The 115,343-nt window shown below is 71.8% G+C and carries 101 protein-coding genes and 2 tRNA genes (2 of these 103 running past the window's edge); 54 read left to right on the top strand and 49 right to left on the bottom strand.

What is annotated here, in order from left to right; translation table 11 throughout:
* Together HAV40_RS15515 and HAV40_RS15510 are read right to left on the bottom strand one after the other, a co-directional pair.
* On the bottom strand, positions 1-88 hold the beginning of the coding sequence (locus HAV40_RS15515; RefSeq protein WP_166382012.1) for an ATP-binding cassette domain-containing protein. 863 nt of this gene lie to the left of the window's left edge; only the first 88 of its 951 coding nucleotides appear in the window; its start codon is at positions 86-88; its stop codon lies off the left edge, out of view.
* A gap of 68 nt (positions 89-156) precedes the next feature.
* Positions 157-771 (bottom strand): PadR family transcriptional regulator, encoded by a 615-nt coding sequence (locus HAV40_RS15510; protein ID WP_239086543.1) that lies wholly within the window; start codon positions 769-771, stop codon positions 157-159.
* Positions 772-940: 169 nt separating this feature from the next.
* On the opposite strand from HAV40_RS15510, the gene HAV40_RS15505 reads away from it, so the two are divergent.
* Entirely contained in the window at positions 941-2,695 is a 1,755-nt protein-coding gene (locus tag HAV40_RS15505; protein ID WP_166382008.1) for an acetyl/propionyl/methylcrotonyl-CoA carboxylase subunit alpha, read from the top strand.
* Between the two features lie 154 nt (positions 2,696-2,849).
* Here HAV40_RS15505 and HAV40_RS15500 read toward each other — a convergent pair whose 3' ends face one another.
* The 6 genes from HAV40_RS15500 to HAV40_RS15475 all read right to left on the bottom strand — a co-directional run bounded on the left by HAV40_RS15500 (position 2,850) and on the right by HAV40_RS15475 (position 10,865).
* Complete coding sequence (locus HAV40_RS15500; protein WP_166381710.1) at positions 2,850-4,289, bottom strand: GuaB1 family IMP dehydrogenase-related protein; 1,440 nt, start codon at positions 4,287-4,289, stop codon at positions 2,850-2,852.
* A gap of 48 nt (positions 4,290-4,337) precedes the next feature.
* The gene (locus HAV40_RS15495) at positions 4,338-5,186 is read right to left on the bottom strand and encodes a transglutaminase family protein (RefSeq protein ID WP_203671554.1); all 849 of its coding nucleotides are present in this window, start codon (positions 5,184-5,186) and stop codon (positions 4,338-4,340) included.
* Between the two features lie 139 nt (positions 5,187-5,325).
* Complete coding sequence (locus HAV40_RS15490) at positions 5,326-6,282, bottom strand: alpha-E domain-containing protein (protein WP_166381708.1); 957 nt, start codon at positions 6,280-6,282, stop codon at positions 5,326-5,328.
* Positions 6,276-7,865 (bottom strand): circularly permuted type 2 ATP-grasp protein, encoded by a 1,590-nt coding sequence (locus HAV40_RS15485; protein WP_166381706.1) that lies wholly within the window; start codon positions 7,863-7,865, stop codon positions 6,276-6,278. The genes HAV40_RS15490 and HAV40_RS15485 overlap by 7 nt, the downstream gene beginning before the upstream one ends.
* Before the next feature lie 66 nt (positions 7,866-7,931).
* A complete protein-coding gene (locus tag HAV40_RS15480) occupies positions 7,932-9,401 on the bottom strand; it encodes an AAA family ATPase (protein ID WP_166381704.1) in 1,470 nt (489 codons plus the stop codon).
* Between the two features lie 60 nt (positions 9,402-9,461).
* Positions 9,462-10,865, bottom strand: a complete 1,404-nt coding sequence (locus HAV40_RS15475; protein ID WP_166381702.1) for an NAD(P)H-quinone dehydrogenase — start codon at positions 10,863-10,865, stop codon at positions 9,462-9,464.
* 146 nt (positions 10,866-11,011) lie between these two features.
* Here HAV40_RS15475 and HAV40_RS15470 point away from each other — a divergent pair, with 146 nt between their 5' ends.
* A complete protein-coding gene (locus HAV40_RS15470; RefSeq protein ID WP_120318058.1) occupies positions 11,012-11,467 on the top strand; it encodes a gamma-glutamylcyclotransferase family protein in 456 nt (151 codons plus the stop codon).
* On the opposite strand, the gene HAV40_RS15465 is transcribed toward HAV40_RS15470, so the two are convergent.
* Both HAV40_RS15465 and HAV40_RS15460 read right to left on the bottom strand, forming a co-directional pair.
* Positions 11,464-12,393: a GNAT family N-acetyltransferase gene (locus tag HAV40_RS15465; RefSeq protein WP_166381699.1), complete on the bottom strand. Its 930-nt coding sequence runs from the start codon at positions 12,391-12,393 to the stop codon at positions 11,464-11,466. The two genes, HAV40_RS15470 and HAV40_RS15465, sit on opposite strands and share 4 nt — an antisense overlap.
* Positions 12,394-12,483: 90 nt before the next feature.
* Positions 12,484-13,221, bottom strand: coding sequence for an SCO6745 family protein (locus HAV40_RS15460; protein WP_166382004.1), 738 nt, complete (start codon positions 13,219-13,221; stop codon positions 12,484-12,486).
* A 147-nt stretch (positions 13,222-13,368) separates the two neighbouring features.
* Between HAV40_RS15460 and HAV40_RS15455 the strand changes: the two genes are divergently transcribed.
* Positions 13,369-13,938 (top strand): 3'-5' exonuclease family protein, encoded by a 570-nt coding sequence (locus HAV40_RS15455; protein ID WP_203671556.1) that lies wholly within the window; start codon positions 13,369-13,371, stop codon positions 13,936-13,938.
* On the opposite strand, the gene HAV40_RS15450 is transcribed toward HAV40_RS15455, so the two are convergent.
* The gene (locus HAV40_RS15450; RefSeq protein WP_166381697.1) at positions 13,935-14,573 is read right to left on the bottom strand and encodes an MBL fold metallo-hydrolase; all 639 of its coding nucleotides are present in this window, start codon (positions 14,571-14,573) and stop codon (positions 13,935-13,937) included. The genes HAV40_RS15455 and HAV40_RS15450 overlap by 4 nt on opposite strands.
* An 82-nt stretch (positions 14,574-14,655) precedes the next feature.
* On the opposite strand from HAV40_RS15450, the gene HAV40_RS15445 reads away from it, so the two are divergent.
* Positions 14,656-15,627 (top strand): DUF4349 domain-containing protein, encoded by a 972-nt coding sequence (locus HAV40_RS15445; protein ID WP_166381695.1) that lies wholly within the window; start codon positions 14,656-14,658, stop codon positions 15,625-15,627.
* 132 nt (positions 15,628-15,759) lie between these two features.
* On the opposite strand, the gene HAV40_RS15440 is transcribed toward HAV40_RS15445, so the two are convergent.
* On the bottom strand, positions 15,760-17,022 hold the full coding sequence (locus HAV40_RS15440; protein ID WP_203671558.1) for an amidohydrolase: 1,263 nt from the start codon (positions 17,020-17,022) through the stop codon (positions 15,760-15,762).
* Between the two features lie 365 nt (positions 17,023-17,387).
* Entirely contained in the window at positions 17,388-18,953 is a 1,566-nt protein-coding gene (locus tag HAV40_RS15435) for an acyl-CoA mutase large subunit family protein (RefSeq protein ID WP_166381693.1), read from the bottom strand.
* A 267-nt stretch (positions 18,954-19,220) separates the two neighbouring features.
* Between HAV40_RS15435 and HAV40_RS15430 the strand changes: the two genes are divergently transcribed.
* Positions 19,221-21,023, top strand: a complete 1,803-nt coding sequence (locus HAV40_RS15430) for a serine/threonine-protein kinase (protein WP_275413491.1) — start codon at positions 19,221-19,223, stop codon at positions 21,021-21,023.
* 45 nt (positions 21,024-21,068) lie between these two features.
* Complete coding sequence (locus tag HAV40_RS15425) at positions 21,069-22,739, top strand: phospho-sugar mutase (protein WP_166381691.1); 1,671 nt, start codon at positions 21,069-21,071, stop codon at positions 22,737-22,739.
* A 93-nt stretch (positions 22,740-22,832) separates the two neighbouring features.
* Here HAV40_RS15425 and HAV40_RS15420 read toward each other — a convergent pair whose 3' ends face one another.
* The gene (locus HAV40_RS15420; protein WP_166381689.1) at positions 22,833-24,662 is read right to left on the bottom strand and encodes a hypothetical protein; all 1,830 of its coding nucleotides are present in this window, start codon (positions 24,660-24,662) and stop codon (positions 22,833-22,835) included.
* Between the two features lie 105 nt (positions 24,663-24,767).
* Here HAV40_RS15420 and HAV40_RS15415 point away from each other — a divergent pair, with 105 nt between their 5' ends.
* Positions 24,768-25,499, top strand: a complete 732-nt coding sequence (locus HAV40_RS15415; RefSeq protein WP_166381687.1) for a class I SAM-dependent methyltransferase — start codon at positions 24,768-24,770, stop codon at positions 25,497-25,499.
* 72 nt (positions 25,500-25,571) lie between these two features.
* Here the strand turns inward: HAV40_RS15415 and upp are convergent, their stop codons facing one another.
* Positions 25,572-26,204, bottom strand: coding sequence for a uracil phosphoribosyltransferase (gene upp / locus HAV40_RS15410; protein ID WP_166381685.1), 633 nt, complete (start codon positions 26,202-26,204; stop codon positions 25,572-25,574).
* A gap of 9 nt (positions 26,205-26,213) precedes the next feature.
* Positions 26,214-27,587: a glycosyltransferase gene (locus tag HAV40_RS15405; protein WP_166381683.1), complete on the bottom strand. Its 1,374-nt coding sequence runs from the start codon at positions 27,585-27,587 to the stop codon at positions 26,214-26,216.
* A 146-nt stretch (positions 27,588-27,733) separates the two neighbouring features.
* On the opposite strand from HAV40_RS15405, the gene deoC reads away from it, so the two are divergent.
* From deoC to HAV40_RS15345, 12 genes are all read left to right on the top strand, one after another.
* The gene (gene deoC, locus HAV40_RS15400) at positions 27,734-28,681 is read left to right on the top strand and encodes a deoxyribose-phosphate aldolase (RefSeq protein WP_166381681.1); all 948 of its coding nucleotides are present in this window, start codon (positions 27,734-27,736) and stop codon (positions 28,679-28,681) included.
* Between the two features lie 3 nt (positions 28,682-28,684).
* Positions 28,685-30,115 carry an aldehyde dehydrogenase family protein gene (locus HAV40_RS15395; RefSeq protein ID WP_166381679.1) on the top strand — a complete coding sequence of 477 codons (1,431 nt, stop codon included), beginning with the start codon at positions 28,685-28,687 and terminating at the stop codon, positions 30,113-30,115.
* Positions 30,105-30,980: an aldehyde dehydrogenase family protein gene (locus HAV40_RS15390; RefSeq protein ID WP_166381677.1), complete on the top strand. Its 876-nt coding sequence runs from the start codon at positions 30,105-30,107 to the stop codon at positions 30,978-30,980. The genes HAV40_RS15395 and HAV40_RS15390 overlap by 11 nt, the downstream gene beginning before the upstream one ends.
* A gap of 97 nt (positions 30,981-31,077) precedes the next feature.
* On the top strand, positions 31,078-32,193 hold the full coding sequence (locus HAV40_RS15385) for a hypothetical protein (RefSeq protein ID WP_166381675.1): 1,116 nt from the start codon (positions 31,078-31,080) through the stop codon (positions 32,191-32,193).
* Between the two features lie 106 nt (positions 32,194-32,299).
* A complete protein-coding gene (locus tag HAV40_RS15380) occupies positions 32,300-33,340 on the top strand; it encodes an acyl-CoA dehydrogenase family protein (RefSeq protein WP_166381997.1) in 1,041 nt (346 codons plus the stop codon).
* Positions 33,341-33,405: 65 nt separating this feature from the next.
* The gene (locus HAV40_RS39100) at positions 33,406-34,878 is read left to right on the top strand and encodes a SigE family RNA polymerase sigma factor (RefSeq protein ID WP_203671560.1); all 1,473 of its coding nucleotides are present in this window, start codon (positions 33,406-33,408) and stop codon (positions 34,876-34,878) included.
* 27 nt (positions 34,879-34,905) lie between these two features.
* Positions 34,906-36,558 (top strand): thiol reductant ABC exporter subunit CydD, encoded by a 1,653-nt coding sequence (cydD, locus tag HAV40_RS15370; RefSeq protein WP_409364985.1) that lies wholly within the window; start codon positions 34,906-34,908, stop codon positions 36,556-36,558.
* A gap of 41 nt (positions 36,559-36,599) precedes the next feature.
* Entirely contained in the window at positions 36,600-38,318 is a 1,719-nt protein-coding gene (cydC, locus tag HAV40_RS15365) for a thiol reductant ABC exporter subunit CydC (RefSeq protein ID WP_239086562.1), read from the top strand.
* 71 nt (positions 38,319-38,389) lie between these two features.
* Positions 38,390-39,214: a DNA primase gene (locus tag HAV40_RS15360; protein WP_166381669.1), complete on the top strand. Its 825-nt coding sequence runs from the start codon at positions 38,390-38,392 to the stop codon at positions 39,212-39,214.
* Between the two features lie 59 nt (positions 39,215-39,273).
* Positions 39,274-42,090: a hypothetical protein gene (locus tag HAV40_RS15355; RefSeq protein ID WP_166381667.1), complete on the top strand. Its 2,817-nt coding sequence runs from the start codon at positions 39,274-39,276 to the stop codon at positions 42,088-42,090.
* A 258-nt stretch (positions 42,091-42,348) separates the two neighbouring features.
* Positions 42,349-43,551, top strand: a complete 1,203-nt coding sequence (locus HAV40_RS15350; RefSeq protein ID WP_166381665.1) for an ABC transporter substrate-binding protein — start codon at positions 42,349-42,351, stop codon at positions 43,549-43,551.
* 387 nt (positions 43,552-43,938) lie between these two features.
* Positions 43,939-46,392 (top strand): ATP-binding protein, encoded by a 2,454-nt coding sequence (locus tag HAV40_RS15345; RefSeq protein ID WP_166381663.1) that lies wholly within the window; start codon positions 43,939-43,941, stop codon positions 46,390-46,392.
* Positions 46,393-46,673: 281 nt separating this feature from the next.
* Here HAV40_RS15345 and HAV40_RS15340 read toward each other — a convergent pair whose 3' ends face one another.
* On the bottom strand, positions 46,674-47,144 hold the full coding sequence (locus HAV40_RS15340; protein ID WP_166381661.1) for a MarR family winged helix-turn-helix transcriptional regulator: 471 nt from the start codon (positions 47,142-47,144) through the stop codon (positions 46,674-46,676).
* 157 nt (positions 47,145-47,301) lie between these two features.
* Between HAV40_RS15340 and HAV40_RS15335 the strand changes: the two genes are divergently transcribed.
* Entirely contained in the window at positions 47,302-48,777 is a 1,476-nt protein-coding gene (locus HAV40_RS15335; protein ID WP_166381659.1) for a glutamate-cysteine ligase family protein, read from the top strand.
* Positions 48,778-48,829: 52 nt separating this feature from the next.
* Positions 48,830-50,059: a CapA family protein gene (locus HAV40_RS15330; RefSeq protein ID WP_239086108.1), complete on the top strand. Its 1,230-nt coding sequence runs from the start codon at positions 48,830-48,832 to the stop codon at positions 50,057-50,059.
* An 82-nt stretch (positions 50,060-50,141) separates the two neighbouring features.
* On the opposite strand, the gene HAV40_RS15325 is transcribed toward HAV40_RS15330, so the two are convergent.
* Entirely contained in the window at positions 50,142-51,437 is a 1,296-nt protein-coding gene (locus tag HAV40_RS15325; RefSeq protein ID WP_166381657.1) for a hypothetical protein, read from the bottom strand.
* A gap of 98 nt (positions 51,438-51,535) precedes the next feature.
* Between HAV40_RS15325 and HAV40_RS15320 the strand changes: the two genes are divergently transcribed.
* A complete protein-coding gene (locus tag HAV40_RS15320; RefSeq protein WP_166381655.1) occupies positions 51,536-52,219 on the top strand; it encodes a PASTA domain-containing protein in 684 nt (227 codons plus the stop codon).
* A gap of 78 nt (positions 52,220-52,297) precedes the next feature.
* Positions 52,298-53,293, top strand: a complete 996-nt coding sequence (locus tag HAV40_RS15315) for a PASTA domain-containing protein (protein ID WP_166381653.1) — start codon at positions 52,298-52,300, stop codon at positions 53,291-53,293.
* A gap of 67 nt (positions 53,294-53,360) precedes the next feature.
* Here the strand turns inward: HAV40_RS15315 and HAV40_RS15310 are convergent, their stop codons facing one another.
* Both HAV40_RS15310 and HAV40_RS15305 read right to left on the bottom strand, forming a co-directional pair.
* Entirely contained in the window at positions 53,361-53,684 is a 324-nt protein-coding gene (locus tag HAV40_RS15310) for a hypothetical protein (RefSeq protein ID WP_166381652.1), read from the bottom strand.
* Between the two features lie 237 nt (positions 53,685-53,921).
* Positions 53,922-54,236, bottom strand: coding sequence for a hypothetical protein (locus tag HAV40_RS15305; protein WP_166381651.1), 315 nt, complete (start codon positions 54,234-54,236; stop codon positions 53,922-53,924).
* 384 nt (positions 54,237-54,620) lie between these two features.
* Here HAV40_RS15305 and HAV40_RS15300 point away from each other — a divergent pair, with 384 nt between their 5' ends.
* Positions 54,621-55,508, top strand: a complete 888-nt coding sequence (locus HAV40_RS15300; RefSeq protein WP_239086110.1) for a helix-turn-helix domain-containing protein — start codon at positions 54,621-54,623, stop codon at positions 55,506-55,508.
* Positions 55,478-55,696: a DUF397 domain-containing protein gene (locus HAV40_RS15295; RefSeq protein WP_120321590.1), complete on the top strand. Its 219-nt coding sequence runs from the start codon at positions 55,478-55,480 to the stop codon at positions 55,694-55,696. Before HAV40_RS15300 ends, HAV40_RS15295 begins: the two co-directional genes overlap by 31 nt.
* Positions 55,697-55,785: 89 nt before the next feature.
* On the opposite strand, the gene HAV40_RS15290 is transcribed toward HAV40_RS15295, so the two are convergent.
* Entirely contained in the window at positions 55,786-56,559 is a 774-nt protein-coding gene (locus HAV40_RS15290; protein WP_166381650.1) for a hypothetical protein, read from the bottom strand.
* A gap of 166 nt (positions 56,560-56,725) precedes the next feature.
* Between HAV40_RS15290 and HAV40_RS15285 the strand changes: the two genes are divergently transcribed.
* Positions 56,726-57,064, top strand: a complete 339-nt coding sequence (locus HAV40_RS15285; RefSeq protein WP_166381648.1) for a hypothetical protein — start codon at positions 56,726-56,728, stop codon at positions 57,062-57,064.
* A 187-nt stretch (positions 57,065-57,251) separates the two neighbouring features.
* On the opposite strand, the gene HAV40_RS15280 is transcribed toward HAV40_RS15285, so the two are convergent.
* From HAV40_RS15280 to HAV40_RS15260, 5 genes are all read right to left on the bottom strand, one after another.
* The gene (locus HAV40_RS15280; protein ID WP_166381646.1) at positions 57,252-58,070 is read right to left on the bottom strand and encodes a WecB/TagA/CpsF family glycosyltransferase; all 819 of its coding nucleotides are present in this window, start codon (positions 58,068-58,070) and stop codon (positions 57,252-57,254) included.
* A gap of 32 nt (positions 58,071-58,102) precedes the next feature.
* Complete coding sequence (locus tag HAV40_RS15275) at positions 58,103-59,167, bottom strand: NAD-dependent epimerase/dehydratase family protein (protein WP_166381644.1); 1,065 nt, start codon at positions 59,165-59,167, stop codon at positions 58,103-58,105.
* Between the two features lie 96 nt (positions 59,168-59,263).
* Positions 59,264-60,574 carry a beta propeller repeat protein gene (locus tag HAV40_RS15270; RefSeq protein WP_166381642.1) on the bottom strand — a complete coding sequence of 437 codons (1,311 nt, stop codon included), beginning with the start codon at positions 60,572-60,574 and terminating at the stop codon, positions 59,264-59,266.
* A complete protein-coding gene (locus tag HAV40_RS15265) occupies positions 60,567-61,061 on the bottom strand; it encodes a SigE family RNA polymerase sigma factor (protein WP_166381640.1) in 495 nt (164 codons plus the stop codon). The genes HAV40_RS15270 and HAV40_RS15265 overlap by 8 nt, the downstream gene beginning before the upstream one ends.
* Positions 61,062-61,383: 322 nt before the next feature.
* Positions 61,384-61,469, bottom strand: a tRNA-Leu gene (locus HAV40_RS15260).
* A gap of 301 nt (positions 61,470-61,770) precedes the next feature.
* Here HAV40_RS15260 and HAV40_RS15255 point away from each other — a divergent pair.
* The 7 genes from HAV40_RS15255 to pknB all read left to right on the top strand — a co-directional run bounded on the left by HAV40_RS15255 (position 61,771) and on the right by pknB (position 70,335).
* The gene (locus HAV40_RS15255; RefSeq protein WP_166381638.1) at positions 61,771-62,520 is read left to right on the top strand and encodes an FhaA domain-containing protein; all 750 of its coding nucleotides are present in this window, start codon (positions 61,771-61,773) and stop codon (positions 62,518-62,520) included.
* Between the two features lie 6 nt (positions 62,521-62,526).
* A complete protein-coding gene (locus HAV40_RS15250; RefSeq protein WP_166381636.1) occupies positions 62,527-63,018 on the top strand; it encodes an FHA domain-containing protein FhaB/FipA in 492 nt (163 codons plus the stop codon).
* Positions 63,015-64,382, top strand: coding sequence for a PP2C family serine/threonine-protein phosphatase (locus HAV40_RS15245; RefSeq protein WP_166381634.1), 1,368 nt, complete (start codon positions 63,015-63,017; stop codon positions 64,380-64,382). Before HAV40_RS15250 ends, HAV40_RS15245 begins: the two co-directional genes overlap by 4 nt.
* A 76-nt stretch (positions 64,383-64,458) precedes the next feature.
* Positions 64,459-65,862 (top strand): FtsW/RodA/SpoVE family cell cycle protein, encoded by a 1,404-nt coding sequence (locus tag HAV40_RS15240; RefSeq protein ID WP_166381991.1) that lies wholly within the window; start codon positions 64,459-64,461, stop codon positions 65,860-65,862.
* Positions 65,859-67,379 (top strand): peptidoglycan D,D-transpeptidase FtsI family protein, encoded by a 1,521-nt coding sequence (locus tag HAV40_RS15235; RefSeq protein ID WP_166381632.1) that lies wholly within the window; start codon positions 65,859-65,861, stop codon positions 67,377-67,379. Before HAV40_RS15240 ends, HAV40_RS15235 begins: the two co-directional genes overlap by 4 nt.
* Positions 67,379-68,632: a serine/threonine-protein kinase gene (locus tag HAV40_RS15230; protein WP_166381630.1), complete on the top strand. Its 1,254-nt coding sequence runs from the start codon at positions 67,379-67,381 to the stop codon at positions 68,630-68,632. Before HAV40_RS15235 ends, HAV40_RS15230 begins: the two co-directional genes overlap by 1 nt.
* Positions 68,629-70,335, top strand: a complete 1,707-nt coding sequence (gene pknB, locus HAV40_RS15225; protein ID WP_166381628.1) for a Stk1 family PASTA domain-containing Ser/Thr kinase — start codon at positions 68,629-68,631, stop codon at positions 70,333-70,335. Before HAV40_RS15230 ends, pknB begins: the two co-directional genes overlap by 4 nt.
* An 84-nt stretch (positions 70,336-70,419) precedes the next feature.
* Here pknB and HAV40_RS15220 read toward each other — a convergent pair whose 3' ends face one another.
* From HAV40_RS15220 to HAV40_RS15205, 4 genes are read right to left on the bottom strand one after another with little or no spacing between them, the layout of a single operon-like run.
* Positions 70,420-71,067, bottom strand: coding sequence for an aminodeoxychorismate/anthranilate synthase component II (locus HAV40_RS15220; protein ID WP_166381626.1), 648 nt, complete (start codon positions 71,065-71,067; stop codon positions 70,420-70,422).
* 5 nt (positions 71,068-71,072) lie between these two features.
* Complete coding sequence (locus HAV40_RS15215) at positions 71,073-71,357, bottom strand: hypothetical protein (protein WP_166381625.1); 285 nt, start codon at positions 71,355-71,357, stop codon at positions 71,073-71,075.
* Positions 71,357-72,469, bottom strand: coding sequence for a class E sortase (locus tag HAV40_RS15210; protein WP_166381624.1), 1,113 nt, complete (start codon positions 72,467-72,469; stop codon positions 71,357-71,359). The genes HAV40_RS15215 and HAV40_RS15210 overlap by 1 nt, the downstream gene beginning before the upstream one ends.
* An 18-nt stretch (positions 72,470-72,487) precedes the next feature.
* A complete protein-coding gene (locus tag HAV40_RS15205) occupies positions 72,488-73,291 on the bottom strand; it encodes a DUF881 domain-containing protein (RefSeq protein ID WP_166381623.1) in 804 nt (267 codons plus the stop codon).
* A gap of 115 nt (positions 73,292-73,406) precedes the next feature.
* Here HAV40_RS15205 and HAV40_RS15200 point away from each other — a divergent pair, with 115 nt between their 5' ends.
* From HAV40_RS15200 to HAV40_RS15180, 5 genes are all read left to right on the top strand, one after another.
* Positions 73,407-73,670: a cell division protein CrgA gene (locus HAV40_RS15200; RefSeq protein WP_166381622.1), complete on the top strand. Its 264-nt coding sequence runs from the start codon at positions 73,407-73,409 to the stop codon at positions 73,668-73,670.
* 234 nt (positions 73,671-73,904) lie between these two features.
* Positions 73,905-76,067 carry a (Fe-S)-binding protein gene (locus tag HAV40_RS15195; protein WP_166381621.1) on the top strand — a complete coding sequence of 721 codons (2,163 nt, stop codon included), beginning with the start codon at positions 73,905-73,907 and terminating at the stop codon, positions 76,065-76,067.
* Between the two features lie 270 nt (positions 76,068-76,337).
* Positions 76,338-77,630 carry a hemolysin family protein gene (locus HAV40_RS15190; protein ID WP_166381989.1) on the top strand — a complete coding sequence of 431 codons (1,293 nt, stop codon included), beginning with the start codon at positions 76,338-76,340 and terminating at the stop codon, positions 77,628-77,630.
* Positions 77,623-78,633 carry a hemolysin family protein gene (locus HAV40_RS15185; RefSeq protein WP_166381620.1) on the top strand — a complete coding sequence of 337 codons (1,011 nt, stop codon included), beginning with the start codon at positions 77,623-77,625 and terminating at the stop codon, positions 78,631-78,633. The genes HAV40_RS15190 and HAV40_RS15185 overlap by 8 nt, the downstream gene beginning before the upstream one ends.
* A 278-nt stretch (positions 78,634-78,911) precedes the next feature.
* The gene (locus HAV40_RS15180; RefSeq protein WP_166381619.1) at positions 78,912-79,904 is read left to right on the top strand and encodes a C40 family peptidase; all 993 of its coding nucleotides are present in this window, start codon (positions 78,912-78,914) and stop codon (positions 79,902-79,904) included.
* Positions 79,905-79,960: 56 nt separating this feature from the next.
* Here the strand turns inward: HAV40_RS15180 and HAV40_RS15175 are convergent, their stop codons facing one another.
* Positions 79,961-81,940, bottom strand: a complete 1,980-nt coding sequence (locus HAV40_RS15175) for an N-acetylmuramoyl-L-alanine amidase (protein ID WP_166381618.1) — start codon at positions 81,938-81,940, stop codon at positions 79,961-79,963.
* Between the two features lie 183 nt (positions 81,941-82,123).
* Between HAV40_RS15175 and HAV40_RS15170 the strand changes: the two genes are divergently transcribed.
* Both HAV40_RS15170 and HAV40_RS15165 read left to right on the top strand, forming a co-directional pair.
* Positions 82,124-82,957: a LamG-like jellyroll fold domain-containing protein gene (locus HAV40_RS15170; RefSeq protein ID WP_166381617.1), complete on the top strand. Its 834-nt coding sequence runs from the start codon at positions 82,124-82,126 to the stop codon at positions 82,955-82,957.
* 73 nt (positions 82,958-83,030) lie between these two features.
* Positions 83,031-84,038 carry a C40 family peptidase gene (locus tag HAV40_RS15165; protein WP_239086115.1) on the top strand — a complete coding sequence of 336 codons (1,008 nt, stop codon included), beginning with the start codon at positions 83,031-83,033 and terminating at the stop codon, positions 84,036-84,038.
* 173 nt (positions 84,039-84,211) lie between these two features.
* Here the strand turns inward: HAV40_RS15165 and HAV40_RS15160 are convergent, their stop codons facing one another.
* Positions 84,212-84,880, bottom strand: coding sequence for an NUDIX hydrolase (locus HAV40_RS15160; protein WP_166381616.1), 669 nt, complete (start codon positions 84,878-84,880; stop codon positions 84,212-84,214).
* 117 nt (positions 84,881-84,997) lie between these two features.
* Between HAV40_RS15160 and HAV40_RS15155 the strand changes: the two genes are divergently transcribed.
* From HAV40_RS15155 to HAV40_RS15125, 7 genes are all read left to right on the top strand, one after another.
* Positions 84,998-86,035 carry an SPFH domain-containing protein gene (locus tag HAV40_RS15155; RefSeq protein WP_166381615.1) on the top strand — a complete coding sequence of 346 codons (1,038 nt, stop codon included), beginning with the start codon at positions 84,998-85,000 and terminating at the stop codon, positions 86,033-86,035.
* 121 nt (positions 86,036-86,156) lie between these two features.
* Positions 86,157-87,059 (top strand): diacylglycerol kinase catalytic domain-containing protein, encoded by a 903-nt coding sequence (locus HAV40_RS15150; RefSeq protein ID WP_166381614.1) that lies wholly within the window; start codon positions 86,157-86,159, stop codon positions 87,057-87,059.
* A gap of 117 nt (positions 87,060-87,176) precedes the next feature.
* Positions 87,177-87,806 (top strand): TetR/AcrR family transcriptional regulator, encoded by a 630-nt coding sequence (locus tag HAV40_RS15145; RefSeq protein WP_166381613.1) that lies wholly within the window; start codon positions 87,177-87,179, stop codon positions 87,804-87,806.
* Between the two features lie 10 nt (positions 87,807-87,816).
* The gene (locus HAV40_RS15140; RefSeq protein WP_166381612.1) at positions 87,817-88,254 is read left to right on the top strand and encodes an acyl-CoA thioesterase; all 438 of its coding nucleotides are present in this window, start codon (positions 87,817-87,819) and stop codon (positions 88,252-88,254) included.
* A gap of 53 nt (positions 88,255-88,307) precedes the next feature.
* Positions 88,308-89,174, top strand: coding sequence for a polysaccharide deacetylase family protein (locus HAV40_RS15135; protein ID WP_166381611.1), 867 nt, complete (start codon positions 88,308-88,310; stop codon positions 89,172-89,174).
* Positions 89,175-89,221: 47 nt separating this feature from the next.
* Entirely contained in the window at positions 89,222-89,569 is a 348-nt protein-coding gene (locus HAV40_RS15130) for a hypothetical protein (protein WP_166381610.1), read from the top strand.
* Between the two features lie 3 nt (positions 89,570-89,572).
* Positions 89,573-90,082, top strand: coding sequence for a hypothetical protein (locus tag HAV40_RS15125; RefSeq protein ID WP_166381609.1), 510 nt, complete (start codon positions 89,573-89,575; stop codon positions 90,080-90,082).
* A gap of 72 nt (positions 90,083-90,154) precedes the next feature.
* Here HAV40_RS15125 and HAV40_RS15120 read toward each other — a convergent pair.
* Positions 90,155-90,228, bottom strand: a tRNA-Gly gene (locus tag HAV40_RS15120).
* 74 nt (positions 90,229-90,302) lie between these two features.
* Positions 90,303-90,809 carry a pyridoxamine 5'-phosphate oxidase family protein gene (locus HAV40_RS15115; protein WP_239086116.1) on the bottom strand — a complete coding sequence of 169 codons (507 nt, stop codon included), beginning with the start codon at positions 90,807-90,809 and terminating at the stop codon, positions 90,303-90,305.
* Between the two features lie 183 nt (positions 90,810-90,992).
* On the opposite strand from HAV40_RS15115, the gene dcd reads away from it, so the two are divergent.
* Together dcd and HAV40_RS15105 are read left to right on the top strand one after the other, a co-directional pair.
* The gene (dcd, locus tag HAV40_RS15110; protein WP_166381608.1) at positions 90,993-91,571 is read left to right on the top strand and encodes a dCTP deaminase; all 579 of its coding nucleotides are present in this window, start codon (positions 90,993-90,995) and stop codon (positions 91,569-91,571) included.
* Between the two features lie 154 nt (positions 91,572-91,725).
* Complete coding sequence (locus HAV40_RS15105; protein ID WP_166381607.1) at positions 91,726-92,853, top strand: PP2C family protein-serine/threonine phosphatase; 1,128 nt, start codon at positions 91,726-91,728, stop codon at positions 92,851-92,853.
* On the opposite strand, the gene HAV40_RS38885 is transcribed toward HAV40_RS15105, so the two are convergent.
* Positions 92,850-92,984, bottom strand: a complete 135-nt coding sequence (locus tag HAV40_RS38885; protein WP_275413465.1) for a hypothetical protein — start codon at positions 92,982-92,984, stop codon at positions 92,850-92,852. The genes HAV40_RS15105 and HAV40_RS38885 overlap by 4 nt on opposite strands.
* Positions 92,985-93,360: 376 nt before the next feature.
* Here HAV40_RS38885 and HAV40_RS15100 point away from each other — a divergent pair, with 376 nt between their 5' ends.
* Together HAV40_RS15100 and HAV40_RS15095 are read left to right on the top strand one after the other, a co-directional pair.
* Positions 93,361-95,196, top strand: coding sequence for an acyl-CoA dehydrogenase (locus tag HAV40_RS15100; protein WP_166381606.1), 1,836 nt, complete (start codon positions 93,361-93,363; stop codon positions 95,194-95,196).
* 190 nt (positions 95,197-95,386) lie between these two features.
* On the top strand, positions 95,387-95,899 hold the full coding sequence (locus HAV40_RS15095; protein ID WP_166381985.1) for a SixA phosphatase family protein: 513 nt from the start codon (positions 95,387-95,389) through the stop codon (positions 95,897-95,899).
* A 192-nt stretch (positions 95,900-96,091) separates the two neighbouring features.
* Here HAV40_RS15095 and trhA read toward each other — a convergent pair whose 3' ends face one another.
* The gene (trhA, locus tag HAV40_RS15090; RefSeq protein ID WP_166381605.1) at positions 96,092-96,772 is read right to left on the bottom strand and encodes a PAQR family membrane homeostasis protein TrhA; all 681 of its coding nucleotides are present in this window, start codon (positions 96,770-96,772) and stop codon (positions 96,092-96,094) included.
* Between the two features lie 91 nt (positions 96,773-96,863).
* On the opposite strand from trhA, the gene HAV40_RS15085 reads away from it, so the two are divergent.
* Positions 96,864-97,598 carry a LamB/YcsF family protein gene (locus HAV40_RS15085; protein WP_166381604.1) on the top strand — a complete coding sequence of 245 codons (735 nt, stop codon included), beginning with the start codon at positions 96,864-96,866 and terminating at the stop codon, positions 97,596-97,598.
* Positions 97,599-97,604: 6 nt separating this feature from the next.
* Here HAV40_RS15085 and HAV40_RS15080 read toward each other — a convergent pair whose 3' ends face one another.
* From HAV40_RS15080 to HAV40_RS15045, 9 genes are all read right to left on the bottom strand, one after another.
* Positions 97,605-99,410: an NHL domain-containing thioredoxin family protein gene (locus HAV40_RS15080; RefSeq protein ID WP_166381603.1), complete on the bottom strand. Its 1,806-nt coding sequence runs from the start codon at positions 99,408-99,410 to the stop codon at positions 97,605-97,607.
* 63 nt (positions 99,411-99,473) lie between these two features.
* Positions 99,474-100,760, bottom strand: a complete 1,287-nt coding sequence (locus HAV40_RS15075) for an MFS transporter (protein WP_166381602.1) — start codon at positions 100,758-100,760, stop codon at positions 99,474-99,476.
* A 109-nt stretch (positions 100,761-100,869) separates the two neighbouring features.
* On the bottom strand, positions 100,870-103,230 hold the full coding sequence (locus HAV40_RS38880) for a hypothetical protein (protein ID WP_166381601.1): 2,361 nt from the start codon (positions 103,228-103,230) through the stop codon (positions 100,870-100,872).
* Between the two features lie 232 nt (positions 103,231-103,462).
* On the bottom strand, positions 103,463-103,588 hold the full coding sequence (locus HAV40_RS38875) for a hypothetical protein (protein ID WP_275413466.1): 126 nt from the start codon (positions 103,586-103,588) through the stop codon (positions 103,463-103,465).
* Between the two features lie 106 nt (positions 103,589-103,694).
* Positions 103,695-105,302 carry an ABC transporter permease gene (locus HAV40_RS15065; RefSeq protein ID WP_166381600.1) on the bottom strand — a complete coding sequence of 536 codons (1,608 nt, stop codon included), beginning with the start codon at positions 105,300-105,302 and terminating at the stop codon, positions 103,695-103,697.
* On the bottom strand, positions 105,293-106,048 hold the full coding sequence (locus HAV40_RS15060) for an ABC transporter ATP-binding protein (RefSeq protein WP_166381599.1): 756 nt from the start codon (positions 106,046-106,048) through the stop codon (positions 105,293-105,295). Before HAV40_RS15060 ends, HAV40_RS15065 begins: the two co-directional genes overlap by 10 nt.
* Before the next feature lie 68 nt (positions 106,049-106,116).
* Entirely contained in the window at positions 106,117-107,964 is a 1,848-nt protein-coding gene (locus HAV40_RS15055; RefSeq protein ID WP_166381598.1) for a DUF4153 domain-containing protein, read from the bottom strand.
* Positions 107,965-107,983: 19 nt separating this feature from the next.
* Positions 107,984-109,138, bottom strand: coding sequence for a HAMP domain-containing sensor histidine kinase (locus HAV40_RS15050; RefSeq protein ID WP_239086120.1), 1,155 nt, complete (start codon positions 109,136-109,138; stop codon positions 107,984-107,986).
* Positions 109,135-109,812: a response regulator transcription factor gene (locus tag HAV40_RS15045; RefSeq protein ID WP_166381597.1), complete on the bottom strand. Its 678-nt coding sequence runs from the start codon at positions 109,810-109,812 to the stop codon at positions 109,135-109,137. The genes HAV40_RS15050 and HAV40_RS15045 overlap by 4 nt, the downstream gene beginning before the upstream one ends.
* Positions 109,813-110,008: 196 nt before the next feature.
* On the opposite strand from HAV40_RS15045, the gene HAV40_RS15040 reads away from it, so the two are divergent.
* Complete coding sequence (locus HAV40_RS15040; RefSeq protein ID WP_166381596.1) at positions 110,009-110,566, top strand: Uma2 family endonuclease; 558 nt, start codon at positions 110,009-110,011, stop codon at positions 110,564-110,566.
* Between the two features lie 53 nt (positions 110,567-110,619).
* Here HAV40_RS15040 and HAV40_RS15035 read toward each other — a convergent pair whose 3' ends face one another.
* Complete coding sequence (locus tag HAV40_RS15035; RefSeq protein ID WP_166381595.1) at positions 110,620-112,188, bottom strand: sugar transferase; 1,569 nt, start codon at positions 112,186-112,188, stop codon at positions 110,620-110,622.
* A gap of 205 nt (positions 112,189-112,393) precedes the next feature.
* Positions 112,394-113,248: an Fpg/Nei family DNA glycosylase gene (locus HAV40_RS15030; RefSeq protein ID WP_166381594.1), complete on the bottom strand. Its 855-nt coding sequence runs from the start codon at positions 113,246-113,248 to the stop codon at positions 112,394-112,396.
* 50 nt (positions 113,249-113,298) lie between these two features.
* Here HAV40_RS15030 and HAV40_RS15025 point away from each other — a divergent pair, with 50 nt between their 5' ends.
* Positions 113,299-114,459 carry a glycosyltransferase family 4 protein gene (locus HAV40_RS15025; RefSeq protein WP_166381593.1) on the top strand — a complete coding sequence of 387 codons (1,161 nt, stop codon included), beginning with the start codon at positions 113,299-113,301 and terminating at the stop codon, positions 114,457-114,459.
* Between the two features lie 75 nt (positions 114,460-114,534).
* On the opposite strand, the gene HAV40_RS15020 is transcribed toward HAV40_RS15025, so the two are convergent.
* Together HAV40_RS15020 and HAV40_RS15015 are read right to left on the bottom strand one after the other, a co-directional pair.
* Complete coding sequence (locus HAV40_RS15020) at positions 114,535-115,239, bottom strand: CDP-alcohol phosphatidyltransferase family protein (protein WP_166381592.1); 705 nt, start codon at positions 115,237-115,239, stop codon at positions 114,535-114,537.
* On the bottom strand, positions 115,226-115,343 hold the 3' end of the coding sequence (locus HAV40_RS15015; protein WP_166381591.1) for an iron-containing alcohol dehydrogenase family protein. 953 nt of this gene lie beyond the right edge of the window; the window shows 118 of its 1,071 coding nt (coding positions 954-1,071); its start codon lies off the right edge, out of view — the gene reads right to left on this strand; its stop codon occupies positions 115,226-115,228. The genes HAV40_RS15020 and HAV40_RS15015 overlap by 14 nt, the downstream gene beginning before the upstream one ends.

Below are 115,343 nucleotides of genomic sequence, written 5' to 3'. Positions count from 1 at the left end.
GGTCGACACCGCGTACCGCCTCCACGGTCTTGCTCTCGCGACCGGCACGGGAGCGGAAGGACTTCCGCAGCCCGGAGGTCTCGATGATCATTATTAGCTCCAAGGTCGGGGGAGACCTGGAGCGTAGGACCGGGGTCCGACAGTAGTCAAGTTTGATTAATCGCTTGCGTGATCCCGTTCGCCGAGTCCGCGCTTCCAGCGTTCCAACAGCTCGGGCGACAGGTACGGCTCGCCCGCCTCGATCCGCTCGGCGACCCGCTCGCACCAGGCGATCTCGCCCTCGTTGCGGGCGATGCCCAGCTCGATCATCCAGCGCACGTGGGTCGGCTTGTTCTCCGGCACCGCCCAGCCCGAGGCGATCGCGGCCGCCGCGCCCGCGTTCTCGGCCCGCAGCCGCCGCGCCCGGTGCCGCAGCGCCGCGGCGACCTCCTCCCGGGGCAGCTCGGTCATCAGCGAGAACCCCGCCAGGAACGGGTCCTCCACCTCCCGCTGCTCCCACAGCGCGCCGCTGAGCAGGTCACGGAACTGCTCGTCGCCCTTGGCGGTCATCTCGTACCGCGTCCGCGCCGGACGGCCACCGACCTGCTCGCTGGCGACCTCCCGCAGGGCGTCCTCGTCGGCGAGCTTCTTCAGCGCGTGGTAGACCGAACCGGGCTGTACGTTGGCCCACTTGTCGGCATGCCAGCTCAGCAGCTCCCGGCGTACGTCGTAGCCGTGCACCGGCTGCAACATGCGCACCACGCCGAGGATCATCATTCGGGTCGTCGACACGGTGAACAGTGTGCGGCGCAGCGGCCCGACCGGGCCATCCCACCCCCACCAGCAGTGATCTGAACGAGCGTTCATGACACAGGTCACATGCCACCTGAGCGCTCGTTAATGATCAACTCCACCGATAGACTCCGCGAAGGCCCGTACGGGGAGGACGATGATGACGATGCTGTCCAAAGTGTTGATCGCGAACCGAGGCGAGATCGCCGTACGCGTCGCGCGCGCCTGCCGGGACGCGGGCCTGGCCAGCGTCGCCGTGTACGCCGACGGCGACCGCGACGCCCTGCACGTGACCATCGCCGACGAGGCGTACGCGCTCAGCGGCGAGACCAGCGCCGACACGTACCTGCGCATCGACAAGCTGATCGAGGTCGCGAAGCGCTCCGGCGCGGACGCCGTGCACCCCGGCTACGGCTTCCTGTCAGAGAACGCCGCGTTCGCCGAGGCCGTCATCGAGGCCGGGCTGATCTGGATCGGGCCCTCCCCGCAGGCCATCCGCGACCTCGGCGACAAGGTCACCGCCCGGCACATCGCCCAGCGCGCCGGTGCCCCGCTGGTGCCAGGCACCCCCGATCCGGTGAAACACGCCGACGAGATCGTCGCCTTCGCCCGCGAGTACGGCCTGCCCGTCGCCATCAAGGCGGCGTTCGGCGGCGGTGGTCGCGGCCTCAAGGTCGCCCGCACCCTCGACGAGATCCCCGAACTGTTCGACTCGGCCACCCGCGAGGCGGTCGCCGCGTTCGGCCGGGGCGAGTGCTTCGTCGAGCGCTACCTCGACCGGCCCCGCCACGTCGAGGCGCAGGTGCTGGCCGACCAGCACGGCAACGTCATCGTCGTCGGCACCCGCGACTGCTCGCTGCAGCGCCGCCACCAGAAGCTGGTCGAGGAGGCCCCCGCGCCGTTCCTGACCGACAAGCAGCGCGCGGCCATCCACGACTCGGCGAAGGCGATCTGCCGCGAGGCCGGATACCACGGCGCGGGCACGGTCGAATACCTCGTCGGCGTCGACGGCACGATCTCGTTCCTGGAGGTCAACACACGGCTGCAGGTCGAGCACCCGGTCACCGAGGAGACCTCCGGCATCGACCTGGTCCGCGAGCAGTTCCGCATCGCGGCGGGCGAGAAGCTGCGGCTGACCCACGACCCCGCCCCGCGCGGCCACTCGATCGAGTTCCGGATCAACGGCGAGGACCCCGGTCGCGGCTTCCTGCCCGCCCCCGGCCTGATCACCAGGATGCACCTGCCCGGCGGTCCCGGCGTACGCGTCGACACCGGTTTCGAGACCGGCAACGCGATCAGCGGCAACTTCGACTCGCTGCTGGCCAAGGTCATCATCACCGGCGAGAACCGCACCGAGGCCCTGGAGCGCGCCCGCCGCGCCCTGGACGAGATGATCGTCGACGGCATGGCCACCGCCCTGCCGTTCCACCGCGCGATCGTGCGCGACCCCGCGTTCGTCGAGTTCACCGTGCACACCCGGTGGATCGAGACGGAGTGGACCAACACGGTCCCGCCGTTCAGCGCCCCGGCCGAACCCGACGACGAGACCGGCGAGCGGCAGACCGTCGTGGTCGAGGTCGGCGGCAAGCGCCTGGAGGTCTCCCTCCCTGCGTCGTTCGGCGGCTCAGGCTTCGGGGGTACGGCCGCGGCCTCCCCCGGACGTCCCGCCAAGCGGGCCGGTGCCAAGCGCGGCGCGAAGGTCGCCGCCAGCGGAGACGCGCTGGCCGCCCCGATGCAGGGCACCATCGTCAAGCTCGCGGTCGCCGACGGCGACACCGTCGCCGAGGGCGACACCATCGTGGTCCTGGAGGCCATGAAGATGGAGCAGCCCCTCACCGCCCACAAGTCCGGCGTCATCACCGGCCTGTCCGCCACCGTCGGCGAGGTAGTCCAATCCGGCACCACCATCTGCGAAATCAAGTAACCCCCACCCCCACCCCCTCACGCCGCCCCACCCCGCCCCGCCCCGCGCCGCGTCCTCTCGCGCAACTCTTAAAGACTTGCGGCCTCAGGGAACTCCTGAGGCCGCAAGTCTTTAAGAGTTGCGAACCGAGGGGGCGCCAGGAGGTGGGAGGGGGTCACCAGGAGGTGGGGAGGGGCATGCCTTCGGTGTATCCCGCGGTGGACTGGACGCCGATGAGGGCTCGGGCGTGGAATTCGTCGAGGGTTTTGGCGCCGGCGTAGGTGCAGGCGCTGCGGACGCCGGCGACGATCTCGTCGATGACGTCCTCGACGCCGGGGCGGGCCGGGTCCAGGTACATCTTCGCGGTGGAGATGCCCTCCTCGAAGACCGCCTTGCGGGCCCGGTCGAACGCCGAGTCCTCGGCGGTGCGCGCACTGACCGCCCGCGCCGACGCCATGCCGAAGTTCTCCTTGTAGCGCCGCCCGTCCGGGTCGGTGTAGAGATCGCCGGGCGACTCGTAGGTGCCCGCCAGCCACGACCCGATCATCACGTTCGCCGCACCCGCTGCCAGGGCAAGGGCAACATCACGAGGATGGCGTACGCCGCCGTCCGCCCACACGTGCCGCCCCAGCTCACGGGCCGCCGTCGCGCATTCCAGCACCGCCGAGAACTGCGGCCGCCCCACCCCGGTCATCATCCGCGTGGTGCACATCGCGCCCGGCCCGACTCCGACCTTGATGATGTCGGCCCCGGCGGCGACCAGGTCGCGTACCCCCTCGGCGGTCACCACGTTGCCCGCCACGATCGGGACGGCCGGATCGACCGAGCGCACCGCGCGCAGCGCGTTGATCATGCGTTCCTGGTGGCCGTGCGCGGTGTCCACGACCAGCACGTCCACCCCGCCCGCCAGCAGCTCGGCGGCCTTGCCCGCGACGTCGCCGTTGATGCCGATCGCCGCCGCGACCCGCAGCCGCCCCTTCTCGTCCAGCGCCGGGGTGTACAGCGTCGCCCGCAGCGCCCCCTGCCGGGTCGTGATCCCCGCCAGCCGGCCCTCGTGGTCCACGACCGGCGCGACCTTGCGCCGCCCCTGGTTGAGGATGTCGAACGCCGCGCGCGGGGTGGCCGTGGCGGGCACGGTCAGCAGTTCGGTCGACATCACGTCGCGCACCTGCGAGAACCGGTCCACGCCCATGGTGTCGGACTCCACGACCAGACCCACCGGACGGCCCTGCTCGTCGACCACCACCACCGCGCCGTGCGCCCGCTTGGGCAGCAGGTGGATGGCGTCGCCGACGGTGTCGTGCGGCCGCAGCGTGATCGCCGTGTCGTGGACCAGGTGCCGCTGCTTCACCCAGCCGATCACCTCGGTCACCACGGCGCTCGGGATGTCCTGCGGGATCACCGCGAGCCCGCCGCGCCGCGACACCGTCTCGGCCATCCGCCGCCCGGCGATCGCGGTCATGTTCGCCACCACGATCGGGATGGTGCACCCGGTCCCGTCGGCGGTGGACAGGTCCACCTCCATGCGCGAGCCGACCTCGGAACGGCTCGGCGCCATGAAGACGTCGCTGTAGGTCAGATCGTGCGCAGGCTGCGCACCGGACAGGAACCGCATGAGGCCATCTTCACCCATCAACCGGGCACGCCGTGGGCGACCTCCGGATCAGCGGATACGGGTGAGGGTGACCTCGACGGACTGGCCGGTGTTGGAGGGGCCCGCGTAGACGCCCTTGAGCGGGGGGACGTCGCCGTAGTCGCGGCCGCGGCCGACCACCACGTGGCGCTCGCCGATCGGTACGCCGTTCGTCGGGTCGTACGCGTGCCACTCCCCCGTCCACCACTCCACCCACGCGTGGCTCTGCCCGGTCACCGCCTTGCCCAGCGGGGCGTCCGGGGTCGGGTGCAGGTAGCCGGACACGTACCGCGCGGGCAGCCCCATGGACCGCAACAGCGCCACGGACAGGTGCGAGATGTCCTGGCAGACGCCCTGCTTCTGCCGCCACACGTGCACCGCGTCGGTCATCACCCCGGTAGCCCCCGGCGTGTACTCGACCTCCCGCCGGACCAGGTCGAACACGGCCAGCGCCGCCTCGTCCGGCCCGTACGCGGCCCGCAGCTCGACCGCCAGTGCGCCCAGCTCCTCGTCGAGCGCCGTACGCGGCGTCGGCAGCAGCAACTCCTGCCACCGATCGACGTCGTCCGGATCGGCCAGCTCCGCCCACGACGGCCCGCCCGTGGGCAGCGCGGCAGGCCGCGACGTCTCCACCGTCGAGTCCGCGATCACCTCCAGCACCTCATGCGCCACCTGCACATCGAACGACGTCACCGTCGTCCCCCAATAGTCCTGATACCGGTACGTCCGAGCCCCAGGCCACACACTGACCCGGTCGTCTAGCACCGTCTGCCGAGCCTCACTACTCGGCGACATCCGCGCCTCGTTATACGACGAAGCCACCGGCCCCCCGTACCGAAACCCGGTCCGATGCCGAATCTGCAACCGCCACCCCACCATCACCCCACCCCTCTCCACTCGACCCCCCGGCGGCCCACCCACCTGGAGCAACTCTTAAAGACATGCGCCTTCGGCGCGCCCCGCAGGCCGCGACTCTTTAAGAGTTGCGGCAGAAGGGGGGCGGGGGCGGGGGCGGGGGTCATGCGACGGCTCCGGCTTGCCAGTGGACGGCGGCGGTTTGGCGGAAGTAGCGGGCGGAGACGGCGTCGTTGACCTGGGAGCAGGTGCGTTCTAGGCCGGAGAGGACGGGGCCGAGGTCGGCGAGGAGGTCCTCGGGGGGTCGGTAGGCGAGGTCGGTGCGGGCGCGGCCGAGGATGCGCTGGGCGTCGGTGCCCACGCCGACGCGGCCGGTGCGGGTGGTGCCGGCGGTCGGCTCCAGTTCGGCGAGGCAGGATTCGGCGGTGACCAGGGCGGCCAGGATCGAGCGGGGGAACAGTCGGTCCAGCAGCAGGAACTCGGCGGCGTGGCGGTCGCTGAGCGAGCCGCGGTAGGTGCGCAGGTAGGTCTCCCAGGCCCCGCACGAGCGCAGCAGGGTCAGCCAGTTGGGGATGCTGCCGCCCGCGCGGGTGTGCGTGGACAGCAGGCGGGCGGTCATGTCGACGCGTTCGACGCTGCGGCCCAGCACGAGGAACAGCCAGCCTTCGTCGCGGCTCATGGTGGCGTCGGCGAGCCCGGCCAGCACCGAGCAGCGCTCGCGTACCCAGGTGAAGAACTGGTGCACTCCGCCCTCCTCGATGCGGCGGCGCGATCCGGCCAGGCCGAGCCAGGTGGTGTTGAGGCACTCCCACATCTCGGCGCTGACGGTCTCACGCGCCCCGCGGGCGTTCTCGCGGGCGGCGGCCAGCGCGCCGAGCACGGAACTGGTGCTGGTCAGGTCGAGGCCGAGGCGTTCGACGACGCCGGGCAGGCTGGCGGCCTCCTCGGGGCCGAGCGGCAGGCCCATCACCGCGAGCAGGGACCGGCAGGCCTGCTCCTCGTCGGTCCACGGGTCCTGCAGCATGCGGTGCAGGTGTACGTCCAGGATGCGGGCGGTGTCCTCGGCGCGTTCGACGTAGCGCCCGATCCAGTAGAGCGATTCAGCGATGCGGCTCAGCACGGCGGCCTCCCGTCGGTTCGGGTCTGTTGCTGCTGTTGCTGCTGCTGGTTGTTGCCGGACTGGCCCGGCCCGGGGTCGGGGCGGCGCGGCGCGGGGATGACGGCGATCTCGTCGGGGAAGGTGTCCTGCTGCCAGCTCTCCTCCGGGGCGCCCGGCTCGGGCAGCACCCAGGTGTCCTTGGAGCCGCCGCCCTGGCTGGAGTTGACCACCAGCGCGCCTTCGGGCAGCGCGACGCGGGTCAGCCCGCCGGGCAGCACCCGCACCTGGTTGCCGTCGTTGACCGCGAACGGCCGCAGGTCCACGTGCCGGGGCCGGAGCCGGTCCTCGATCAGCGTGGGGACCATGGACAGCTTCACCTCGCGCTGGGCGATCCAGCCGCGCGGATCGATCATGATCGCCTGGCGTACGTGCTCCAGCTGCTCCCCGGTGGCCTGCGAGCCGATGACGATGCCCGCGCCGCCGGACCCGTCGACCGGCTTGAGCACCAGATCGTCGAGCCTGCTCAGCACGTACGTGCGTACGTCCGGATCGTCGAGGCGATAGGTCTCCACGTTGGACAGCAGTGGTTCCTCGCCGAGGTAGTAGCGGATCAGGTCCGGCACGTACGTGTAGAGCAGTTTGTCGTCGGCGACGCCGTTGCCGACCGCGTTGGCGATGGTGACGTTGCCCGCCCGTGCCGCGTTGAGCAGGCCCGCGCAGCCGAGCATCGAGTCGGCGCGGAAGTGCACCGGGTCCAGGAACTCGTCGTCGATGCGCCGGTAGATGACGTCGACCCGCTGCTCACCGGCGGTGGTGCGCATGGCGACCTCGTTGCCCGCGCAGACCAGGTCCCGCCCCTCGACCAGCTCGACGCCCATCTCCCGGGCCAGCAGCGCGTGCTCGAAGTAGGCCGAGTTGTGCACGCCGGGAGTGAGCACCACCACGGTCGGATCGTCCACTCCGGCCGGCGCCCCGGCGCGCAGTGCCTGCAGGAGCATGCCGGGGTACGACTCCACGGGCCGCACCCGCGTCTGCGCGAACACCTCGGGCAGCACGTGCGCCATGGCGCGCCGGTTCTCCATCACGTAGCTGACCCCGGACGGGGTGCGCACGTTGTCCTCCAGCACCCGGAACTCGCCCGCCTCGTCGCGGATCAGGTCCACCCCGGCGACGTGTACGCGCACCCCGTTGGACGGCACGATGCCGGCCGCCTCGCGGTGGTAGTGGGCGCTGGTCACGATGATGCGCCGGGGCACGACGCCGTCCTTGAGGACGTTGCCGTCGCCGTACACGTCGGCCAGGAACGCCTCCAGCGCCCGCACCCGCTGCGCGACCCCCGCCTCGACCTGCCGCCACTGCTCGGCGGCGATGATGCGGGGCACGATGTCCAGCGGGAACGGCCGCTCGACGCCCTTGAGGGCGAACGTGATGCCCTGGTCGAGGAAGGCTCTGGCCAGCACCTCGGCCCGGATTCTCAGCTCGCTTCCGGCCAGCGGGCGCAACGTCGCGTGCAGCGCCTCGTAGGTCGGCCGCGGCTCACCCGGAACGCCGAACATCTCGTCCCAGCCGGGACCGAGCGGGTAGTCCTCGAAAAGGTCCGCCATGGCCCGACGTTACGCGGATCCCGTTGCGATTGCGTAAACGATGTGAGATGTGGGACGGCGAACAGGTCAGCTGCCGCCGTACAACCGTCCGATGTCGATCAGTTCGACGTCGGTGCGGGCGTCGGCCGCTCGGCGGAGCTCCCTGGTGAAGCCGGACCGGCTGAACAGCAGCAGCCGCACCGGCCCGTCGACCTTGGCCGGGGGCAGCAGCTCGCGCAGGTGGGTCAGCCGCTCCAGCTCCGCGGTGCCCACCTGTCTGCCGGTGGCCTTCGCCTCGCCGATGGCCCGCACGACCGTCGGCTCGTACGAGTTCTCGCTGAGCGCGACGACGTCGATCTCGTGCCCCTGCCGGTGTTCCCGGCAGGCGATCGTCGCCGACCTGACCTGGTTGACGAACCCGCCCCGGCTGGCGTCCGCCGCGTAGACGAGCGTCCACTCGCGACAGAGCTGCTCGAAGTGCGGTCCGTAGATCTTCGCGTCGACGGTGTCGCGGACCGTCGGCCAGACCCGGTCACCGCCGAGACCGGCGATCGCCGCCTCCCGTGGCCGGATGACGAGCTGATGGAACCGGATGACCGGCTCCGCGATCCGGTACACGGGGCGCTTGGCGACCAGTGCGTCCTCCACGCGTTCGATCAGCCGCACCTCCTCCAGCACGGCCAGGGCGTGGCTCAGCGAGCCGTCCGGCCGCCCCAGCCTGCCCGCGATCTCACTGCGGCGGCACGCCCCGCCCGCGATCGCGTTCAGCACCGAGAAGTACAGCGTCTCGTCGACGAGCTCGGGCTGCTCGTACAGCAGCACGTTGCCCTCGCGGAACATCGCGGACAGCGGGTTGAGCAGACCGCGCTCGACCCAGCCGTCGACGCCGTCCTCGGCCAGCGGTCCGGCGCTCATCCCCAGGTAGGCAGGAGTGCCGCCGACCAGCGCGTGCACCCGGAAGGCCGCGTCCGGCTCGCCGTCCAGCCCCCAGAGCTGGGACGTGGCGCGGTAGTCGAGGGTGGCGAGGTTCATCTCCAGCACCGCCCGGCCGCGCAGCGGAGCGGTGCCGATCAGCAGCCTGCGCATCGTCGTCATGGCGCTGCCGCACAGGATCAGCCGGGTCCGGCTCTGCCGCATCGCCCGGCTCATCGGGCTCAGCGCGGCCTGGATCAGCGACGGCAGGGCCGGTTCGTCATCGAGCAGGTACGGGAATTCGTCGAGCACGACCAGGGTCGGGCCGTCACCGCGCTCGCCGAGCCGCAGCAGCGCGTCGACCGCCTCGCGCCAGTCGGCGAACCGGACCGGGTCCTCGGTGCCCGTGTAGGCGCGGTAAGCCTCGCTCAGGGCGCGCAGGTTCTCCGGGCCGTAGAGCTGGGAGGCGGTGAACATGAAGCCGTTCGCGGCGAGGCTGAGCAGCTCCAGCATGAAGGTCTTGCCCTGGCGGCGGCGGCCGTAGACGAGCCCCAGCGACGCGCCGAGCGCGGGGTTGTCGGCGAACTGGGCCAGCGCCTGCCACTCACGATCACGTTCGAGCAGCTCGGACGGCTTGTCGAGCATCCTGCCTCACTTCATCGCAACTCCAGTTATGATAACTGGAGTTGCGATGAAGTCCACGGTCTACTCGATGTCGTGCTGCATCAGCTGGCGGGCGGCCTCGGCGAGGCTGCCGGTCAGCGACGGGTAGATGGTGATGGTGTGGGCGAGCTGGTCCACGGTCATGTGGTTCTCGACAGCCATGGTCAGCGGCATGATCAGTTCGCTGGCGCGGGGGGCGACGACGACACCGCCGACCACGATGCCGCTGGCCGGGCGGCAGAACAGCTTGATGAAGCCGTCGTGCAGGCCCGCCATCTTGGCGCGCGCGTTGCCCGCCAGCGGCAGCATGACCTGCCGGGCCGGGACCTTGCCGCTGTCCACGTCGGCCTGCGAGACGCCGACCGTGGCCAGCTCCGGGTCGGTGAACACGTTCGCGGCGACGGTGCGCAGCCGCAGCGGGGCCACCGCCTCGCCGAGCGCGTGCCACATCGCGATCCGGCCCTGCATGGCCGCGACGCTGGCCAGCGGGAGCACACCGGTGCAGTCGCCGGCGGCGTACACCCCGGGCACGTTGGTGCGCGACACCCGGTCGACCGTGACGTAGCCGCCGGGGCCGACGGTGACGCCGTACTCGGGCAGGCCGAGGTCGGCGGTGTTGGGGATGGAGCCGACCGCCATCAACGCGTGCGAGCCGGTGACCACCCGCCCGTCGGACAGGGTCACCTCGACGCCGTCGCCGACCCGCTTGACCGCGTCGGCCCGCGAGTTGTTCAGGATGGTCATGCCACGGGCCCGGAAGACCCGCTCGATCGCCATCGCCGCGTCGGCGTCCTCGTGCGGCATGACCCGGTCGCGCGACGACACCAGGGTCACCGGCACGCCGATGGCCAGGTACGACGAGGCGAACTCGGCGCCGGTGACGCCGGAGCCGATGACGATCAGGTGCTCGGGCAGCGCGGGCAGGTCGTACACCTGCCGCCAGGTCAGGATGCGCTCGCCGTCGGGCACCGCGCTCGGCAGCCGCCGGGGCGTCGCACCGGTCGCGATGAGCACCGTGCCCGCGTCGATGGCGTACTCGGCGTCGCCGTCGGCCGGGCGCACGCGCACCCGGTGGGTGTGCCCGAGGGTGTCCTCGCCCATCCGCGCGGTGCCCTTGACCAGGGTGACCCCGGCCTTGATCAGCTTCGCGTGGATGTCGCCGGACTGCGCCAGGGCGAGCCGCTTCACCCGCCCGTGGACGGCGGCGGCGTCGACGGTGACGGTCCCCGCTCCCTCGTAGTGGACGCCGAACTCCTCGGTGTCGCGATAGCTCGTCACGACCTCCGAGCTGGCGATGAAGGTCTTGGACGGGACGCAGTCGTGCAGCACGCAGGCGCCACCGGCACCGTCGGCTTCCACGACCGTGACGTCCGCGTCGAGCTGCGCGGCGACGAGCGCCGCCTCGTATCCGGCGGGGCCGCCACCGATGATCACAATCCGACTCACGCAGTCATTCTTCCCTACCGGGCAAGTCCGTCAGGCGCGGATGCGACCCGGCTCACGCTCACCCAGCGTGCAGGAAAAGACACCGAGTGGTCCGACACGCACGGGCGTATTCTCAGCGAGCGGTCCGGGCGGCTATCGTCATCGCCGTGCGTCATTACGCAGCGTATGGCTCGAACCTGGACCCTGCCCGCATGCGGGCCTACTGTCCGCACTCGCCCATGGTCGGGACCGGCTGGCTCGAAGACTGGCGGCTGACCTTCGCCGGCGAGGACGAGGTCGGCTGGGAAGGCGCGGTCACCACGATCGTCGAGTCGCCCGGAGACCGGATCTTCGTGGCGCTCTACGACGTGCACCCGTGGGACGAGGCGGCGCTCGACGAGGTCGAGGGTGCCAACGCGGGCACCTACACCAAGCTGCAGTTGCGGGTCGCGACCCTCGACGGCAGCGCGCTGGCCTACGTCTACGTCTTCCACGGCTACGAGGGCGGCCTGCCGACCGCCTGGTACCTGTCGGAGATAGCGAACGCGGCGGAGAAGGCGGGCGCGCCCGACGACTACGTCGCCGCGCTGCGCGCCCGCCCCACCCGCACCGTCCGGCCCTAGTCCAGGGCCGGTCGCTCGTAGATGTTGGCCTGGTAGGCCGCCCGCATGCCGACCCCGGTGTACAGCCGGATGGCCTCGGTCGGGTTCGCCAGGTCGACACCGAGACCCGCCGACACCCGGCCGTTGGCCAGGTAACGCGCGAACGCGGCGGCCAGCAGTGCGCGACCGACGCCGCGCTTGCGGAACTCGGCGCGCACCGCCAGGTGCTTCACCCAACCCTCGCCGCTGTCGGCGTTCTGCTCCGAGGACTGCAGAACGCCCGCCACAGCCCCGTCCGCCTCGGCGACGAACCACTCGTCCAGCCGGACCTGGTGGCCGTCCACGAAGCGCTCCCGCCATCGGTCGTAGCCTGTCGGCTGGTAGTCGGGGGTGTCCCGGAACGCCGCGTCGTACACCGCGAAGAACTCCGGCAGTTCGTCCTCGCGCACCGGGCGCACCGTCACCCCGGGCACGGCGCCGGTCGGCGGTACGGGCAGGTCGATCTGCATACGGGCATGCTGCTTGACGAACGTGAAGCCCGCCGCGGTCAGCGCCTCGATCCAGGGCAGCTCGACCGGTATCGCCCCGGCCTGGACTGTCCCCTCGCCACCCCGCTCACGGGCTCGGCGGGCCGTCTCGGCCAGCATCCGGGCCAGCAGCGGGTGCAGCGCGGGCCGGCCGCCCTCGGGATGCGCGTACACCTCCACGAAATCGTCCGGACCGTTACCGGGGTTGTCCAGGTAGCCCCAGCCCGCGATCGTGCCGTCGGCGGTCACCGCGACCATGCTGCACGGCCCCGCGAGCCCTTCGGCCACCTCCTGCGCGGTGAAGTCGGCGAAACCGGCCGCGGCCAGGACGCTGGCGTTCACGAGCGCCAGCAGTTCGTCGGCGTCCGCGCCTGTCGTCGGCCGGTGAGACCAGCCCTCGGGAAGTTCGTCATCAGTCACCCCGCCATCCTCACCACCCGCCCCACCGTCCACCACCGGATTAACCCCGGCCGCTCGGCGACGTCCGCGAGCCCCGCGATCGAGAGCAGGTCAGCGGCGGCGGGGGAAGACGGTGCGGGTGGTGTCCTTGAGGAGGGTGACGAGTTCGCCGCGTTCGGCGGGGGTGAAGTTCTGGACGGCCTGGCCGCTGATGCGGTCGGCGACCGCGTCCGCCCAGGCGCGGCGGCGCAGCAGCGGAGCCACCGGCGGGTACGGCGGCTGCCAGCCGAACGCGACCGCCGCCGCCTCCCCCTCCGGCCCCGCGATCAGCGCCTCCACCGGGCTCAGGCCACTGGACCGCACCCCGAGCAGCAGCGCGCCGGCCCGATGTTCGCGCAGCAGGTGCAGCGCCACGGCGGCGCGCGCCCCCGGCCCGTCGTCCGGCACCGGCATCGCCCGCCAGGCGGCGAACAGCGGCAGGCCCGCGCCGTCGGCGGCGAGCACCGCCTTCTCGGTCAGCTCGACCAGGCGGTCGACCTTGGGCGCGTCGTCGAGGTGCTCGCTGCCCCAGCGGCAGCATTCGGCCAGCAGGTGCGCGGCGACCTCGCGGGGCGACAGCGCGCGCCGGGCCGCGTCCCAGCCGTCGCGCACCGCCTCGGGCGTGATCAGGCCCAGCGCCGCCGCGACGGTGTCCGGGCGTACGTCGCCCAGCGCACCGCCCCGCCCGGCGACGTAGCAGGCCCAGCCGGTCAGGCCGAGTTCGCGGGCGCGGCGCAGGGTCCGGGGGCATTCCAGGAACGCGCCGCCGAGCCGGTTCACCGCATCGGCCGCCATCGCCGCGGTCTGCATCGGCGTCGCCGTCAAAGGGGGTGTCACATGTGGATTGTGCCGCGCCGGACGCGCCGGGTCAGCCCCCCGGAAAGCGGGTGCGACGTGGACCGGGCCCCCTCTAGGCTGGCCGCGTTGCATTTACCCTCGTCGAAAGCGTGGTGCGCGGTGCGCGCGGACATGTACTTCTCCGTCGACGTCGAAGCCGACGGCCCGATCCCGGGCCCGTACTCGATGCTGAGCTTCGGCGCGGCGGTCGCCGGGACCAGGGGCGAGTCGTTCGCACGGACCGACCCGGCCGCGGCGACGTTCTACCGGGAGCTGCGGCCGATCAGCGACGAGTTCATGCCGGCCGCGTTGGCGGTGTCGGGGCTGGACCGCGAGGCGCTGGCCAGGGAGGGCACCCACCCGGAGGTGGCGATGCGCGAGTTCAGCCGGTGGGTGACCCAGACCGCGGGCGAGCACCGCCCGGTGTTCGTGGCGTACCCGGCGAGCTTCGACTGGATGTTCGTGTACTGGTACCTGATCCGGTTCACGGGGGCGAGCGTGTTCGGGCACTCCGGCTGCCTCGACGTGAAGACGGCGTACGCGATCAAGGCGGGGGTGCCGTTCGGCGGGGCGACCAAGCGGGCGATGCCCCGGCACCTGATGTCCGAGCGGCGGCACACCCACCACGCCCTCGACGACGCGCTCGAGCAGGCCGACCTGTTCGCGAACCTGATGTCCTGGCAGCCCTAGACGTCGACGGCGGCCCCCGGGGCGAGCCGGGCGTACTCGGTGCCGGAGCGGGCCGTCATCAGGGCGTCGGTCAGGCTGAGGCCGTTGTCCGAGAGCAGGCTGTCGTGCAGCGCGTACGCCCGCTGGGGCGCGACCGCCCGGACGAAGTCGATCGCCTCGGAGATCTTCAGCCAGGGCGCGGAGACTGGCACGAACAGCGTCTGCACGCTCGCACCCTCGGGCACGTCGAAGGAGTCCCCCGGGTGGTACAGCGACTCGTTGATCAGGAAGCCCAGGTTCGCCACCCGGGGGATGTCCGGATGGATCACGGCGTGCAGCCCGCCGTACGCGCGTACCAGCAGGTTGGCCGCGGTGAACGCGTGCCCGGCGGTGACCGGGACCGCCGCGCCGCCCCACTGCGCGGAGAACTTGTCCACCACGTCCGGGTGGGCGTAGATCTGGATCGAGGACCGCTTGGCCAGCGCGTCGGCGAGCCGGTCGGCGTCCACGTGGTCGGCGTGCTCGTGGGTGAGCAGCACCGCGTCCGCGCCGTCGAGGGCGCGCTCCGACTCGCTCCACGCCCCGGGGTCGATCACCACGACGGCGTCGTCGTGCTCGATACGCAGGCAGGAGTGCGCGAACTTGGTCACCCGCATCGGTGGTCGCCTTTCCGTCTCTGTCCGGACCGTGTCCCGACTGTCGTCCTTCCGTGACCAGTCTGCCGGAACCTGAGGGGTCATGAGTGACGTCCGGAAAGGCATGAAGAAGACGTTCGTAGTAGCGACACTGAGCGGTCTGCTGTTGCTGGCGGGGTGCGCGACGTCGTCGAACGACAGCAGCTCGCCCGCCAGCGCCCCCAAGCCGGGCATCGGCGACCTGAGCTATCAGGGCGACTCCGGCGCGAACGGGGAGAAGGCAGGCGCTCCGCAGGCGCCCGCCCCCGACGGGGTGACCGCCACGGGCGGGCCGGTCGTCGGCCGGTCCCTGATTTACCGCGGCGAGCTGTCCGTACGCGTCGACGACGTCGTCAAGTCCGCCGACCAGCTGACCGCGCTGGTCACCACCGCCGGCGGGCACATCGGCGCGGAGAAGCGCGTCAACGACAGCTCCGAGTCGCAGGCGTGGATCACCGTACGGGTGCCCGCGAAGCAGTTCCACAGCGTGGTGGAGCAGATCGCGAAGCTGGGCACCGAGCTCAACCGCAGCTCGAACACCGAGGACGTCACCGAGGCCGTCGTCGACCTGGACACCCGGATCGCCGCCCAGCGCGCCAGCGTGGAGTCGGTGCGCCGGATGTTCACGCAGGCCAAGCAGCTCAGCGAGGTGGTGCTGCTGGAGCGTGAGCTGAACCAGCGGCAGGCCGAGCTGGCCTCGCTGGAGCGCAAGAAGGCGGGCCTGGACGACCTGGTCTCGCTGTCCACCATCACGGTGACCCTGGTCGGCCCGAACACGGTGGTGCCCGAGCCGGAGAAGGAGCCCGCACCGGGCTTCCTGGGCGGCCTGGAGGCCGGCTGGGACGCGTTCGTGGCCACGGTGCAGGTCGCCCTGGCCGTGCTCGGCTTCCTGATGCCGTTCCTGATCGCCCTCGCGATCCCGGTCGCCCTGGTGGTCGCCCTGCGCCGCCGACGCCGCCCGGCACCTGCGGCCCCCGTGCCCGCCACGGTCCCCGCGACTCCTGCCACCCCTCCGGCGTCTCCCGACGAGGACTGACCGCCCGACGGCGTATCCGCGCCCTCGCCCTTACATAGACGCTGGCCTATCACGTCGAGTTTTTGTAGATCGAACTCGATATGATAGGCCAGCGCCTATGTAAGACGGGGCGGGCCGCGCGGGGCGGTGGGGTCAGAAGGAGGGAGAGGCGAGGGCGGCCAGGGCCGTGTGGACCATGGTGCGTACGCCGAAGCCGATGGCACGCTCGTCGACGTCGAAGGCGGACTGGTGGATGTCCAGCGGGGCCGCGCCGGGGATGCCGGTGCCGAGGCGGATCATCGCGCCGGGCACGTGCTCCAGGTAGAACGCGAAGTCCTCGCCGCCCATGCTGATCTCGGCCTCGACGACACGTTCCGCGCCCAGCGCCGCACCGGCCGCGCCCGCGATGACCGCCGACGCCATCCGGTCGTTGATCACCGGCGGCACGCCGCGGGTGTAGTTCACGTCGGCCTTCGCACCGGTGCCGGCCACCACGTCCTTGATCAGCTGAGTGACCAGGTCGGGCGCCTCGCGCCAGGCGTCGCGGTTGAGCACCCGGATGGTGCCCCGGGCGCTGCCCTCGTTCGGGATGGCGTTGGACGCCTCCCCGGCGTGGATCGAGCCGAAGACCATGGACAGCCCGGCCCGGGGGTCGACCCGGCGGCCGAGCAGCGCGGGCACCTCGGTCACCACCCGGCCCAGCGCGTACACGAGGTCGGCGGTCAGGTGGGGTCGGGCGGTGTGGCCGCCCTTGCCGCTCAGCTTGACCTCGACCGCGTCGCAGGCGGCGGTGATCGCGCCGGAGCGCACGCCGACGATGCCGACGGGCAGCTGCGGGGCGCAGTGCAGGGCGTAGATCGCCGCGACGTCCTTCAGCGCGCCCGCGGAGATCATCTCAGGCGCGCCCGAGTTGATCGACTCCTCGGCGGGCTGGAAGATCAATCGCACCCGGCCGCCGATGCCGTCCTGCTGCTCCAACTGGGCCAGCGCCTGGCCGACGCCGAGCAGCACCGTGGTGTGCACGTCGTGGCCGCAGGCGTGGGCCGCGTTGGTGACCGTGGAGCGGTAGGTGACGTCCTTGGTGTCGGGCAGCGGCAGCGCGTCGAGGTCGGCCCGCAGCGCGATGACCCGGTCACCGGACCCGATGTCGCACATGACGCCGTTGCCCCGGGGCAGGAACTTCGGCTGCAGGCCGACGGCCGCGAGCTCGCGGGCGACCAGTGCGGCGGTCTCGAACTCCTGATGCGAGAGTTCCGGGTGCGCATGAAGGTGACGCCGTACCGCTACCAGGTTCGCGCCGTGCGCGGTGAGCCAGCGGTCCAGCTGGCCGGGTAGTGGGTCGGTGTCCGACATGATCTCGGACACCATGGACGACGTCAGCAAGCTGCTCTTGGGCAGCGCCAGCGCACTCGTCACGGCAGATTCTCGATCTCGGTCGATGGGATAAACAGCGTCCAGCCTAGCCCTGCACCGGTGACTCTGCGCAACTGCTTCTTTGTAGTAGTTGGGTCGCTCAGAGTCACATCCGAGCAGGTCGGGGCCTTAGCGAGCGTGCAGGACCCTCGATGGCAAGTGTCCTCACCTCCTACAACGGGTGACGACGTGCCGGGTCACGCAACACGCGAGACTGACATCACCGCCTATATTTCCGTCGCACTCGCGGTGCGCGCGATTCCGTTGCCCCGCAAGGAGGACCGCACGGACGAGCCGGTCAGGCACCTGTGGTCAGACAGAACCACCCCGGCGGGGGTCGCCCGCCGGGGTGAGGTGAGGCTTTCGGGTCAGAAGGTCTCGCGGGGGGCGTAGACGCCCCAGACGCCGCGCAGGGCGTGGCAGACCTCGCCGACGGTCGCCCGCAGGCGCAGCGCCTCGCGCATCGGGTAGAGCACGTTCTCGGTGCCCTGTGCGGCGGCGCGCAACTTGTCCAGTGCCGCGCCGACCGCGTCGCTGTCGCGCTCGGCGCGCAGTTTCGCCAGCCGGGCGGCCTGCTCGGCCTCGATGGCCGGATTGACCCGCAGCGGCTCGTAGGGCTCCTCGACGTCGATGGTGAACCTGTTCAGGCCCACCACGACGCGTTCGCCCGAGTCGACCTCCAGCGCGGTGCGGTACGCCGAGGACTCGATCTCGCGCTTCTGGAAGCCCGCCTCGATCGCGCCGACCGCGGAGCCGTGCTCGAAGACGCGCTCGATCAGCGCCACCGCCTCGGCCTCGATCTCGTCGGTCATCGCCTCGACCACGTACGAGCCCGCGAACGGGTCCACCGTGGCGGTCAGGTCGGTCTCGTACGCGAGCACCTGCTGGGTGCGCAGGGCCAGCCGGGCGGCCTTCTCGGTGGGCAGCGCGATGGCCTCGTCGTAGGAGTTGGTGTGCAGCGACTGGGTGCCGCCCAGGATCGCCCCGAGCGCCTGCGCGGCGACCCGGACCAGGTTCACCTCGGGCTGCTGGGCGGTGAGCTGCACGCCCGCCGTCTGGGTGTGGAAGCGCAGCATCCACGACTTCGGGTCCTTGGCCCCGAAGTCCTCGCGCATCACCCGCGCCCAGATGCGGCGGGCCGCGCGGAACTTCGCGACCTCCTCCAGCAGCGTGGTGCGGGCCACGAAGAAGAACGACAGGCGCGGGGCGAACGCGTCCACGTCCAAGCCTGCGGCGACCGCGGCGCGCACGTACTCGATGCCGTCGGCCAGCGTGAACGCGATCTCCTGCACGGGCGTCGCGCCCGCCTCCGCCATGTGGTAGCCGGAGATCGAGATGGTGTTCCACTTGGGAATCTCGGTGCGGCAGTAGGCGAACGTGTCGGCCACCAGGCGCAGCGACGGCTTGGGCGGGAAGATGTACGTCCCGCGCGCGATGTACTCCTTGAGGATGTCGTTCTGGATGGTGCCGTTGAGCTTGTCGCCCGGCACCCCCTGCTCCTCGGCGACGAGCTGGTAGAGCAGCAGCAGCACGCTGCCCGGCGCGTTGATCGTCATCGAGGTGGACACCCGGTCCAGCGGGATGTCCTTGAACAACAGCCGCATGTCCTCGATGGAGTCGATGGCGACACCGACCTTGCCCACCTCGCCGTGCGCGATCGGCTCGTCGGAGTCGTACCCCATCTGGGTGGGCAGGTCGAACGCGACGGACAGGCCCATGGTGCCCGCGTCGAGCAGCTGGTGGTAGCGAGCGTTCGACTCCACGGCCGTGCCGAACCCGGCGTACTGGCGCATGGTCCACGGGCGCGAGGTGTACATGGTCGGGTAGACACCCCGGGTGTAGGGGTAATGACCAGGCTGTTCGCCGTCGGCCGGGCCGTAGACGGGCTCGATCGGGAAGCCGGACTCGCTACGCCGTGTTGAACGCTCGTTCATACCGGGGATGTTAGGCGTCCCGGCCGTGGTCCGGGGTGAGGGATAACGCACATCACGTACACCCAGGGTGATGGCAAGCGGACGGAACAGTGAAATTCGGCCTCAGAACCCGCCCACGGCTTTCCCTGCGGCGGCGCGTCGTACAGGATAGGGGTCGAGTGACCCATTCCCCGCGAACATGGCTCGTCCCGGCGGCCTCCCTGATCCGGCCGCCAGGGGCTCCCCACGTTCGTTGCCATCGTCCCCTCTCCTTTGGCGGCTTAAGCAGTGACCACCCATGCATCCACCTGGAGCGGCAATCCCTCTTCAGGCCGCGCGGCTCCGGGCACCGTCATCGGCGGACGCTATTCACTCCGCACCGCCATCGGCCACGGCGGCATGGGCACGGTCTGGCGCGCCGCCGACACCGTGCTGCGCCGCGAGGTCGCCGTCAAGGAGGTCGTGCTGCCTCCCGGCCTGGCCGCCAGCGACGCCGCCTCGATGTACGAGCGCACGCTGCGCGAGGCCCGCGCCGCCGCCGGCCTGTCGCACCCGAGCGTGGTCCAGGTCTTCGACGTGGTCACCGAGGGCGGCCGGCCCTGGATCGTGATGGAGCTGCTCGACGCCCGCGGCCTGGCCGACATGGTGATCGAGGACGGCCCGCTGGCCCCCCGCGCGGTCGCCAAGATCGGCATCGCGCTGCTGGGCGCGCTGGAGGTGGCGCACGCCGCGGGCGTGCTGCACCGCGACGTGAAACCGGCCAACGTCCTGATCACCAAGGACGGCCGCTGCGTGCTGACCGACTTCGGCGTGGCCAAGCTGCCGACCGACGTGCAGCTGACCACCCCGGGCATGGTGCTGGGCTCACCGCACTTCATCTCCCCCGAGCGCGCCCTCGGCCACCGCTTCGGCCCTCCCAGCGACCTGTTCTCCCTCGGCGTGACCATGTACACCGCCGTGGAGGGGCGGCCGCCGTTCGACAAGGGCGACCCGCTGGCCACCATGCATGCCGTGGTCGAGGAGGAGCCCGTCCCGCCGCAGCGCTGCGGTCCGCTGCGCGAGGTGCTGTACGGCCTCATGGAGAAGGACCCCGACCGCCGCTGGGACGTGCCGACCGCCCGCGCCACGCTGCGTGAGCTGCTGGCCGGGGTGCTGGCGCAGAACGCCGTGCCGCAGCACGTCACCGACCCGTGGGCGGTCGTCGCGCCGCAGCCCGCGACCACCGTGTGGGTCACCCCCGCCGCGCCCCAGCCCGAGCGCCCCGCCAAGGAGATCGGCGGCCGCGCCCTGCTGCACACCGGCGAGATGCCGTCCTCGCGCACGGGCGGCCGGAACCGGCCCAGCGCGCCGGACCCGGTGGACCTGCCGACCGGCGCGTTCCCCGCCCCGACCGGCGCGCTGCAGACGGTCGCCCCGAAGCCCGCCAAGCCCGCCGGGCCGTCCGCGCTGGACGGCGTGGTCGGGCAGGTCAAGGCGCTGCCGAAGAAGATGCGCCTGGCCGTCGGCCTGGGCCTGGTCGGCGTGCTCGTGGTCACCGGTGTGGCCTGGGCCGTCATGGGCGGCGACGACGCGAACAGCCCCGCCGCACAGCCCGGGGCGACGCCGAGCGCCCCCGTCGCCTCGTCCGCCTCCACCCAGGTGCCCGAGGGCATGGAGCAGGTGACCTTCAAGAACGTCACGGTGCTGGTCCCCAAGGGCTGGGTCCCGGCCAAGTCGGGCAGCTACGTCGACTACCGCGACCCGAACGACAAGGAACGCTGGCTGCGCATCAACGTCTACAAGTCCGGCGGCAACCCGACGCGGGAGCTGGAAGGCGCGGAGAAGAACTTCAAGAAGGTCGACCGCTGCCAGAAGGACACCTACCAGCGGATCGACCTCAGCGACCAGAAGCTCGGCACGCTGGAGACCGCGGCGCAGCTGGAGTACCAGTGCACCCCGCCGAACAAGAACGCGCGGCACGCGATCTGGCGCATCGGGGTCGAGGGCGGCACCGCGTTCCACATCTACCTGTCGACCTGGGAGGACTCGTTCGCCCAGGACAAGGGGGTCTTCGACCAGGCGGTCGGGTCGTTCGCCATCAACCCGGCCTGAGGGGTTCGCAGCGCGAAGCGCCGGTTCGCGTGTTATGAAACAGCGATGACCGACAACCTTGCCGATCGCGTACGCCACTGGATCGCCCAGGACCCCGACCCCGACTCGCGCACCGAGCTCCAGCAGCTGCTGGACGCCCTGCCGAGCAGTGCGGCGGAGCTCGCCGACCGGTTCAGCGGACCGCTCACGTTCGGCACCGCCGGCCTGCGCGGGCCGCTGCGGGCCGGCCCCAACGGGATGAACCTGGCCGTGGTGCGCCAGGCCGCCGCGGGCCTGGTCAACTGGCTCACCACGCACGAACCCGGCGGGCTGCTGGTCATCGGCTACGACGCGCGCCGGGGCTCGCACGAGTTCGCGCTGGAGACCGCCCGGGTCGCGACCGGCTCCGGGATGCGCGCCGCGCTGCTGCCGCGACCACTGCCCACGCCGGTGCTGGCGTACGCGGTGCGCGCGATGGACGCCGTCGCGGGGGTGATGGTGACCGCCTCGCACAACCCGCCGCAGGACAACGGCTACAAGGTCTACCTGGGCGAGCACCTCGGCGGCCCGCTCGGCGCGGGCGCGCAGATCGTGCCCCCGGCCGACCAGGAGATCGAGGCGGAGATCCGCGCCGTCAAGCTGCTGTCGGAGGTGCCGCTCGGGCACCCGGGCACCGTGCTCGGCGAGGACATCCTGGACTCGTACCTGACCGCGGCGGCCGCCGTGGTGCAGGACGACCAGCCCAAGGACCTGGCGGTGGCGTACACGCCGCTGCACGGCGTCGGCGGCAAGGTCCTCGGCGACGCGTTCCTGCGCGCCGGGTTCGCGCTGCCCGCGATCGTGCCGCAGCAGGCCGAGCCGGACGGCGCGTTCCCGACGGTCGCCTTCCCCAACCCGGAGGAGCCGGGCGCGATGGACCTGGTCCTCGCGCTGGCCGCCGAGCGCCGCGCCGACATCGTCATCGCCAACGACCCCGACGCCGACCGCTGCGCCGTCGCGGTGCCGGTCGACGGCAACGGCTGGCGCACGCTGCGCGGCGACGAGGTGGGCGTGCTGCTCGCCGACCACCTGATGCGGCTGGGCCGCACCGGCACGTACGCGACCACGATCGTGTCGTCGTCGATGCTGCGCGCGATGGCCGCCAAGCGCGGCGTCGGGTACGCCGAGACGCTCACCGGGTTCAAGTGGCTCGCCCGCGCCGCGCCCGACCTCGCCTACGGCTACGAGGAGGCGCTGGGCATCTGCGTGTCCCCGTGGATGGCCCGCGACAAGGACGGCATCACCGCGGCGCTGCTCGTCGCCGAACTGGCGGCCGGGCTGAAGGCCGAGCTGCGCACGCTGTCGGACCGGCTGGACGAACTGGCCGCCGAGTTCGGCCTTTACGTCACCGACCAGCTCGCGGTGCGCGTCGACGACCTCGACGAGATCGGCCGCATGATGTCCCACCTGCGCGCCAAGCTGCCGACCTCGCTGCTCGACGATCCGGTCACGTCCACCGAGGACCTGCTCGACCGCCCCGCCGACGAGGCCGCCGACGTGATCATCCTGCGCACCGACACCGCCCGCGTGGTGGTCCGGCCGTCGGGGACCGAGCCCAAGCTCAAGGCGTACCTCGAAGTGGTCGAGCCGGTCGCCGAGGGCGACGTCGCCGCCTCGCGCGAGCGTGCCGCCGCCACCATCCGCGCCCTGCGCACGGAGGTCGCCGCCGCTCTCGGCATCTGGTCCGTCAGCCCGTAACACGCCACCGGCAGAAGGAAGGGCACCTTCTTGACGCTTGTTGTCAAGAAGGTGCCCTTCCTAACATCGCACCGCTGCTGAGCAGGGCGGATGTCAGGTAGTCGGTGTCACCAGCGGGGCGGCGTCCCAGACCGTGACCCCGCCGGTACGCACGCCGTCGTCGTCCACCAGGTCGTTCACGAACTTGCGCAGCACGTCGGCACGTGGCTCGCGATCGGACAACACCAGTGCGCCCGCCCGCCAGAACCGCAGGTCGGCGATGAGGCCGTCGCGCATCCGGGCGTTGACCCGCGGCGGCTTCGCGCCCTCGGCGACCGCCGCCAGCAGCAGATCGGTCGGCCGTGGCGGCGGCCCGAACGTCGCGGTCCCCGGCAGACGCCCCGGTCCGATGAAGTAACCGCCCGGGATCGCGAAGTCCGCTCCGGACTGGGCCGACCAGTGCATGCCGTCGCTGTGGCTGCTACTGGTCACCGGCACCGTGACCAGGGTGCTCCCGGCGGGCACGTACGCCCGCCAGGTCCCCTCGGTGATGAAGCGCGGCACCGGCATCCCCCGGTGGGTCAGCAGCGGCAGCGGCACCAGCGGCACCAGAGACAGCCCCACCAGGGCGTACGCCAACCGCCGCACCGGCAGCTCGCCCACCCCCCGGCGCGGCAGCCGCCCCACCGCCTCGATCGCCAGCGCCAGCAGTGCACCGGCGACCGGCAGCAGCACCAGCCCGAACCGGACCGGCACCACCGACTCCAGCAGCGGCAGGTGCCCCAGCGGCCGCCACAGGCCGGGCAGCGCGGTGCGCTCGCCGCCCGCGAACACCTGCTTGCCCGTCGCGAAGCCCGCGAACACCACGCCCGTCACCAGCAGCGCCCGGACCAGCGCCCGCTGCCACAGCCAGCCCGCGACGGCCAGCGCCAGCACGGCCAGCAGCGGCCAGCCGAGGAACGTGTTCTCCTCGGCGGCGTTGGGCGCGAGCAGCCGCACCGCGTCGACGTTGCCGCCCAGCGACAGCCGCGGGAACGCGCCGAAACTGGCCAGGTCCGCCCCGTACGCGGACGCGCCGGGCGGCAGGCCGCGGAAACTCTGCGGGCCGAAGAACTGCGACCACAGCGGGTAGGCCAGCAGCGCTCCCCCGACCAGCCCCGCGACCCCGGCCGTGGCCAGCACGGGGCTGATCGCCGCCCGCTGCGCGGGCCACGTCACCACGGCGTACGCCGCGAGGAAGACCGCGCAGGCCAGCGCCGTGTAGAGCAGCACCTCCTCGTTGACGAACGCCTGCAGGGTCACCAGCAGCCCGAGCAGCACGCCGTTGCGCAGCCACCGGCCGGGCTCGCCCATCTTCAGCGCCCGGTGCACCAGGAACGGCACCAGGAACTGGGCGGTCCAGTTGGGGTGCCCGTTCGCCTGGCTGATCATGCCGGGGCCGAAGCCGCACAGTGCCGCCCCGGCCGCGGCGGCCGCCACCGAGGTGGTGACGTGCCTGCGCAGAAACCAGTACCAGGCGGCGGCGGTGCCGGCCAGGCCCAGCACCAGCAGCACCGCGAGGCTGATCTGCGGGCCCCAGATCGCGGTGATCGGCGCGAGCGGGATGCCCAGGCCGAGGACCACCGTGTTCGCCATCAGGTTGACCCCGTGCGGGGCGTTCATCCGCGTGGTGAACAGCGGCGCGGCGTCGCCGGTCAGCACGTCGAGCGCGTGGCGCAGTACGAACTGGAAGAAGACCTGGTCAGGGATGTTCGCCGAGAGCAGCGCGCGCGACCCGTCCTTCCACAGCCCGGATGTCACGAGCAGCGCCGCGATCACGAACCCGGCGCCCACCGCCACGTGCACGCTGACGCGTCGTTGCTGGTCGACGCGGGTTCTGGACCGGCGGGTCCGATCGGCGGGGGTGGGTCGCGCCCGGTGCCACTCCTGAATTTCGGTCTTCACGAGCGTCGAATGTACGGCATTTAGGTAATCTGTCCGGATTAGCCCTGAACGCTAGGGACAAATAGGAATCCTGTTCACGTTGCAGCTATCGGACGGATGCAGTCGATGACGACGTACGCCACGGAGCCGAGCCTCCTCACCGGGGACCAGAAGATCCAGGCCGCGGTGCTGGAGAGCCTGGCCGAGGCGGTGAACCACCGCACCTGGTTCGCGGGCATGGCGACCCCCTACCTCGGCGCGCACCCGATCGAGATCGGCAGCGGGCTCGGCGACTACCTGCTGGAGTGGCTGCCCTCCGTGGACCGCTTCACGGCCACCGAGGCCGACCCCGAGCGGCTCGTCCTCCTCAAGCAGCGCTTCGCCGACGAACCCAAGGTCGAGGCCCGCGAGATGCTGCTGCCCACGGACTCCAGCGGCGACCACACCGCCCTGGTCAGCTACAACGTCCTGGAACACATCGAGGACGACATCGCGGCGCTGCGCAGCATGGCCCGGCTCATCCAGCCCGGCGCGCCGATGGTCCTGGTCGTGCCCGCGTTCCCGATCGCCATGAGCAAGGTCGACGTCGCCACGGGCCACTGGCGCCGCTACACCCGGCGCACCCTGACCGACGTCGCGCTCGCGGCAGGCCTGACCGTCGAGCGCATGGAGTACGTCAACTCCCTCGGCTTCATCTGCTACTTCATCACCGCGCGCCTGCTGGGCATGTCCCCCAAGGGCGGCGTCATGATGCGCGTCTACGACTCCCTGGTGACCCCCGTCACCCGCCGCCTGGAGTCCCGCCTGCGCCCCCCGTTCGGCCAGTCCGTGCTGGCCGTCCTGCGCCGCCCGGCCTGAGCACCCGCCCGGGTCGATCATGAACTTGAGGACGCTGCCGCAAGGTCATGACCGGCCCGGGTGAGCGAGCGGTCAGAAGCGGGGCATGCCGCCGAACTGGCGGTCGCCGGCGTCGCCGAGGCCGGGGACGATGAACATGCTGTCGTTCAGGTGGTCGTCGATGGCGGCGGTGACGAGGCGGAGGGGCAGGCCGGAGTTGCGGAGGCGGTCGATGCCCGCCGGGGCGGCCAGGACGCAGAGCACCACGATGTCGGTGCAGCCGCGGTCGGCGAGCAGGCGGCAGCAGTGTTCGAGCGATCCGCCGGTGGCCAGCATCGGGTCCAGGACCAGGACCGGCTTGCCGGTGAGGTCGCCGGGCAGCGACTCCATGTAGGCCCGGGGCTCGAAGGTGTGCTCGTCGCGGGCCAGGCCCACGAAGCCCATCGAGGACTCCGGCAGCAGGCTCAGCGCGGCGTCGGCCATGCCGAGCCCGGCGCGCAGCACCGGCACCAGCAGCGGCGGGTTCGCCAGGCGGGTGCCCACGGCGGTCGCGACCGGGGTCTCGACCGGGAACGTGTCGGCTTTGAAGGTGCGGGTGGCCTCGTACGCCAGCATGGTCGTGAGCTCGTGCAGCGCGGCCCGGAAACTGGCCGAGTCGGTGCGGGAGTCGCGCATGGCGGTGAGGCGGGCCTGGGCCAACGGGTGATCAACGACGAGTACGTCCACGACGTGAAACTACCCGCCCGTAGCCGCCCGCGTCGTGCCAACCGGTGTCGAACGCCCCGGGACCGTGGTGTAGACCTCCCGTTCCACCTCGTGCAGCCTGGCTCGGACCAGCTCGTCGACGGCGTGCACGGCCTCGACCAGCGCGTCCGGCACCTCGGCGGGACATTCCGGGGTCGGCGCGGTGTGCGCGGCGGTGTAGATCGCGTGCATGGCCTCGGCGTACCGCTGCGGGGTGTGGGCGGCGGCGCAGGCCCGCGCGGCCGCGCCGAGGCGGCGGGCGGCCCGGCGGTCGGTGAGCAGGTGCAGGATCGCCGCCCCGAAGGCCGCCGGATCGGGCTCGGCCAGCGACGCGTTGCCGTCGAGGATGCCGTAGCGGTGCAGCGACGGGTCGGCCAGCACCGCGGGCAGCCCGGCGAGCGCGGCCTCCTGCAGCACCAGGGCCTGCGTGTCGGTACGCGACGGGAAGGCGAACACGTCCGCCGCCGCGTACGCCGCGGCCACCACGTGCGGGGGCTGCTGCCCCGTCAGCACCACCCGGTCGGCGACACCGGGACCGGCCGCGCGCAGCAGCCGGGCCAGCCAGCGGCGCTCGTAGACCGCCCCGACCAGCACCAGCCGGGCCTTCGGCGACGCTGCCAGCACCCGCGCGAACGCCGGGACCAGCAGGTCGACGCCCTTCTCCCGGTTGACCCGGCCGACGAACAGCACGACCGGGTCCTTCGGCCCGATGCCGTGCCCGGCCCGGAACGCCCCGGCCTCGGCCCGGGACGCCGGGCGCTCGGCGACGCCGGTCGGGACCAGCGCCATCCGCCGCTCGGGCACCGGCAGTGCGACCCGGTCGAGCACCGCGCGGGTCGGCACCACCACCGCGCGGGCCTCGCCGAGCAGCAGCCGATTGCCCTCGCCGAGCACGGCGGCCCGATCACCGCGCAGGGCGGCGGGCACCCCGAGCCGTCCCGCGTACAGGCGCAGCAGCAGCCGCAGCGCCCAGCCGGGCACCCGATACGCCTCGGCATAGGCGTGCAGGTCGGTGTGGTACGTCTGCACCAGCGGCACCCCGAGCCGGGCGGCCAGCAGCACGCCGAGCAGCCCCGCGGGGCCGGGCGTGTGCACGTGGACCACCTCGGGCCGGTACGCGGCGAGGTCGGCGACCAGCTGCTCGCGGGTCCCCCGGGCACAGAGCGCCCAGCGGGCCAGCCGCAGGTCGGCGACGCCGCAGGCCAGCGCGGGCACCCGGAGCAGGCCGGGTTCGTCCTGCTGGTCCCCGTGGGCCGGCACGACGCAGTGCACGTCGTGTCCGGCGGCGGCCTGGGCCGCGCGCAGCGTTCGCAGCGACGTGACGACTCCGTCGCGGCGCGGCAGGTACGTGTCGGTGAAGTGCATGATGCGCACCCCAAGACCGTCGGTGACCAGCATTGATGCGGCGTGAACGCGGCATGTCGGCCGGATGTGGTGACGGCGGCCACCCATCTGCCGATCCCACGACGTGGACAAGATCGATATTCATGAGACCGCGTAGACTTCGCGGCATGACGGCCACCATCTCACCGTTGTCCGAGGTCACGCGCTCTGACGCGGCGCTGCGGACCTTCCTGCACGGCCTGCCCGGCGTCGACCGGGTCGGCGCGGACGCGCGCGCCGCCGGACTGGGCACCCGCTCGATCAAGACGACCGCGAAGGCGTGGGCGATCGACCTCGCCATCCGGATGGTGGACCTGACCACGCTGGAGGGTTCCGACACCCCCGGCAAGGTCCGGGCGCTGTGCGCCAAGGCCCGCCAGCCCGACCCCGGCGACCCTGCCTGCCCGTCGGTGGCCGCGATCTGCGTGTACCCGTCGATGGTGCCGACCGCCGCCGAGGCCCTGCGCGGCTCGGGCATCCACCTGGCCAGCGTCGCGACCGCCTTCCCGTCGGGGCAGGCCCCGCTGAAGGTGAAGCTCGACGACACCCGGGCCGCCGTCGCCGCGGGCGCCGACGAGATCGACATGGTGATCAGCCGGGGCGCGTTCCTGTCCGGCCGCTACCTGGAGGTCTTCGAGGAGATCACGGCGATCAAGGAGGCCTGCGGCAAGGCCCACCTGAAGGTCATCCTGGAGACCGGCGAGCTGGTCACCTACGACAACGTGCGGCGCGCGTCCTGGCTGGCCATGCTGGCGGGCGGCGACTTCATCAAGACCTCCACCGGCAAGGTCGCCCCCGCGGCCACCCTGCCCGTCACGCTGATCATGCTGGAGGCGGTGCGCGACTTCCTCGACACCACCGGCCGCAAGGTCGGCGTGAAGCCCGCGGGCGGCATCCGCACCACCAAGGACGCCATCAAGTACCTGGTCATGGTCAACGAGATCGCCGGCGACGGCTGGCTCGACCCCGACTGGTTCCGGTTCGGCGCGTCCACGCTGCTCAACGACCTGCTGATGCAGCGCACCAAGCTCGCCACCGGCCACTACAGCGGCCCCGACTACTTCACCCTGGACTAAAACATGAGCGCTTTTGAGTATGCGCCAGCGCCGGAGTCGCGCTCGATCGTGAAGCTGCAGCCGTCGTACGGGCTGTTCATCGACGGCGAGTTCACCGACGGCGCGGGCAGCTTCAAGACCATCTCCCCCGCCTCCGAGGAGGTGCTCGCCGAGATCGCCGAGGCCTCCACCGCCGACGTCGACCGGGCCGTCAAGGCAGCGCGTCGCGCCTACACCGACGTCTGGGGCTCGATGCCTGGCCGCGAGCGGGCCAAGTACCTGTTCCGGATCGCGCGGATCATCGCCGAGCGCAGCCGCGAGCTGGCCGTGCTGGAGTCGCTGAACAACGGCAAGCCGATCAAGGAGTCCCGCGACGTGGACGTGCCGCTGGCCGCGGCGCACTTCTTCTACTACGCGGGCTGGGCCGACAAGCTGCCGTACGCGGGGTTCGGCGCGGACCCGCGCCCGCTGGGCGTGGCCGGGCAGGTCATCCCGTGGAACTTCCCGCTGCTGATGCTCGCGTGGAAGATCGCCCCGGCGCTGGCCGCAGGTAACACGGTGGTGCTCAAGCCCGCCGAGACGACCCCGCTGACCGCCCTGCTGTTCGCCGAGATCTGCCAGCAGGCCGACCTGCCGCCGGGCGTGGTCAACATCGTCACCGGCGCGGGCGAGACCGGCGCGGCGCTGGTCAACCACCCCGACGTGGACAAGGTCGCCTTCACCGGCTCGACCGAGGTGGGCCGGATCATCGCGCGCGCGGTGGCGGGCACGAACAAGAAGGTGACCCTGGAGCTGGGCGGCAAGGCGGCGAACATCGTGTTCGACGACGCCGCGATCGACCAGGCCGTCGAGGGCATCGTCAACGGCATCTTCTTCAACCAGGGCCACGTCTGCTGCGCGGGCTCCCGGCTGCTGGTCCAGGAGTCCGTCGCCGACCAGCTCCTGGAGTCGCTCAAGCGGCGCATGGCCACCCTGCGCGTCGGCGACCCGCTGGACAAGAACACCGACGTCGGCGCGATCAACTCCGCCGAGCAGCTGTCCCGGATCAAGGCGCTGGCCGAGATCGGCTCCGCCGAGGGCGCGGAGCGCTGGTCGCCCGCGTGCGAGCTGCCCGAGCGCGGCTTCTGGTTCGCGCCGACCATCTTCACCGGCGTCTCCCAGGCGCACCGCATCGCCCGCGAGGAGATCTTCGGGCCGGTGCTGTCGGTGCTGACCTTCCGCACCCCCGGCGAGGCGATCGAGAAGGCCAACAACACGCCGTACGGGCTGTCGGCCGGGATCTGGAGCGAGAAGGGCTCACGCATCCTCGCCGTCGCCGACCAGCTCCGGGCCGGTGTCGTCTGGGCGAACACGTTCAACAAGTTCGACCCGACCTCGCCGTTCGGCGGTTACAAGGAATCGGGTTACGGCCGCGAGGGCGGCCGCCACGGGCTGGAGGCCTACCTTGCCGGCTAAGAAGAAGGAGTCCGCGGACTCCGCCGTCGCCACCGCGCCGCGGCTGGCCGTACGCAAGACGTACAAGCTCTTCATCGGTGGTGCGTTCCCGCGCAGCGAGTCGGGCCGCACCTACGTCGTCGCCGACAGCAAGGGGCAGTTCGTGGCCAACGCCGCCCAGGCCTCCCGCAAGGACGCCCGCGACGCCGTGCTCGCCGCGCGGGCCGCGTTCGGCAAGTGGTCCGGCGCTACGGCGTACAACAAGGGGCAGGTCATCTACCGGGTCGCCGAGATGCTGGAGGGCCGCCGCGACGAGTTCACCGCGCTGGAGGTGCCCGCGTCCGAGGTGGACGAGGCCATCGACCGGCTCGTCTGGTACGCGGGCTGGACCGACAAGCTCGCGCAGGTCGTCGGCGGGGCCAACCCGGTCGCCGGGCCGTACTTCAACATCTCCTCACCCGAGCCCAGCGGCGTGGTCGCGGTCGTCGCTCCGTCCCAGCCGACCCTGCTCGGCCTGGTCAGCGTCATCGCCCCGGCGATGGCCACCGGCAACACGGTCATCGTGATCACCGACGCCCCGCGCGTCGCGATCACCCTGGCCGAGGTGCTGGCCACCTCCGACGTGCCCGGCGGCGTGGTCAACATCCTCACCGGCTCGGCCGCCGAGGTCGCCCCGTGGCTGGCCTCGCACAGCGACGTCAACGGCCTCGACCTGACCGGCGTGGCCGACACCAAGCTGGCCCTGGAGCTGGAGCAGGCCGCCGCGGAGACCCTCAAGCGGGTCCGCCGCCCGGCCGCCGGTCTGGACTGGACCGCCGACCCCGGCCTCGCCCCGATGACCGCGTACCTCGAAACCAAGACGGTCTGGCACCCCAAGGGCCTGTGATCGAAGGAAGGGCGCCTTCCCATCGCCGTGCGGTGTGGAAGGTGCCCCTCCTTGTCACCGGGTGCGGGCGTGCGCGGCTTCGCTAGGGTGGCCGACCATGAGCAGCTCCACCTCCGGCCCGATCGAGTACGTCGGCAAGGCGGACCGCAAAGCCGGGCGCAACGCCGACCGCAAGGCCGCGAAGAAGACGCCGGGCGGCGGCTCACGCCTCGGGTGCCTGTGGAGTCTGCTGGCCGTCCTCGGCTTCTTCGGCGCGGTCATCGCCTACGTCCGCCTCGGCGGGTACGTCCGCGCCACCCTGCTGGGCCTCGCCTGTGACCTGTCGGCCTGCTCCGTCGCGGGCATGACCGTCGCCGGGTGGCTGATCATCGCCACCCCGGCCGCGATGCTGCTGCTGACGGCCGTGTTGTGGCCACGGCTGGCCAAGCGCGGGCGGGTCGCGCTGGGCATCGCGAGCGCCGTGGTCGTCCTGATCGCCTTCACCTTCCTGCCGGGCCGCGAGCGCGACCTGTCGGACCTGGTCAAGGGGCCGGGCAGCGAGGCGGCGGGCGACGGCATCATGTGGGCGTTCGGCGGGGCCGGCGCGGCGCTACTGTTCCTGCTGGTCCTGGTGTACGTCGGCAAGGCGGTTCCGGCGGTCGACCGCCACTACAACACTGTCGCGACGTTCGGCGCGGTGGCGCTGATGATCGCCGCGCTTCCGGTCGCGATCAGCAAGAGCGACCCCACCTGGGTACGCGCCGCCGACGTCTTCCCCGACGAACTGTCCATGAACGGCGACCGCCTCGTCCGGACAGCCGTCGCCGAACAGCGCGGCTGCGACGGCGTGCTGCCCGACGACAAGCTGCTCAACCTGCGCAACTGCTACCTGACCGTGCGCGCGGTGTACACCACCGACGACAGTGACGCGGTCGCGACCTTCCGCGCCGTGCTGTACGCCGACGACGAGACCGCCGACGAGGTGCGTGACGGCCTGCCCCGCGGGCTGGCCCCGGTCGGCGTCACCGGTGGCGCGATCACCGTGATGTCGACCACGCGGGAGTGGGTGCTGATCGGCACCGCCGGGCACGCCGACGGCCACCCGATCGCCGAGGACGAGCGCCCCTGGGTGCTGTGGCCGCTGCGCCAGGTCAGCTACCACTTCATCGGCGTACAGGGCGGCCTGCTCGCCGAACCCGACCCGGCCGGCGAGATCCACCCCCGCACCCGGTGACGGCGCACGAACGCTTCCGGATTCTGTGCACTCCGGGTCGCTCCGGTAGCACGAAGTCCGCAAGATCTGTTCCCAGCGGCCGGCGCTCTGCGATCCTGGGTCGGTGATGGAGGCGGCAGAGGCGAGCCGGATGCGGGCGCTGGCGCGGCAGATCGCCGACGACGTCCTCTTCCCGGCCGCGCTCGCGGTGGACGCGGCCGACCGGGTGCCGCCGGCCCAGCTCGATCTGCTCGCCGCCGAGGGCTTCTACGGCGTCGCCGCGCCACCGGAGCCCGGCGTCCTCGGCCGCGACCTCCCGCTGCTCGCGGCGCTGCTGGAGAGCCTGGCGAGCGGCTGCCTGAGCACCGCGTTCGTCTGGCTCCAGCACCACGGCCCGGTGCTGGCCGCGGCCGTCAGCGAGCGGCCCGGCATCCGCGAGACCTGGCTGCGACCCCTGACCCTGGGCGTACGCCGGGCCGGGATCGCGCTGGCCGGGCTGCGCAGCCCCACCGCGCCGATGCGGGTGCGCGCCGTCGACGGCGGTTACCTGCTCGACGGGGCCGTGCCGTGGGTCACCGGCTGGAACATGATCGACACGATGTACACCGCCGCCCGTGACGCCCACGACGACGTGCACTTCCTGTTCGTCGACGCCGCCGACGCGCCGACCCTGGTCACCACGCCGCTGGAGCTGGTCGCGGTGCAGGCGAGCCGGACCGTCGACGTACGCTTCGACGGCCATTTCGTGCCCGCGGACCGGCTCGCCGACGTGCGGCCGTACGCGCAATGGTCGTCATCGGACACGAGCGGCTCGGCGCTGAACGGCTTCCTCGCGCTCGGGGTCGTGAACCGGTGCTGCCGCCTGCTCGGGCCGAGCCCGCTCGACGCGGAGCTGGCCGCGACCCGCGCCGCCCTGCTGGCCGCGGACGCAGACGCGCTGCCCGCCGCCCGCGCGGCCGCCACCGACCTGGTGCTGCGGGCCACCGCGCAGCTGACGGTGCAGACCGGCGCGCGGGCGGTGCTGCGGGACAACCACGCCCAGCGCCTGCTCCGCGAGGCGGCGTTCCTGCTGGTGTTCGGCAACCGCCCGGCCATCCGCGACGCCCTGCTGACGCGCCTGCGCACCATGCCCGCACAGGGGCCGCAGGATTTCTCCGCGCGCCGGTAAACAACGCGCCCGTCCGGTGGCGTCTTAGCCGCGAGACCCCCGCTCGCCCGGCTGAGGAGACGCCCGTGCACCCGGAGTTCGACGACTACGTCCGCGCCCGTTCGGGGCCGCTGGTCGGCTTCGCGTACCTGCTCTGCCGCGACCGGCACCTGGCCGAGGACCTGGTGCAGGACGTGCTGGCCAGGGCGTACCGCCGCTGGGACCGCATCGAGGCGGAGAACCCCGACGCGTACCTGCGCAAGGCGCTGGTGTGGGCGCACTCGTCCTGGTGGCGGCGGTTGTCGCACCGGGAGCGCCCGCTGCAGACCACGCCGGACCGCGCCGACGCCGACGACTTCGCCCAGCGGCACGCGGTGCGCGACGAGCTGTGGGCGCTGCTGGGCACGCTGCCCCGCCGCCAGCGCACGGTGCTGGTGCTGCGCTTCTTCGAAGACCTGGACGACGCGCGCGTCGCCGAGCTGATGGACTGCTCGCCCGCCACGGTGCGGGTGCACGCGTCGCGCGGCCTGGCGGCCCTGCGGGACCGGATCGGCTCCGCGACGCCGCTGCCCGCCGACGAGCGGACCTTCGCCGGCGTGCCCGTGGAGGCGGTGCGCCGCCGGGCGGGTGCGGTGCGGCTGCGCCGGAGGGCTGCGGTGGTCGCGACCGCCGCGCTGGTGCTCGTCGCGCTGATCACGCTGGCCCCGTTCGGGCGCGGGCAGCAGCCGCCACCCGTGATCACCCCGACGCCGACGCCGCCCGCGAGCGCGCCCCCGTCGGCGAGCGCCACGCCGTCGGCCGCTGCCGTGCCGTCGGCTGCTTCGGCGCTGGTGCCGCGCCCGGCTGCCGAGGTGCTGCCGGTGTTCCCGTACCAGCTGGGATTCGTCCCTGCGGATGCCGGGCCGCTGCAGGTCGTCGCCGCGCGGGACATGACCGGCGTGGAGAGCCTCGGCGATCCGGGCAGGCTGCTGATCTACGTCGGGCAGACCGCGTACGACTGGGACTGGGAGGCCGCTGAGACGAAGAGCACCCAGGTCGCCGGGGTCACGGCGACGCTGCGTACGGGCACCGACGAGAACGGCGCGGTCCAGGTCGGCCTGACCTGGCGACGTGACGGCCGGTGGGTGACCGTGCAGAGCTTCGGCGGCCTGCTGACCGTGGCGGAGGTCGAACGGGTCGCCCGCGAGCTGAAGGTCGGCCGGATGACGGCCACGCCGCAGATCACGTACGCGCTGATGCCGCGCGGGTACGAGGTCAACAGCCTCGACTCGCGGCACGTCTGCCTGAGTCGCGAGCCCCGGTTGCGGCCCCAGGACCCGGAGGGCGTCTGCGTCCATGTCGGGTCGGACACCAGCCTGGTGCCGCCGACCACCTCGCTGATGGTCGGCGGGCGGTTCGCGCAGCTGACCAGGGGTGGCGGGGGTGCGCCGACCCAGCTGGCGGTCCTGCTCGACGAGCGGCGGGTGCTGCTGATCATGCAGAGCGCGGCGGATCTGGGCGAGGCCGACCTGATCCGGTTCGCCGAGAGCATCACGGTGGCCGGGCCTGCGGGGCGGTGACCCACGTCATCGGGCACGATGGACAGCGTGGCGCGTCCGTTCGATCCCCGTCTGCTCCGGCAGGTCCCGTCCACCCGGCGTGACGTGGTCCTGCTGGGGGTGCTCGGGTCGGCTGTCGCCATCGCCGTCGTCACCGCGGCGTCCGCGCTCGCCCGAGCGCTGGCCGCAGCGGTCGAGCTGCGCCTCGACCCGCCCGCGATCACCGTGTTCCTGCTCGCGCTGACCGCCCGCGCGGCGCTGACCAGCGGGCTGGGCGTGGTCGCGGCGCGGATGGCGGCCACCGTCAAGGCGAGCCTGCGGGCCGATCTGCTCGGCGCGGTCGGCCGCCGGGGGCCGGGCTGGCTGGCCGGGCAGCGGGCCGGGGAGCTGGCCACGCTCACCGGGCGTGGCCTGGACGCGCTGGACGGCTACTTCACCGGATACCTGCCGCAGCTCGTGCTGGGCGTGACGGTGCCCGTCGGAGTGCTGGCGACGCTGATCTTCGCCGACCTGGCCTCGGCGGTGATCGTGCTGGTCACCCTGCCACTCATCCCGATCTTCGGCATTCTGGTCGGCTGGCAGACCCGCGTCGCCACCGAGCGCCAGTGGCGGCGGCTGCGCCTGCTCGGCGGCCACTTCCTCGACATGCTGTCGGGCCTGCCCACGCTGAAGGCGTTCGGCCGGGCCCGCGCGCAGGTCGCCGCCGTCCGCGAGATGGCCGACCGGCACCGCGAGGCGACCATGCGCACGCTGCGCATCGCGTTCCTGTCCGCGCTGGTGCTGGAGCTGGTCGGCACGATCTCGGTCGCGCTGGTGGCGGTGCCGGTGGGCCTGCGGCTGCTGGGCGGCGGGATGACGCTGGCCGCCGCGTTCACGGTGCTGCTGCTGACCCCGGAGGCGTACGCCCCGCTGCGTGCCGCAGGCACGAAGTTCCACGCGAGCATGGAGGGCCTGACCGCGCTGGACCAGGCGTTCACCCTGCTGGCGGCCGCCGACGGCACGATCTCGGGGGGTACGCGCACCGCGCCGCGCGGCGGCGGCGTGATCGAGCTGCGGGGCGTGACCGTGGCGTACGAGCGCACCACCGCGCTGCACGGCGTCGACCTGACCGTCCGGCCCGGCGACCGGATCGCGCTGGTCGGCCCGAGCGGCGGCGGCAAGAGCACCCTGCTCAACCTGCTCCTCGGCTTCACCGCGCCGACCGCCGGCCGGGTCCTGGTGGACGGCGCCGACCTGGCCGAACTCGACCTCGACGACTGGCGGCGGCAGCTCGGCTGGGTGCCGCAGCGGGCCCACCTGTTCGCCGACACCCTCGCCGCCAACATCGCCCTGGGCACCCCCGACGCCTCCCGCGAACGCATCACGCAGGCGGCCCGCGCCGCCGCGCTCGGCCCGGTGGTCGACGCGCTGCCGCAAGGGCTGGACACCGTGCTCGGCGAACGCGGCCACGGCCTGTCCAGCGGCGAGCGCCAGCGCCTCGCCCTGGCCCGCGCCTTCCTGCGCGACGCCCCGCTGCTCCTGCTCGACGAGCCGACCGCCCGCCTCGACGCCGCCAGCGAACAGGCCGTCGTCTCATCGACCCTGTCCCTGGTCGAGGGCCGCACCGCCCTCCTCGTCGCCCACCGCCCCGCCCTGCTCACCGCCGCCACCCGCACCGTCCGCGTCGACCACGGCACCCTCCACGAGCTGGTGACCGCATGACCACCCCACGCCGCCCGGCAGGTCCCGCAGGGGGTGGCCCGGTGAAGGGGTGGCGGGACGGGGTTATGGGGCGGGTGCTGGTGTTCGCGTACCCGTTGCGGTGGCGGTTCGTCGGGGCCGGATTGCTGGCGGCGGGAACGGAGGCGGCCGGGCTGGGGTTGATGGCGGCGGCGACGTGGCTGCTGGCGACGGCGGCCGGGCAGCCGCCGCTGATCGCCCTGTCGGTGGCGATCGTGCTGGTCCGGGCGCTGGCCATCGGTCGCGGCGTGCTGAGGTACGTGGAACGCCTGGCCAGCCACGACGCCGTGCTGCGCATGGTCACCGAGGTACGGGCGCGCATCTTCGCGGCGCTGGTCGACCGGCCGCCGGCCCGCCGTGCGGACGCGCTCAGCCGGATGGTCTCCGACGTCGACGCCGTACAGGACCTGGTGATCCGGGTGCTGCTGCCGATGGCCGCCGCGGGACTGGTCGCCGTCGCCGCGGTCGGCACCGCCCTGTTCGCCGACCCGGCCGTCGCCGGGGTGCTGCTCGCCGGGCTGCTGATCACCGGCGTGGCGCTCCCGCTGCTCGCGGCCCGCCTGGCCCGCCACGGGTCTGCCCGCCTGGCCCCGCTGCGCGCCGCGTACGCCGTCGACACCGTCGACCTGGTGCACGGGGCGGCCGACCTCGCCGCCTTCGGCGCACGTCCCGCCTACGAGGCTCGCGGCAGGGCCCACGCCGACGAGCTGGCGCGGGTGGAGCGCGCGCTGGCCCGGCGCTCGTTCGCGGTGGACGCCGCGGCGACGGCGCTCGGCGGGGTGACGGCGATGGCCGTCCTGGCCACGGCGCTGTCGCGCGGCCTGCCCGGGGTATGGCTCGCGGTGCTCGCGGTGGCCACCATCGCCGCCGGGGAGCTGGCGCTGTCGCTGCTGGCCGCCGCGCGCAAGGGCGCCGAGATCCAGGGCAGCCTGCACCGCGTCGCGGAGCTGCTGGACGTGCCGGAGACGGCCGTGGCCGACGGGCTCCCGGTCCCGGACGGATCCGTGCACCTGCGCCTGCGCGGCGCGGGAGTCCGGTATCGGACCGACGCCGCGCCCGCCCTGCACGACGTCGACCTCGATCTGCCGCCCGGCCGCCGGATCGCGGTCGTCGGCCCGTCGGGCGCGGGCAAGAGCACCCTGCTGGCTCTGCTCACCGGCGCGATCTCGCCGGACTCCGGCAGCGCGACGTCCCTACCTGTCGCCACCGCGCCCAGCCGGGTCGGCGTGACGGCCCCACCGGGCGCGGGCACTCCCATCACCGCGTTCGATCGCGAGCGGTGGCCCGCCGCCGTGACCGGGCTGCTGGCCGACGCGCACCTGTTCCACGCCTCGGTGCGGGACAACCTGCTGCTGGCCCGGCCCGGCGCGACCGATGAGGACCTGCTCGCCGCCTGCCGGACCGCCGGGCTCGGCGACTGGGTCGACGCGCACGGCCTGGACGTACGCGTGGGCGAGGACGGCGCGGAGCTGTCCGGCGGGCAGCGGCAGCGGCTCGCGCTGGCCCGCGCGGTGCTGGCCGACCCGCAGGTGCTGCTGCTCGACGAGCCGACCGAGGGGCTGGACCCCGCCCAGGCCGACGCGGTCCTGGCCGACGTGCTGGCGCACCGGGCCGGCCGCTCGGTGGTGCTGGTGACCCACCGGCTGACCGGTCTCGACGCGTTCGACGAGGTCGTGGTGTTGGACGGCGGCCGGGTGAAGGAGCGCGGAACCCAGGGTTGGGTGCGGGCGCACGGGGGCTGACACGAACCACTAGGGTGTGCGGAGAGTCACCGACCCGGTAGAGGTCGGCAGCTGAACGGCGGAGGTCAGCAGTGGCAAGCACGCTCTGGGACGAGTACCAGGTCTCGCCGGTCGAGGTAGCCCTGCCCGGCGGCAAGGTCGGACTGACGCTGCGGGCTTACCGTCCCGCGAGTGAGCTGACGCCGACCGACATCGCCGACCGCGAGGACGACGACGCGATCTTCGCCGGTCGCACCGGCCGCCCGATGGGCGTCGCCGATGAGGAGGAGCTGCCCGAGTTCCAGTGGACCAAGGAGGCCTTGGACGAGGTCGCCGCCGGTCCCGCCGAGGACGAGGTGGCCGAGCGCGCGGTCGAGGCCGACGAGGACGCCGAGGCGGAGGACGACGAGGACGAAGCCGTCGTCTCCGACGAGGAGGTGCCCATGTTCCTCTCGCACAAGGGCCGCCTGCTGCTGTTCCTGTCGGCCAAGGGCCTGGCGGACTTCGTGCGCTCCGGCGCGCCGCACGACCTCAAGCAGCTCGAAGGCTGGTCGAAGCTGGCGAAGTCGGTCAAGGCCACCGACGTGGTCGCGGGCGAGGACGACGCGTACGAACTGGACCTCGTCGTGGAGAACCTGCGCGGCGGCCCGGACGCCTGGGACGCCGAGCTGGTCCTGCGCGCTGGGGAGTTTGCCAGGGATGTGAGCTACGCTCTGCGGCTTAAGCCCGTCATGGTGGCGCTCTCCCCCGGCTCCCCCCTCGACGACCTCGACGATGCGCTGCGCGCCTCGGAAGAGGGCGGCATGGGTGCTTTCTTCGCTAAGCGAAAGCTGAAGAAAATCGGGGCAGAGCAGGCATCAATCGGCTGGCGTTCGGTTATTGGCAAGATCTCTGGCGCTGTGGACTGGCGCGACTGACCCCTAACCAGGGAGCATCAGTCTTTGGCACACGAGGGGTCCGGGAGGAGGACGAGTCCGTGGCGCTCGTGCGGGTGTACTGCGGTATCGCGTCGACAGCTCCGGAGGTCGACGCGGGGGAACTTGCGGCGGCCGTCAACCGGCTGACCGTCGCCGTTGTCGACGACTCCGGCAGGCTGCTGGAGTTCTGCGTCATCAACGACGATCCCGCCGGCTACGCGCTGGTGACGTCGCTGCTGGCGGAGAGGTTCGGCGGCTCGACGATGGTCACGGTGGCCGCGGACAGTGACGACCAGCAGGTCATCTCGCTGCTCGCCGCCGCGGGACGGGCCATCGCGTACACCGATGACGAGTCCGCCGACGACTTCGCCGACCGGTTCGCCGACGACGAGTCCCTCGATGAGGCCAACGCCTCCCCCGACGAGCGCCGTGCCGTCGGCCTCGCCCGTGCCCTGCAGGCCGGGGCACTGTCCGCCATGGTCGGTCCCGCGCCCCGCGAGTTCGTCGCCTTCAAGCCGGTGCTGGCCGCCCACGCGGCGCTGGCCGTCGGTCGGCACGCCGCCGCCGTGGCCCTGCGCGAGGTGCTGCGCGAGCTGTACCCGGCCGCCCTGCGCGCCTATCCCGACCCTGCCGCGCCCGTCGCCCTGGCCGTGCTCGAAGCCCTGCCCGAGCCCGGCATGCTGGCCGGGCAGTCCGGCGCCCGCAACCGCGACAACGGAGCCACCGCCGAGACCGTCGCCGCGCGCCTGGTCGCCGACGGCGTCTGCGACAGCGGCACCGCCCTGGAGGCGGTCACCGCGCTGCGCGTCGCGATCGCCGAGACGCCCCGCCGCAACGGCGTGGGCAAGCAGCTGACCGCCGCCGTCGCGGAGTCCGTGCGGCACAGCGTCGCCGCCGTGCGCTCCTCCGACGCCGCCAGCGCCGCCCTCATCGACACCCTCGCCGACCGGATGGCCCCGCCGCCGGTCGCGGCCCCTGCCCAGCCCGCGCGGCGAACCGGCGTCCCGGTCACCTCCGCGCCGCCCGCGATGGCCGCCGCCACCGGCGCGCGCCGCCGGGTGCAGCCGACCGCCGTGAACGCCGCACCGACGCAGCCGCGCCCCGTGCAGGCCCCGCCGACCGCGCCCGAGCCGGTGTCGAGCACGCCGCTCGCGCCGCCGCCGGTCGACCGGCCCGCGTGGGCGCCCTCCACGCCGCCCGTGCCGCCCGGTTTCGAGCCGACCCCGATCACGGGCACCCCGATGGTCGCCATGCCCGCAGCAGCGCGCCAGGAGGCGCCCGCCGCGCCCACCCGGCAGATGCCCACCCCGATCCCGCCGCGTCAGGCGCCCATCCCGGCCCAGCGCGCCTCGCGGGCCCCTGCGGACGCGAACAAGCCGTTCGTGCCCACCCTGACCAACGCGGCCATCAGCAGCGAGCGCGCCGCCCGAGGCTTCAACCAGGCCCCGTCGGCGGACCTGCCCGACGAGTCGGCCGAGCAGGGCCAGTTGGGTTACGAGCAGCCCGCCGCCGATCCGGCCGACCGCGCGCCGCAGGGCTACCAGCAGCCCGCCGAACCGGCCGGTGACGCGCCGCGGGGGTACCAGCCCTTCGCCGCCGAACTGCTGAACGGCCGGGACGCCCGCGCCCCGCGCGGCGGCTACCAGCAGCCCGAGCCGCTCGACGACCGCGCCCCGCGCGGCGGTTTCCAGCAGCCCGAGCCGCTCGACGATCGCGCCCCGCGCGGCGGTTTCCAGCAGCCTGAGCAGGTCGACGATCGCGCCCCGCGCGGCGGTTTCCAGCAGCCCGAGCCGCTGGACGACCGCGCTCCCCGTGGTTTCCAGCAGCCCGAGCCGCTCGACGACCGCGCCCCGCGCGGCGGTTTCCAGCAGCCCGAGCCGCTCGACGACCGCGCCCCCCGTGGTGGTTACCAGCAGCCCGGCGCGGATCGCCCTCGTGACCTCGACAACCGCGCGCCGCGTGGCGGCTACCAGCCGTCGGCTGCCGAGCGGCTGGCCAACGAGCTCGCCGAGCGGGCCCGTAGCGGCTTCCAGCACGACAATCTGCGCGACACCGGTGAGCGGCCCCGTTTCAACGCGCCGTCCGCGACTGACGTGCCAACCGACATCACCCGGATGCCGGCCGACCCGCTGGGTCTGCCGCCGCAGCAGCCGACCGCGCCCGCGGGTTCCCGCGCCAACTGGCCGCTGAACCCCGAGCCGGACGAGACCGCCCGCCCCACCGACGGCCGCATCACGCCGCCGTGGCTCGACGACGATCTGGTGCTGCCGGAGTCCCCGTCGCTGCGCCTGGCCGACGAGCCCGCGCGCCGCAACGGCCGCGGTGGCCGCGACGAGCCGCCGCTGCGCCTGGTCGACGACAGCGCGCTGACCGGCGCCCGGCCCAAGCCGCGACGCACCGAGCGGGCCTCCAGCCCGGCCGAGGGCGAGGACGACGACCTGCTGATCTTCGCGTCGGTCTCCTCGGCCTGGTTCAGCGGGCCGGACACCAGCGCCGAGACCACCTGGAACTCGACCATGGACAGCGGCTGGCGCGCCGCCGAGCAGGCGGCCCGTCCGCAGGTCGGCAACGACACCACCGCGGGCCTGCCCCGGCGCGTTCCTGCGGCGAACCTGGTGCCCGGCTCCACGCCGGAGCGCGAGGAGCGCCCGCTGCGCATAGTCCGCGACGCCGCCGGCATCGCCGCGCACACCAGCAACTACTTCCGCGGCTGGCGGCGTGGCAACCAGGAACTCGGCGGCGCGCCCGGCCAGGGCGGCTTCGCCGTCGGCGGACGGCCGGGCCGGGAGTCGGCCAACGGCTGGGACTTCAGCCGCGAGCAGGACGCCCGCGACGACCGGGACGACTACAACTACCGGGCGGCCAACTACCGCTGACCGGCGGTCCCCTCATCGTGACGACGCCGCCGGGGCCACCCCGGCGGCGTCCGTCGACATCGCGGTGCGGCGGCGGCCGATGAAGCCCGGCAACGGCGCACACCGGCCGTGGTCGCGGGGTATACCCGCAGGTAGAGGTGTGTCCCAGGCCATAGTTACCTGGCTTGACCCCCGCGCCGACCGGCCAGCACGATACGTGGGCGGCAGTGGATCACACCGCGGCCCACGCACCCCCTTGCACCACGGAAAGGCACGTTCATGAACAGCGCCACAGGTGGACTGACCCGACGCAGCGCCCTCGCCGGCGGACTCGGACTGGCCGCCACGGCGCTGCTGGCCGCCTGCTCCGAGCCCGACGCGACCGCCGCAGGCGCCACCGGGGAACTCGTGCTCGGCGTCAACCTGGAGCTCACCGGCCCCGGTTCGACCCTCGGCAAGCTGCAGGAGCAGGCGCTGAAGGTCGGCGCTGACGAGATCAACTCGGTCGGCATCCCGTACGGTGAGGGCCGCCTCTACATCCGGCTGGTGTTCAAGGACAACGGCGGCACCGCCGCGACCGCGATGCAGCAGGCCAAAGACCTCATCGAGCAGGACAAGGTCTGCGCGATCATCGGCGGCGTGACCGTCGAGACCGCCCGCGCGATCATCGCGGTGGCCGAGGCCAGCAAGGTCCCGTTCCTCTGCCTCAACAGCGGCGACGACATGACGGTGCCGCTGCCCAACCGCCGGTTCGTCTACCAGCTCGGGGCCAACGCCTCCGACGTGGCCGCCATCATGGGACGCGAGATCCGCAAGCTCAAGCTGGAGAAGGTCGCGGTACTGGCGACGTCCGACGGCCACGGCGACGCCGGGGTCCGCGCGCTGCCCCGGGCCATGCTCGCCAGCGGCCGCGAGATCGTCGACACGGTACGGCTGCCCCGCTCCGGCCGGGCCTACGGCGGCGCGGCCAACCGGGTCGCCGACGCCAAGCCCGACGCGGTCGTCATCTGGGCACAGGCACCGGTGAGTGCCGCAGCGGTCGCCGCGCTGCGCAGCGCCGGCTACAAGGGCAAGGTGTTCCTCGACGCGGGCGCCGGTGCGGACGAGACCCTCAACGGCCCCAACAGCCGCGCGATGGAGGGCGCCTACGTCGTGCACCCCGGCGTGCTCGCCGGGGCCCCCACGGTGGCCACCACGCCCTCCGGACGCGCCCAGCGCAGCTTCATCTACCGCTACATCCAGCAGTACGGCTCGTTCACCGGCTTCGCCCCGTACGGCGCCGACGCGCTGACGCTGCTGGCGACCGCCGCCCGCCGCGCCGTCAGCATGGACCCCCAGCGCCTGCGCGGCCGCCTCGAAGGCGGCCCCATCGAGGGCATCACCGGCGCGTACGCCTTCCAGCCCATCTCCCACGGCGGCCTCGAAGCCGACGCCCTCGCCCCCTTCACCGTCCGCCAAGGCGCCTGGGTCCGCCTCAGCTAACCCACCCACCCGCCCCTTCCCGTGCCGCAACTCTTAAAGACTCGCGCCCTCGGCCACTGGTTGAGGGCGCGACTCTTTAAGAGTTGCGCGGCGGGTGGTGGGTGGCGGGTGGTGGGCGGGTGGGGTGGGTGGGGGTGGCCGGGCCGCCCCGTGACGGTCCGGTATCTGAAGACACTCGATGTGGCGTGGGTGGGTTGCAGTTTGTCGGCAGGTGGACAGCGGGTGCGGGCGCGAGCCGGACCGCCGGGTCGGGCGGGCGGCGGGTGGGAGCAGGCCCGACAGGCCGTCCGGACGGTTGCACTGTGATACCGGTCATGTCCGTTGAGTGCGCCAAAAAGTAGACGCTCGACTCCCACGTTCGGTTTCGGGTGCGTAGTCTTTGCGGCCATGGTCCCAGGTCACCCGGCTTCCGTAGAGGCCGCCGACGCGTCGGCGGCCTCCTTCAGCGCGCTCCTTCGCGCGCACCGGGACACCGCGCGGCTGACCCAGTCGGAGCTCGCCGCGCGCGCCGGGCTCGGCGTGCGCACCGTCCGCGACCTGGAGCACGGACGCGCCGCCCGCCCGCAGCGCAGCACGGTGGAGCTGCTGGTCGGCGCGCTGGCGCTGACCGGTGACGCGGCCGCGGAGTTCCACCTCGCCGCCCGTGGCCAGGTGTCCGCGCCGCCCGCCCGGCCCGCGTTCACCCTGCCCGCGCCGCCAGAGTTGTACGGCCGGGCCGACGAGGCCGCCGCCCTGATCGAGCACCTGACCGGTCAGCCCGGCCTCACCACGCTGGTGGGCCTGGCCGGGGTGGGCAAGAGCGCGCTCGCGATCAACGTGGCGTTCCAGGCGCAGCCGCGGTTCCCGGCGGGAGTGCGCGCGATCAGCGTCGCCGCGGGGGACACCGCCAGCGATGTGCGCGACGTGGTCTGCGCGGTGCTGGAGGTGAGCCGCCCGGCCGACCTGCCCGCCCGGCTGGAGCAGCCGGTGCTGCTCATGTTGGACGCGGTGGACCGCTCGCCGGACGCCTCCCGGACCGTGCTGGCCGAACTGCTCGCGATCGCGCCCGCGTTGCGGGTGCTGGCCTCGGCGCGGGCTCCGCTGGGCCCGGCAGGCGAGCAGGTCTGGCCGCTGGGACCGCTGGCGCTGCCGCCCGCCGGGACGCGGTCGCTGGCAGAGGCCGAGCGGCACCCGGCGAGCGCGCTGTTTCTGGCCCGGTGGCGGCAGGTGCGCCGCTCGCCCGCCGACGTCGAGGTGGACGCGCTGGTCACGCTGGTACGCAGGCTCGGTGGGCTGCCACTGGCCATCGAGCTGGCAGCGGCCCGGGGACGGGTGCTGGACCCGGCCGAGATGCTCGCCCGGTACGGCAACCGGCTGCTGGAGCTGGGCAGCGCCGACGTCGCCGCCTCGCCGCCGGTGGTGACACTGCGGGACGTCGTGACGGCCAGCTATCGCCTGCTGGAGCCCGCGCAGCGGGAGGCGCTGCGGCGGCTGGCCGTGTTCGGCTACCGCTGGTCCGTCGAACTGGCCGAGGATCTGCTCGGCACGCAGGTCGACGTGGTGCCGGTGCTGGAGCGCCTGGTCGAACTGGGACTGGTGCAGGTGCGTGGCTCGGGCGCGTTCCGGTTCGTGCTGCTGGACGTCGTGAAGGAGTACGCCACCGAGCAGGCCGAGGTCGCCGGGGAGCTGGCCGGGGCACGGCGGCAGCACGGTGTGGTCTTCGCCCGGTTCGCGGCCCGCACCGCCCCGACGATGATGGGCTCGACGCTGGCCGCCGCCGTCGCCCGGCTCGACGACGTGGCCAGTGACCTGTGGGCGGCCCTGGCCCACGCCGCCGAGCACGATCCGCACACCGCGCTGTGCCTGGCCTCGAAGTTGCCCCGCTGGTGGCGCTTTCGCGGGCGGGACCAGGAGGGCAGGCAGTGGCTGCTGCGGCTGCTCGACGATCCGCGTACCGCCGACGCGGACCCGGCCCTGCGCGCCTGGGCGAACCTGGGCGTGGTGCAGCTCGCCGCCGAACACGGCGCGGGCCGCGCCGAACTGGCCAGGGGCGAGACCGCACTGGCGGCGTTCCTCCTGGTAGGGGACGTGACCGGGGAGCTGGCGGCCCGTGGCGTGCTGCAGGTCGTGCACCAGAGCGCGGGGGAGTACGACGACGCCCGCCGCCACGGGGAGGCGACCCTGGCGCTGGCCACGCGCACCGGGCGGGTCGACGACATGGCGGTGGCCCAGCACAACCTGATCTGGCACGACCTGCGCGAGGCCGACCTGGCCGCGGCCCAGCGGCGGCTGGCCGCGGTCGACCGGCTGTCGGCGCGGTCCGGGGAACACAAGCTGCGTGCCCTGGCCAGGGCCAATCTGGCCGAGGTGCTGCGCCTGGACGGCCGTTACGACGAGGCGGTGCGGGTCGGGCAGCAGGCCGTGGAGATGCTGGCCGAGGTCGGCAATCCGGGTGAGCGCCGTCGCCTGGTGGGCGTGGTGGGGCTGGCGTACGCGCAGGGCGACCGGCTGGAGGAGGCGGAGAAGACGCTGTCCGACATCCGGGCGATGCTGCTGGAGGGGACCGGTTCCGGAGTGGACGTGTCCGGCGCGGAGGAGCCCGAGGAGGACTGGTACTGCGCGATGATCGAGGCGACGGTGGCCTGGCAGCGGGGACACCGTACGCTCGCGGCCTCGTGGTTCGCGGCGGCGGCGCGGCTGACCAGCGGACTCAGCGACCGGCGGGACACGATGGAGGCGCTCGTCGGGCTGGCCGCGACCAGCGACGAGCCGGCCGCGGTGGTGACCCGGCTCTACGAGCTGCGCGACAGCACAGGCATCTCGCTCACGCCGCGGGCCCTGGAACTGCTCAGCCACCTCTGACCGCGCCGGAGCAGGGTTCGGCGCGGGCGGCCCCCCGACGGATGATGTCCCTCCGCGGCTCGCCGTAGCGAACCGCGCCCCCCGCCGTCTCCGCCCGCGCCGATGCAACCCCCGTGCTGGACCGCCGACAACCTGGTCGGCGTGGCCGTCCACCACAGGGCCATGACGCTAGCAGCCCGGTTCACCCGATTCGGGGCTTTAACCGTCCTTTCTGGCAGGACCTCGGCAGTTCTGCCGCCGGTTCTGCCGCAGCGGCAGCAGCAGGCCGCCGTCCGCGGTCGTCACTGGTCATGCACACCGGCGGTCGCCTCGGGCCGGACCGCGTCGCGCACCACCCGCAGGCCGACGAGCAGGCCCTGCAGTTGGCGCTGGGTCAGTGGTCCGACGAGCCATTCGTCAAGCAGTTCCAAGTGGCCGGGGACGGTCTCCTGCAGGCGGGCCAGGCCTTTGCTGGTGAGTGCGGCATACGAGCTGCGCCGGTCGATGTCGCAGGGCACCCGGCAGACCAGGGCTTCCCGCTCAAGCCTGTCGATCATGCGGGTCACCCCGCTCGTGCTCATCGCCGTCTGTCGGGAGAGGTCGGTCATGCGCAGTCGATGCGCGGGTGAGCGGGCCAGCCGCACCAGCACTTCGAACTCCACAGGTGCCAGGCCGTGCGCGGCGAGCTGCTCCGCGCAGAGGGTGTTGAGGCTGGTGTACGCCTCTGTCAAAAGGCCCATGGCGGTGAGCCTCGAATCCTCGAGTAGCTCCATTTCCGCATCGTATATGGAGAGATGGCACATTTGTTGCCCTTCGTTTCCCGCAGAGTGGGACACCGGGTGTGCCAATCGGGACGACCACCCGATACGACTGTCGCCCAGGAACCGTACTCTGAGGGTTCGTTTGGTCACCGTGCGTCGGGGAGGGCTCATGGGCAAGGACGTTTCGCTGCAGACGTTCACCCGCCAGGAAAGGGAGCACTACCGGCAGAAGGTCAGACGCTGCCTGGACGTGTTCGCGTTGATGCTCAACGATTTCAGCTTCGACCACGACCATCCGACGACCGGGCTGGAGATCGAGCTGAACCTCGTCGACCACGAGCAGCTGCCGACGATGGTGAACGAGGAGGTTCTGCGCGACCTGGCCGATCCGCAGTTCCAGACCGAACTGGGACGGTTCAATCTGGAGCTGAACGTGCCGCCGCGGCTCATCTCCGACGACGGTCTGGTCCTGTACGAGCAGCAGATCATCGAGAGCCTGCGCCGCGCCGACGCGCACGCCCGCAAGCACGACGCGGCCCTGCTGACCATCGGCATCCTGCCCACGCTCACCACCGACCACGCCGTCGCCGAGAACCTGTCGGTGAACGGGCGCTACCGCTCGCTCAACGAGGAGATCCTGGCCGCCCGCGGCGAGCAGATCGGCGTCGACATCAGGGGGGCCGACCGGCTGCGCATCCGCACCGACTCCATCGCGCCCGAGGCCGCCTGCACCAGCCTGCAGTTCCACCTGCAGGTCTCGCCCGCCGAGTTCGCCGCGTACTGGAACGCCTCGCAGGTCATCGCCGGGGTGCAGGTCGCGGTCGGGGCCAACTCGCCCTACCTGTTCGGCCACCAGCTGTGGTCTGAGACCCGGATCGCGCTGTTCGAGCAGGCCACCGACACCCGGCCGGACGAGCTGAAAGCCCAGGGCGTACGCCCCCGGGTCTGGTTCGGGGAACGCTGGGTCACCTCGATCTTCGACCTGTTCGAGGAGAACGTGCGCTACTTCCCGCCCCTGCTGCCGATCGCGGAGGAGGAAGATCCCCTGGCGGTGCTGCACAGCGGCGGGGTTCCTCGGCTAGGGGAACTGCGCCTGCACAACGGCACCATCTACCGCTGGAACCGCCCGGTGTACGACATCATGGGCGGCCGGCCGCACCTGCGGGTGGAGAACCGGGTGCTGCCCGCCGGTCCGACCGTGGTCGACATGCTGGCCAACGGAGCGCTCTACTTCGGACTCGTGCGCGCCCTGGTGGAGGAGGACCGCCCGCTCTGGACGCAGCTGCCGTTCAGCGTCGCGCAGGACAACTTCCACGCCGCGGCCCGCCGGGGCATCGTCGCGCCGGTCTGGTGGCCGCGGCTCGGCGAGATCAGGGTGACCGACCTCGTGCTGGAGGTGCTGCTGCCCAAGGCCGCCGAAGGGCTGGACCGCTTCGGCGTCGACCCGGCCCAGCGCGACCGGCTGCTCGGCATCATCGAGCAGCGCTGCCTCACCGGCCGCAACGGCTCCACCTGGCAGGTCGACACGGTGCGCGCGCTGGAGCGGGCCGGGGCGACCCGTCCCGCTGCGCTGCGGACGATGGTCGGCCGCTATGCCGAGCACCAGCGCAGCAACGAACCGGTGCACACCTGGCCCGTGGGCTGACTCGGCCTGACAGCGGATGGTGTGACCGCCTACCTCGGGGGAGGGTGCAGCCGTGACCGGTGACCGTAGGGACCTTCGGCCCTGGGCGCTGCCCGCGACCCTGGCCGGGCTGCTGGCCGTCGTCGCGGGGGTGGCGCTGCCGCCGTGGCCGCCCGGTGGGGCTCCACCGTCGCCACGGGTGCTGCCCGCCGCGACGGCACCGGTGCCCCGGCCCGCGCCGAGCGGTGCGGCGTCGCCCGGCCCGGCCGCCGCCGCGCCGACGCCCGCGCCGTTCGTGCCGCGTACGTTCACCGTGGCCGCCAGCGGCGATGTGCTCCTGCACAACGGCCTGTGGCGGCAGGCGCAGCGCGACGCCGGTGGCCGCGGCTACGACTTCGCGCCGCTGCTACGGGGTGTGCGCCCCGTGATCGAGGCAGCGGACCTGGCCGTCTGCCACCTGGAGACGCCGCTGGGCGGGCCGCAGGGGCCGTTCACCGGATACCCGATCTTCAAGGTGCCGCCGCAGATCGTGCCCGCGCTGCGGCAGACCGGTTACGACGCCTGCTCGACCGCGTCCAACCACTCGCTCGACGGCGGCGAGTCCGGCGTGCGCCGCACCCTCGGGGCGCTGGACGCGGCCGGGATCGCCCACGCGGGCATGGCCCGCAGCCGCGCCGAGCAGGACACCCCCACCATCGTCACGGTGCGCGGGGTCAAGGTGGCGCTGCTGTCGTACACCTTCTCCTTCAACGGGATCAACCGGCCCAGGGGCAAGGAGTGGCTGGTCAACGCGCTGGATCCGGCACGGGTGCGGCAGGCGGCGGTCCGCGCCCGCGACGCCGGGGCCGAGGTCGTCATCGCGTCGATCCACTGGGGCACCGAGTATCGGCAGCGCCCCAACGAGCAGCAGGTGTCCGTCGCCCGGCAGCTGCTGCGCGACGGCGCGGTGGACCTGATCCTCGGCCACCACGCGCACGTGGTCCAGCCCTTCGAACGGATCGGGGGCCGCTGGGTCGCGTACGGCATGGGCAACCACGTGTCGAACCAGAGCTTCTCCGACGTGACCCGCGACGGGGTCATCAGCCGGTTCACGTTCCTGGAGACCGCGCCGGGCCGGTTCACCGTGTCCGCCGTCGCGGCACTGCCGACGTACATGCAGCTCGACGGCGGGCCGGTCCGGGTGCTGCTGGTGTCGGCGTGCCCGGTGGCCCGCCGCGCGGCCTGCCGGGCCAGCGGCGAACGGACCGCCCGGGTGCTGCGCTCACGCGGGGCGGGCAGCGCGGGCCTGGTGGTGGTGCGCTAAGCCACGACCCGCTCGGCTACACCGGCTCACACACCGACCGGCAGCTGCCGCGGGTCAGTCCTTCAAGTGCGAGTGCCGCAGGTCAGCGTTTTTTGCGCGGCTGACGTGGCCCCGGCGGGTCGGTGGCGGGGGAGACCCCGCTCGTGCCGGTGTTCGAGGCAGTGCCGGACGCGGTCGTCTCGTCCGCCGACGCGGCGGTGCCGACGGCCGGGTTCACCTGCACCGGCTTGGCGGCAGCCGGGCTCACCGGCGTGGGCTTGACGACGGCCGCCCGCCCGGTGGCCGTCCGGCTGGGCGCGCCCTTGTCGGAACCGCCCTTGTCGGAACCGGTCTTGTCGGAACCGGTCTTGTCGGCTGCCAGCTGGTCGGTGGGTTCCTTGCCGGACGCCTCCTTGGCCGGGGTGGCCTGGGCGGGCACGGCCGGAGCCGGAGCGGCGTCGTGGCCGGTGGACTGCGGCGGGACCGGCGCGTCCGGCTCGCTCACCGGGCGCGGGCGGCGCGGGCCGCAGAGCACGAGGGCGAGCACCGAGCCGACCAGGCCGGTGACGACGGCATACGGTGCGACGAGGTGTGCCGAGAGCTGCTCGGGCAGTGCCCCGGTCAGCTTCGGCGCGGCCAGCAGGTAGGCCACCGCGACCAGGGCGGGTCCGGCGGCACCGGACAGGGCCACGCCCGCCTGGCCGTCGCGGCGGCGCGCGGCGGGCAGCGCGGCCAGGAAGCCGATGACGACGGCGGCGACTGCCGCGATGGCCGCGCCGGGTAGGTAGACGCTGCGGAACCAGGGACCGTCCGTGGTGACCGGCCAGGAGCCGAGCTGCGCCACGACCGGGTCGCGCCCGGCCGCGATGCCGTCGGCCGCCGCGGTGACCGCCAGCAGCCACAGCCAGCCGCCGGTCGCCAGCACGTTGGCCGCGATCGAGCGGGCGACCAGGGCGGCCACCGAGATGAACAGGCCCAGCAGCACCCCGGCGATGGCGTATCCGCCGACTATCAGGTGCGGGGCGAACGTGTCGGCGCGCTCGGCGACCCGCGCGGGCACCGCGGTCAGCGCGACGACCACCAGGCCGCCCAGCGCCGCCGCGATCGACAGCGCGGCGCGGCGCAGCACGCGGACCGCTGTCGACGACTGGACAGTCGGTTGACCGACGCGATCGGCCACTACGGCACCGAGCACCACCGACAGGGCGGAAATCCACACCGTCCAGGCCAGACTCGCCAGCCACGCGGCCTCATCGCCGCCGTGCACGGTGGGCACCCAGGAGAAGACGCCCAAGCCGTATCCGACGCCCAACTGTGCTGCTCCCGCTGCCGCGGCGACGCCGGCCGCGACGGCGACCGAGCTCAGTCCCAGCCGCGTACCCGGGCCCTGAAGTGACATGACGCGAGCGTATAGCAATGCGAGGGCGGTTCGTGTGAACGGTTTACTCTCGTTGCGGCGTAGCGTTCGCCGGGCGTACCCCGAAAGAGGAGACCATCATGACCGACCCGTGGGCACAGACGGCGCCGTTGACGCCGCAGCGACCACGCGGGTTCAGCCCCGGCACCGTTGCCATCCTGGCGACGGCCACCGTGCTGCTGGCCGTCGCGGGGCTCGCGATCGGATGGTACGCGGCCGGCGACGGCGAGCCGACCACGCAGCCGAGCAGCAGCCCATCCGCCCTGGTGTCGCCGACGCCCGAGGCCTCCCCGAGCGAGCTGCCGCCGTCGCCGACCCCCGAGCCGAGCCCGGCCTCTCCCGCGCCCGGTGGCCAGTTGATGGTGGACGTGACCACGCGGGACTTCCGGGAGGCACGCGCCCAGCTCATGAAGGATCTGCGGGTCAGTGTGACCGTCTCCTTCGTCGACGAGCCCGGAACGGCGCACACCGTGCTGCGTACGGACCCGGCGGCGGGTGCTCCCGCGCCGCGCGGCACGAACGTGCGCGTCTACGTGGTGGGCCCGGTGTTCGAGTTCGACATGCCGAACGTGGTGGACAAGTCCTGTGACGCGGCGAAGACCGAACTCGTCGCGGCGGGCCTGCGGATCGGCAAGTACGTGAGCGGCAACGAGGGCACCGTGCGGGAGACGTCGATCCTGGCCGGTGCCAAGGTCAAGTGGGATGAGCAGGTCGACCTGACCTGCTCCACGGAGGCTCCGCCGTCACCGCCCGCGGCGGGCTGACGGCGATGCGCCGAGCGCTTCGGCACGCCACGCGCCCGGTAAGGCTTAACCGACTTCTCGACGTGGTAGGACCTCAGCATGTCCGATGAGCAGCGGCACGACGACAGCGATCCGGCGGCGGGCGGGAGCGGCCCCGGGTCGCCCCCACCCGACGAGACCGCCCCGATGCCCGTGCACCGGACGGACTCGCCCGCACCCGGTGACGAGCCGACGACCGTGCTGCCGTCGGGCGGCCGCCGGGACGACGACGCGACGACGGTGCTGCCCTCAGGCGGCGCACCTGGCGACGAGGCGACCACGGTGCTCCCCTCCGGTGGGCGGGACGACGAGGCGACGACAGTGCTCCCGGCCGGTGGCCGCGACGAGGCGGCGTCCACGTTGCCCTGGGGATCCGTGGCCGGCTCACCGGAAGGCCAGCCGGCCTCCGCGCCGCCGTCCGTCGGCGAACGGCCCGAGCCGCCGAACGAGCGCACCAGCGTGATGCCCGCTCAGGACATCTGGACCGGCCGCGCGGGCGTGCCCGAACGGGAGTCCGCACCGATGCGCGACGCCACCCCACCGCCCGGTGTCGAGTATGGCGAGGGCCAGCGCACCTGGCGGGCCCCGCTGATCATCATCGCCATCGCCCTGTTGCTGCTCGCGCTGTTCGGTGTGGGCGCCTGGTTCGCGCTGCGGGGCAGTGGACCGACGCCCGCGCCGAGCGCTTCGCCGACCCCGGCGCTGACCTCGGCCGCGCCCAGCAGCGCCGCGCCCAGCCCGTCGGTGTCGGTGTCAGCGTCGGTGTCCACCGCGACCGTGCCGACGAACCTGGTGGGCATGTCGCAGCAGGAGGCCATCGACGCGCTGAACGCGGTGGGCCTGAACCCGGAGATCAGCCTGCGCCCCACCGATGACGCCGATCCGGGCACCGTGGTCGAGGTGAAGCCGGACGGCGGGTCGGTGGTGAAGATCGGGGAAACGGTGACCATCGTGGTGGCGTCGGCATCGGCGTCGTCGCCGCCGCCGCCGAGCCCGTCCCCGGAGCCCGTCCCCAGCCCGGAGGAGAGCCCCAGCCCCGACGGTGACGACGACTGACCTCACGCATACGAACCGCGCCCATGCCGTCGTACGGCATGGGCGCGTTCTGTGCGGCAGGAGGCCGTCACCACTGGCGGCGCCGGTGGGTGACGATGACGATCCCGCCCAGGGCGAGACCGATGCCGATCATGCCGGTGGAGATGAGCGAAGGTGCCAGCAGCTCCGGTGGCACGGCGTGCGTTTTGACCGCGACAGGCACCGGTGCCTGCCGCGCGCTGGACGCGTCCGCGACCGTCGCGGCGCGCACCTCGTCCGTCCCTGCCGTCGCCGGCACCGGCGTGAACAACGCCGCTGCCAGCGCCGCACCACACAGTGCGGCGAGCCGGTGGGACCGATGTGGAATGGTCGCCCTGGGCTCACGCCCAGAAGCGATCGTTCGAATGTCCATGGCGCCGTCCCCCGGGTGAGCGGGTGCCGTGCCACGCGAGGGCCGGAACGTGGGGAGTCCGTTGGCGCGCCGCGAGAGCGGCGGCGCGCCGGGACGAGCCATGTTCCGCGACGACGGCGACTCGCCGGGGCTGTCTGCGGACCGCAGTCGGCCGCGTGAGTCGCCACCGTCGTTCAAACAGGGTCATTCGAGCGTAGAGCCGGTACGGCCAGGCCGGAGGCCGATCGCGAGAAATCCTCAGCGGGCGCCCGCGGTCGCGGGGCGCAGGTGCGGGCGGCTCAGCGCGGGGCGCTGTCCGGTGCGGCCGGGCGCCGTGCGGGCGCGGGCCGAGGCGCTGTTGTCGGGCACGATGCGCAGGCCGGCGCGCTGTACGAAGATCGAGCGGCGTTCCACCGCGTCACCGGCGGCGTTGAGCTGGTAACCGTCGAGCCAGACCCAGCCCTCGTACGTCGGCCAGTCGTGCACGCGGATCACCCGGAACATCATCGGGCGGAGGAACTGAACGCTGGCTTCGCGAGTGACGTGGAGGATGTCGCCGGCTTGGGGAGTCACCTTTTCTCCTGCTCTCTCGTACCGGTGCGATCTGGACAACACGAAATCGGGAGTCGCTCGTTGAACGCTAGAGGTGAAGCTCCCCCCACCCTGTGTGATCATGAAAACGGAAGATCAGCACAGCGGCGGCCATAACAGACACTGTGCCGCAAGAGTTTGCTGAATGCAAGTTGCAAACTGCGTATGCGCTCTGGTGTCCTTCGTCCGGTATGTGACAAGCTGGTGTCGGTCTGCCCGGCGATGCCGAGTCGCACCCTCTGTGCGTTCGGCCGGTTGAAGATTCGCCGATCGTCGGAGCAGACTCGCAACACGACATATGCAAGTTCCATCGGGCGGGGGCACCGACAAACGTGCCTCCGCCGACGTGCGTCGCGGAGGTGCGCCGTGACAACAACCCGACAGAGCCCGACCGTGCGCCGAAGAAGACTCGGTGCCGAACTGCGCAAGCGGCGCGAACATGCCGGCATCACGCTGGAGTTCGTCGCCGAGAGGATGGAGTGCTCACAGTCCAAGATCTCGCGAATCGAGACCGGGCACAGCTCGGTCACGAGTCGCGACGTCCGTGACATGCTGACCATCTACAACACGCCGACCGACGAGGTCGACGTGCTCGTGGAGATCGCCAAGGAGGCGAGGCAGAAGGGCTGGTGGCATCCGTACAGCAGCGTCCTGGTGGGCGCCTATGTAGGGCTGGAGGCCGCGGCCAGTTCCATCCGCGCGTACGAACAGCAGGTTGTCCCCGGCCTGCTGCAGTCGGCAGAATATGCCGAGGCGATGATTCGCGGCGCCTGGCCGGACTGGGACGAAGAAGCGATCATGAATCGTGTCCGTGTCCGGATAGCCCGCCAATCGTTGCTCACGCGACAAGACGATGCGATCAGCTTTCAGGTGGTGCTCGATGAGTCGGTGGTGAGCCGGCCCGTGGGCGGCGACAGGGTCATGCGAGACCAGCTTCGACTACTGGCCGAAGCAACCTCGTGGCCTAACGTGACCTTGCAGGTGTTGCCGTTCGAGGCAGGTCCACACGCCGGTATGGACGGTACTTTCGCCATCCTGGAGTTTCCCGAAGCGGGAGATTCAGATGTCGTTTACGCGGAGAATGCGACCGGGGGACTATTCCTGGAGAAGAACGACGAGCTGGTGAAGTACACGAAGATCTTCGAGAACATCCGAGGGGCTGCGTTGAGCGCCGAGGAGTCCGCCGAGCTGATCGCACAACTGGCGGAGGAGCCACTATGGAAATCGAGACCAAGGGGTTTCGAGTCGATCTGAGTGAAGCGCGTTGGTACAAGAGCACGCGGAGTGGGCCGAACTGCGACAACTGTGTTGAAGTCGCATTCGTTGGTGGTGCTATCGCGCTGCGCGACTCCAAGAACCCGACCGGGCCGGCACTGATCTTCACGCCGGACGAGTGGGACGCCTTTGTGGAGGGTGCCAAGGACGGGGAGTTCGATCTCTAGGTCGACCCCCGCACCCGACGACGGTACTGGCTCACTCTTACGCGGGGACCCCCTTCCGTGCCACCCGTGGCCTGAAGGGGGTCCTTCGTTCACAGCAGCACCCGGTGCAGGTTCGCCCGCCGCCGCTCGATCATCGTCTCCCGGGCATGCTGCAGCCACTCGCGGCGGGTGCCGGGCTCCGGCGGATAGTCCAGCCCGAACTTGAACCAGGCGGGCGGCTGCGCCATCCGGGCGTACCGGTCGATCAGGTCGTCGAGCACCCTGGTCAGCTCCACCCGCGCGTTGCGCCCGGCCTCCAGCGTGGTCCGATTCGCCTCCAGGTAGTCGGCCCGGCGATGGGCCACGGCACGCAGCCGCCCACGGATCTCCTCGATGCGGCCGCGCTGGATCGCGGTGAGCACCGCGGCGGCCCGGTCTTCGCGCAGGTGCCGGGCGAGCGCTGCCCGGTGCCGGGGCCGCAGCCACGACGACGGCTGGGCGAGCGCGGTGATCGTCGCGTGGATGCGCGTCTGGACCTTCTGCTCGGCCTCGTACGCCTCCTGGCAGCGCTGCTCGGCGAGGGCGACCTGCCGTGGGTCCGGACCGGGCGGCGCGGCCTCGGCGGCGCGCTCGGCCTCCTCGACCAGCCGCCACAGCCAGCGTTCCTCGTCGCCGATCTCGTCCAGCGGGTCGAGCGGCGCGACGTCGTCGTAAGGTTCCCGGGCTGCCGGGACCAGCGCCTGATAGTGGGCGCGCGAGGAGCCGGCGTCGTCCTGACCGCAGTGCGGACAGGGCAGTTGCCGTACGAGCCGGCTGATCTCGCCGATGAGCTGCGCCGGCGTGACCTGAGATGGCAATGGTGTGGACGCTGGTTCAGCGGCCATGGTGGTTCCCCCGCACACGAAGCACAACTAGTTAGCTTGCGCTTAGTCACGCAAGCAACACATGCAGTGACGATCGCGGGTAGACCGTCGCCTGCATTCCGTCGCGGTCGTTGTATCAGACGGCGCCCCACCACACCGCGAAACTCGCCGACCGGGTAGGACGAAGATGACGATGCCTGAACACGTGCCCAGCCAGAACGCCAACCCCGCTCCGCGCGAGCGTGGCCTGCGCGATTCCGAGCGGGCCCACCTGCCGGGTGACACGCTGCTGGAGCCGGGCGGCGGGCCGCTGCAGGCGCTCGGCCTGGACCGGTTCAACGAGCAGTCCTTCACCCCGTCGAGCTGGCTCGACATGCCCGCCGAGTCCAACCTGGTCGACCACCCGCTCCTGCGCGGCCTCCTCCTCGAACTCCCACCCCGCAACAGCCCTCCCACCCCCGAATGGCTCGAGCGCTGGTTCGACGCCACCCGCTCCGTCCTAGACCTCGTCTACCTCCGCCGCTAACCCCCCCAGCCCGCCACGACCACGCCCCACCCCCACCCCCACCCCGCGCAACTCTTAAAGAGTCGCGGCATCGGCCTCCCCCCGAAGCCGCGACTCTTTAAGAGTTGCGGCAGGTGGGGAGGCCCGGCCGCCCGGCCGCCCGGCCGGCTGGGCTGGGCTGGTGGGAGGTTCGGAGGGCGGGTGGGTGTCAGACGGCGAAGGACGACGGGGAGTCGGTGGCCGGGGTCGTCGGGGTGGCGCGCCAGAGGCGGGTCTTCTGGGCGGTGAGGCGGGCCAGGTACTTCGGGTTGAGGATCAGGTAGCGGCGCCACAGGCGCTTGGGCTCCAGGCCCAGCCGCCACAGCCACTCCAGGGCGTGGCGCTGCATCCACGCGGGCGGCTTGCGTAGCCCACCGGCGTGGTAGTCGAACGCCGCCCCGACCGCCAGCAGCGGCATCTCCAGGTACGGCCGCATCGCGTAGGCGAACTTCTCCTGGCGCGGGCAGCCGAGGCCGACCAGCACCAGCCGCGCGCCGGAGTCGGCGATGCGCGCCGCGATCTGCTCGGGCTCGCCGGGCTCGACGCCACGGAACTTCGACGGCTCGCTCCCGGCGATCTTCAGCGCCGGGTACTTCGCGATCAGCGCCGGGATCAGCAGGTCCAGCACGGGCTGGGTGGAGCCGTAGAGGTACACCGGCAGGCCCTGCTCGGCGGCGCGGCCCAGCACCCGCAGGGTGAGCTCCGGGCCGTACACCCGGTCGCGCAGGCCCGCGCCGTGCAGCAGGTTGAGCGCCCAGCGCACCGGCTGACCGTCGGGGGTGATCAGGTCGAAGCTGTTGAGCTGCGCGCCGAGCGTGCCATCGGCGACGCCCTCCATCACGCCGTGCACCGCGAGCGCGGTGACCGCGTACGGCCGCCCGTCGGTCGCCGCGCGGATGATCCGTTCGGTGGCGTCGGCGTAGTCGGTGGCGTCGACGAGGACGCCGAGCACGTTGCGCTTGCTGCCGCTGTTCAGCGTCGTCGTCATGACGTTCCTCGGGGATCGCGCGCCGATGGGGGTCACATCCACTTGTCGGCGTTGGCCTCGTAGATCTCGTTGAGGATAGCGGGCACGTCGTAGGTCATCCGCCAGTCCGGGTAGTGCGCCTGGAACTTGGCCATGTCGCTGACGTACCACTGGTGGTCGCCCATGCGGGCCTGCTCCACGTAGTTGACCTTGGCTTCCTTGCCCGCGATCTTCTCGGCGACGGCGAAGGCCTCCAGGTGGGAGGTGTTCGAGAAGCGGCCGCCGCCGAGGTTGTAGACCTCGCCGGAGCGCGGGTTGCGGTAGAACGCCTCGAACGCGGTGAGCACGTCGTGCGAGTGGATCGCGTCGCGGACCATCTTGCCCTTGTAGCCGAACAGGTTGTAGGTCCGGCCCTCCATCACGCAGCGCATCAGGTACGCCAGGAAGCCGTGCAGTTCGGCGGCGGAGTGGGCGGGGCCGGTCAGGGTGCCGCCGCGGAAGGAGGCGGTCTTCATGCCGAAGTAGCGGCCGTACTCCTGCACCGCCACGTCCGCGGCGACCTTGGAGACGCCGAAGATCGAGTGCATGCTGTTGTCGATCGTCATCTCTTCGGTGATGCCGTCGGCGAACTGGTGGTCCTCGGCGATCTCGTACCGGGTCTCCTGCTCGATCAGCGGCAGTCGGTTCGGGGTGTCGCCGTAGACCTTGTTCGTCGAGCAGAAGATGAAGGCCGCGTCGGGGGAGTGCTGGCGGGTGTACTCCAGCACGTTCAGGGTGCCGACGGCGTTGACGTCGAAGTCGGTGAACGGCTCCTTGGCCGCCCAGTCGTGGCTGGGCTGGGCCGCGGTGTGGATCACGAGCGAGATGTCCCGGCCGTACCGCTCGAAGATCTTCTTGAGCACGTCGCGGTCGCGGATGTCGACGTCGTAGTGCGTGTACGAGTCGCCGAGCTTGCTGGTGAGGTTCACCAGGCTCCAGGCGGTCGAGCCGTCCTCGCCGAAGAAGTACTTGCGCATGTCGTTGTCGAGCCCGACGACGTGCATACCCAGGCCGGCGAAGTGGCGGGCTGCCTCGGAACCGATCAGACCGGCCGAACCGGTCACCAACGCGACACTCACCAGACACTCCCTGTAACCAATCGACGAACGCGACCAGCGGAGAGCTTACCTGGCCCGTTACGCCGCGTGGCTACCCGTCAGCCGGTGCGGCGGTGCCTAGGTGATCACCGCCCAGCGCCGGTTCACCTCCTCGCCGGGGTCCGGGCTCAGCCAGACCGCGTCCGCGCCGTAGCCGAGCAGGGTGCCGTCGGGGAGCAGCCGCAGGCTGTCCATCGGGCTCAGGCCGGGCAGCAGGGTGGTCCTGTCGCCGCGTACCCGCCAGACGCCCCGGGGGTCGGCGGCGATCAGGTCGCCGCCGTCGAGCGCCGCGACCAGGTGCGGGAAGGCCTCGGCGGGCAGGCCGGGCAGCGGGGTCCAGCGGTCGCCCGCCAACCGCCACAGGACCCCGCCGGGCCCGATGATCCCGACCGTCCTGCCGTCGGGCGACAGCAGCAGCCCGTCCAGCACCGCCGAGGGCGGGGTGGGGACCTGCTGCCAGGTGCGGGCGTCGTCGGTGCTGACCTGGATACCGACCCGGTCCCGCTCGAAGTCGAGGGAGGTGAGCAGCCACAGCCGCCCGTCCGCGCCCCGGCGGACCACGGACGGCTGGTCGCTGCCGCCGAGCCCGGGCTGCGGGCGCACCGGGCCCGAACCGATCCTGACGAGCTGTTCCCTGGCGCATGTACGGCCGCTCGCGCCGTCCTCGAACCCGCGTGCTCCCGGACACAGCACCGCGTAGCCGTCCCGGCCCTGCTCGCGGGCGACGGCCAGCAGTGCCTCCGGCGGCGGGGCCGAGAGCGGGTGCGTCGTGAAGGTCGCCCCGCCGTCACGTGTCAGCAGGAACCCCTCGCCCACCAGATGGAGTGCGAGCGTCTGCCCGTCGAGGGCGTACTGGCTGATCACCTTGCCGTCGAGAGCAGGCGTTCCGGGCACCCTGCGCCAGGTGCGACCGGCGTCGTCGGTGCGGGCCAGCACTCCCGCGCACGCGTTGTCGGCGCGGGTGCAGTCCTCCAGTTCGCAGGCGGCGCTGTCGCCGTCGCACCGTTGCAGCAGGGCCCAGCCGTGCGTGGCGTCCGTGAACACCACGCGCGGCGGGTAGCCGGGAGCCACCCCGGGCACCTGCACCTGCCGCCGTTCCAGGGAGGAGCCGGCGGTCAGGGACGGACCGGGTGTGGGCGACGGGTCGGGGCTGAGCACCGCCGGCGTCGACGGGGTGATCACCGGCGGCGGGGCTTCGCCGCGGCCGCCGAGCTGCAGCAGCGTCAGCGGGGTGACGAGCGCGGCCAGGGTCAGCGCGGCGAGCACGCCGCGCCGGGTGCGCCGTCGGCGGCGTACCGCCACGGCCACGGCCTCGACCGGCGCGGGCCGGAACGTGCCCACGGTGTTCGCGGCGAAGGCGGCGAAGGTCTGGTCCATCGGCTCAGGCACGGCTGCTCTCCTCGCTGACGTCGCTGACGTGGGCGGCCAGCGCGATCCGGCCGCGCGACAGCCAGGACCGCACGGTGCCCTCGGCGACCCCCTGCTGCTGCGCGATCTCGGCGGTGGACAGCTGGCCGAGGTGATGCTGCACGACCGCGAGCCGGTGCTTGGCGGGCAGCTTCGCCAGCGCCTCGACCAGGGCGACCCGGTCCGGTTCCGGCCCGGCCACGTGCTCCTCCCGCTGGCGGGACAGGTAGCGCAGGGCGGTGGCGCGCCGCCGCAACCGGCTGGTGGCCAGGTTCCAGGCGACCCGTCGCACCCAGCCGACCGGATCGTCGTACGCGCTGATCCGGTGCCAGCGGTCCAGCGCCCGGCAGAACGCCTCCTGCGTCAGGTCCTGCGCCTCGGCGTGGTCGCCGAGGTAGGCGTAGAGCTGGGTGGCCAGGCGCGGGAAGTGGGCCACGTAGAGCTCGGTGAACCCCGTGGGTGGTGACATGCGACGCTCCCGGGCCGAGGCCGCCCGGAACGGCGGCTTTCCTGTGGCACGCGGTGGCACGCGGGAATGTTGCAGCCGGAATCCGCTATCGGCGCAGCGCGACCGTCACCACGAGCCCGACGCCCTCGCGCGGCCGGGCCGTCCCCGGGCCGGTGGGGATCTCGGGGTCGAGATCAGATTGTGATCTTCTCGGTGGGGTGAGGTGGCGGTGAGGGGGTTCTGACCGGAATCAGCGATCTTGCTGTGTAACGCCCGACAGTCCGGCGACCGATGCAGACCTGAGACAAAAAGAAAAGGTCTCCCGGAGGAGACCTCTTCTTGCTGGTGGGGATGGGGGGAGTTGAACCCCCACGTCCTTTCGGACACACGGACCTGAACCGTGCGCGTCTGCCATTCCGCCACATCCCCGTCGGGACGATGCTGCTGCCCCGTGGCGTGTGCAGGAACTTTGCGAGTCCCTGCGGTTCGCGAGGGAGTCACCTCCCGTTGCGTGCTGGCACAGCTTACGCTATGCCTGCTCCGCCTCGCCAACCGGTTATCCCGGTCGGCGTTGCGGGGAGAACATTAACACGACCACCTGGCCATGGGTGAAATCGGAGGCAAGGATGGTCGGCATGCTGGCGTGGCGTCGGCAACGGCGGACGTATTGGGCGAAGACGCGGGAGTGGAGGGCAGATAACATCATGTCCTCGGAACCCGAGGAGGACCGGTGAGCGTGTTGCAACGCTTCGAGAAACGCCTGGAAGGCCTGGTTGAGGGCGCCTTCGCGAAGGTATTCAAGGGGGTCGTCCACCCTGTGGAGATCCTGAATGCCATGCAGCGTGAGGCAGAAGCTCACAAGGCGATCCTGGTTGGTGGGCGCACGCTGGTGCCGAACCGCTATGTGATCGATCTCTCGCCCTACGACCACAGTCGTCTGGCGCCGTACGCTGCCGCGCTGGCTCAGGAGCTGGCGCAGTCGCAGGCCGAGTTCATCGGTGAGCAGGCCTGGACGGTGTACGGCGACGTGATCGTCGAGATCGAGCGTGGAGACGGGCTGGACACGGGCATGTTCCGGGTCTCGGCCGAGGTCTACACGGCCGACCAGGCGCCGCAGGCGAGCTACGAGGCCCCGCCGCAGCAGTACCCGCCGTACGGCGGCCAGCAGGCGGGTCCACCGCCGGGTGGTGGCGGCGCGCGCAATGTGCGCCTCGTCTCCGGTGACGGGCGGACGTTCCCGCTGGCCATCGGCTCGACCACGATCGGTCGTGGGGACCAGGCCAACCTGCGCCTGCCCGACGTCGGCATCTCGCGGCGGCACGCCCGGCTGGACTTCGACGGCGCACAGGTGGTGCTGACCGATCTCGGGTCGACCAACGGGACGATGGTCAACGGCCAGCGGGTCTCCGCGGTCGCCCTGAATCCGGGCGACATGGTCCAGATCGGCACGACCACCCTGACGTTCCGCGTGGACGGCTGATCGGCCTTGCCCGAAATCGTCCTCACCGCCGCCCGGTTCGGCTTCCTCGTACTGCTGTGGATCTTCGTGTTCACCGTGGTCGGGGTCATCCGACGGGATCTGTTCGCCGGCTCGCGTACGAGCCGGCTGGTCGCCGCACCCCGCGGAGTCGCGGGGACCGCGCAGGCGGCGGGTAGCGCGCGCCCGGCCAAGGTCAAGAAGGGCCGGGCCGCGCACACCTTGGTCGTCACGGCGGGCTCGCTCGCCGGCACCAAGATCACGCTGGGCGAGGCTCAGATCACCATCGGCCGGGCGGAGGACTCCACGCTGGTCATCACCGACGACTACGCCTCCGCCCGCCACGCCCGCCTGGTCCCCCGGGACGGGCAGTGGATGGTGGAGGACCTCGGCTCGACCAATGGCACGTATCTGGACCGCAGCAAGGTGAGCGGACCTACTCCCGTACCCCTCGGCGTGCCGATTCGCATCGGCCGCACGTCCCTCGAATTACGGCCATGACAATCATCCTGCGCTACGCGGCCCGCAGTGACCGCGGCCTCATCCGAGACGGAAACCAGGACTCCGTCTACGCTGGGCCGCGGCTGCTCGCCGTCGCCGACGGCATGGGCGGCATGGCCGCCGGTGACGTCGCCAGCAACATCGTCATCGGCGCCATGGCCCCGCTCGACGAGGACGTCCCCGGTGACGCCATCGTCGACGCCCTCCGGTCGGCCGTCAACCTCGCCAACCAGCAGCTTCGCGACACCGTGGACGCCAACCCCCACCTGGAGGGTATGGGCACCACCCTGACCGCGATGCTCTTCACCGGCTCCAAACTGGGCATGGCCCACATCGGCGACTCGCGGGCGTACATGCTGCGCGACGGCGAGTTCAACCAGATCACCAAGGACGACACGTACGTCCAGATGCTGGTGGACGAGGGCCGGATCAGCGCGGAGGAGGCCAGCAGCCATCCCCAGCGCTCGCTGCTCACCCGCGCCATGGACGGCCGCGACATCGAGCCGGACTACACGGTCCGCCCGGTGCACCCCGGCGACCGCTACCTGATCTGCTCCGACGGCCTGTCGGGCGTGGTCAGCGCCGACACCATCGGCCAGACCATGCGGGAGTACGTCGACCCGACGGCCTGCGTGGAGCGCCTGATCGCGCTCGCCCTGCGCGGCGGCGGGCCGGACAACATCACCGTGATCATCGCGGACGCCACCGACGAGGACATCGTCGAGCAGGCGCCCGTGGTCGGCGGCGCGGCCGCCCGGGACCGCGGCAACACCAGCGAGGCTCAGGTCGAGTCGACCCCGGCGGCCCGCGCCTCGGCGCTGACCGCCACCCCGCGCCCGGCGGCCGCCGAGCCGCCCGCACCGGCCGCGGAGCCCTCCGCGCGGCGCGCCCGGCACCCGGTCCGGGCCGGACTGCTCGTGCTGGGCCTGCTCGTGGTGCTCGGCGCGGGTGTCTGGTTCGCCTGGGACTACTCGCAGTCGCGCTACTACATCGGCGCGACCGAGGCCGGGCAGGTCGCGATATTCCGCGGCGTGCCGGGCCAGATCGCCGGCTTCGACCTGTCCCAGCCCGAGCAGGTCAGCGGGGTCTCCCTGGACGACCTGACCAGCATCGCGCAGGAGCAGGTGCGCAAGGGCATCCAGGCCGACAGCGAGGCCGACGCGGTCTCCCGGCTGGAGAACCTGATCCGCGACGATCCGGCGAACATGAACATCCTGCCCAGCTGCCCGTCCTCGGCGAACCCCTCCCCGTCGGCGACGCCGTCGGCCGGGGCCACGCCGTCGGCCACCCCACTGCCGGCCGACGCGAGCAGCCCGCCCAGCGAGCCGGTGGTGCCGAGTCCGGTGCCCTGCCGGCCGAATTGAGCTTGAGGACGTCGTGACCACCCCCCACACCGCCCCTCCCGCAGCAGCAGCGGCCGCCGCCGTGCCCGATACGCCGATGGCGGCGAAGCCGTCGCTGCTGCGCCTGGACCCGGCGGCCCGCAGGGTGCGCCGCACCGAACTGTGGCTGCTCCTGCTCGCCATGGCCATGGTCGCCGGTTACCTGGCGGCGGTCGAGGCGAACATGCTCGACACGGTCACGATGGACTTCTGGTACCCGGCCGGTGTGCTCACCGCCGTGTTCCTGGCGCTGCACGTGGTCATCCGGCTGCGTGCGCCGTTCGCCGACCCGGTGCTGGTGCCGACCGTGGCACTGCTCAACGGGCTCGGCGTGGCCTTCCTGCGCCGGCTCGACCTGGGCCGGGCGAAGATCGACGAGCGGCCCGAGCTGGCGATCTTCGCTGGCGACGGCGGCAAGCAGCTGCTCTGGACGCTGATCGCGGTGACCGGCGCGATGGTCCTGCTGTGGTTCGTCCGCGACCACCGCGAGGTGTCCAAGTTCGCCTGGACGCTCGGCCTGGCCGGCATCGTCCTGGTGATGCTGCCCGCCGTGCTCCCCGGCAGCGTCTCCGAGGTCAACGGCGCGAAGCTGTGGATCCGGTTCGGCAGCTTCTTCGCCATCCAGCCCGGTGAGTTCGCCAAGCTGATGCTGCTGGCCTTCTTCGCCTACTACCTGGTCCGCAAGCGCGAGGTGCTGGCGCTGGCCAGCCGCCGGTTCCTCGGCATCGACTTCCCGCGCGGGCGCGACCTGGGCCCGGTCATCGTGGTCTGGGCGATGAGCCTGCTGGTCCTCATCTTCGAGAAGGACCTGGGCACCTCGCTGCTGTACTTCGGCATGTTCGTGGTGACGCTGTACGTCGCCACCGAGCGGGTCAGCTGGCTGCTCATCGGCCTGGTGCTGTTCGCCGGCGGCGCGGTGCTGGCGTACGTGCTGGCCGGGGCCGTGGGCGGCCCGTTCACCAACTTCGGGCAGCGCGTCGACATCTGGCTGGACCCGTTCGCCGACCCGTACGTGCGGGGCTGGCAGCTCACCCAGTCACTGATGGGCCTGGGCACCGGCGGCATGTTCGGCACCGGCCCCGGCGCGGGCAACCCGCTGCTGGTGCCCGAGGTGCGCAACGACTTCATCTTCGCCGGCATGGGCGAGGAGGTCGGACTGTTCGGCCTCACCGCGCTGCTGGCGCTGTACCTGCTCGTGGTCTCCCGTGGCCTGCGCGCCGCGCTGGCGGTACGCGACTCGTTCGGCAAACTGCTGGCCGGCGGTCTGGCGTTCACGCTGGCACTGCAGGTGTTCGTGATCATCGGTGGGGTGAGCAAGCTGATCCCGCTGACGGGTCAGACCACGCCGTTCCTGTCCGCGGGCGGCTCGTCGCTGGTGGCCAACTGGCTGCTGGTGGCGTTGCTGCTGCGGATCTCAGACGCGGCGCGCACGCCCGCATCGACGGGAGGTGTACGCCGGTGAACGCCCCTCTGCGACGCGTCGGCGTGGTCGTGATGGTGCTGTTCGGTCTGCTCTTCGCCAACCTGAACTGGGTCCAGGCGTACAAGGGCAACGACTACCGGACCAGTCCGTACAACGGACGGGTGCAGATCGACGAGTACGACCGGCAGCGCGGCTACATCATGGTGAGCAACCCCGGCAGCAAGCCGGTCGCGCTCTCCACGGCCACCAAGGGCAACCTGAAGTACCTGCGCAGCTACCCGGCGGGCGCGGCGTACGCGCACGTGCTCGGCTACAAGCCGGTCAACGGCTCGGCGACCGGCGTGGAGCAGCTGGAGAACGACATTCTGTCCGGCACCTCGGACAAGCTGTTCGCCGACCGGCTGCGCGACATCTTCACCGGCTCGCACACCGCGGGCGGCAACGTGACGCTGACCCTGTCGAAGACCGCCCAGGACACCGCGTACGAGCAGCTGGTCAAGAACAAGCTCGGCGTGAAGTCCGGCGCGGTGGTGGCGATCGACCCGAACACCGGCGGGATCCTGGCGATGGCCTCCTTCCCGAGTTTCGACCCGAACCTGCTGGTCTCCCACGACGGCAAGGCCGACGCGTCCTACAAGAAGCTGGAAGGCCAGGCGGGCAACCCGCTGCTGAACCGGGCGCTGCAGGAGACCTACCCGCCCGCGTCGACGTTCAAGGTGCTGGTCTCGGCCGCGGCGCTGTCGGCGAACAAGAACCCGGACACGCCGCTGCAGGCCGGACCGGGCTACCAGGCTCCGGGCACCTCGCACATCATCCGCAACGCGACGTCGTCGACCTGCCCTGAGGACCAGGTCACGCTGAAGGAGGCGCTGACCGTCTCCTGCAACACGGCGTTCGCCCGCCTCGGCGTGGAGCTCGGCTCCCAGCGGCTCAACGACACCGCGCGGGCCTTCGGCTTCTACGACGACAGCCTGCGGGTCGGCAACCTGTCCGCCACCGACCGGGGCCTGCGGGTCGCCGAGAGCGTGCTCGGCCCGCTGACGACCAGCTCGGGCGGCGACGACAAGCCGAACATCGCGATCTCGTCGATCGGCCTCAACGAGGTCCGGGTGACGCCGCTGCAGAACGCGATGGTCGCGGCGTCGATCGCCAACGACTGCTCGCAGATGCGGCCGTACCTGGTCGAGCGGCTGGTCGGGCCGGATCTCACCACCGGCCTGTACTCGGCGGCCCCCAAGGAGCTGCGGCGCAGTTGCACGCCGAGTGAGGCCGCGCAGCTGCGCGAGATGATGGTCAGTGTCGTGGAGAACGGCACCGGCAAGAGCGCGAAGATCAGCGGCTACGTGGTCGGCGGCAAGACCGGCACCGGCACCGCCGACGAGGAGGCCAACGCCGGTTCCGACGGCTGGTTCATCGGGTTCGCGATGAAGGACGGCCGTGCGGTCGCCGCCGTCGCGGTGATCCTGGACGACGCCGGCAAGGGTGGCAGTGGCGAGGCGGCCCGGATCGCCGGGCTGGTCATGAAAGGCGTGATCGAGGACAAGGGTGGCAAGTGATGGTCTCCCCTGGCACCGTGCTCAACGGCCGCTACCGCATCGATTCGCGGATCGCCTCCGGCGGCATGGGTGACGTCTGGAAGGGCACCGACGACGTGCTCGACCGCACCGTCGCCATCAAGATCATGCTTTCGGCGCTGCTGGAGGAGCCGGGCTTCGTCAAGCGCTTCCACGCCGAGGCCAAGACGATGGCGGGCGTCAACCACCCCGGCGTCGTACGGATCTACGACTTCGGCAACGACCAGCACCTGGCCTACCTGATCATGGAGCTGATCGAGGGCGACCCGCTCTCCCGCACACTCAACAAGGTCGGCCGGCTCACCCCGGCCCGCACCATGATGCTGATCGCGCAGGCCGCGGACGCGCTGCAGGCAGCCCACGACAAGGGCATCGTGCACCGCGACGTGAAGCCGGGCAACCTGCTGGTGCGCCCCAACGGCACGCTGGTGCTGACCGACTTCGGCATCGCCCGGTCGGCGGCGGCCAGCCAGCTCACCGCCACCGGGGCGGTCATGGGCACCGCGTCCTACCTGGCCCCGGAGCAGGCGTCCGGGGTCGGCGCGTCCGCCATCTCCGACGTGTACTCGCTGGGCGTGGTGGCCTACCAGTGCCTCACCGGGCACCGGCCGTACGACGGCGACACCCCACTTGAGATCGCGATGAAGCACGTCACCGGCACCCCGAAGGCGATGCCGAACGACATCCCGCCGGTGGTGCGCCAGATCGTCGAGCGGGCCATGGCCAAGGAACCCGGCAACCGCTGGCCGACGGCGGCGGCGTTCGCCAACGCGGCCCGCCAGGCCGCCGGGGCGCTGTCCCACGGCACCGGCCCGACCCTGCCGGTGCAGCCGGTGTCACCGAGCCCCGTCTCGGCCACCCCGGTCTCGCCGGGACCGTCGCGGCCGTTGAGCCCGGCCCCGGGTCGCCCCAACGGGGGCTACCAGCGAGGATCTGCGCCCGTCCCGGCTGCGCCTGCCTCACTGACCCCGGTCCACGGGGTACCGTACGGGCCGCAGGCTCCCGCGCCGGCCGGTGGCGGCGGCCGGACCGCCCTGACCGTGGTCCTGGTGGTCATCGGGATGCTGGCAGTGCTTGCTTGCGCCGGTTACGCGGGGTACCTGATGCGGGAGCGGGACCGCACCGGGAGCAGCCCGGCACATTCCGAACTCGTCACACTTTCAGCCGCCGGATGGCTGAACGGGACGAACCACGTGAGCATGGACCCAATGACCGAAGGACGACGTACGCGATGAACGCGCAGGCACGCCTGCTGGGTGGCAGGTATCAAGTCGGCGAGTTGCTCGGCTACGGCGGCATGGCCGAGGTGCACCGTGGACGCGACCTGCGCCTCGGGCGCGACGTCGCGATCAAACTGCTGCGTACGGACCTGGCTCGGGACGCGACGTTCCAGATGCGCTTCCGCCGTGAGGCGCAGAACGCGGCGGCCCTGAACCACCCGGCCATCGTCGCGGTCTACGACACCGGCGAGGAGCGCGCCGCCACCGGCGAGGTCCTGCCGTACATCGTCATGGAGTTCGTGGCCGGCCGCACCCTCAAGGAAGTGCTGGCCGCCGAGGGGCGGCTGATGCCGCGCCGCGCCATGGAGATCACCGCCGACATCTGTGCCGCGCTGGAGTTCAGCCACCGGCACGGCATCATCCACCGTGACATCAAGCCCGGCAACGTCATGTTCACGCCGAACTCCCAGGTCAAGGTCATGGACTTCGGTATCGCGCGGGCCCTGGCCTCCGGCGCGACCACCATGACGCAGACCTCGGCCGTCATCGGCACCGCCCAGTACCTGTCCCCGGAGCAGGCGCGCGGCGAGGCGGTCGACGCCCGATCCGACGTGTACGCCGCCGGCTGTGTGCTGTTCGAGCTGCTCTGCGGGCACCCGCCGTTCGTCGGCGACTCCCCGGTCGCGGTCGCCTACCAGCACGTCCGGGAGGAGCCGCCGGCCCCGAGCGAGTCGAACCGGGACGTCACCCCCGACGTCGACGCGGTCGTGCTCAAGGCGCTGTCGAAGAACCCGGCCAACCGCTACCAGTCGGCCGGTGAGATGCGTGCCGACCTGCTGCGTGCCGCCGCGGGCCGCCCGGTCCTGGCGACGCCGGTGCTCCGCGAGGAGCAGACGCTCCCGATGACCGCGCCCGCGCGGACCAGCGCCAACCGCAACACCCCGGCCCGGGTCGGCGACGCCCGCCGCCGCCGCGCCTCCGGCTGGGTGATCGCGACGCTGACCGCGCTCGGCGTGCTGGCCGTGGTGGCGCTGACCGCCGGTCTGATCCTGGCCAACCAGCCCAAGGACGTGTCGGTCCCGGACCTGTTCGGCAAGACCGAGCCGCAGGCCCGGCAGGAGCTGATCTCGGTCGGCCTCGTGCCGACGCTGGGTGAGCCGCTGCTGCTGTCGAACTGCCAGGAGAACACGGTCGCCAAGCAGAACCCGGCCAAGAACAGCGCGGTCCGGGAGAAGACCGTGGTCACCTACCAGATCTGCGGCGGCAAGCCGCAGGTCAAGGTGCCGCCGCTGATCGGTTCGAACCGCGCCAACGCGGAGAACCAGCTCAAGGCGCTCGGGCTGGTGGCCGAGTTCAAGGAGAAGGACAGCGAGAAGCAGGCCGGTGAGGTGCTGGAGACGAGTCCCGCCGAAGGCGAGATGATCTCCGAGGGCGGCACCGTCACCGTGATCGTCTCGAAGGGCCTGGTCAAGGTTCCCTCCCTGGTCGGCAAGTCGCAGTCGGAGGCCATCGCGATCCTGACCGGCCTCGGCCTCAACAACAAGATCGTGCAGGGCGACCCGACCGCCGACGAGAGCAAGGTCGGCACCGTGCAGCGGCAGGACCCGAAGGCGGACACGCTGCGACCGAAGGGCACCACGATCACTCTCGTGGTATTCCAGCTCGAACAGCAGGAGCCCCCGCCGTCGCCGTCCGTGACGGCCTCACCGCCGGCCTGACGGCAGACCTGATCAGCGCCCGTTCCCCGGACAGGGAACGGGCGCTGTCGTCGTTTCACGGACCGGGCCGGGGGGACCGCCGGTTCAGACGGGGAAGGCCGCCAGGCGGCGCTGCTCGACCTCTTCGGCCAGCTCCGGGGCGCGGTCCAGGGCCTGCGGGTGGCCGCACGAGGCGAGCCAGTTAGCCAGCATCAGGTGCCCGCCCTGGGTGAGCACCGACTCCGGGTGGAACTGCACGCCCTCGATGGGCAGCGAGCGGTGCCGCATCGCCATCACCACGCCGGACTCCGTACGCCCGGTGACCTCGATCTCGGCGGGCAGGGTGTCCTCCAGGACGGCCAGCGAGTGGTACCGGGTGGCCGTGAACGGATCCGGCAGCCCCGCCAGCACGCCCGCGCCGGTGTGCGTGACCAGGGACGTCTTGCCGTGCAGCAACTCCGGGGCGCGGGTCACCGTGCCGCCGAAGGCCTGCCCGATGGCCTGGTGCCCCAGGCACACCCCGAACAGCGGGATCTTCCCGGCGTACGCGGCGATCACGTCGAGGCAGATCCCGGCCGACTCGGGCGCACCGGGGCCGGGGGAGAGCAGCACGCCGGCCGCCCCGGCCCGCCCCACGTCGGCGACGCTGATCTCGTCGTTGCGCCGCACCTCGCACTCCACCCCGAGCTGGCCGAGGTACTGCACCAGGTTGTAGACGAACGAGTCGTAGTTGTCGATCACGAGCACGCGCACGGGACTCACCTGTTACTGGGTGACGGCACGGGGGTCTCCCCGGTGTCGTACGGGATGTCGTGGCCGTCGCCGGGCTCGGGCGTGCCCGACGGGTCGGCCGCCGGCTCGTCGAGCTGCGAGTAGCCGCTGTCGGGGTCGCCGACCTGGACGTCGTCGAAGGGCAGCAGTGGTTCGGCCCAAGGGAAGACCACGTACCAGAGCAGCGCGCCGACGACGCCGAGCAGCACCAGTGAGCCGCCCAGCTTGCCGCCGAGGCCGAAGGGCAGCTTGCGCCAGATCCACGCGTACATCAGGCCATCCCCGCCAGCTCGACCGGGCGGCCTTCGGAGCGAGGCTGCTCGTCGACGAGCTTGCCGTGGATGATCAGCCGCTGGTAGTTGTCGAACTTCGGGTTGCAGGTGGTCAGCGTGATCAGCTTGCCCGCCTCCATGGTCGGCGGCACGGCGCGCACCACCTCCACCGCGGTCGGCAGCACGATGCGCTGCTTGACCACCTCGTACACGAAGAAGGCGGTCTTGGTCTCGACGACGATCTTGTCGCCCGACTTGAGCTTGTCCAGGTCCCAGAAGGTGGCCCGGTTGCGGTGCCCGGCGACCGAGAAGTTGCCCTTCTGGCCCGGCATGGCGCTGTTGGGGTAGTGCCCCGGCGCGAACCGGATGTCCTTCTGCGTCACGCCCTGCACCACCACCCAGTGCTTCTTCAGCGTGGGCAGGTAGAGCTTCGCGACCGCGTTGCCGGGCAGCGGCGCCAGCGGGGAGGCCGACACCGACGGGGTCGGGCCCACGGTCGGCTCGTCCCAGTTCAGCTGCTGCTCCAGCTCGCTCTGGTGGGCGTCGACGATGGCCGTCTTGCCCCACACCTCGTACCCGGCGAACAGCAGGATGACGAGGCCGAACGTGATCATCAGCTCGCCGGTGCCGCGCAGCGTGGAGCGCACGACCGTGCCGACGGTGGTCCGGGTGTACTCGGAGTGGATGCTGCGGTAGTTCTTCTCCCCGGCCCGGATCGCCTTGACCGGCGGCGGTGGCGGCTCGCCGCTCCAGCGGGGCCGCGGCGACGGCTTGGCGTCGTCCTCGGGCGACGAGGGCGGCGCGGGCGGGATCGCGCCCAGCAGGCCGGTCTCGTCGGTGGACACGGCCCGTCCGGTGGCCACAGCGGGTCCGGGCCGTACGACCTGCGGCAGCGCGGAGGTCTGGTCCGTGATCCGGGGCAGCTGCGTCGTCTCGTCACTGGCGGCAGGGCCGTAGGCGGTGATCACCGGCAGCACCGTGGTGGCGTCGGCGGGGATGATCGGCAGCACGCTGGTGATCGACCCGGCGTCGGCGTCCGGCGCGGGGTCGGCCACGCGGGGGAACGTGGTGGTCTCGTCGTCCTCGGGTTCTTGCGCCCGATGCCTGCTCATCCGTGTCTCCGGCTCTTACTAACGCGGCACCGAAGCATGGCGCAGCAGCACCGATCCCTGGTACGCGGGAGCAACGATGTTCGTCTCGCGGGTGACGCTATATCCCAGCCCGTACGCGCGTACAGCGTCACGGAAGGCCCGTACGCCCTGGGCGGCGTCGAGCGAGGCCTGCATCCTGGCCGGGTCGCCGATCGCCGAGATCACGAACTCGGGGGAGTAGCGCCGCCCTTCGAGCAGCAGGGTGTTGCCGACGCACTGCACGGCCGTGGTGGTGACGACCCGTACGCCCATGATGGTCATGGCCTCGGCCCCGCCCGCCCACAGCGCGTTCACCACGGCCTGCACGTCCTGCTGGTGCACGACCAGGTCGTCCTGGGTCGCGCCGGTGGACAGGCCGTTGCCGCCGGGCGGCGCGTCGTCCATGCGTACGGTCAGGCCGGGCCCGTGCACCGCGGTGAGCCCGGCGTCGGCCAGGTAGCCCTCGCCGCGGGTGCGCTCGGCCGTGAGCGGGCCGTCGCCGCCGGCCTGCGCACCGGTCAGCGCGTCGATGTCGGCGCGCAGCCGGTTCACGTCGCCGACCGCGTTGCCGACCTCGATTTCCTTCTTGCTCACGACTTGATTCAGCCGAACGCTGTTGTCCTCGCGTAGCGTGGTTCCCTGGGAGGTGGTCGCGCTCACGGTGAACAGCAGACCGGCCGTCGCCGCGATGAGCGGCACGCCGAGGGTCCACCCGCTACGGCGCCGACCGGGTAGGCGGCCGAACGCGCGCCCGGCTCGGAGCACGGCTTTACGCCATGACGAGGTGCCGGATGTGTATTCCACCACTCCCCCTCCGTGCCAAAACGCGACGATCTGACTACGCTATCTGTCGAACATTATTCAGGCCCATGCTCGAGGTCATCGACCGGTGTGGGCAGGGCCCCTCCAGGAGACAACCGTGCCGAAGTCGCAGCTCCGCAAGAAGAAGATCTACACGCCGCCTACCGACGTGCTGCCCTCGGCGACCGCCGCGGACAAGAAGCCGAGCCCGATCTGGCTGCCGGTCACCGCGGTCGCTCTGATCGTCGTGGGCATCGCCTGGCTGGTGGTGTACTACCTGTCCGAGACGGCGTACCCGGTGGCGGGTTGGGGGTATTGGAACCTCGCTGTCGGCTTCGGCGCGATGGTCGGCGCGCTCGGTCTGCTCTCCAAGTGGCGCTGAGCTAACGCAGCGCTCCACGATAGCTCGCGATCCGGGGTCGCGGCCTGTTCGCGCGTACGCGCACGGGCTGTGACCCCCCGATGCTGTCCGGAGCCGTCCGACCCCCGGTGACCTGCCGCTGCCCTAGGGTGATGGACAGCCTGTGCGAACCCTCACATTACTGAACGGTAACTAGGGCGTAGTCTGCCGGTGGGGTTTATACACAGGGCTGTTCCGACGCAGGGAGGCGTGGGTATGGGCGGCGTACAGATCGTCAGCACGGTCATCGCGGTCGCCGTGACGGCAGTCGCGGTATGGCTGGTCGTGCGGGCGGTGCGGCAGATCCTCGCCGTGATCAGGCTGGGCCAGGCCGATCCCACCCGCTCCGGTCAGCGGGCCGCCCGGTGGAAGAACATGCTCACCGAGACCTTCGGCCACACGAGGATGCTCAAGTGGTCCGTCGTCGGCGCGGCGCACTGGCTGGTGATGATCGGCTTCATCGTGCTGTCGACCCTGGTGGCCGGCGCCTACTTCGAGGTCGTCAACCCCGCGTGGGAGCTGCCGATCGTCGGCGGCTGGGACGTGTTCGCGTTCGTGACCGAGTGGATCGGCATCCTCGGCATCCCGGCGATCGTCACGCTGATCGTGATCCGGCTGCGCCAGCTGCCGTCGAGCACCTCGCGCTCGCGCTTCGCCGGGTCGACGATGTGGCAGGCGTTCTTCGTCGAGTACGTCATCCTGGCCGTGCTGGTCCTCGGTTTCCTGATCCGCGGGTTCAAGGTGTCGGCCGGCCTGTTCCACCACCCGGCCTGGGCCACGCCGCTCTCGCACGCCCTCGGCGCGATCCTGCCCGCCTCGCTGACCGCGATCACGATCACCGCCCTGGTGAAGATCGTCGTGTCGATGGGCTGGGCGATCACCATCGGCCTGAACCCCACCATGGGCGTGGCCTGGCACCGCTTCCTGGCCTTCTTCAACATCTACTTCAAGCGCAACGCCGACGGCGCTCCCGCGCTCGGCGCGCTCAAGCCGATGACCTCCAACGGTGCCCCGATCGACCTCGAAGAGGCCGACCCGGAGAAGGACACCTTCGGCGTCTCCCAGGTCGAGCACTTCGGCTGGAAGGGCCTGCTGGACTTTTCCACCTGCACCGAGTGCGGCCGCTGCCAGTCGCAGTGCCCCGCCTGGAACACCGGCAAGCCGCTGTCGCCGAAGCTGATCGTGCTGTCGCTGCGCGACCACGCGTACGCCAAGGCCCCCTACCTGCTGGCCGGTGGCGGCAAGGACCTGTCCGGCGAGGAGAAGGGCACCGCCGAGCAGCTGGCCGGCGTCAACGTGCTCGCCCTGGCCGAAGCCGAGCGCCCGCTCATCGGCGGTGCGTCCGAGCTGGGCATCATCGACCCGGACGCGCTCTGGTCCTGCACCATGTGCGGTGCCTGCGTGGAGCAGTGCCCGGTAGACATCGAGCACGTCGACCACATCGTCGACATGCGCCGCTACCAGGTGATGATCGAGTCGAGCTTCCCGTCGGAGGCCGGCGCGATGCTGCGCAACCTGGAGAACAAGGGCAACCCGTGGGGCGCGCCGCCCAACACCCGCGAGGACTGGACCAAGGGCCTGGACTTCCCGGTGCCGCGGGTCGGCGAGACCGAGAGCTTCGAGTACCTGTTCTGGGTCGGCTGCGCGGGGGCGTTCGAGGACAAGGCGAAGAAGACCACCCGCGCCGTCGCGACGCTGCTCAACGAGGCCGGGGTCGACTTCGCGATCCTCGGCAACAACGAGACCTGCACCGGTGACCCGGCCCGCCGGATCGGCAACGAGTTCGTCTACCAGATGCTCGCCCAGCAGAACGTCGAGACGATCAAGGAGTCCGGCGCGCTGAAGATCGTCGCGACCTGCCCGCACTGCTTCAACACCCTCGGCAACGAGTACAAGGAGCTGGGGCTGGAGGTCGAGGTGGTGCACCACACCGAGCTGCTGGCCCACCTGGTCAAGACCGGCAAGCTCACCCCGGTCGCACCCGTCGACGGCGGCCTGACCTACCACGACCCGTGCTTCCTGGGCCGTCACAACCGCGTGTTCACCCCGCCGCGCGAGGTGCTCGGCGCGGCCATCGGCGCGGGCACCACCACGTCCGCCGGGGGCGGCACCGGCATCCTGGAGATGGGCCGCCGCGAGGAGCGCTCGTTCTGCTGCGGCGCCGGTGGCGCGCGTATGTGGATGGAGGAGCGCATCGGCAAGCGGATCAACGTCGAGCGCACCGAGGAGGCCCTGGCCACCGGCGCGAAGACGATCGCCGTCGGCTGCCCCTTCTGCTCCACGATGATCACCGACGGCGTCCGCTCCAAGGGCGAGGAAGACGTCGAGGTCATCGACGTAGCCACCGTCCTCCTCCGCTCCGTCAAACCCACCCCCTGACCCCCAGACCCCCACCCATCCGCCCACCGCGCGGCCCGCCCGCCGCGCGACGCGCGACGCGCGCCACCCGGGCCGCGACTCTTAAAGACTCGCGCCCTCGGCCACGTGCTGAGGGCGCGACTCTTTAAGAGTTGTGGCGGGGGCTTGGGCCGCGAGGGCGGTTGCGGCAGGTGGGTGGGGGTGGGCGTGCCCGCGAAGGCGGGTGGGGTGACGGGTTCTGGCAGAATCGGGCGCTGAGGTGATCTCGTCATCGACGCGTTGTCGGCAATCCTGCCCATTCTGTTCTTCGTGCTGCTCACGGTCGGCACAGCCTTCTTCGTGGCCGCCGAGTTCGCGCTGGTCACGGTCGACCGGGCGGAGATCGACACCCGGGCCGACCGGGGCGAGCGCCCGGCGCGTACGGTGCGCCGCGCACTGCGGGAGCTGTCGTTCCAGCTCTCCGGAGCGCAGCTCGGCATCACGCTGACCGCGCTGCTCACCGGTTACCTGGCCGAGCCCGCGCTGCGGCCGCTCGTCGAGCCGCTGGGCGTGTCCGCGGGGCTGAGCCACGTGATCTCGCTGGGCATCGCGACCCTGTTCTCGATGCTGTTCGGCGAGCTGGTGCCCAAGAACGCGGCACTGTCCCGGCCGATGCCGGTGGCGCTGCGTACGGCCGGGCCGATGCGGGTCTTCTCCCGCACGTTCAAGCCGATGATCTTCATTCTCAACGGCACCGCCAACTGGCTGGTCCGCCGGATGGGCATCGAGCCCCAGGAGGAGCTGGCCAGCGCCCGCTCTCCCGAGGAGCTGGGCCTGCTGGCCGCGATCTCGGCGCAGGCCGGGGCGCTGCCCACCGACACCGCCCTGCTGCTGCAGCGCACGGTGCGCTTCAGCGACAAGCACGCGGCCGAGGCGATGACCCCGCGCATCGACGTGGTGGGCCTGGCCGGGTCGGCCACCGTCGCGGAGCTGTTCGAGGCCGCGCGGGAGACCGGGCACAGCCGCTTTCCGGTGTACGAGCAGACGCTGGACACCGTCACCGGCGTCGTGTCGGTCACCGACGCGCTCGCCGTGCCGCCCGCTCGCCGCTCGCTGACCACGGTCGCCGCCGTGGCCCGCGAACCGGTGCTGGTGCCGGGCTCGCTCGACCTGGACAAGGTGGTCGCCGCGCTGCGGGCGGGCCGCTCCGACTTCGCCATCGTCGTCGACGAGTACGGCGGCACCGACGGTGTGGTCACCATCGAGGACCTGGTCGAGGAGCTGGTCGGGGAGATCGCCGACGAGCACGACACCGCCGAGGAGGAGGAGTCGGGATCGATCGAGGTGACCGTTCCCGGCGGCGTGCGGACCTGGCTGGTCGACGGCATGCTGCGCGAGGACGAGCTGGACGAGCAGACCGGGTTCCGGCTGCCCGAGGGGCCGTACGAGACGCTGGGCGGATACCTGATGGCGGAGCTGGGCCGGATCCCGGTGGTGGGCGACGCCCTGGTCGCCAACGACTGGGAGTTCACCGTGGTGGAGATGGACCGGCACCGGGTGGAGCAGGTTCGCCTGGTCCGGCTGGCGGGCGACGACGATGAGTGACCTGCTGATCACGGCGGCACTGCTGCTGGGCAACGCGTTCTTCGTCGGCGCGGAGTTCGCGCTGATCGCCTCCCGGCGTACCGTCATCGAACCGAAGGCGCAGACCTCGCGCCCGGCTGCCTGGGCGCTGTCGGCGATGAACCAGATCCCCCTGATGATCGCGGGCGCGCAGCTGGGCATCACGCTGTGCTCGCTGGCGCTGGGCGCGATCGCGGAACCGGCGCTGGCCCACTTCATCGAGCCCGCGTTCCACGCGCTCGGCCTGCCCGAGAACATGCAGCACCCGATCGCCTTCGTGCTGGCGCTGCTCATCGTGGTCTTCCTGCACACCGTGATCGGCGAGATGGTGCCGAAGAACATCACGCTGGCCGGGCCGGAGGCCAGCGTGCTCTGGCTGGGCCCGCCGATGCTGGCGTTCTGCATCGCCACCAAGCCGCTGCTGGTGGCCATGAAGTGGGCCTCACGCAAGGTGCTGCGGCTGTGGCGGGTCGAGGCCGCCGACGCGGTCAAGACGGTCTTCACCGCCGAGGAACTGGCCGGTCTGGTGCAGCAGGCGCACACCGAGGGTCTGCTCGACCCGGAGCAGCACGCGCGGATCGCGGGCGCGCTGGCACTGCACCAGCGCACCGCCGCCGACGCGCTGCGGCCGTGGTCGTCGGTCACCATCGTCACCGACGACACCTCCCCGGCCGCCCTGGAGGTGCTGGCCACCCGCACCGGGCGGTCGCGGTTCCCGGTGGTGGCCCGCGGCACCCGGCGGGTGCTGGGCTTCGTGCACATCAAGGACGTGATCGGGCTGGAGGGCGCGAGCCGCCGGGAGCCGATCCCGGCCGCGCTGGTCCGGCCGCTGGCGATCGTGCCGCCGGACCGGTCGCTGGCCGAGCTGCTGCTGTCGATGCGCCGCGAGCGGCGGCACATCGTGCTGGTGAGCGAGGGCCAGCTGCCGGTCGGCGTGGTCACCCTCGACGATGTGCTCAACGCCATCATGGCGTCCGCGGTATGACGGCAGCCTGACCCTGCGTGACCGTGGCGCTCGCCACGCAGGTCAGCCCTGCCGTCGCGGGTGCCGCAGCCGCCCCGCTCGTGGGGCACGCTGAGTGACATCAGTGCAGCTCAGCGAAGTTGTCCCGCTCTTGGCTTGAAACCAGCTCACCTTCTTTCCTAGGGTTGGTGACCGTCTGGTGCGTACGCCGGGTCGTGACCCCTCGCGACCCCCGCACCGGACACCGCAGCCGGTTCACCCCTGCTTCACCGGCCGCGGTCGGCGGAAAAGGAGCTCCGGTGACCCCCCTCCGTACCGCGACACGCTCGCTCACCCGAGCGCTGGTGCTGGCCGCGGCCATGTTCGTCGGTCTCGTGCCGGCGCTGCCCGCGCACGCCGAGCCGTCGATCACCGAGATCGAGGCCGAGATCGCCAAGACGTGGGAGAAGCTCGAGCCGCTGGTCGAGGACTACAACAAGGTCCACAGCGACCTGGTGAAGCTGCAGAAGAAGTCCGCCACGCTGGAGGCGAAGCTCCAGCCGCTGCGGGTGACCGTCGAGGTGACCCGGACCCGCGTCGGCGTCATCGCCGCCGAGTACTACAAGGGTGGCCGTAGCACCGAGGTCAACGCGCTGCTGAGCAGTGGTTCTCCCCAGCAGTTCGCGGACCAGCTGATGATCCTGCAGCAGATCGCGCACGGCAAGCAGGAGCAGATCTCGGCCACCTCCGAGGCGAAGGCCAAGTACGACGGCGAGAAGGCCACGCTCGACAAGGCCATCGCGGACCAGAAGGCCAAGGACGCCGACCTGGCCGCGAAGAAGAAGGTCATCGAGGGCCAGATGAGCGGCCTGCAGAAGCTGCGCACGCAGGCGTACGGCTCCGGCGGCTCCGGTGGCGCGCTGAAGATCGGCGCGGCCTGCCCGGCGCAGATGGGCTCCGGCAAGGGCCAGACCGCCGCCTCGTGGGCCTGCAAGCAGATCAGCAAGCCGTACGTGTGGGGCGCCGCCGGTCCCAGCACCTTCGACTGCTCCGGCCTGACCCAGTGGGCGTACGGCAAGGCGGGCGTCAGCCTGACCCACTACACGAAGGACCAGTGGGGCGAGACGAAGAAGGTGACCAGCCCGATCGTCGGCGACCTGGTCTTCTTCTACGGCGACCTGCACCACGTGGGCATGTACGTCGGCACGGTCGGCGGCCGGCGGGTGATGGTGCACGCGCCGCACACCGGTGACGTGGTCCGGATGCAGTACATCGACGTGATGCCGGTGGCCGGTTACCGCCGCGCCTACTGACGGACGCATGAAGAAGGGCTCCCCGCGATCGCGGGGAGCCCTTCTGCCTTATCTGCTCAGAACGTGACGGCCGGCTTCAGCACCACGTCCGAGCGCAGCACGTATCCGATGCGCTGGCCGAACTGGATCTGCACGTACTGCTGCGCGCCCCGGATGACCGTCCAGTCGCCGGGACCCGAGCCGTCGAACGTGGCGGCACGGTAGTACTCGCCGTCGAGCACCGGCCCGGCCGCATACCGCTGACCGGCCGTGATCGTGTACTGGGCCAGCGGGCTGACCGCCTGCACCGGCACCCCGGCCGGGTAGGCCGCGGCCTCCGGGAAGGCCCGCCCGAACACCGGGATGCTCGCCAGGCCCGGCTTCGGCTCCACCACGAACCCGACGTTCCACAGCGGACCCGCGTCGGCGTTGCGGAACCAGGCCTTCTGGCCGAGGTACCAGATCGCGGTCCACTCACCGGCCCGCTCGGCGACCGCGTACGTCTGGCCCGCCGAGGCCCGCGCGCAGTGGTCGCTGACCAGCATCGTGCTCGCCTTCGTACCGCACCGGCCCGGGTCGCGCACCAGCGGCGCGGTCAGGTCGGGAGCGGTCCGCAGGATCACCGAGGAGCTGGAGCGCAGCGGGCACGGGTTGCTCGCCGCGCCGGTGCAGCCGGTGAACGCGGGCTTGTTGGTGGCGAAGTCCGGGTTCAGGGTGACCAGCCCGGCGTGGCCCGCCAGCGGCGCCGGCAGCCCCCGGAACGGGGCCTTGAGCAGGTCGAAGTAGTGCGACCAGTCCCAGTACGGGCCCGGGTCCCAGTGCATCCCGGCGACGGTGGAGGTGATGGTGCCGGGAACGTTGTCGTGGCCGATGATGTGCTTGCGGTCCAGCGGGATGCCCAGCCGCAGCGCCAGGTGCCGCACCAGCTTCGCCGAGGTGCGGTAGAGCGCCTCGGTGTACCAGGCTCCGTTCGCCGCGAAGCCCTCGTGCTCCAGGCCGATCGACTTGGCGTTGACGTACCAGTTGCCCGCGTGCCAGCCGACGTCCTTCACCTTGACGTGCTGGGCGATGTGCCCGTCGACCGAGCGCAGCGAGTAGTGCCAGCTCACGTACGTCGGGTCGGCGACCAGTTTCAGGGTGGTGGCCCAGCTCGCCTCGGTGTCGTGGATGACGATGTACTCGATGCGCTGCTGCTGGGGGCGGTTGCCCTTGTCGTGGTTGCCGTAGTCGCCGTCGCCGAACGCCTCGTACGGGGCGGGCAGCGACTCGCACGAGATGTCGATCGGGCACTCGATGCCGTCGGGCCGGGCGAGCTTGCGCAGGCCGAGCCGGATCAGCCAGTCCTTGATCGGGGTCACCGAACGGCCGGGCAGGCTCAGCGCGTGGCCCTCGTCGGTGGTGCGGGCGACGCCGTCGCGCAGGGTGGCGTACACCTCGTCGGCGAACGCCGCCGCGGCCTGCTCGCTGTCCGCGCCCGAGTAGCGGGCGACAGCGCCGTACCAGGCGGCCGGGTCGGTGTCCGCGCCCTTCGGCGCGCCGAGCGCGTCCTGGTACGAGGCCAGCAGCGCCGCTCCGCCCCGGATGTTGGCGACCGGGTCGGTGCGCAGCGTCTCGGCCGACAGGCCGGTCAGCTCCGCCGCGGCGGGCAGGGTGTGCAGCGAGGCCTCGGCCGGGGCCGGGGCGTCGACGGGGTGCCCGGTGGCCTTGGGGCGGCTGTCGTCGCCACGGGCGTCCTCGGCGGGCGCGGGGTCACCCGTGGTCTCCGGCTCGGCGGCCGGGGCCAGGGCGGCCACGTAGGCCGCGTCGGTGAGGTGCATCGGGCCGTAGCCGCCCGAGGTGCTGGGCGCGCCCGCGTTGGCGTCCCAGCGCGACTCCAGATAGGAGACGCCTAGCAACACCTCCGCGGGTACGCCGTACTCCTGGGCGGCCGCCAGGTAGTCGTCCTGCCGGGTGGGTGGTGACTCGGCCTGGGCGGCCACCGGCGTGATGCCGGCGCCGAGCCCCAGACCCACCGCGGTGAGCAGCGCCAGCCGGCGCAGGGGGATTCGGGGTGACACGTACGGCTCCCTTCGACTGTCCGATGCGGTCACCCTGCCCTCGGCCGTACGGTTAGTCAATAGTTGCCGGTGCGCGTCGTATACATGAAAGTATTCTCCACAACCCAGGTGGGCCGTTCCGGCAGGTGCGACGGCTGTTCACCGGGTGTTCGGGGCGGGCGCGGCTCTGGTAAATATGAGCGAATGCGATTCAAGCGGTGGCCCGCGATCATTGCCGGACTGGTGCTGCTGGCCGTGGTCGGCACGGTGCTGGTGGTGTGGCTGGCGAGCGGCGAGCCCGAGACGCCCACCGCGACCCCCTCGCCGTCCGCCCCGGCGGTCCCGAGCCCGAGCGCGGCTGCTCCCAGCCCGTCCGCCCAGGTCACCGGCGACGGCGTGGTCTTCGACTTCACGAACGGCCTGGAGCAGGCCCGCGTCGTCGGCTCGACCATCGGTGCGCTCACCGTGCGCGAGGAGAGCCAGGTGGGCGGCGACATCTCGCTGGTGCCGCGCGACGGCGACTTCGCGGTGCGCTTCCCCGCGCCGTGCCCCGGCAAGGACGACAAGCAGTGCCCTCGCGCGATCCTCGACGCCGGGGCCGACCCGGCGCTCAACCCCGGCCTGCGCGCCTTCCGCTGGGGCGCGGCCGTGCTGATGGCGCCCGAGGAGACGAGCAAGGGCGCCAACGTGCTGCAGAAGGGCTACTCGCAGGTCGGGACGCAGTTCAAGTTGCAGGTCGACGGGGCCAAGGGCATCCCCTCCTGCGTCGTGGCCGGGCCGCAGGGCGGCAAGAACGTCATCCACGTCGCGCAGGCCACCCAGGGTGTCGCGGACGGGCGCTGGCACACCGTCGAGTGCGCCCGTGACGGGGCCGTGCTGCGCATCTCCGTCGACGGCGTGCAGCAGGGCGAGGCCACCCTCCCGGCCGACCTGAGCATCGAGAACGACGCCCCGCTGCGTATCGGCGGCAAGGGTGTCGCCACCAACAACGACCAGTTCCACGGCACGCTCGACGATCTGTTCGTCGCGATCGGATAGAACGTCCCTGATGACACGCGACAGCCTCGGCGGAATTGCGTTCTTGTAACGGTGTTGCCTAACGTGAATCCCCGTGTGTAGCCATAATCGGCCCCACGACGCGGGGCTCCCCAGCGCACCACGCCTACGCCGCGGCGTCCTGACGGTCGCGGTCGTCCTCCTCGCCCTGCTCGCACCGGCGGCGCAGGCCCACGCCGCCCCGACCCCGGCCGAGATCGAGAAGCAGATCGACGAGCAGTGGGTCAAGCTCGAGCCGGTCATCGAAGAGCACAACGCGACCAAGCTCAAGCTGGCCAAGCAGCGCAAGAAGGCCGATGAGCTGACCGCGCAGCTCACGCCGCTGGAGCAGAAGGTGCAGGTCACCAGGGCCCGCATCGGCGTGCTCGCCGACCAGCTCTACCGGGGCGGCACCGTGGCTCAGGTCAACGCGTTCCTGCAGAGCGGCGACGCGGGCGTGATGGCCAAGCGGCTGCTCGTGCTCGACCAGCTCGCGCATGACAAGAAGGAGCGCATCGCCGACACTCTGACCGCGAAGGCGGCGCTGGACGCGGTGAAGCAGCCACTGGACGCGACGATCGCCGAGCTGGCCAAGACCGAGGCTTTGCAGGCGGAGCGGTCCAAGGGCATCCAGGCGGAGATCACGAAGCTGAACAAGCTGCGCCTGCAGGCGTACGCCAGCAACGGCGGCATCGGCGAGCTGCGCCCGGTGCCCTGCCCGACGACGTACCCCGGCGGCGCGGTCGGCAAGGTCATCTCGTTCGCGTGCAGCCAGATCGGCAAGATGTACGGCTGGGGCGACGAGGGCCCGAACACGTTCGACTGCTCCGGCCTGACCAAGGCCGCCTGGCTGAAGGCCGGGATCACGCTGCCCCACAACGCCAGGGCACAGCGCGCCGCCGTCAAGTCCGTCAGCCGCGCCGACCTCCGACCCGGCGACCTCGTCTTCTACTACAGCGACCTGCACCACGTCGGCATGTACGCCGGCAACGGCTGGATCGTCCACGCCTCCCAAACCGGCAAACCCATCACCATGCGCCGCATGGACGCAGCCCCCGTCCACAGCTTCGGCCGCCCCGCCTAACCCACCCCCCGAGGCCCGACCCAGCCCGCCCCGGCCCGCCCCGGCCCTCACCCCTCGCGCAACTCTTAAAAAGTCGCGGCCTCAGACACCCTCTGAGGCCGCGACTTTTTAAGAGTTGCGGCAGAAGACGGCGGCCGGAGGCCGGAGGCCGTGGGGCGGTGGGGCGGGGGTGGTCAGGGGGTGGGGCGGAGCATGGGGGGGTGGAGGAGGTGGGTGGGGCCGCGGCGGAAGAGTTGGGCGGGGCGGCCGCGGTCGGCGGCGACGCTGCGGCCCACGGGCTCGACGAAGCCGGGCGTACTGGTCACCTTGCGGTGGAAGTTGCGCGGGTCGAGCCGGGCGTCCCAGACGGTCTCGTAGACCTCGCGTAGTTCGGTGATGGTGAACTCGGGCGGGCAGAACGCGGTCGCCAGCGGGGAGTACTCCAGCTTGGCGCGGGCCCGCTCGACACCGTCGGCCAGGATGCGCGCGTGGTCGAAGGCCAGTTCCCCGACGGGTAGCGCCACCCAGGCCGCGCCCTCGGCGTCGCTGCCCGCGACCGGGGCGGGCAGGTGCGGCAGCAGTGCCAGGTATGCCACGGTCACCACCCGCCCCCGCGGGTCCCGTCCGGGGGCCCCGTAGCTGGCCAGCTGCTCCAGGTGGCCGACCGGTGCGGTCAGCCCGGTCTCCTCCCGCAGCTCGCGTACGGCGGCCGCGTCGAGGTCCTCGTCGGCCAGCACGAAGCCGCCGGGCAACGCCCACGCGCCCCGATGGGGTTCGATGCCCCGGCGCACCAGCAGGACCCGCAACTCGTTGTCCTGCACCGTCAGCACGACCAGATCGGCTGTGACGGAAGCTGTGCCCATAGGGCTGGGAAAGTCGGCCATCTGATTTATCACCACCTTGACGAGAATGTATCACGGCGCTTATCGTCAGCGTGACGAAAAAGGGACCGGGGAATTCTCCGAAGGAGAGCGATCACGATGGCCGACGTTTCCAGGCGCTTCTTCATGCGCCACCTGCGCAGCACGCCGACGAACTGGGTGCGCCACAGCGTGCGCGGCCGCGCCAAGCGGGAAGGCATCGGCCTGGCCTTCTGGTACCGCCCGCTGACCGCCGTGCTCAGCGAGGTGCCGGTCGACGACCGCGAACTGCCGCTGCTGTTCCATGCCCGCACCAGCGACTTCACCGACGTCACGGTGCAGGCCACGGTGACGTACCGGGTGGCCGACCCGGCCGTGGCGGTCGGCCGTCTCGACTTCTCCATCGATCCGTACACCGGCAAGGCGCGCGCCCGGCCGCTGGACCAGATCGCGACGCTGCTGGCCGAGCTGGCCCAGCAGCCCGCGCTGGACCTGCTGACCCGGCTGCCGCTCGCCGAGGCGTTGACCGAGGTCGCCGGGGTCCGCGAGGCCGTGTCGGCCGCGCTGGGCAACGAGCCGCGACTGTCCGACCTGGGCGTACAGGTGGTCAGCGCCCGCGTCGTCGCGATCCGGCCCGAGCCCGAGCTGGAGCGCGCGCTGCAGACCCCGACCAGGGAAGCGGTGCAGGTCGAGGCCGACCGGGCCACCTTCGCCCGCCGCGCGCAGGCCGTCGAGCAGGAGCGCGGCATCGCCGAGAACGAGCTCCAGAACAAGATCGAGCTGGCCCGGCGCGAGCAGCAGCTCGTCGAGCAGAACGGCGCGAACACCCGGCGCAAGGCCGAACTCGTCGCCGCCGCGCAGCTCGTCGAGGCACAGGGCCGGGCCGAGCGCGAGAAGCTGCTCAACGCCGCCGAGGCGGAGAAGGAGCAGTTGCTGGCCGAGGCCAAGGCCGCCGGCGTACGCGCGCTGGGTGTCGCCGAGGGCGAGGCCGAGGCGGCCAAACTCGCGGCCTACCGGGACCTGCCGCCCGCGGTGCTGCAGGGCCTTGCACTGCGCGAGCTGGCCGGACAGCTGCCGGAGATCGGCCAGCTCACCGTCACGCCCGATGTCGTCACCAACCTGCTCTCGCGCTTCGGTGCGGCCTCGTCGGACCGCTGAACGGGGCAGGAGACACCATGAACGCGCGGAACGGATCCCCCGGCCGTCAGGCGGAGCCAGGGAGCGAGCGCATCCCGTCCACTGGCGCTCAGGCCGGCGGCAGGCGCGGCGAGGAGCAGGCATGAGCGCGACGCTCGCCCCACGGGTCGTCGTGGTGTCCCGGCGCAGCGAGCTCGACGAGCTGCTGGGCCGGCACGGCACCCGTGCCGCCGCGGCGTACTTCCTGAAGGAGCGGGGCAGGGAGATCGCCGAGGTGGAGACGCGGCACGCCGCGCAGGAGGCGGCGCTGGCCACGGTCAGCGCCGCCGTGCCCGCGGACTGGCGGCGCGGGCACGTACACCGTGACGACCTGTCGCGTTTCCTGTTCGCGGCCGAGGACATCGTGGTCACCGTCGGGCAGGACGGCCTGGTGGCGAACGTCGCCAAGTATCTGGCCGGGCAGCCGGTGCTGGGCGTCAACCCCGAGCCCGACCGCAATCCGGGGGTGTTGGCCCGGTTCGCCGCCCGCGAGGTGGGCAAGCTGCTGCCCGCGGTGCTCGCCGGGCGCGCCGCCACCCAGTCGCGCGCCATGGCGGTGGCCACTCTCGACGACGGTCAGCAGCTCGCGGGCCTCAACGAGATCTACGTCGGCCACCAGACCCACCAGTCGTCCCGCTACGTCATCGCCACCGCGCAGGGCGAGCAGGAACGGCACTCCTCGTCGGGTGTGCTGGTAGGCACGGGCACCGGGGCCACCGGCTGGTGCGGTTCGGTCGCGCTGATGCGTGACCTCGCCGCCACGCTGCCGGGCCCTGACGCCTCCGAGCTGTGCTGGTTCGTTCGGGAGGCCTGGCCGTCGCCCGCCACCGGCGCCCGGCTGACGGCAGGCCGTCTCGGGCCCGGCCAGCGCCTCACCCTGACCAGCGAGAGCGAGCGCCTGGTCGCCTTCGCCGACGGTGTCGAAGCCGACCATCTCGTGATGGCCTGGGGCCAGCGCATCACCATCGCCACCGGCACCCGCCACCTCACCCTCGTCACGCCGTGACGAAGGAAGGGCACCTTCCACAACGCGGAGCGTCAAGAAGGTGCCCTTCCTTCGCTTGAGCGGTGAGGCGACTCACAAAACTGTACGACCGGTCGGTCTTTTTTATAGGGTGACGCCATGACCGGAACTGACGGCCGCCTGGCCCGTGGCGAGCGCACCCGCACCGCGGTGCTCGACGCCGCCGTGGCGCTGGCCAGCGAGGCCGGGCTCGACGGCCTGTCCCTCGGGCAGCTCGCCGACCGGCTGCACGTCAGCAAGTCAGGTCTTTTCGCGCACTGGTCCTCCAAGGAGGAACTGCAGCTCGCCGCGATCGAGCACGCCCGCGAGCAGTGGGCCGCCCGGATCGTGCACCCGGCCCTCGACCGGCCCCGTGGCGTACGCCGCCTGTTCGCGCTGCACGAGAACCGCCTGGCCTTCTACAGCGAACGGATCCTTCCCGGCGGCTGCTTCTTCGCCAACGCGGAGTTCGAGTCCACCGGCCGCACCGGCGCGGTGCCCGACCGCCTGGCGGTGGTCCTCGCCGAGTGGATCACCCTGCTGGAGCGCCTGGTCACCGAGGCCGTCGAACTCGGCGAGCTGCCACCCGACACGGTGCCCCGGCGGCTCGCCTTCGAGGTCGACGCGGCCGGAGTCGCCGCGCTGCTGCACTCGCGCCTGCTGGCGCGCAGCCTCGACGACGCCCGTCAGGCCGTGCTCGCCCGCCTGCGCGGGCTCGCCACCGACCCCGACCTGCTGCCGTACGAATGAAGGGCCCCAGATGACCACCGCCACGCTCGACCCCACCACCGGCACCATCCGCCGCGCCGTCGTCCACATCGACGACCTGGACATCGTCGGCCTCATGCACAACGCCCGCTATGCCCTGATCCTGGAGCGGGCGATGGCGGAGTTCTGGGCCGAGCACGGCTACAGCTTCCAGAACGGGGTCCCCAGCAGCCCCGACATGATCGCCGCGGTCCGCGAGTTCACCATCACCTACCACGCTCCCGTCCGGGGCACCGGCCCGATCCTGGTCCAGTTCTGGCTCGACGGCATGGGCGAGACCAGCGCCGTGTACGGCTTCCGCTTCCTGTCCGAGGACGGCACGACGGTCTTCGCCGACGGCCGCCGCGTCATGGTGAAGATGGACCGCTCCGGCCGCCCCACGCCGTGGACCGAGCAGGGCCGCGAGATCGCGGGCAGCCTCTCGCGCTGAGCCCGATTCGGGTTCGGTCGGCGAGGTGGGGCGTCTCCTGCCATCATTGCCGCGTGCGACTCCCCTCCGCCGTTCTGCTGCTGTGCGCCGTGACCGCCGTCCTGCTGGCCGGATGCGGTCCCGCCGAGCAGGAACCGGCGTTCGTGGCCGCGCCGTCCCCCAGCGCCGTCGCGTCGCCCACCCCGTCGGCCGTCCCCGCGCCGTCGCCGATCACGAAGCCGCTGCGGCCCGGCCAGACCAAGGCCGGGCTGCTGCCGCCGGTCGTCAACCACGGACCACGCACCGGCAACCTGGTCGCGCTGACCTTCGACGCCGACATGACCGACCGCATGCTGGCGCAGCTCAGGAACGGCAGCATCACCTCGTACGCCAATGTCAAGATCATTGAAATGCTGGAGCGCGAGCAGGTCCCGGCGACGTTCTTCCTGACCGGCAAGTGGGTGCAGCGCTACCCCGAGCTGACCGAACGCCTCGCCGCCAACCCGCGCTTCGAGCTCGCCAACCACACGTTCGGCCACCAGGGCTTCACCAGCGGCTGCTACAACCTGCCGCGCATCGCCCCCGCCGCGATGACCGAGGACGTCGCGAAGACCTTCACAATCATCGAGGCGTACGGCGGACGCCAGACCCGCTACTTCCGCTTCCCCGGCCTGTGTCACGACCGGGCGGCGCTGCGTGCCATGGCTCCACTGGGCCTGACCGTCGTCGACGGCGACGTCGTCAGCGGCGACCCGTTCGCCACCGGCTGGCGCCCGATCGTCAACGCCGTACTCAAGAAGGTCAAACCCGGCTCGATCGTCATCCTGCACGTCACCGAGGCCAACGCCCGCTTCACCGACGAGGCCCTGCCGCACATCCTGCGCGGGCTGGCCGAGCGCGACCTCGCACCGGCGACCCTGTCCGAGGTCCTCGCGGGCTGAACAGCACCGCCCCCACGGTCGCGCGCCATCGGCGTAGCCTGCCGCGCATGGGGGCGTCGAGGTGGCTGCGGCGGAGTGCGGGTGTCCTGGTCGGACTGTGTCCCGCGGCGGTGATGCTGCTGCTGGGGCGTTCACAGTTCGGCGGCTGCGCCCAGGCGTGGTATCTCAGCGCCGCGTTCCTCGGCGTCGTGCCGTGGTTCATCGTCTTCCTGGGCAGCCTGTCCACGATCGTCGAGACCGACTCGATAAAGTCGCGCGACTTCGCCGTCGGTGCGATCGTCGGCGTGCTCTCGCTGGGGGCGGCGTTCGTCACGGGCTTCGCGACCGACACCGCCCCGCCCGGCGTGCACACCACCGCGTACTGCCACGACGGCTCCCGCCCAGCAGGAAAGTGACCCGTGTCCGCGATAGCAAGCTTCCACGTCCTCGACCGCTCGGACATCGCCCGGCTGGTGGCCGCCGCACAGCTCGCCGCCGCACGCGACGCCCGGTCGGACCGTACGTACGAGGACGTCGCCGGTGGCGGCCACGAGCTGCCCGGCGACACCCTGCGGCTGGTCGGCCGCCGGGTCGCCGACGACTACGGCTGGTCCGGCTACTGCATGGTCCACCTGCTGACCTACCTCAAGGAGCGAGGGGCTGACCTGTTCGCGTCCGAACACCGCGCGGAGTTCGACATCATCAACTCCTCGTTCAGCCTCACGCTGCCGATCACACCGGCACACCGGGTGCTCCTGCCGCGACTGGATCCCGCCGTTCATGGTGACGACGAGCTGCTGCGGCACTTCGCGTCGATGGACTACGGGTTCGAAGAGGCTGCCACTGCCGCTCGCGACGGCCTGCGGATCCTGCGGGACCAGCTGACCGCGCTCGCCGACCACGAGATCCTCGTGCTGCACGTGGGCTGACCGCATGACGGGCAAGCCGGCGGAGAATAGAGAAGCCTGGTGGGGACTCGCGTCCTACCAGGCTTTTCTCCGTGGAGCGGGTGAAGGGAATCGAACCCTCACTGTCAGCTTGGGAAGCTGATGTTCTGCCATTGAACTACACCCGCGAGCGGCCACCACTGTACCTGACGTCACGCCCCGCGTGCACGTAGGTGACGGCGGCAGTTCGCCGCGTTCTCCACTACGCCGCCACGAGCTGGAGGAAAGGCTTGCGGGGTCGGCTGTCGTGGGTCGGCCCGTTCCTGTCCGCCGACGTGTCGCGCCAGGTGGTCGGGTAGGCGCCCGCCTCGTGCCGGTGCAGCAGCGCGGACTCGACGGTGAGCTCGTACAGCCGCCAGTCGACGGTCGGCGCGGCCCGGTGCAGGCGGACCAGGCGCTCGACGGTGGCGATGCTGGTGACGGGGTGGGCGCGGCCGCTGACGTACGCCTCGACGTCGCTGTCCTCGGCGGGGAAGGCGTGCAGGGCGTAGCGCCCGTCGCGTTCGAGGTCTCGGCGCTTCGGTGAGTCGATCACGAAGCAGTAGAGGCCCTCGTCGGTGACGATGGGGGAGACGGGGTGCACCCGCGGCCCGCCGTCGGCCCGTACGGTCGCCAGGTAGCCCATGCCCGGCCCGTACTGGTGCAGCAGGGCGCGGATCGACGAGGCCAGCCACGGCGTGGCGGCGGCGAATGCGGTCCAGGTTGCCATGCGGTGGACTTTATCGAACACATGTTCTAGTGCGCCATCGAGACACGCGGTGCGTCCCCTATCGGGTGATCGTCGGCCGAAGAAGCCCTCGTGGACTGCGGCGACGGAGCAAAATTCGCCCGTTCGGCCCGGTATGAGCGGCGAAATCGCGGCCGTGGAGGGGCGGAAGGTAGGCTCCGCTGCGTGTTGCTATCCGACCGGGACCTCGTGGCCGAGATCAAGTCCGGCCACCTGGAGTTGGAGCCGTTCGAGCCGAGCCTGGTGCAGCCGTCGAGCATCGACGTCCGGCTGGACCGCCTGTTCCGGGTGTTCAACAACCACCTGTACACGCACATCGACCCGGCCGAGCAGCAGGACGACCTGACGACCATGGTCGAGGTGCAGGACGGGCAGCCGTTCGTGCTGCACCCGGGAGAGTTCGTGCTCGCCTCGACGCTGGAGGTCGTCACGCTGGGCAACCAGCTGGCGGCGCGGCTGGAGGGCAAGTCGAGCCTGGGCCGGCTGGGGCTGCTGACGCATTCGACGGCGGGCTTCATCGACCCGGGCTTCTCCGGGCACGTGACGCTGGAACTGTCCAATGTGGCGACGCTGCCGATCCGGCTGTGGCCGGGGATGAAGATCGGCCAGCTCTGCGTGCTGCGGCTGTCGTCGGAGGCCGAGCACCCGTACGGGTCGAGCGTGAACGGCTCGCGCTATCAGGGCCAGCGCGGCCCGACGGCGTCGCGGTCGTACCTCAACTGGCGGACGTGGCCGACGGCCTGACCTCGGCCGTCGCGCGCGGATCGGGCGCACGCTGCTCGTTTCCGACAACCAGCCAAACAGTTTCTGAAAAAACGTGAAAGAGCGTCTCACCCGACCGTACAGAATGCGCTCCGCCGACGAGACAATCTGAGCGGTGTAGCGAAGTTGATCAGGCATGCTGGTTGCCGTACGCATACCACTTGCCCTGTCGGGCGGCCGCCCGCTAAGCCCTGGATTCCGCGCCGGACTCGGCGCGGCCTTTGTGCTGCTCTTCTTGATCAGCTCGGTGGAGCTGGCCGACGGCCGTGAAGCCCGCTTCGTCGGCCTCATGGCGACGGTGCCGTTCCTCGCCGCGGTGTTCGCTCCGTGGCAGGCCGTGCTGGTCGCCGGGGTGGTCGCGACGGCGGTGGGCACCGTGTTCGCCTTCTTCGGCATGAGCGCCGACGACCTGTCGGCGTTCATCAACGTCGTCGGCATCGGTCTGGCGACCGGCATCGCGGCGCTGGTGGCGGTGGTCCGCCAGCGGCAGGCCGAACGGATCGCCGAGCTGGCCAAGCTGGCCACCATCGCCCAGCAGGCCGTGCTGCGCCCGCTGGGGCCGAAGGTGGGCGCGCTGGCGGTGGCGGGCCGCTACATCTCCGCGACCGCGGCGGCCGACATCGGCGGTGACCTGTACGAGGCGCTGGACACCCCGTACGGCGTACGCATGATCATCGGGGATGTGCGGGGCAAGGGCCTGGACGCGGTGCGTACGGCGAGCATCGTGCTGGGCTCGTACCGCCATGTCGCCTTCGAACGGGCCGACCTGCGCGCGATCGTCGCCGACCTGGACCGGGCCGTGGCCCGCAGCGTCGGTGACGAGGACTTCGTGACGGCGTGCCTGGTCGAGGAGCGTGGCGGCACGCTGACCATCGTGAACTGCGGCCACCCCGCGCCGATCCTGATCCGGCGCGGTGAGGTCATCACCCTCGATCCGCCTTCGCCCGCCCCGCCGCTGGGGTTCATGCCGGTGGTGCGCAGCCGGGTGGAGCGGCTGGAGCCGGGCGACCGGCTGCTGCTGCTGACCGACGGCCTGGCCGAGGCGCGGCGCGACGGCGAGTTCTTCCCGATCACCGAGCGGGCCTGGAAGCTGCTCGGCCACGGCACCGTGGGCGACGGCCTGGCCTCGGTCGAGTCGGCGCTGATGGAGTGGGTGCACAACCGGCTGGACGACGACATCGCGCTGATCCTGATGGAGTACGCGGGTCCGTCGCAGCCCACCCTGGCCTCGGTGCCGAGCTGGGAACTCGGCGCGGCGAACTAGGCGACCGAGGTGGACCGGCCGCGCCGGACCGCGAGATTCAGCACCGGCAGTGCGCTCGGCGCCCGGTGGCGGCCGATGTAGCGGACCGGGAAGCGCGGCTCGAACATGAGCTTGCGCAGATTCTCGATCATCTTTCTTCCTCCCCTGTGGCGGGCGGGGCGAGGGTGCCCGCGCGTCACCCGGAAGAACGACGCCGCTGCCGAATGGTTGCGCTCCGGCGGCGTGGTCGCTTGCGCATGTCCGGTATGGGGAGTATGTCCGTTCGGCTGGCGAGGGAAGATCGCCGTTTGCGGTCAAGATCTGCGGCCACACCCCACCTTTTGACCACAAACAGTGATCTTCATCCGCGGAGCGAGTCGACGGGCGCGCTAAGCGGGTAGGCGCGGGTGTGGGGGATTTCACCTGGTGTGGGTGGGGAGATGTCGGGAGTTTGCTTGCCGATGGTTACTCGTGAGTAATAGAGTCGTACTTACTGGTCGGTAACTGAATGCGCTGAGGGCGGGAAGAATGAGCCACTACCAGAGCAACTTGCGTGATCTTGAGTTCAACCTGTTCGAGGTCTTCGACACGCCCTTCGGCGAGGGCCACTTCGCCGACATCGACGCGGACACCGCGCGCAGCGTGCTGCACGAGATCGACCGCATGGCGCGCGTCGACCTGGCCGCGAGCTACGCCGACGCCGACCGCAACCCGCCGGTGTACGACCCGGCGAACTACACCGTCGCCATGCCGGAGAGCTTCAAGCAGTCCTTCAAGACCTGGATGGACTCCGAGTTCTGGCGCCTGGACCTGCCGCCCGCCCTCGGCGGCAGCTCCGCCCCGCGCACCCTGACCTGGGCGTTCGCCGAGCTGGTGCTCGGCTCGAACGCGCCGGTCTGGATGTTCGGCTCGGGCCCGTCGTTCGCGCACGTGCTGTTCCTCGAAGGCACCGACGAGCAGAAGAAGTGGGCGGAGCTGTTCGTCGACCGCAAGTGGGGCTCGACGATGGTGCTCACCGAGCCCGACGCGGGCTCCGACGTCGGCGCGGGCCGCACCAAGGCGGTCAAGCAGGACGACGGCTCCTGGCACATCGAGGGTGTGAAGCGCTTCATCACCTCGGCCGAGCACGACATGTCGGACAACATCATTCACTACGTGCTGGCCCGCCCCGAGGGTGGCGCTCCGGGCACCAAGGGTCTGTCGCTGTTCGTCGTGCCGAAGTTCCACTTCGACGCCGAGAGCGGCGAGCTGGGCGAGCGCAACGGCGTCTTCGTGACCAACGTCGAGCACAAGATGGGCATCAAGGTCTCCACGACCTGCGAGACCACCTTCGGCGGGCACGGCGTTCCGGCCAAGGGCTGGCTCGTCGGCGAGGTGCACGAGGGCATCCGCCAGATGTTCCTGATCATCGAGAACGCCCGCATGATGGTCGGCACCAAGGCCATCGCGACGCTGTCGACCGGTTACCTGAACGCCCTGGCGTACGCCAAGGAGCGGGTGCAGGGCGCCGACCTGCTGAAGATGACCGACAAGACCGCACCGCGGGTCGCCATCACCCAGCACCCGGACGTACGCCGCTCGCTGCTGCTGCAGAAGTCGTACGCCGAGGGCCTGCGGGCGCTGGTCGCGTACACGGCGTACTGGCAGGACCGGGTCGCCATGGCCAAGGCCGCCGGTGACGAGAAGGCCGCCAAGCGGGCCGAGAAGATCAACGACTTCCTGCTGCCGCTGGTCAAGGGCTGCGGCTCCGAGCGCGCGTCCGAGCTGCTCAGCTCCGAGTCGCTGCAGACCTTCGGCGGCTCGGGCTTCCTGCAGGACTACCCGCTGGAGCAGTACGTCCGCGACGCGAAGATCGATTCGCTGTACGAGGGCACCACCGCGATCCAGAGCCTCGACCTGGTGTTCCGCAAGATCGTACGGGACAACGGCCGGGCCCTGATGTCGGTCGCCGGGGAGATCCAGGAGTTCCTGACCAACGAGGCCGGCAACGGCCAGCTGAAGGAGGAGCGGGCCTCGCTCGCCGCCGCGCTCGGCGACGTACAGGCCATGCTCGGCACCTTCACCGGCTGGCTGGCCGAGTCGCAGGGCGACGACCCGCGCGCGCTGTACAAGGTCGGCCTGCACTCCCGCCGCCTGCTGCTGGCCATCGGCGACCTGGTCGTCGGCTGGCTGCTGCTGCGCCGCGCCGAGGTGGCGCTGCGCAAGCTGTCCGGCGAGCCGGGCAGCGACGAGGCCTTCTACAACGGTGTCGTGGCCACCGCGCGTTTCTTCTCGCGCGAGGTGCTGCCGCGCCTGGGCTCCGACCGGCGCATCGTCGAGCTGGCCACGCTCGACCCGATGGACCTGGACGAGGCCTCCTTCTGACCCCACGGGGTGCGGCTCCGGCCACACCTCGCGCCCATCCCACGAATAGGTGAACGGCGTCCCCTCGGCTGAGGGGGCGCCGTTCCCGTCCCAGCGCTGGGCGCGGGGCGTCAGCCGCGTGCCGGGCTGTTATCGCCGAAGTTGGGATGCGCAACCGCGCCGCGTGCGGCAAGCTGAGCACATGGCTCCGCTGACCGGCGCCGCAACGCGCCCACGCACTCTGGTGCTGCTGCGTCACGCCAAGGCCGACCGCCCGGTCGGCTTGTCCGACACCGACCGCCCGCTCACCGACCGCGGCCACGCTGACGCCGCCGCCGCCGGGGCCTGGATGGTCAACCACGGGTACGTGCCCGATCTCGTGCTCTGCTCGCCAGCTCGGCGTACCCGCCAGACCTGGCACTCGGTCGCCGTCGCGCTGGCCGGCGCGGGGTCACCGGTGGTCCGCTACGAACGTGAGCTGTACGACGGCGCGCCCGGCGACCTGCTCGACCTGATCCGGACCGTGGAACCGGAGTTCCGCAACGTCCTCGTCATCGGGCACAACCCGACCATCTCCCAGCTGTCCGAGCAGCTCGACACGGGCGGCGGCGAGGTGGACTCCGACGGCCTGCGCACCTGCGGCATCGCCGTACACCAGCCAGAGTCCGACTGGCCCGTCACCGACACTGCCAAACTCGTAGCCGCCCACACCGCCCGCGCCTGACCCTCCCCACCCCCACCCCCCACCACCGCGCGCGGCCCGCGCGGCGCCGGCCCGTTCCTGCCGCAACTCTTAAAGAGTCGCGGCCTCAGGAGGTGCCTATGGGCGCGACTCTTTAAGAGTTGCGACAGATGGTGGGCGGCTTTGGCGCGGGGTGGGCGCGGGTCGGGGGTGAGGGGGTTGGAGGCGAGGGGGTCAGGCGAAGAGGGCGAAGTAGATGGCTATGTGGTGGGCGATGGCGGCTACGAGGGTGCAGGCGTGGAAGAACTCGTGGTGGCCGAAGACGGTGGGCCAGGGGTTGGGGCGGCGCAGGGCGTAGAAGACGGCGCCGACGCTGTAGGCCAGGCCGCCTACCAGGAGCAGGACCAGCGCGGTGACGCCGCCGTTGTGCAGGATGTCGGGCAGCACGGCGACGGCGACCCAGCCCAGGGCGAGGTACAGCGGCGCGGACACCCAGCGCGGCGCGTGCGGCCAGATCAGCGACATGGCAGCGCCGCCCAGCGCGCCGACCCAGACCAGCGCGAGCAGCAGTGCCGCCTCGCCGGACGGCAGCAGGAGCAGGCAGAACGGTGTGTACGTGCCCGCGATGAAGATGAAGATCATGGCGTGGTCGAGCCGCCGCATGGTCTGGTAGCCACGTTCGCTCCAGACCCGCCGGTGGTAGAGCCCGCTGACCCCGAACAGTCCGCACACGGTGAGGCTGTAGACCGCGACGCTGATCACGGGCGTGCTGCCGGGCCGGAACGCGGCGATCGTCACCAGGACGACGCCGCAGACCAGGGCGACGAAGAAGGCGTACGCATGCAGCCAGCCACGCATCCGCGGCTTGCCGATGTCGACGGGGCGCAGACGCTGCGGGGTGGCGGTGCCATTCATACCCTCCAGGCTACGACACCGTAGGTTACTGGCGCGTAGCCCCCGCGCGTGAGGCCGGTAACATCCCGCCCAGGCACTAGGGTGTTCTTCCATGGATCTCAACGCTGATCTCGGCGAGGGCTTCGGCCGCTGGGAGCTCGGTGACGACGAAGCCCTGCTCGACGTGGTGACCAGCGCCAACGTCGCCTGCGGCTTCCACGCGGGCGACGCGTCGACGATGCGCCGCAGCTGCGAACTGGCCGCCCGGCAGGGCGTGACCGTGGGCGCGCAGGTCGGCTACCGCGACCTGGCCGGCTTCGGCCGCCGATTCATCGAGTACGACCTCAGCCAGCTCCGCGACGAGATCATCTACCAGGTCGGGGCGCTGCAGGCGCTGGCCGCGGTCGAAGGCACCCGCGTGCGGTACATCAAGCCGCACGGTGCGCTCTACCACGCGACCGCGCACATCGACGCGATCGTCGACGCGGCGCTGGCGACCGGGCTGCCGGTGCTGTGCGCGCCCGGCTCGCCGCTGGCGACAGCGGCCGGGGACGCGGTCGTTCCGGTGTACGCCGAGGGCTTCGCCGACCGCGCCTACCGCGCCGACGGCACCCTGCTCCCGCGCAGCAAAGCCGGCGCGATCATCACCGACCAGGAGGAGGTGGTGGCCCGAGCCCTGCTGATGGTGGTCGACCAGCGGGTCATCGCCCTGGACGGCACCGTGCTCCCGCACGCCGTCGACTCCATCTGCCTACACGGCGACACCCCCGGCGCCGTGGTCCTGGCCCGCGCCATCCGCGAAGCCCTCCACCACGCCGAAGTCCCCCTCACTCCCTTCCTCCCCTGACCGGGGTCAGGCGTCGAGGCCGCGGAGGATCAGGGGGAGGCGGGTGGGGGCGCCGGGGGTGATGACGATCGGGACGCCCCAGTCCTGGCGGGTGAGGTGGCAGGCGGGGAACTCGGCGTCGGCGTCGCAGGTCGCAGCCTGAGCCACGACCTGGAGCACGCCCTGCGGGACGGCCGGGTTGAGGACCAGTTCGCGGGTCAGGCCGGAGGTCACTCCGGCACCGTCCAGCAGCAGTTCGGCGGGGGAGGCGGACACCTCCAGCCGGGTCGGGTCGCCGAAGCTGGTGTCCAGCTTCTGGCCGGGCGCGGGCGTGAAGATGACGTCGAGCGTGACCGTGCCGGGGGCCAGCGGCGACGGCGGCCGCTCGACCTTGTGCCGGCCGCCGTCCACGACACCGGCCGCCGCGGGGGCGAGCCGGACCAGCCGATGCGCCGCCGACTCGACCACCAGCACGCTGCCGTCGGCGTCGAGCACGATGTCGCTGGGCTCGGCCAGGCCGCTGTCGACGGTGGACACCTGGCCGTCCTGCCAGCGCCGGACCGCACCGTTGTACGTGTCGGCGATCAGCACCGAGCCGTCCGGCAGCGCGCACACGCCCAGCGGGTGCTGCAGCAGCGCCTGGTCGGCGGGGCCGTCCACGTGCCCGAAGTCGAACAGGCCCTGCCCGACCGCGGTGTGCATCTGCCCGTCCTCGATCCAGCGCAGCGAGCTGGTCTCGGCGTCGGCCAGCCACAGGCGGCTGCCGTCGGGCGAGGTCGACAGGCCGGACGGCTGCGCCATCCACACCTGGTCCAGCGGGCCGTCGCGCAGCGCCTCGACGGTCGTTCCGGCGTACAGGCCGACGGTGCGCTTGACCGGGTCGAACCACCACAGCGTGTGCGTGCCCGCCATGGCGACGATGACCTTGCCGTCGTACCAGGCGACGTCCCACGGCGAGGACAGGTCCATGGCCCGCGCGTCGTGCGCGTGGTCGTCGAGGCTGGACCGCCACTGCCGACCGGTGCCGGCCACCGTGGTCACGACCAGGTCGCTCAGGCGTACGCCGCGCAGCAGGTGGTTGACCGTGTCCGCGACGACGACGTCGTAGCCGACCACGGCCGCGACGTCGGACGGCAGTAGGCAGATGCCCTGCGGCTCGGAGAAGCTCGCCTCGGCCGGGCCGCCGTCGGCGCGCCCGCGACCGCCGGTGCCGACGCGGCGCAGCACCGCCGACAGGTCGGCGTCGAGCACGGCGAGGCTGTGCCGGGCCGAGTCGGAGACCAGCACGGTGCCGTCGGGCAGCGGCAGTGCCTTGCCGGGGAAGCGCAGCAGCGTGTCGCTGGGCGGCGGGGGCACGAAGGGGCCGTCGCCGCGGTGCAGGGTGCCCTTCGCCTCGTGTACGGCGATCAGCTCGTCCAGCAGGCGGCGCAGCCCTTCGGCGTGGCCCTCGCCGGCCATGTTCGCCACGACGTAGCCCTCGGGGTCGATCACCGACAGGGTCGGCCAGGCCTTGGCGGCGTACTGCTGCCACATGTCCATGGTCGGGTCGTCGAGCACAGGGTGGTCCACGCCGTAGCGCTCGACCGCCGCGGCCAGCGCGTCCGCGTCGCGCTCGTGCTCGAACTTCGGCGAGTGCACCCCGATGATCACCAGCACGTCGGCGTACTTCTCTTCGAGCGGGCGCAGCTCGTCGAGCACGTGCAGACAATTGATGCAGCAGAAGGTCCAGAAGTCCAGGATCACGATCCGGCCGCGCAGGTCGGCCAGCTTGAGGTCCTTGCCGCCGGTGTTCAACCAGCCTCGTCCGCGCAGCTCCGGCGCTCGTACCCGCATCAGATCATTCTGCCCGATCATGCTGCGGGCTACTCGGCGACGGGGTGTGACCTGTCGTACCGGTCAGGCCGGGACGGGTGTTGCCAGCGCGGCGGGCACCGGCTCGGCGGCGCGGCCGTCCTGCTCAGGGGTGATCAGCTTGCGCAGCGACAGGGCCACCAGCGACGCGGCGAGCGTGCCGATCGTGACCAGCGCGATCCAGACCCCGCCGAGCCCCGCGCCGAGCAGCGGGCCCGCGCTGACCGGGGCGACGATCGCGGACATGCCCCACACCATCGAGGACAGCGCGTTGTACCGGCCGCGCAGCTCGTCCGAGGCGAGCACGTTGACCAGGGCCGGGCTGACCGGCGACAGCATCGTCTCGCCGACCGCGAAGACCGCGCCGAAGAGGATCACGATCATCGCGCTGAGCACGGCGTTGCTGCCGTCGACGTAACCGGCCGCGCCGAGCACCAGCCAGGCGAGGCCGAACACGCCGCCGACCGCGGCCAGTGCCCGGGTGCGGCTGCGTCCCTGCAGCTTCTTGATGACGATCAGCTGCGCGATAACGATCACGACCGTGTTGGCGGTGAAGGCGTACCCGATGACCTGCGGGGTGACGCCCGCGACCTTGGTTGCGAAACCGGTGAATCCGACCTCGAGCTGCGCGTATCCCGAAACCGTGAGCAGCACACTGAAGATCATGAGGCGGCGGAACGGCCGGTGCCGCAGCACCTCTGCGTACCCCCGTCTGCGGCCGGTCGCGGTCAGCGTCGGCGTCTCCACCAGCCGCCCGCCCACCTTCGGCAGGGTCAGCAGGATCAGGAACGGGCCCGCGTAGCAGAGCATGTCCAGCACGTAGATCAGCTGGAAGGTGCCCGGCCGGGCGGTGTCCACGATGCTGCCCGCGGTCGCCGAGCCGATGCCGATGCCGAGGTTGAGCAGCGCGAACTGCAGGCCGAAGACCCGCTGCCGCTCCTGCTCGCCGGTGATCGAGGTGAGGATGGTGTTCTGGCCCGCCCAGATCGTCGACGCGCCCAGGCCGCTCAGCGTCAGCGCGACCGCAGCCTGCCAGGTGCTGCCGACCAGGGCCAGCGAGCCGACGCCGACGGCCTCGATGAGCAGCGCGGGCATGACCACCCGGCGCGCGCCGAACCGGTCGATCAGCGAGCCCGACAGCGGCGCGACCGCCAGGGTGAGCAGCCCGAACCAGCCGATGAGCAGCCCGACGGTGGTGCCGGACAGGTGCCGCACGTCGGTGAGGTAGATGAACAGGAACGGCAGCGTCAGCCCCCGGCCCAGCGCGGAGAAGAGGGTGCCGACGAGCATCCGGCGTGCTTCGGGCCTCGCGGGCAGGGAGTCGCGCAACATGCGCCCAGTCTGGTGTCCAGGGGTGACACGGCGCGAACGAGATAAGGCGAAAAGAAAGGCCCTGTGGTCAGCACCACAGGGCCTTTCGTCACTTACGGATGATCTGCTGTCACGGCGTCGGGGTGGTCGCGGGGCCCGACGGAGCCGTGGACGGCTGGGTGCCTCCGGCGGTGTTCGGCACCAGGCAGAGCACCTTGCTGCCCACGGTGACGTGCGGCTGCGTCTTGTCCTCGCAGTCCTCCTTGGCGGCGGCGACCGAGACGACCTTGTACGTGTCCGGCTCGGTGCACGCGGAGGCGACCGCCGCGCTGCCCGACTGCTTGAGGCAGTCGCCGACGCCGAAGGCCGGGTCCGCGTCCTCCCCGCCCATCAGCTTCTGCACGCCGATCAGGACACCGAAGGCGACCGCGAGCAGCAGCGCGCAGCCGATGACCACCATGACGATCACGCGGCCGGTGCGTACCGGCTTGATCTCGACGGCACCGGTGCCGGTCTCGTCGGGCTTGAACTTGTCGAACTTCGACTGCTCCTGGGCCGGGGGCGGCGGCGAGTCCATCGGCGGGCGCTGGCCGGGCACGAAGCCCGCACCCGGCGGCGGGCCGGACGGCCGGGCCGGTGGCTGCATCGGACCGCGGGCGGGCGGCCCCGGCGGGGACGCGGGCGGGTTGCCGTACACGCTGGGCTGCGGCCCGGCCGGAGCCGGGGGAGCGGCTGGCGGCGCGGCGGCGGCCTGCGGAGTCGCGGCGGGCTGGAGCAGGTCGCCGAACGTGTGCTGGCGCGGCTGGCGCTGGGCGAGCGCGGGAGCGGGACTCTGCGGCGCGGACTGCTCGGGCGCGGCTGGAGCGGGCTGTGCCGGGGCGGGCTGCTCCACCGGGCGGGCGGGCGCGCCGTACACGGTGGACGAGCGGGTGATCGGCGGGGCGGCGTGCGGCTCCACCGGACCGGACTGCGCGCTGGGCACCGTCACGCGGGCGGTGGCCCGCGCGGCACCTGCCGCGGGCTGCGCCGGTGGCGGCGGGGGCGACACGGGCGCGGCCGCCGGCATCTCCGGCTCGGCGGGCGCGGAGACCGTAGCCGACCCGTACACCCGGCCCTGGGTCTTGGACGGCGTCGCGGGCACGTCGTCGGCAGGGCTGACCCGGCTGGCGGTCGGCACGGCTGCGGAGGCGACTCCGGCCGAGGCGCGCGCGACGCCCGGCGGCGGGGTGACCGGGATGGCGGGCGGCGTGCTCACCGGGGTGGTCGGCGCGGGCGGCGAACTCACCGGACCGGCGCTCGGCGGCGGGCTCACCGGAGCCGCAGCGGCGGGCTCGTAAGACGGCGCGGGCTCGTAAGCGGGCGGCGGCGTCGGGTCATACGAGGACGCCGGCTCGTATGACGACGGCGCGGACTCATACGAGGAGGCGGGCTCGTAGGACGACGGCGCGGGCTCATACGGCGCGGCGGGCTCATACGACGACGAAGCAGGCTCGTAAGACGACGAGGCAGGCTCGTACGGAGCAGCGGTCTCGTACGACGGCGCGGCGGGCTCGTAGGACGAGGCGGGCTCGTAGGACGACGGCGCAGCCGGCTCGTAGGACGAGGCGGGCGGTGGAGCCGGTTCATAGGACGACGGCGCGGGCTCGTAGGACGAGGCGGGCTCGTACGCGGGCGGCGGGGTCGGCTCGAACGGCGGCGCGGCCTCGTACGACGAGCTCGTCGGGTATGACGAGGACTCGTACGACGGCGTCGGCTCGTAGGACGGCGCGGGCTCGTAGGCGGCGGGCGGCTCGTAGGCCGGTGCGGCCGGGGCCTCCGGCTCGGGGTCCATCAGCGCGGCGACCGCGGGCGGCGGCGTCCACGGCCCGGACGGGGCGCTGGGCTTGTGCGACTCGCCGGCGGCGAACGCGGCCCAGGAGACCGACTCGGTCGCCGGGGGCGGCTCGGGAGCGGCTGCGGGCTCCTGCGGCTTGGGGAAACCGGAGTCGAAGTCGGAGTAGTCCGGCCAGGCCTGCTCGGGGGTGGGCGCGGCGGCGGCCTGCTCCCACGGCTGCTCGGCGGCGGGTGCGGCCTGCCAGGGCTGCTCGGCGGGGGTGGACCAGTCCTGTGACGTGGCCCAGTCCGGCTGCGCCGGGGGCGTCGCCCAGTCGGGTTCAGCGGGGGGAGTCGAGCCGACGAAGGGCTCGTGCGCCGCGAACGCGGACGACATCTCGTGGCGTACGCCCGGGATCGGCACGACGGCCGGGGCCGGCACGTATGGAGCCTCGTCGGCGGCCGGGGCCGCGGGTTCGGCGGGGAAGCCGCTGAACGCCGGCGGGGCCTGCTCGGCGACCGAGTCCGGCGGGAACGCCTCCTCCGGCGCGCTGCCGTAGGGAGTGAAGACCGGGAACTCGTCGGGCGCGGGGGGCGCCTCGAACAGGCCGAATCCACTCTTGCGGTCGGCTGCGTCAGCCGGCGGCCAGCCGGGCTGCTGCGGTGCCTCGGACGTCATACGCGCACGCCTCCCTCTCTTTCGCCAGCCCTGGCTGACGCCGTGCGGAAGTCACGCAGGGGTCATGAGCGCAGGGGTGGCGGCCGTGCCCACCGTACCGGTACTCACGCGCGACCGGAATACGGGAGGTGGGTTCACGTCGCCGGGCTGCCCAGGGCCCTGAACGCATCGCGGCCCCTGTCGCCGGATGGCGCGACAGGGGCCGCAACGCTCTTGGAGGAGGAGAAACGTCTCAGTGCAGGCGTACGAAGACGGCTGCCATGGGGTCACCGAGTTCCGCGGCGCGGCGACGCTGCGCGCGCTCGGCATGGGTGCGCTCGAGGTGGATCTGCTCGGCGCTGCGGCTCCGCGTCCCCATTTTCTTCATGATGCTCATACCCACTATTACATCGTATGGAGGCCCAGTAACTCCAACGATTATTCGGTGAGCTGCACCACCAGCCGATGATTCGTAGGTTAACCGCTCATGTCCGCGGGGTGATCGTCGCCAGCAGCTCAGGTTGCCGGTGGTCGAGGATGTCACCCGCGGTGATCAGTCCAAGCCAGATCGCGCCCGCCGCGTACGCCAGCCCGACCGGCAGCGCCAGCACCGCGCCGACCGAGCCGCCGAGCACCACCAGCAGCACGATCGGCACGGCCAGCACCATGCCCGCGAACCAGGCGCCCATCGCCAGGAAACTCTTCGCGACGCCGGTGCCGGTGTTGATCGCGAACGGGTTCTGGTTCTCCGGCAGGGCGTACGCCGCCCAGACCGACGCGTGCATCGCGCAGGCCAGCCCGGTCCCGTACGCGGCGAACAGGGTGCCGAACATGACCGGGAGCAGCAGCAGGTCCCCGCGCAGCACCGCGTTGAGCACGGCCAGGGCCAGCAGCAGCGGCACGATGTACCAGGAGTACGCCACCGCCCTGGCCCGCAACTCGACCCGGCCGGACACCCCCACCACCACGTGCGTCGCGTACGCGGTGCCGTCGTAGCCGAACTGGTTCGCGATGCCGAGCCCGGCCAGCGCGCCGACCAGCACCATCGAGCCGCCGTTCACGCTCTGCGCGACGACGTTGCCCGCCGCGCCCGGACCGAGGTTCATGACCACCGGCAGGAACACCCCGATCACGGTGAACGTGATCAGGCTGGCCCGCCGCCGCACGTCGCGCACCCAGTAGCGCCGCTCGCGCTGCACCATCGCGCCGTACGGGGTGCGCGGCAGCCGGGCCCGGCCGAAGAACCGGGCGACCGGAGCGCCGGTGACCGTACGCGTCCGCACCTCGCCGCCGCCGGAGGTGCCGGCCATCGCCGACTCCAGCGAACTCGACCACCACCACGCCAGCAGCAGGATCGTCACCACCGTGATGGCGAGCCGGGCCGCCACCGCCGCCCATCGACCCTGCACCGCGTCGAGGCCCACCACGTACGGCGCGGCCAGCGGAGTCCAGCCGAGCACGTCGGCGATCGGGGCCAGCCGCTGCATCCCGACCTGCTGCGCCCCCGAGGTGAGCAGGAACTGGAGCGGGCCGAGCGACGCGGCGAGCACCGCCAGCAGCACGGCGGCCATGTCCCGGGTGCGGCGGGCCCGTAACGCGCGGGCGAACCCGCTGGTCACGGCCCGGCTCGCGACCACACAGAGCAGCAGGCCGAGCACCACGCCGACGGCCGCGGTCACGGCGGGCAGCGGGCCGCCGCCCACGCCCGCGCCGATCGCCAGGCCCGACGTCGCCAGCAGCGTGCCGAACGCCGGCACCCCCAGCAGCGCGGCGATCAGCAGGCCGCGCAGCAGCACCGGGCGGGGCAGCGGCAGCAGCGCGAAGCGGCCGGGTTCCAGGGTCTCGTCGACGCCGAACCAGACCAGCGGCATCAGGATCCAGCCGAGCACGAGCACGGCCCCGCCGAACGCGGGCACCACCGCGCCCCAGTCCGGCGCGTTGGGCACGTACGGGATCAGGAAGAACAGCGCCGTCAGGATGCCGTAGAACAGCGCCGCCAGCAGCCCGACCACGAACAGGACGATCTTGCCGGGGCGGCCGCGGAAGCCGTTGCGCAACACGCGCAGCTTCAGGCGGGCGAACGTCAGAGCCATGACAGCTCCGAGCCGGTCGAGACGCGCCCGCCGACCACCGCGACGAACGCGTCCTCCAGGGTCCGCCCGGCCCGCACCTCGTCGAGGGAGCCGACGGCGCTGATCCGGCCGTTCGCCATGATCGCGACGTGGGTGCACAGTCGCTCCACCACCTCCAGCACGTGGCTGGAGAAGATGACGGTGCCGCCACCGGCGACGTAGCGGGTGAGGATGTCGCGGATGGCCGCGCCGCTGACCGGGTCGACGGCCTCGAACGGCTCGTCGAGCACCAGCAGCCGGGGCGCGTGCAGCAGCGCGCAGGCCAGCGCGATCTTCTTCTTCATACCGGCCGAGTAGTCGATGACCAGGGTGCGCCCGGCGTCGGTCAGGGCCAGCACGTCCAGCAGTTCGGTCACCCGCGCGTCGATGACGTCGGGCGCCATGCCGCGCAGCAGCCCCTGGTATGTGAGCAGTTCGGTGCCGTCGAGGCGGTCGAAGAGGCGTACGCCGTCGGGCATCACACCGATCAGCGACTTGGCCCGGACGGGATCGCGCCACACGTCGTGGCCGAGCACGAGGGCCCGCCCGGCGTCCGGGCGCAGCAGGCCGACGGCCATGGACAGGGTGGTGGTCTTGCCCGCGCCGTTCGGGCCGAGCAGGCCGAAGAACGAGCCCGCCGGAACGGCCAGGTCCACCCCGTCGACGGCGACCTTGGTATCGAACCTCTTGACCAGCCCCTGGAGGGCGAAAGCGCTGTCGGGGATCACGGATCAGACTGTAGACGCGCGGTGCCTGCCCGTCGCCCCGTGCGAAGGGGGCGACGGGCAGGCGTCGATCACCGGCGCGAGTCGTTGAGGCGCTCGGATTCCCTGCAGGCCTTCGAGGCGGGCATGACCTGGACCTTGTCCAGCAGGTTCTCGGCCTGGGCCCGGCTGAGGTTCCAGGAGTACCACTGGTCCGGGTTGGCGTTCAGGTCGCGGATCATCCAGCTCAGGGCGCAGCTGCGGTACGGCTCCGGGAGCTTGGCCAGGGCCGGTGCCGCGTCCGGTCCGAGTGCCCGCAGGTACCAGAAGTCGATCTTCTGGAAGCGCTCGACGTTCTGCTCCGCGATGAAGTGCTCCGGGTTCGCCGCGCCCAGGAACAGCAGCAGCCCGGCGAAGCCCGCCACCGCCGCGCGCGGGAACCAGGTGGCCCGCAGCTTCCACCCGGCGATCGCGATCAGGATGAACACGCCGCCGAGGTACAGCTCGACCGAGCCGAAGAACAGCCGCTCGCGGGTCCAGCCGTAGGTGTTCTGGTAGAGCCACATGCGCCAGACCGCCGAACCGACGATCACCATGCTGAGCAGCACGAGCGCGCCGAGCAGCGTACGCAGCAGGACCCGGTCCCGGCTGTTCTCCTTCGACGCCCAGCGCGAGACCAGCCCGATGACGACCAGGGTCAGCATCGTCACCACGAGCAGCTGCCCGAAGCCCTGCACGGCGTACTCGGAGAAGGTCAGCTTGGTGGCCTTCTGGATGTACGCCGTGTCGCCGAAGAAGAAGCGCAGCTGCACGACGACGAACGCGCCGAACAGCAGCACCAGGCCGCCCAGCGGCAGCGCGACCTCGATGCGGCCGATCCGCCGGGTGGCGGGCCGCTCCAGGCCGGACAGGTCCGGCGGGGCCAGCACGGTGAAGATCGCACCGGCGGTGATCAGTCCGCCGATGAGGGTGTACAGCACGCCCCGGAAGACCGCGCGGGCGTTGATCTCGGGCAGGATGTCGCCGAGCATGGTCGCGAACGCCGCGTCAGCCGACGCGAACAGCGCGCCGAACACGACCAGCAGGACGAACGTCACCACCAGCGACAGCACGATCCGGCCCGTGGTGCCGCTCTTCTCCCGCGTCTGCTGCCAGGCGCGCGCACCCTTGGCCAGCCACGGGATCGACCGGAAGAAGGCCAGCGGCACCGCCAGCGCGCCGACGACCACGGCCCGCACCGAGTGCCCGCCCGCCACCGCCAGCGAACCGCACGCGATCGCGCCGAGCACGCAGAACACGTACAGCCAGCCCGCGTCGCGGAAGGTGCCGACGGCCAGCAGCGCCACGGCGAGCACCGCCCAGCCGACCCGGACCCAGCGCTCGACCTTCGTGTCCGGCTTCGGGCCGAAGCGCGCCGCGTGCCAGACCGCACCCGTCATGACCAGGCCCACCAGCAGCCAGCCGATGCCGGGACGGCTCAGCGGCAGCGCGATCGCGGTGGCCAGGCCACCGATGAGCGCGGCGACCCAGGCCGCCGGGCCGCCCGCGTAGTCGGGCCCCTGCCAGCGAGCCTGCAGGAAACCGGGCGGGGGCGGCGGCAGCGGCGAGAACCGGGCCATGTCGGCCGGATAGGTCTGCGGCGGGACCGTGGCGCTCGCAGCCGGGACCGCAGCCGTCGCGGTCGTCGCAGCCGCGCCCGGCGTCGGCGGGACGGGCGCGGGCACCGAAACCGCCGGGTCAGGCGCGGTCCACGCGCCGGGGGCGTCCGCAGCCGGCGCGGCGTCCACCGCAGGGGCGGCGTCCACCGCAGGGGCGTCGGCGGCGTCGTCGTCCGTGACGGCGGGCGGGGTGGGGTCGGCCTGCTCCGCGGCGGCCTTGGCCGCCTTCGCGGGGGTGCGCTTGCGGGCCGGTGCCTTCTTCGCCGGCGGGGGCGACTCCACGGCAGGTGGCGATGGTTCGTCAGGCTGCGGTGGGTTGTCCGGAGAGGTGTCTGACATCGTTGGCTCCGACTTCTGCGGGCGACTGATGAGGTGCGGGCTTCTGGGGCAGGGTGATGCGTACGCGGCAGCCGGTCCCGCCAGGCGGGTCGACGATCGCGATCGTGCCGTGGTGCAGCTCCACCGCCCAGCGGGCGATGGCCAGGCCGAGACCGGTGCCGCCGTCGGACGACTCGGCGCTCTTACCTCTGGTGAAACGCTCGAAGACCCGCTCCCGGAGGGCGGGCGCGATGCCCACTCCCTGGTCGAGCACCTCGAAGACGGTCTGCGTGCCGGTCGGGCGGGCGCTGACGGTGACCACTCCGCCCGCCGGGCTGTGCCGCGCGGCGTTCTCCAGCAGGTTCGCGAACACCTGGTGCAGGCGCGCCGGGTCGGCGCTGATGGTGTGCGGGACGACGTCGCGCAGCCGGAACCGGGTGGCGGGGGCGTTCAGGCGTGCCTCGTCGACGACCCGGGCCAGGAACTCCGCGACCGGCATCGGCACCCGGCGCAGCGAGGCCGCGCCCGCGTCGACCTTCGACAGGTCCAGCAGCTCGGTGACCAGGCGGGACAGCCGCTCGGTCTGCGCCAGCGCGGTACGCAGGGTCGCCGGGTCGGCGCTGCTCACGCCGTCGACGATGTTCTCCAGCACCCCGTGCAGCGCGGTGATCGGCGTACGCAGCTCGTGCGACACGTTCGCGATCAGCTCGCGCCGCTGCTGGTCGCTGGCCGCGAGGTCGGCCGCCATCAGGTTGAACGCGCGGGCCAGTTCGCCCACCTCGTCCCGGCTGGTGGCGCGCACCCGGCGGCTGTAGTCGCCCCGGGCCATCGCCCGCGCGGCGGCGGTCATCTCGCGTAATGGCTTGGTCATGCCGTGCGCCAGCACCTGCAGCGTGATCAGCCCGACCAGCCCCGCCGAGATGGCGACCGGCCAGTTGATGAACCCGAGCCTGCCCCAGAACACCACGAGCCCGGTCGCGCCGGAGATGGCGAGCAGGATGGCCAGCTTCAGTTTGATCGACCGGAACGGGTCCAGCGGCCGGGGCAGCCGGTCCAGCGCCCGGTTGGACAGCACGATCAGCGGCCCCAGCACCCGGTACATGGGGTGGGTGAGCCAGTCGAGGACACGTTCGATCACGTGGGTTCGGCTTCCAGGGCGTATCCGACTCCGTGCACCGTGCGGATCAGGTCGGCCCCCAGCTTGCGCCGCAGCGCCTTGATGTGGGAATCGACCGTGCGGGTGCCGTAGCCCTCGGCCCAGCCCCAGATCTCGGACAGCAGCCGCTCGCGGGGCAGCACCGCCCGGTGCCGCTCGGCGAGGTACACCAGCAGGTCGTACTCGGTCGGGGTCAGGTGCGCCTCGGCCCCGTCCCGCCGCACCCGGCGCTCTGACCGGATGATCTCCAAGGGGCCGAGCTTGATCGGGGCGTCCGGCGCGGTGGACCGGTCGGCCCGGCGCAGCAGCGCGTGCACCCGCGCGGCGAGCACCCGCATCGAGAACGGCTTGGTGAGGTAGTCGTCGGCACCCACGGCGAGGCCGACCAGCAGGTCGTTCTCATCGTCGCGGGCGGTGAGCATGAGCACCGGCACCGGCCGCTGCGCCTGGACCCGGCGGCAGACCTCCAGCCCGTCGAAGCCCGGCAGCATCAGATCCAGCACGATCAGATCCGGCTTCAGCCGCCCTGCGGCCTCCACAGCGGCGGGCCCCGTCCCGGCGTGCGCCACCGCGAAGCCCTCGGCCCGCAACCGGGCGATCACCGACCCGGCGATGGTGGGATCGTCCTCCACCACCAGGACGCGACGTTCACTCATGACCAGGGACTCTAACGGTCACCTGTGCCCATCCTCAGTCCCAGTTGTGAAGGACTTGTGCGCGGACCGGGTTCGGCAGGGTACGCGGCAAGCCTTCGGGGTCCCCTATTTGACCTGGGGAAGCTTCCTCACCGCTGATTCGTGCTGCACTCTGGAGATGTCACACGGGCACCGATAGAGAGGAGGGGTGACAACGATGACCCATCCGCTGCTCCGGTCTGAGCCGCTGCGCGCCTGGCAGTTCGAGGATCTGCGCGACTCGCCCGACGACGGCTACCGGTACGAGATCTTCGACGGGACCCTGCTCGTGACCCCACCACCGCCCATGCCTCACTTCACGACGTTGTATCGCCTGCGCAGGGCACTGGAAGCGCAGGCACCCTCGGATTTCGTGGTCGGGGAGAACCTTGGGGTATTGCGCCGCGACGGCACCTCGTACTTCATTCCCGACCTCGTGATCTTCGACGTCGACCTGCTCGGAGGCTCGATGGCGGCGCTGCCACCGGCCGCGGCGCAGTTGGTCGTGGAGGTGGTTTCTCCCAGCAACCCCAGCAACGACCTGGTGCTCAAGCGCGCCGGTTACGCCATGGTCGGCGTGGCTGAGTACTGGATTGTCGAGCCCGGAGCCAGAGAAATCCTGGTGCTGACCCAGCCCGGTCCCGCTGGCTATGACGTCGAGGAGAAGCACACAGGCATGATGAGCGGCGCCATGCCGTTCCCGTACCAGCTGGATCTGGCCAAGATCTTTGCCTGAACAGCGGAACGGCCGGGCAGCTCGCGAGCCGCCCGGCCGTTCTCGCGCGTTCCTCAGTACGCACCCTTGCGTCGCAGCACGACGCCGACGGTGCGCCACAGGATGCTCAGGTCGTACGCCAGGGACCAGTTGTCGACGTAGTAGAGGTCCAGCCGGACCGCCTCGTCCCAGCTCAGGTCGGAGCGGCCGGAGACCTGCCACAGGCCGGTCATGCCGGGGCGCACCAGCAGGCGGCGGCGCACGTCGCCGAGGTAGTCGCCGTCGTCGGCGGGCAGCGGCCGTGGCCCGACCAGCGACATCTCGCCCTTGAGCACGTTGATCAGCTGCGGCAGCTCGTCGATGGAGCTGGCCCGCAGGAAGCGCCCGACCGGGGTGACCCGCGGGTCGTCGCGGATCTTGAAGAGCATGCCGTCGCCCTCGTTCTGGGCTTCGAGCTTGCTCTTGCGCTCCTCGGCGTCGGTGTACATGGTGCGGAACTTCCACACCTTGAACACCCTGCCCTCGTGGCCGACGCGCAGCTGCCGGAAGAACGCCGGGCCGCGGTCGGTGATCGAGATGGCCAGCGAGATGACCAGCAGCAGCGGGGCCAGCAGCAGCAGGCCGAGGAAGGCGGCGACCCGGTCCAGCAGGTTCTTGGCCAGCCAGGCCATGCCGGAGAGCTTGGGCTCCTCGACGTGCAGCAGCGGCAGGCCCTCGATCGGGCGGATGTGCACCCGGGGCCCGGCGATGTCGGTGAGCTGCGGTGCGACCACCAGGTCGATGCCGGTGCCCTCCAGCTGCCAGGCCAGGCGGCGCAGCTCGTCGGGCTCCCCGCCGGCCGAGCCGCACACCGCGATGGTGTCGGCGCGCAGCTCGTGTACGAGGTCGACGAGGTTGCGGCCGTAGTGCACGGGCACGGGGGCCTGCGCCCGGCGGGAGGCCGGCAGGTGCTCGGAGAGGTGGATCGCGACGGGCACCAGGCCCGCCTTCGGGTTGCGCGAGACGACCTTGTAGACGAACAGCGTCTCGGGCAGCGAGCCGACCAGCAGCATCCGGTACGTGGCGAGCCTGCCGCGGCGGCGCACCACGTACAGGGCGCGGCGGGCCAGTAATCGCATGCCGAAGATGTAGGTCATCGCGGCGATGATCACGAACGCCACGATGCCGCGGGACAGGCCCTCGCCGGGGCCGCCCTTCTGGAAACCGAAGGCGAAGAAGGAGACGGTCGCCGCGACGGCGATCGTGGACCGGAACACCCGCTTGAACTCGTCCGTGCCCAGCCCGATGACGCGGCGGTCGTAGGCGCCGTTGGCCCACAGCAGCAGCAGCCAGATCAGCGGCATGAAGGCGTACGCGACCAGCTGGAACTGGATCTCCCGGTCGAAACCGGAGGTGACCCGGTTGCTCTCGAACTGCGTGATCGCCGTCCAGCTCGCCGCCGCGGCGCACAGCAGGTCGCCGATGACCAGGCAGAGGATGTACGGGCGGTGCCAGCGGGCGCGGCGCGCGGTGCCCCGGGCGAACGCGTTGCGGGCGACGCCGTTGGTCTTCGGCACGGGGGGCAACTCGTATCGGTCGGCTACGTAATCCGGGACATTCGACCGCTTTGGCACGGTGGTCGGGTGCTTCAGGCTCGTCGTCACCTCACCTGGGTCCTCCCGTGCGTCACGATCCTGCCCGGTGGCGCCGGCAGGTGCTTCAGCCCTGCGGTCGGAACGTGCGGCAGGACGGGTGTCGCCCACATCGTTCAGTCTCGCATGGTTTGTCCGGGGTCGGCGGAGACACCGTGTCGGCGACGTCCGAAGACTCCAGGACCGGGACACTATACGAACTGGGCTGTGCGTGACACTAGCGCAGGAGTTTGGAAAGTCGGCGGTCTGCGAGCGGTTTTCCACCGGTTTGGCAGGTCGGGCAGTACTGCAGGCTGGAATCGGCGAACGACACCTCGCGCACCGTATCGCCACAGACCGGACACGGCTGCCCGGTTCGCCCGTGCACCCGCAGGTTGGCCCGCTTCTCCGCCTTGAGCGTGGCCGCCTTCTGCCCGACCGAGCGGTCCAGCGCCTCCGTCAGCACCTGCTGGATCGCGCTGTGCAGGCTCTCCAGCTGCTCCGGCGTCAGCCGGTCCGCCCTCGCGTACGGCGACAGCCGCGCCACGTGCAGGATCTCGTCGGAGTACGCGTTGCCGATGCCGGACAGCACCTGCTGGTCGCGCAGCACACCCTTGATCTGGGAGTTGCGCCCCTTCAGCACCTCGCCGAGCCCAGCCAGGTCCAGGCCCAGCGCGTCCGGTCCGAGCCGGGCGACACCGGGCACCTGGTTCACATCGGTCACCAGGTACGCGGACAGTTTCTTACGGGTCCCGGCCTCGGTCAGGTCGAAGCCCGACCCGTCGGACAGCCGCACCCGCAGCGCGATCGGGCCGCTGCCCGGTTTGAGCGGCGTGTCCGGCAACGCGTCGCGATAGTGCAGCCAGCCCGCGCGGGCCAGGTGGATCACCAGGTGCAGGTCCCCGAGCTCGATGTCGAGGAACTTGCCGTGGCGGCCGGCACCGGTGATCATCAGTCCGTGGGTCGCGGACAGGGGCGGGTCGAACGTCTTGAGGGCGCTGATCGCCGACACGTCGACCCGCTCGACGCGCTGGCCTACCGCTCGCTCGCGCAGGTACGCGGCGAGCGCCTCCACCTCGGGCAACTCGGGCACGGAGCTAACGCTACCGTTCTAGGGTCAGCCGAGCAGAGAGCAGGAAACCGTTGAAGGTCGTGGTCGCCCACAATCGGTACCGCTCCGAGCTGCCCTCGGGCGAGAACGTCATCGTCGACCTCGAGATCGCGCAGCTGGAGGCGGCCGGGGTCACCGTGCTGCCATTCCTGCGCAGCTCCGACGACATCCCGTCGCTGTCGGCCGCGCAGAAGGTGCTGCTGCCGATCTCCCCGATCTGGGCCCCGTCGGCACAGAAGGACCTGGCCAGGCTGCTCCGTGAACAGCGCCCTGACGTGTTGCACCTGCACAACCCGTACCCGCTGCTCTCGCCCTGGGTGGTGCGCACCGCGCACGCGCACGGCGTGCCGGTGGTGCAGACGGTGCACAACTACCGGCAGGTGTGCGCGCCCGGCCTGTACTTCCGTGACGGCCACGCCTGCCACGAGTGCCGGGGCAGGGCGTTCGCGCTGCCCGCGATCAAGCACAAGTGCTACCGGGGCTCCACGGCGCAGAGCGCGATCATGGCGACCACGCTGGCCGTACACCGCTCCACCTGGCGCTCGGTCGACCGCTACATCGCGCTGACCGCCGCCATCGCCGACCACCTGCGCGACTACGGCATCACCGACGGCCAGATCACGGTCAAGCCGAACGCGGTCGAGGACCCGGGTCCGCCCCCGGCGGCCGGGGACGGCCTGCTCTTCGCCGCCCGGCTCTCCCCGGAGAAGGGGCTCGGCCTGCTGCTGGACGCCTGGCGGCGGCACCCGGACGGCGCGCTGGGCCGCCTGCGCATCGCCGGGGACGGCGAGCTGCGCCCGCTGGCCGAGCAGGTGGCCGCCGAGCGCGCCGACGTCGAATACCTCGGCCCGCTGGACCGCATGGGCGTACGCGCCGTGCTGCGTACCTCGGCCATGATCGCCGTGCCCTCGACCTGGCACGACGTGCTGCCCACCGCGATCATCGAGGCCCTGGCCAACGGCCGCCCGGTGATCGGCACCAACCTCGGCGGCATCCCGTACCTGATCGACAACGCCGGTTTCGCGGTCCCGCCCACCGTCGACGACTGGGCCGCCGCCCTCCCCGACGCCCTCAAAGCCGCCCCCACCCTCACCGACGTAGCCCGCCACCGCTACCTCACCACCTTCCACCCCGACGTAGTCACCGGCCAACTCCTCGCCGTCTACGACTCCCTCCCCACCCGCCGCCCCTGACCGGGCGCAACTCTTAAAGACTTGTGCCCTCAGAGCAGCTCTGAGGGCACAAGTCTTTAAGAGTTGCGGAAGGGGTCAGCCGCGTAGCGCCGTGCGGGCGGTGAAGGTGATGCTGGCGAGGAGGAAGCCGAAGTTGACCACGGTGAACGCGGCGATGAACCAGATCGTCAGCGCGGGGGCCAGGGTCAGTACCAGCCCGGCGACGAAGATCACCGCGCCGTAGTCGCGGACCAGCTTCACGATGCGGACCGGCAGCGAGGTCGAGGTCATCATCGAGTTCGCGTCGCCCTGGGTGGCGAGCACGCTGGTGACGAGGTTGACCATCCAGGAGGCGGCGAACAGCGCGCCCAGCCACAGCGGCGGCCGTCCCACCGCCACCAGGGCGGTGACCAGCAGGATCTGCGAGGCCACGTCGCACAGGATGTCGATGCGGGCGCCCGCAGCACTGCCCTGGCGGGTCACCCGGGCCAGCTGCCCGTCCGCGCAGTCCAGCGAGTACGCCACCTGCCAGCCGAGCAGCGCGAGCAGCCCGTACAGCGGGGTGATCGCGGCCGTGCCGTCCTGGGCGCGCAGCACCAGCACCACCGACACGGCGATGCCGAGCACCAGGTTGAGCAGGGTCAGGTGCGTCGGCTTGAGCCCCATGCGGGCCGCGACCAGGGCGAACACCGCGCCCAGGCGCTGGCTGAACGCCTCGGAGAACAGCCCGCCGCCCCGGTTCACCGCGTAGAAGTCGGCGACCCGGGGACGGGGCGTGGTCAGCGTGTCAGTGGACGGCATCCGCGTAGTCTGCCACCCGCCCGCCCAGCTCGCTGCGGCTGAGGTCGAGGTGTTCGAGGATGGTGTAGCGGTCGGGGCGGGTGCGCGGGGCGAACTCCACCGCG

The organism is Catellatospora methionotrophica (assembly GCF_011297335.1).
In the GTDB taxonomy this organism is placed as follows: Bacteria; Actinomycetota; Actinomycetes; order Mycobacteriales; family Micromonosporaceae; genus Catellatospora; species Catellatospora methionotrophica.
This window is presented reverse-complemented; position numbering and strand designations above follow the sequence as displayed.

Excerpts from the sequence above, each read along its gene's own strand:
- HAV40_RS15500 (WP_166381710.1), bottom strand. The coding sequence starts at position 4,289 with ATGCGGTTCCTGTCCGGTGCGCAGCCTGCGCACGATCTGACCTACAGC.
- HAV40_RS15495 (WP_203671554.1), bottom strand. The coding sequence starts at position 5,186 with ATGGTGGGGTGGCGGTTGCAGATTCGGCATCGGACCGGGTTTCGGTAC.
- HAV40_RS15485 (WP_166381706.1), bottom strand. The coding sequence starts at position 7,865 with ATGGCGGACCTTTTCGAGGACTACCCGCTCGGTCCCGGCTGGGACGAG.
- HAV40_RS15480 (WP_166381704.1), bottom strand. The coding sequence starts at position 9,401 with ATGCTCGACAAGCCGTCCGAGCTGCTCGAACGTGATCGTGAGTGGCAG.
- HAV40_RS15460 (WP_166382004.1), bottom strand. The coding sequence starts at position 13,221 with ATGCAGACCGCGGCGATGGCGGCCGATGCGGTGAACCGGCTCGGCGGC.
- HAV40_RS15450 (WP_166381697.1), bottom strand. The coding sequence starts at position 14,573 with ATGCGGGTGACCAAGTTCGCGCACTCCTGCCTGCGTATCGAGCACGAC.
- HAV40_RS15445 (WP_166381695.1), top strand. The coding sequence starts at position 14,656 with ATGAGTGACGTCCGGAAAGGCATGAAGAAGACGTTCGTAGTAGCGACA.
- HAV40_RS15435 (WP_166381693.1), bottom strand. The coding sequence starts at position 18,953 with ATGAACGAGCGTTCAACACGGCGTAGCGAGTCCGGCTTCCCGATCGAG.
- HAV40_RS15425 (WP_166381691.1), top strand. The coding sequence starts at position 21,069 with ATGACCGACAACCTTGCCGATCGCGTACGCCACTGGATCGCCCAGGAC.
- HAV40_RS15415 (WP_166381687.1), top strand. The coding sequence starts at position 24,768 with ATGACGACGTACGCCACGGAGCCGAGCCTCCTCACCGGGGACCAGAAG.
- HAV40_RS15405 (WP_166381683.1), bottom strand. The coding sequence starts at position 27,587 with ATGCACTTCACCGACACGTACCTGCCGCGCCGCGACGGAGTCGTCACG.
- deoC (WP_166381681.1), top strand. The coding sequence starts at position 27,734 with ATGACGGCCACCATCTCACCGTTGTCCGAGGTCACGCGCTCTGACGCG.
- HAV40_RS15395 (WP_166381679.1), top strand. The coding sequence starts at position 28,685 with ATGAGCGCTTTTGAGTATGCGCCAGCGCCGGAGTCGCGCTCGATCGTG.
- HAV40_RS15385 (WP_166381675.1), top strand. The coding sequence starts at position 31,078 with ATGAGCAGCTCCACCTCCGGCCCGATCGAGTACGTCGGCAAGGCGGAC.
- HAV40_RS15380 (WP_166381997.1), top strand. The coding sequence starts at position 32,300 with ATGGAGGCGGCAGAGGCGAGCCGGATGCGGGCGCTGGCGCGGCAGATC.
- HAV40_RS15350 (WP_166381665.1), top strand. The coding sequence starts at position 42,349 with ATGAACAGCGCCACAGGTGGACTGACCCGACGCAGCGCCCTCGCCGGC.
- HAV40_RS15345 (WP_166381663.1), top strand. The coding sequence starts at position 43,939 with ATGGTCCCAGGTCACCCGGCTTCCGTAGAGGCCGCCGACGCGTCGGCG.
- HAV40_RS15340 (WP_166381661.1), bottom strand. The coding sequence starts at position 47,144 with ATGGAGCTACTCGAGGATTCGAGGCTCACCGCCATGGGCCTTTTGACA.
- HAV40_RS15335 (WP_166381659.1), top strand. The coding sequence starts at position 47,302 with ATGGGCAAGGACGTTTCGCTGCAGACGTTCACCCGCCAGGAAAGGGAG.
- HAV40_RS15325 (WP_166381657.1), bottom strand. The coding sequence starts at position 51,437 with ATGTCACTTCAGGGCCCGGGTACGCGGCTGGGACTGAGCTCGGTCGCC.
- HAV40_RS15320 (WP_166381655.1), top strand. The coding sequence starts at position 51,536 with ATGACCGACCCGTGGGCACAGACGGCGCCGTTGACGCCGCAGCGACCA.
- HAV40_RS15315 (WP_166381653.1), top strand. The coding sequence starts at position 52,298 with ATGTCCGATGAGCAGCGGCACGACGACAGCGATCCGGCGGCGGGCGGG.
- HAV40_RS15310 (WP_166381652.1), bottom strand. The coding sequence starts at position 53,684 with ATGGACATTCGAACGATCGCTTCTGGGCGTGAGCCCAGGGCGACCATT.
- HAV40_RS15290 (WP_166381650.1), bottom strand. The coding sequence starts at position 56,559 with ATGGCCGCTGAACCAGCGTCCACACCATTGCCATCTCAGGTCACGCCG.
- HAV40_RS15285 (WP_166381648.1), top strand. The coding sequence starts at position 56,726 with ATGACGATGCCTGAACACGTGCCCAGCCAGAACGCCAACCCCGCTCCG.
- HAV40_RS15280 (WP_166381646.1), bottom strand. The coding sequence starts at position 58,070 with ATGACGACGACGCTGAACAGCGGCAGCAAGCGCAACGTGCTCGGCGTC.
- HAV40_RS15265 (WP_166381640.1), bottom strand. The coding sequence starts at position 61,061 with ATGTCACCACCCACGGGGTTCACCGAGCTCTACGTGGCCCACTTCCCG.
- HAV40_RS15245 (WP_166381634.1), top strand. The coding sequence starts at position 63,015 with ATGACAATCATCCTGCGCTACGCGGCCCGCAGTGACCGCGGCCTCATC.
- HAV40_RS15240 (WP_166381991.1), top strand. The coding sequence starts at position 64,459 with ATGGCGGCGAAGCCGTCGCTGCTGCGCCTGGACCCGGCGGCCCGCAGG.
- HAV40_RS15230 (WP_166381630.1), top strand. The coding sequence starts at position 67,379 with ATGGTCTCCCCTGGCACCGTGCTCAACGGCCGCTACCGCATCGATTCG.
- pknB (WP_166381628.1), top strand. The coding sequence starts at position 68,629 with ATGAACGCGCAGGCACGCCTGCTGGGTGGCAGGTATCAAGTCGGCGAG.
- HAV40_RS15215 (WP_166381625.1), bottom strand. The coding sequence starts at position 71,357 with ATGTACGCGTGGATCTGGCGCAAGCTGCCCTTCGGCCTCGGCGGCAAG.
- HAV40_RS15210 (WP_166381624.1), bottom strand. The coding sequence starts at position 72,469 with ATGAGCAGGCATCGGGCGCAAGAACCCGAGGACGACGAGACCACCACG.
- HAV40_RS15195 (WP_166381621.1), top strand. The coding sequence starts at position 73,905 with ATGGGCGGCGTACAGATCGTCAGCACGGTCATCGCGGTCGCCGTGACG.
- HAV40_RS15185 (WP_166381620.1), top strand. The coding sequence starts at position 77,623 with ATGAGTGACCTGCTGATCACGGCGGCACTGCTGCTGGGCAACGCGTTC.
- HAV40_RS15170 (WP_166381617.1), top strand. The coding sequence starts at position 82,124 with ATGCGATTCAAGCGGTGGCCCGCGATCATTGCCGGACTGGTGCTGCTG.
- HAV40_RS15160 (WP_166381616.1), bottom strand. The coding sequence starts at position 84,880 with ATGGGCACAGCTTCCGTCACAGCCGATCTGGTCGTGCTGACGGTGCAG.
- HAV40_RS15155 (WP_166381615.1), top strand. The coding sequence starts at position 84,998 with ATGGCCGACGTTTCCAGGCGCTTCTTCATGCGCCACCTGCGCAGCACG.
- HAV40_RS15150 (WP_166381614.1), top strand. The coding sequence starts at position 86,157 with ATGAGCGCGACGCTCGCCCCACGGGTCGTCGTGGTGTCCCGGCGCAGC.
- HAV40_RS15145 (WP_166381613.1), top strand. The coding sequence starts at position 87,177 with ATGACCGGAACTGACGGCCGCCTGGCCCGTGGCGAGCGCACCCGCACC.
- HAV40_RS15140 (WP_166381612.1), top strand. The coding sequence starts at position 87,817 with ATGACCACCGCCACGCTCGACCCCACCACCGGCACCATCCGCCGCGCC.
- HAV40_RS15130 (WP_166381610.1), top strand. The coding sequence starts at position 89,222 with ATGGGGGCGTCGAGGTGGCTGCGGCGGAGTGCGGGTGTCCTGGTCGGA.
- HAV40_RS15115 (WP_239086116.1), bottom strand. The coding sequence starts at position 90,809 with ATGGCAACCTGGACCGCATTCGCCGCCGCCACGCCGTGGCTGGCCTCG.
- HAV40_RS15105 (WP_166381607.1), top strand. The coding sequence starts at position 91,726 with ATGCTGGTTGCCGTACGCATACCACTTGCCCTGTCGGGCGGCCGCCCG.
- HAV40_RS38885 (WP_275413465.1), bottom strand. The coding sequence starts at position 92,984 with ATGATCGAGAATCTGCGCAAGCTCATGTTCGAGCCGCGCTTCCCGGTC.
- HAV40_RS15100 (WP_166381606.1), top strand. The coding sequence starts at position 93,361 with ATGAGCCACTACCAGAGCAACTTGCGTGATCTTGAGTTCAACCTGTTC.
- trhA (WP_166381605.1), bottom strand. The coding sequence starts at position 96,772 with ATGAATGGCACCGCCACCCCGCAGCGTCTGCGCCCCGTCGACATCGGC.
- HAV40_RS15085 (WP_166381604.1), top strand. The coding sequence starts at position 96,864 with ATGGATCTCAACGCTGATCTCGGCGAGGGCTTCGGCCGCTGGGAGCTC.
- HAV40_RS15080 (WP_166381603.1), bottom strand. The coding sequence starts at position 99,410 with ATGCGGGTACGAGCGCCGGAGCTGCGCGGACGAGGCTGGTTGAACACC.
- HAV40_RS15075 (WP_166381602.1), bottom strand. The coding sequence starts at position 100,760 with ATGTTGCGCGACTCCCTGCCCGCGAGGCCCGAAGCACGCCGGATGCTC.
- HAV40_RS38880 (WP_166381601.1), bottom strand. The coding sequence starts at position 103,230 with ATGACGTCCGAGGCACCGCAGCAGCCCGGCTGGCCGCCGGCTGACGCA.
- HAV40_RS38875 (WP_275413466.1), bottom strand. The coding sequence starts at position 103,588 with ATGGGGACGCGGAGCCGCAGCGCCGAGCAGATCCACCTCGAGCGCACC.
- HAV40_RS15065 (WP_166381600.1), bottom strand. The coding sequence starts at position 105,302 with ATGGCTCTGACGTTCGCCCGCCTGAAGCTGCGCGTGTTGCGCAACGGC.
- HAV40_RS15045 (WP_166381597.1), bottom strand. The coding sequence starts at position 109,812 with ATGAGTGAACGTCGCGTCCTGGTGGTGGAGGACGATCCCACCATCGCC.
- HAV40_RS15040 (WP_166381596.1), top strand. The coding sequence starts at position 110,009 with ATGACCCATCCGCTGCTCCGGTCTGAGCCGCTGCGCGCCTGGCAGTTC.
- HAV40_RS15020 (WP_166381592.1), bottom strand. The coding sequence starts at position 115,239 with ATGCCGTCCACTGACACGCTGACCACGCCCCGTCCCCGGGTCGCCGAC.